General features: G+C 68.8%; 108 protein-coding genes and 1 tRNA gene (1 of these 109 running past the window's edge). 56 read left to right on the plus strand and 53 right to left on the minus strand.

The genetic code is table 11. The annotated features are described in order from the left end of the window. The 6 genes in view from M0L44_RS00275 to M0L44_RS00300 are tightly spaced (at most 49 nt apart) and all read left to right on the plus strand, a layout consistent with a single transcriptional unit that may run on beyond the window. On the plus strand, positions 1-212 hold the end of the coding sequence (locus tag M0L44_RS00275) for a Nit6803 family nitrilase (RefSeq protein WP_252767614.1). It extends 805 nt beyond the left edge of the window; only the last 212 of its 1017 coding nucleotides appear in the window; its start codon lies beyond the left edge, outside the window; the stop codon is at positions 210-212. Between the two features lie 17 nt (positions 213-229). Next, positions 230-1327, plus strand: coding sequence for an MSMEG_0568 family radical SAM protein (locus M0L44_RS00280; RefSeq protein ID WP_252768047.1), 1098 nt, complete (start codon positions 230-232; stop codon positions 1325-1327). A gap of 49 nt (positions 1328-1376) precedes the next feature. Next, positions 1377-1925 carry an MSMEG_0567/Sll0786 family nitrogen starvation N-acetyltransferase gene (locus M0L44_RS00285; protein WP_435526378.1) on the plus strand — a complete coding sequence of 183 codons (549 nt, stop codon included), beginning with the start codon at positions 1377-1379 and terminating at the stop codon, positions 1923-1925. Further along, positions 1922-3013, plus strand: coding sequence for a sll0787 family AIR synthase-like protein (locus M0L44_RS00290; protein WP_252767616.1), 1092 nt, complete (start codon positions 1922-1924; stop codon positions 3011-3013). Before M0L44_RS00285 ends, M0L44_RS00290 begins: the two co-directional genes overlap by 4 nt. After that, positions 3010-4239 (plus strand): MSMEG_0565 family glycosyltransferase, encoded by a 1230-nt coding sequence (locus M0L44_RS00295; protein WP_252767617.1) that lies wholly within the window; start codon positions 3010-3012, stop codon positions 4237-4239. The genes M0L44_RS00290 and M0L44_RS00295 overlap by 4 nt, the downstream gene beginning before the upstream one ends. Positions 4240-4248: 9 nt before the next feature. Further along, a complete protein-coding gene (locus tag M0L44_RS00300) occupies positions 4249-4542 on the plus strand; it encodes an MSMEG_0570 family nitrogen starvation response protein (protein WP_252767618.1) in 294 nt (97 codons plus the stop codon). Positions 4543-4578: 36 nt separating this feature from the next. On the opposite strand, the gene M0L44_RS00310 is transcribed toward M0L44_RS00300, so the two are convergent. The 6 genes from M0L44_RS00310 to cspE form a co-directional block, all read right to left on the minus strand. After that, positions 4579-7233, minus strand: a complete 2655-nt coding sequence (locus tag M0L44_RS00310; protein WP_290429024.1) for a sensor domain-containing protein — start codon at positions 7231-7233, stop codon at positions 4579-4581. 100 nt (positions 7234-7333) lie between these two features. Next, positions 7334-8332, minus strand: coding sequence for a DUF6976 family protein (locus M0L44_RS00315; protein WP_252767619.1), 999 nt, complete (start codon positions 8330-8332; stop codon positions 7334-7336). Between the two features lie 11 nt (positions 8333-8343). Next, on the minus strand, positions 8344-9435 hold the full coding sequence (locus M0L44_RS00320) for a hypothetical protein (protein ID WP_252767620.1): 1092 nt from the start codon (positions 9433-9435) through the stop codon (positions 8344-8346). 234 nt (positions 9436-9669) lie between these two features. Further along, positions 9670-9909, minus strand: coding sequence for a CrpP-related protein (locus tag M0L44_RS00325; protein ID WP_252767621.1), 240 nt, complete (start codon positions 9907-9909; stop codon positions 9670-9672). 178 nt (positions 9910-10087) lie between these two features. Then, complete coding sequence (locus M0L44_RS00330) at positions 10088-11092, minus strand: trypsin-like peptidase domain-containing protein (RefSeq protein ID WP_252767622.1); 1005 nt, start codon at positions 11090-11092, stop codon at positions 10088-10090. 97 nt (positions 11093-11189) lie between these two features. Beyond that, positions 11190-11402, minus strand: coding sequence for a transcription antiterminator/RNA stability regulator CspE (gene cspE, locus M0L44_RS00335; protein ID WP_252767623.1), 213 nt, complete (start codon positions 11400-11402; stop codon positions 11190-11192). 479 nt (positions 11403-11881) lie between these two features. On the opposite strand from cspE, the gene M0L44_RS00340 reads away from it, so the two are divergent. The 5 genes from M0L44_RS00340 (at position 11882) to M0L44_RS00360 (ending at position 19078) form a co-directional block, all read left to right on the plus strand. After that, positions 11882-15586, plus strand: a complete 3705-nt coding sequence (locus M0L44_RS00340) for a response regulator (protein WP_252767624.1) — start codon at positions 11882-11884, stop codon at positions 15584-15586. A 126-nt stretch (positions 15587-15712) separates the two neighbouring features. Continuing rightward, the gene (locus tag M0L44_RS00345) at positions 15713-15982 is read left to right on the plus strand and encodes a hypothetical protein (RefSeq protein WP_252767625.1); all 270 of its coding nucleotides are present in this window, start codon (positions 15713-15715) and stop codon (positions 15980-15982) included. Positions 15983-16033: 51 nt separating this feature from the next. Continuing rightward, positions 16034-16609: a hypothetical protein gene (locus tag M0L44_RS00350; RefSeq protein WP_252767626.1), complete on the plus strand. Its 576-nt coding sequence runs from the start codon at positions 16034-16036 to the stop codon at positions 16607-16609. A gap of 330 nt (positions 16610-16939) precedes the next feature. Next, the gene (locus M0L44_RS00355) at positions 16940-18244 is read left to right on the plus strand and encodes an MSMEG_0569 family flavin-dependent oxidoreductase (RefSeq protein ID WP_252767627.1); all 1305 of its coding nucleotides are present in this window, start codon (positions 16940-16942) and stop codon (positions 18242-18244) included. 168 nt (positions 18245-18412) lie between these two features. Further along, positions 18413-19078 (plus strand): Pnap_2097 family protein, encoded by a 666-nt coding sequence (locus tag M0L44_RS00360; protein ID WP_252767628.1) that lies wholly within the window; start codon positions 18413-18415, stop codon positions 19076-19078. A 16-nt stretch (positions 19079-19094) separates the two neighbouring features. Here the strand turns inward: M0L44_RS00360 and ccoG are convergent, their stop codons facing one another. Both ccoG and M0L44_RS00370 read right to left on the minus strand, forming a co-directional pair. Next, positions 19095-20543 carry a cytochrome c oxidase accessory protein CcoG gene (gene ccoG, locus M0L44_RS00365; protein WP_252767629.1) on the minus strand — a complete coding sequence of 483 codons (1449 nt, stop codon included), beginning with the start codon at positions 20541-20543 and terminating at the stop codon, positions 19095-19097. A gap of 8 nt (positions 20544-20551) precedes the next feature. After that, entirely contained in the window at positions 20552-21229 is a 678-nt protein-coding gene (locus M0L44_RS00370) for an acyl-CoA dehydrogenase family protein (protein WP_252767630.1), read from the minus strand. Positions 21230-21297: 68 nt separating this feature from the next. Here M0L44_RS00370 and M0L44_RS00375 point away from each other — a divergent pair, with 68 nt between their 5' ends. The 3 genes from M0L44_RS00375 to M0L44_RS00385 all read left to right on the plus strand — a co-directional run bounded on the left by M0L44_RS00375 (position 21298) and on the right by M0L44_RS00385 (position 23441). Next, the gene (locus tag M0L44_RS00375) at positions 21298-22731 is read left to right on the plus strand and encodes an aminotransferase-like domain-containing protein (RefSeq protein ID WP_252767631.1); all 1434 of its coding nucleotides are present in this window, start codon (positions 21298-21300) and stop codon (positions 22729-22731) included. Positions 22732-22852: 121 nt separating this feature from the next. Then, complete coding sequence (locus M0L44_RS00380; protein ID WP_252767632.1) at positions 22853-23203, plus strand: hypothetical protein; 351 nt, start codon at positions 22853-22855, stop codon at positions 23201-23203. A 61-nt stretch (positions 23204-23264) separates the two neighbouring features. Further along, positions 23265-23441, plus strand: a complete 177-nt coding sequence (locus M0L44_RS00385; RefSeq protein WP_252767633.1) for a hypothetical protein — start codon at positions 23265-23267, stop codon at positions 23439-23441. A 35-nt stretch (positions 23442-23476) separates the two neighbouring features. On the opposite strand, the gene M0L44_RS00390 is transcribed toward M0L44_RS00385, so the two are convergent. From M0L44_RS00390 to M0L44_RS00410, 5 genes are all read right to left on the minus strand, one after another. Next, positions 23477-23758: a hypothetical protein gene (locus M0L44_RS00390; protein ID WP_022982542.1), complete on the minus strand. Its 282-nt coding sequence runs from the start codon at positions 23756-23758 to the stop codon at positions 23477-23479. Beyond that, a complete protein-coding gene (locus M0L44_RS00395) occupies positions 23755-24168 on the minus strand; it encodes a hypothetical protein (protein ID WP_252767634.1) in 414 nt (137 codons plus the stop codon). Before M0L44_RS00395 ends, M0L44_RS00390 begins: the two co-directional genes overlap by 4 nt. A gap of 2 nt (positions 24169-24170) precedes the next feature. Beyond that, entirely contained in the window at positions 24171-24629 is a 459-nt protein-coding gene (locus M0L44_RS00400; RefSeq protein WP_252767635.1) for a hypothetical protein, read from the minus strand. 21 nt (positions 24630-24650) lie between these two features. Then, entirely contained in the window at positions 24651-25454 is an 804-nt protein-coding gene (locus M0L44_RS00405; RefSeq protein WP_252767636.1) for a peptidoglycan-binding protein, read from the minus strand. A 113-nt stretch (positions 25455-25567) separates the two neighbouring features. After that, positions 25568-26074 (minus strand): hypothetical protein, encoded by a 507-nt coding sequence (locus M0L44_RS00410; protein WP_252767637.1) that lies wholly within the window; start codon positions 26072-26074, stop codon positions 25568-25570. 274 nt (positions 26075-26348) lie between these two features. Between M0L44_RS00410 and M0L44_RS00415 the strand changes: the two genes are divergently transcribed. Next, entirely contained in the window at positions 26349-27218 is an 870-nt protein-coding gene (locus M0L44_RS00415) for a CPBP family intramembrane glutamic endopeptidase (RefSeq protein WP_252767638.1), read from the plus strand. A gap of 270 nt (positions 27219-27488) precedes the next feature. After that, a complete protein-coding gene (locus M0L44_RS00420) occupies positions 27489-27929 on the plus strand; it encodes a hypothetical protein (RefSeq protein WP_252767639.1) in 441 nt (146 codons plus the stop codon). A gap of 142 nt (positions 27930-28071) precedes the next feature. On the opposite strand, the gene M0L44_RS00425 is transcribed toward M0L44_RS00420, so the two are convergent. The 4 genes from M0L44_RS00425 to M0L44_RS00440 all read right to left on the minus strand — a co-directional run bounded on the left by M0L44_RS00425 (position 28072) and on the right by M0L44_RS00440 (position 30582). Beyond that, positions 28072-28227, minus strand: coding sequence for a hypothetical protein (locus tag M0L44_RS00425; RefSeq protein WP_252767640.1), 156 nt, complete (start codon positions 28225-28227; stop codon positions 28072-28074). A gap of 91 nt (positions 28228-28318) precedes the next feature. After that, entirely contained in the window at positions 28319-29500 is a 1182-nt protein-coding gene (locus M0L44_RS00430) for an MFS transporter (protein WP_252767641.1), read from the minus strand. A gap of 171 nt (positions 29501-29671) precedes the next feature. Then, positions 29672-30067 carry a DUF1398 domain-containing protein gene (locus M0L44_RS00435; RefSeq protein WP_252767642.1) on the minus strand — a complete coding sequence of 132 codons (396 nt, stop codon included), beginning with the start codon at positions 30065-30067 and terminating at the stop codon, positions 29672-29674. Between the two features lie 44 nt (positions 30068-30111). Continuing rightward, entirely contained in the window at positions 30112-30582 is a 471-nt protein-coding gene (locus M0L44_RS00440) for a MarR family winged helix-turn-helix transcriptional regulator (protein WP_252767643.1), read from the minus strand. 206 nt (positions 30583-30788) lie between these two features. Between M0L44_RS00440 and M0L44_RS00445 the strand changes: the two genes are divergently transcribed. Then, on the plus strand, positions 30789-31487 hold the full coding sequence (locus M0L44_RS00445; protein WP_252767644.1) for a glutathione S-transferase family protein: 699 nt from the start codon (positions 30789-30791) through the stop codon (positions 31485-31487). On the opposite strand, the gene M0L44_RS00450 is transcribed toward M0L44_RS00445, so the two are convergent. From M0L44_RS00450 to dctP, 13 genes are all read right to left on the minus strand, one after another. After that, positions 31473-32042 carry a substrate-binding domain-containing protein gene (locus M0L44_RS00450; protein WP_252768049.1) on the minus strand — a complete coding sequence of 190 codons (570 nt, stop codon included), beginning with the start codon at positions 32040-32042 and terminating at the stop codon, positions 31473-31475. The genes M0L44_RS00445 and M0L44_RS00450 overlap by 15 nt on opposite strands. Beyond that, positions 31925-32374, minus strand: coding sequence for a LysR family transcriptional regulator (locus M0L44_RS00455; protein ID WP_252767645.1), 450 nt, complete (start codon positions 32372-32374; stop codon positions 31925-31927). The genes M0L44_RS00450 and M0L44_RS00455 overlap by 118 nt, the downstream gene beginning before the upstream one ends. A 296-nt stretch (positions 32375-32670) precedes the next feature. Then, positions 32671-37065 (minus strand): NACHT domain-containing antiphage protein HyoA, encoded by a 4395-nt coding sequence (hyoA, locus tag M0L44_RS00460; RefSeq protein WP_252767646.1) that lies wholly within the window; start codon positions 37063-37065, stop codon positions 32671-32673. Between the two features lie 216 nt (positions 37066-37281). Next, positions 37282-38205, minus strand: coding sequence for an acyltransferase domain-containing protein (locus M0L44_RS00465; protein ID WP_252767647.1), 924 nt, complete (start codon positions 38203-38205; stop codon positions 37282-37284). Continuing rightward, on the minus strand, positions 38202-39098 hold the full coding sequence (locus M0L44_RS00470) for a triphosphoribosyl-dephospho-CoA synthase (RefSeq protein WP_252767648.1): 897 nt from the start codon (positions 39096-39098) through the stop codon (positions 38202-38204). Before M0L44_RS00470 ends, M0L44_RS00465 begins: the two co-directional genes overlap by 4 nt. Further along, positions 39071-39742 carry a malonate decarboxylase holo-[acyl-carrier-protein] synthase gene (gene mdcG, locus M0L44_RS00475; RefSeq protein ID WP_252767649.1) on the minus strand — a complete coding sequence of 224 codons (672 nt, stop codon included), beginning with the start codon at positions 39740-39742 and terminating at the stop codon, positions 39071-39073. The genes M0L44_RS00470 and mdcG overlap by 28 nt, the downstream gene beginning before the upstream one ends. Before the next feature lie 24 nt (positions 39743-39766). Next, positions 39767-40468 carry a biotin-independent malonate decarboxylase subunit gamma gene (gene mdcE, locus M0L44_RS00480; protein ID WP_252767650.1) on the minus strand — a complete coding sequence of 234 codons (702 nt, stop codon included), beginning with the start codon at positions 40466-40468 and terminating at the stop codon, positions 39767-39769. Further along, on the minus strand, positions 40468-41352 hold the full coding sequence (locus M0L44_RS00485) for a biotin-independent malonate decarboxylase subunit beta (RefSeq protein ID WP_252767651.1): 885 nt from the start codon (positions 41350-41352) through the stop codon (positions 40468-40470). The genes mdcE and M0L44_RS00485 overlap by 1 nt, the downstream gene beginning before the upstream one ends. Then, the gene (gene mdcC / locus M0L44_RS00490) at positions 41349-41672 is read right to left on the minus strand and encodes a malonate decarboxylase acyl carrier protein (RefSeq protein ID WP_252767652.1); all 324 of its coding nucleotides are present in this window, start codon (positions 41670-41672) and stop codon (positions 41349-41351) included. Before mdcC ends, M0L44_RS00485 begins: the two co-directional genes overlap by 4 nt. 9 nt (positions 41673-41681) lie before the next feature. Beyond that, positions 41682-43352, minus strand: coding sequence for a malonate decarboxylase subunit alpha (gene mdcA / locus M0L44_RS00495; RefSeq protein ID WP_252767653.1), 1671 nt, complete (start codon positions 43350-43352; stop codon positions 41682-41684). Positions 43353-43380: 28 nt separating this feature from the next. Further along, positions 43381-44742, minus strand: a complete 1362-nt coding sequence (locus tag M0L44_RS00500) for a TRAP transporter large permease (RefSeq protein ID WP_252767654.1) — start codon at positions 44740-44742, stop codon at positions 43381-43383. Next, complete coding sequence (locus M0L44_RS00505; protein ID WP_435526372.1) at positions 44739-45323, minus strand: TRAP transporter small permease; 585 nt, start codon at positions 45321-45323, stop codon at positions 44739-44741. The genes M0L44_RS00500 and M0L44_RS00505 overlap by 4 nt, the downstream gene beginning before the upstream one ends. Position 45324: 1 nt before the next feature. Then, positions 45325-46344 (minus strand): TRAP transporter substrate-binding protein DctP, encoded by a 1020-nt coding sequence (gene dctP, locus M0L44_RS00510; RefSeq protein ID WP_252767655.1) that lies wholly within the window; start codon positions 46342-46344, stop codon positions 45325-45327. A 179-nt stretch (positions 46345-46523) separates the two neighbouring features. On the opposite strand from dctP, the gene M0L44_RS00515 reads away from it, so the two are divergent. Beyond that, positions 46524-47201 carry a GntR family transcriptional regulator gene (locus tag M0L44_RS00515; RefSeq protein WP_252767656.1) on the plus strand — a complete coding sequence of 226 codons (678 nt, stop codon included), beginning with the start codon at positions 46524-46526 and terminating at the stop codon, positions 47199-47201. A 38-nt stretch (positions 47202-47239) separates the two neighbouring features. On the opposite strand, the gene M0L44_RS00520 is transcribed toward M0L44_RS00515, so the two are convergent. From M0L44_RS00520 to M0L44_RS00530, 3 genes are read right to left on the minus strand one after another with little or no spacing between them, the layout of a single operon-like run. Then, complete coding sequence (locus M0L44_RS00520) at positions 47240-48031, minus strand: ABC transporter permease (RefSeq protein WP_252767657.1); 792 nt, start codon at positions 48029-48031, stop codon at positions 47240-47242. Then, positions 48028-48813 (minus strand): ABC transporter ATP-binding protein, encoded by a 786-nt coding sequence (locus M0L44_RS00525; protein WP_252767658.1) that lies wholly within the window; start codon positions 48811-48813, stop codon positions 48028-48030. Before M0L44_RS00525 ends, M0L44_RS00520 begins: the two co-directional genes overlap by 4 nt. Next, a complete protein-coding gene (locus M0L44_RS00530; RefSeq protein ID WP_252767659.1) occupies positions 48810-49880 on the minus strand; it encodes an AraC family transcriptional regulator in 1071 nt (356 codons plus the stop codon). The genes M0L44_RS00525 and M0L44_RS00530 overlap by 4 nt, the downstream gene beginning before the upstream one ends. A 158-nt stretch (positions 49881-50038) precedes the next feature. On the opposite strand from M0L44_RS00530, the gene icmF reads away from it, so the two are divergent. The 5 genes from icmF (at position 50039) to acuI (ending at position 58004) form a co-directional block, all read left to right on the plus strand. Next, positions 50039-53329 carry a fused isobutyryl-CoA mutase/GTPase IcmF gene (gene icmF, locus M0L44_RS00535; protein ID WP_252767660.1) on the plus strand — a complete coding sequence of 1097 codons (3291 nt, stop codon included), beginning with the start codon at positions 50039-50041 and terminating at the stop codon, positions 53327-53329. 120 nt (positions 53330-53449) lie between these two features. Next, positions 53450-54301 (plus strand): 3-hydroxybutyryl-CoA dehydrogenase, encoded by an 852-nt coding sequence (locus M0L44_RS00540; RefSeq protein WP_252767661.1) that lies wholly within the window; start codon positions 53450-53452, stop codon positions 54299-54301. Between the two features lie 57 nt (positions 54302-54358). Then, entirely contained in the window at positions 54359-56155 is a 1797-nt protein-coding gene (locus tag M0L44_RS00545) for an acyl-CoA dehydrogenase (RefSeq protein WP_252767662.1), read from the plus strand. Positions 56156-56166: 11 nt separating this feature from the next. After that, positions 56167-56988 (plus strand): ABC transporter substrate-binding protein, encoded by an 822-nt coding sequence (locus M0L44_RS00550; protein WP_252767663.1) that lies wholly within the window; start codon positions 56167-56169, stop codon positions 56986-56988. A 26-nt stretch (positions 56989-57014) separates the two neighbouring features. After that, entirely contained in the window at positions 57015-58004 is a 990-nt protein-coding gene (gene acuI / locus M0L44_RS00555; RefSeq protein ID WP_252767664.1) for an acrylyl-CoA reductase (NADPH), read from the plus strand. Between the two features lie 33 nt (positions 58005-58037). On the opposite strand, the gene M0L44_RS00560 is transcribed toward acuI, so the two are convergent. Then, positions 58038-58724 (minus strand): hypothetical protein, encoded by a 687-nt coding sequence (locus M0L44_RS00560; RefSeq protein WP_252767665.1) that lies wholly within the window; start codon positions 58722-58724, stop codon positions 58038-58040. 320 nt (positions 58725-59044) lie between these two features. Here M0L44_RS00560 and M0L44_RS00565 point away from each other — a divergent pair, with 320 nt between their 5' ends. Next, positions 59045-59404: a DUF779 domain-containing protein gene (locus M0L44_RS00565; protein ID WP_252767666.1), complete on the plus strand. Its 360-nt coding sequence runs from the start codon at positions 59045-59047 to the stop codon at positions 59402-59404. 38 nt (positions 59405-59442) lie between these two features. Beyond that, the gene (locus M0L44_RS00570; protein ID WP_252767667.1) at positions 59443-59742 is read left to right on the plus strand and encodes a type II toxin-antitoxin system HicB family antitoxin; all 300 of its coding nucleotides are present in this window, start codon (positions 59443-59445) and stop codon (positions 59740-59742) included. Here M0L44_RS00570 and M0L44_RS00575 read toward each other — a convergent pair. The 3 genes from M0L44_RS00575 to M0L44_RS00585 all read right to left on the minus strand — a co-directional run bounded on the left by M0L44_RS00575 (position 59739) and on the right by M0L44_RS00585 (position 62137). After that, positions 59739-60695 (minus strand): GlxA family transcriptional regulator, encoded by a 957-nt coding sequence (locus M0L44_RS00575; protein WP_252767668.1) that lies wholly within the window; start codon positions 60693-60695, stop codon positions 59739-59741. The genes M0L44_RS00570 and M0L44_RS00575 overlap by 4 nt on opposite strands. A 128-nt stretch (positions 60696-60823) precedes the next feature. Next, on the minus strand, positions 60824-61027 hold the full coding sequence (locus M0L44_RS00580; RefSeq protein WP_354004087.1) for a hypothetical protein: 204 nt from the start codon (positions 61025-61027) through the stop codon (positions 60824-60826). Between the two features lie 135 nt (positions 61028-61162). Next, positions 61163-62137 carry a GlxA family transcriptional regulator gene (locus M0L44_RS00585; protein WP_252767669.1) on the minus strand — a complete coding sequence of 325 codons (975 nt, stop codon included), beginning with the start codon at positions 62135-62137 and terminating at the stop codon, positions 61163-61165. A 132-nt stretch (positions 62138-62269) separates the two neighbouring features. Between M0L44_RS00585 and M0L44_RS00590 the strand changes: the two genes are divergently transcribed. Further along, positions 62270-62809: a thioesterase family protein gene (locus M0L44_RS00590; protein WP_252767670.1), complete on the plus strand. Its 540-nt coding sequence runs from the start codon at positions 62270-62272 to the stop codon at positions 62807-62809. Positions 62810-62812: 3 nt separating this feature from the next. On the opposite strand, the gene M0L44_RS00595 is transcribed toward M0L44_RS00590, so the two are convergent. After that, positions 62813-64159 carry a ferredoxin reductase family protein gene (locus M0L44_RS00595; RefSeq protein WP_252767671.1) on the minus strand — a complete coding sequence of 449 codons (1347 nt, stop codon included), beginning with the start codon at positions 64157-64159 and terminating at the stop codon, positions 62813-62815. A 138-nt stretch (positions 64160-64297) separates the two neighbouring features. Between M0L44_RS00595 and M0L44_RS00600 the strand changes: the two genes are divergently transcribed. The 3 genes from M0L44_RS00600 to M0L44_RS00610 all read left to right on the plus strand — a co-directional run bounded on the left by M0L44_RS00600 (position 64298) and on the right by M0L44_RS00610 (position 68167). Further along, positions 64298-65059 (plus strand): SDR family oxidoreductase, encoded by a 762-nt coding sequence (locus M0L44_RS00600; RefSeq protein ID WP_252767672.1) that lies wholly within the window; start codon positions 64298-64300, stop codon positions 65057-65059. 95 nt (positions 65060-65154) lie between these two features. Beyond that, on the plus strand, positions 65155-66951 hold the full coding sequence (locus M0L44_RS00605) for an EAL domain-containing protein (RefSeq protein WP_252767673.1): 1797 nt from the start codon (positions 65155-65157) through the stop codon (positions 66949-66951). 49 nt (positions 66952-67000) lie between these two features. Further along, the gene (locus tag M0L44_RS00610; RefSeq protein ID WP_252767674.1) at positions 67001-68167 is read left to right on the plus strand and encodes a nucleotide sugar dehydrogenase; all 1167 of its coding nucleotides are present in this window, start codon (positions 67001-67003) and stop codon (positions 68165-68167) included. 101 nt (positions 68168-68268) lie between these two features. On the opposite strand, the gene M0L44_RS00615 is transcribed toward M0L44_RS00610, so the two are convergent. After that, a tRNA-Leu gene (locus M0L44_RS00615) sits at positions 68269-68353 on the minus strand. 282 nt (positions 68354-68635) lie between these two features. On the opposite strand from M0L44_RS00615, the gene M0L44_RS00620 reads away from it, so the two are divergent. From M0L44_RS00620 to M0L44_RS00635, 4 genes are all read left to right on the plus strand, one after another. Next, positions 68636-69772 carry a hypothetical protein gene (locus M0L44_RS00620; protein WP_252767675.1) on the plus strand — a complete coding sequence of 379 codons (1137 nt, stop codon included), beginning with the start codon at positions 68636-68638 and terminating at the stop codon, positions 69770-69772. 25 nt (positions 69773-69797) lie between these two features. Then, positions 69798-70196 (plus strand): hypothetical protein, encoded by a 399-nt coding sequence (locus M0L44_RS00625; protein WP_252767676.1) that lies wholly within the window; start codon positions 69798-69800, stop codon positions 70194-70196. Positions 70197-70278: 82 nt separating this feature from the next. Further along, positions 70279-71796 (plus strand): methyl-accepting chemotaxis protein, encoded by a 1518-nt coding sequence (locus tag M0L44_RS22050; protein WP_290429025.1) that lies wholly within the window; start codon positions 70279-70281, stop codon positions 71794-71796. Positions 71797-71866: 70 nt separating this feature from the next. Further along, positions 71867-74536 (plus strand): putative bifunctional diguanylate cyclase/phosphodiesterase, encoded by a 2670-nt coding sequence (locus M0L44_RS00635; protein ID WP_252767677.1) that lies wholly within the window; start codon positions 71867-71869, stop codon positions 74534-74536. Here the strand turns inward: M0L44_RS00635 and M0L44_RS00640 are convergent. Then, the gene (locus M0L44_RS00640; protein WP_252767678.1) at positions 74533-74850 is read right to left on the minus strand and encodes a hypothetical protein; all 318 of its coding nucleotides are present in this window, start codon (positions 74848-74850) and stop codon (positions 74533-74535) included. The two genes, M0L44_RS00635 and M0L44_RS00640, sit on opposite strands and share 4 nt — an antisense overlap. Before the next feature lie 2 nt (positions 74851-74852). Then, positions 74853-75161: a YciI family protein gene (locus M0L44_RS00645; protein ID WP_252767679.1), complete on the minus strand. Its 309-nt coding sequence runs from the start codon at positions 75159-75161 to the stop codon at positions 74853-74855. Between the two features lie 65 nt (positions 75162-75226). Here M0L44_RS00645 and arsC point away from each other — a divergent pair, with 65 nt between their 5' ends. The 3 genes from arsC to mepK all read left to right on the plus strand — a co-directional run bounded on the left by arsC (position 75227) and on the right by mepK (position 77839). After that, positions 75227-75586, plus strand: a complete 360-nt coding sequence (gene arsC / locus M0L44_RS00650; RefSeq protein WP_252767680.1) for an arsenate reductase (glutaredoxin) — start codon at positions 75227-75229, stop codon at positions 75584-75586. 64 nt (positions 75587-75650) lie between these two features. Then, the gene (locus M0L44_RS00655) at positions 75651-77234 is read left to right on the plus strand and encodes a L,D-transpeptidase family protein (RefSeq protein WP_252767681.1); all 1584 of its coding nucleotides are present in this window, start codon (positions 75651-75653) and stop codon (positions 77232-77234) included. Between the two features lie 44 nt (positions 77235-77278). Continuing rightward, a complete protein-coding gene (gene mepK / locus M0L44_RS00660) occupies positions 77279-77839 on the plus strand; it encodes a peptidoglycan L,D-endopeptidase MepK (protein ID WP_252767682.1) in 561 nt (186 codons plus the stop codon). Positions 77840-77857: 18 nt separating this feature from the next. Here the strand turns inward: mepK and M0L44_RS00665 are convergent, their stop codons facing one another. After that, positions 77858-78538, minus strand: coding sequence for an ankyrin repeat domain-containing protein (locus M0L44_RS00665; protein WP_252767683.1), 681 nt, complete (start codon positions 78536-78538; stop codon positions 77858-77860). Between the two features lie 228 nt (positions 78539-78766). Between M0L44_RS00665 and M0L44_RS00670 the strand changes: the two genes are divergently transcribed. The 3 genes from M0L44_RS00670 (at position 78767) to M0L44_RS00680 (ending at position 82003) form a co-directional block, all read left to right on the plus strand. Then, on the plus strand, positions 78767-80500 hold the full coding sequence (locus tag M0L44_RS00670; protein ID WP_435526373.1) for a pyrroloquinoline quinone-dependent dehydrogenase: 1734 nt from the start codon (positions 78767-78769) through the stop codon (positions 80498-80500). Positions 80501-80526: 26 nt separating this feature from the next. Beyond that, on the plus strand, positions 80527-81126 hold the full coding sequence (locus M0L44_RS00675) for a c-type cytochrome (protein WP_252767684.1): 600 nt from the start codon (positions 80527-80529) through the stop codon (positions 81124-81126). A gap of 109 nt (positions 81127-81235) precedes the next feature. Then, positions 81236-82003, plus strand: coding sequence for a polyprenyl synthetase family protein (locus tag M0L44_RS00680; RefSeq protein WP_252767685.1), 768 nt, complete (start codon positions 81236-81238; stop codon positions 82001-82003). Between the two features lie 6 nt (positions 82004-82009). On the opposite strand, the gene M0L44_RS00685 is transcribed toward M0L44_RS00680, so the two are convergent. Further along, complete coding sequence (locus M0L44_RS00685) at positions 82010-82750, minus strand: response regulator (protein WP_252767686.1); 741 nt, start codon at positions 82748-82750, stop codon at positions 82010-82012. Further along, positions 82747-83376: a helix-turn-helix domain-containing protein gene (locus tag M0L44_RS00690; protein ID WP_252767687.1), complete on the minus strand. Its 630-nt coding sequence runs from the start codon at positions 83374-83376 to the stop codon at positions 82747-82749. The genes M0L44_RS00685 and M0L44_RS00690 overlap by 4 nt, the downstream gene beginning before the upstream one ends. 113 nt (positions 83377-83489) lie before the next feature. Between M0L44_RS00690 and M0L44_RS00695 the strand changes: the two genes are divergently transcribed. From M0L44_RS00695 to M0L44_RS00710, 4 genes are read left to right on the plus strand one after another with little or no spacing between them, the layout of a single operon-like run. Beyond that, positions 83490-83870 (plus strand): response regulator transcription factor, encoded by a 381-nt coding sequence (locus M0L44_RS00695; protein WP_252767688.1) that lies wholly within the window; start codon positions 83490-83492, stop codon positions 83868-83870. Then, positions 83867-84724 (plus strand): HD-GYP domain-containing protein, encoded by an 858-nt coding sequence (locus M0L44_RS00700; protein ID WP_252767689.1) that lies wholly within the window; start codon positions 83867-83869, stop codon positions 84722-84724. The genes M0L44_RS00695 and M0L44_RS00700 overlap by 4 nt, the downstream gene beginning before the upstream one ends. Continuing rightward, entirely contained in the window at positions 84721-86388 is a 1668-nt protein-coding gene (locus M0L44_RS00705) for a sensor histidine kinase (protein ID WP_252767690.1), read from the plus strand. The genes M0L44_RS00700 and M0L44_RS00705 overlap by 4 nt, the downstream gene beginning before the upstream one ends. Positions 86389-86412: 24 nt before the next feature. Further along, positions 86413-88131 (plus strand): cache domain-containing sensor histidine kinase, encoded by a 1719-nt coding sequence (locus M0L44_RS00710; RefSeq protein WP_252767691.1) that lies wholly within the window; start codon positions 86413-86415, stop codon positions 88129-88131. Positions 88132-88214: 83 nt separating this feature from the next. Here the strand turns inward: M0L44_RS00710 and M0L44_RS00715 are convergent, their stop codons facing one another. From M0L44_RS00715 to M0L44_RS00735, 5 genes are all read right to left on the minus strand, one after another. Then, positions 88215-88598, minus strand: a complete 384-nt coding sequence (locus M0L44_RS00715) for an HU family DNA-binding protein (RefSeq protein ID WP_252767692.1) — start codon at positions 88596-88598, stop codon at positions 88215-88217. Between the two features lie 81 nt (positions 88599-88679). Next, on the minus strand, positions 88680-89372 hold the full coding sequence (locus M0L44_RS00720; RefSeq protein ID WP_252767693.1) for a histidine phosphatase family protein: 693 nt from the start codon (positions 89370-89372) through the stop codon (positions 88680-88682). Position 89373: 1 nt separating this feature from the next. Further along, entirely contained in the window at positions 89374-90441 is a 1068-nt protein-coding gene (locus tag M0L44_RS00725; protein WP_252767694.1) for a phosphotransferase family protein, read from the minus strand. Continuing rightward, positions 90438-91265: an SDR family oxidoreductase gene (locus M0L44_RS00730; protein ID WP_252767695.1), complete on the minus strand. Its 828-nt coding sequence runs from the start codon at positions 91263-91265 to the stop codon at positions 90438-90440. The genes M0L44_RS00725 and M0L44_RS00730 overlap by 4 nt, the downstream gene beginning before the upstream one ends. Next, entirely contained in the window at positions 91262-92503 is a 1242-nt protein-coding gene (locus tag M0L44_RS00735) for an acyl-CoA dehydrogenase family protein (RefSeq protein WP_252767696.1), read from the minus strand. The genes M0L44_RS00730 and M0L44_RS00735 overlap by 4 nt, the downstream gene beginning before the upstream one ends. A 130-nt stretch (positions 92504-92633) precedes the next feature. Between M0L44_RS00735 and M0L44_RS00740 the strand changes: the two genes are divergently transcribed. Next, positions 92634-93515 (plus strand): LysR family transcriptional regulator, encoded by an 882-nt coding sequence (locus tag M0L44_RS00740; protein WP_252767697.1) that lies wholly within the window; start codon positions 92634-92636, stop codon positions 93513-93515. Positions 93516-93521: 6 nt separating this feature from the next. Here M0L44_RS00740 and M0L44_RS00745 read toward each other — a convergent pair whose 3' ends face one another. Continuing rightward, positions 93522-94964, minus strand: coding sequence for a replication initiation protein (locus tag M0L44_RS00745; RefSeq protein WP_252767698.1), 1443 nt, complete (start codon positions 94962-94964; stop codon positions 93522-93524). Positions 94965-95825: 861 nt separating this feature from the next. On the opposite strand from M0L44_RS00745, the gene M0L44_RS00750 reads away from it, so the two are divergent. Then, positions 95826-97076 carry an AAA family ATPase gene (locus M0L44_RS00750; protein ID WP_252767699.1) on the plus strand — a complete coding sequence of 417 codons (1251 nt, stop codon included), beginning with the start codon at positions 95826-95828 and terminating at the stop codon, positions 97074-97076. Next, positions 97073-98107, plus strand: a complete 1035-nt coding sequence (locus tag M0L44_RS00755) for a ParB/RepB/Spo0J family partition protein (RefSeq protein WP_252767700.1) — start codon at positions 97073-97075, stop codon at positions 98105-98107. Before M0L44_RS00750 ends, M0L44_RS00755 begins: the two co-directional genes overlap by 4 nt. Before the next feature lie 1256 nt (positions 98108-99363). On the opposite strand, the gene M0L44_RS00760 is transcribed toward M0L44_RS00755, so the two are convergent. After that, on the minus strand, positions 99364-99972 hold the full coding sequence (locus tag M0L44_RS00760; protein WP_252767701.1) for a TetR/AcrR family transcriptional regulator: 609 nt from the start codon (positions 99970-99972) through the stop codon (positions 99364-99366). A 193-nt stretch (positions 99973-100165) separates the two neighbouring features. Between M0L44_RS00760 and M0L44_RS00765 the strand changes: the two genes are divergently transcribed. The 6 genes from M0L44_RS00765 to M0L44_RS00790 are packed head-to-tail and all read left to right on the plus strand — an operon-like array spanning position 100166 to position 105317. Continuing rightward, positions 100166-100954 carry an SDR family NAD(P)-dependent oxidoreductase gene (locus M0L44_RS00765; RefSeq protein WP_252767702.1) on the plus strand — a complete coding sequence of 263 codons (789 nt, stop codon included), beginning with the start codon at positions 100166-100168 and terminating at the stop codon, positions 100952-100954. A 32-nt stretch (positions 100955-100986) separates the two neighbouring features. After that, positions 100987-101952, plus strand: a complete 966-nt coding sequence (locus M0L44_RS00770) for an alpha/beta fold hydrolase (RefSeq protein WP_252767703.1) — start codon at positions 100987-100989, stop codon at positions 101950-101952. Positions 101953-101966: 14 nt separating this feature from the next. Next, a complete protein-coding gene (locus M0L44_RS00775) occupies positions 101967-102812 on the plus strand; it encodes an alpha/beta fold hydrolase (protein WP_252767704.1) in 846 nt (281 codons plus the stop codon). A gap of 49 nt (positions 102813-102861) precedes the next feature. Further along, on the plus strand, positions 102862-103002 hold the full coding sequence (locus tag M0L44_RS00780; protein WP_252767705.1) for a hypothetical protein: 141 nt from the start codon (positions 102862-102864) through the stop codon (positions 103000-103002). A gap of 8 nt (positions 103003-103010) precedes the next feature. Beyond that, on the plus strand, positions 103011-104258 hold the full coding sequence (locus M0L44_RS00785; RefSeq protein WP_252767706.1) for an NADH:flavin oxidoreductase/NADH oxidase family protein: 1248 nt from the start codon (positions 103011-103013) through the stop codon (positions 104256-104258). A gap of 57 nt (positions 104259-104315) precedes the next feature. Continuing rightward, positions 104316-105317 carry an NADP-dependent oxidoreductase gene (locus M0L44_RS00790; protein WP_252767707.1) on the plus strand — a complete coding sequence of 334 codons (1002 nt, stop codon included), beginning with the start codon at positions 104316-104318 and terminating at the stop codon, positions 105315-105317. 61 nt (positions 105318-105378) lie between these two features. On the opposite strand, the gene M0L44_RS00795 is transcribed toward M0L44_RS00790, so the two are convergent. Together M0L44_RS00795 and M0L44_RS00800 are read right to left on the minus strand one after the other, a co-directional pair. Further along, positions 105379-106629, minus strand: a complete 1251-nt coding sequence (locus M0L44_RS00795) for an MFS transporter (RefSeq protein ID WP_252767708.1) — start codon at positions 106627-106629, stop codon at positions 105379-105381. A gap of 3 nt (positions 106630-106632) precedes the next feature. Beyond that, complete coding sequence (locus tag M0L44_RS00800; protein ID WP_252767709.1) at positions 106633-107109, minus strand: MarR family winged helix-turn-helix transcriptional regulator; 477 nt, start codon at positions 107107-107109, stop codon at positions 106633-106635. Between the two features lie 433 nt (positions 107110-107542). Between M0L44_RS00800 and M0L44_RS00805 the strand changes: the two genes are divergently transcribed. The 4 genes from M0L44_RS00805 (at position 107543) to infA (ending at position 111281) form a co-directional block, all read left to right on the plus strand. Beyond that, the gene (locus M0L44_RS00805) at positions 107543-109372 is read left to right on the plus strand and encodes a site-specific integrase (protein ID WP_252767710.1); all 1830 of its coding nucleotides are present in this window, start codon (positions 107543-107545) and stop codon (positions 109370-109372) included. A gap of 56 nt (positions 109373-109428) precedes the next feature. Next, a complete protein-coding gene (locus tag M0L44_RS00810; protein ID WP_252767711.1) occupies positions 109429-109809 on the plus strand; it encodes a rhodanese-like domain-containing protein in 381 nt (126 codons plus the stop codon). Positions 109810-110056: 247 nt separating this feature from the next. Next, positions 110057-110920, plus strand: coding sequence for a tyrosine-type recombinase/integrase (locus M0L44_RS00815; protein WP_252767712.1), 864 nt, complete (start codon positions 110057-110059; stop codon positions 110918-110920). A 94-nt stretch (positions 110921-111014) separates the two neighbouring features. After that, complete coding sequence (gene infA, locus M0L44_RS00820) at positions 111015-111281, plus strand: translation initiation factor IF-1 (protein ID WP_252767713.1); 267 nt, start codon at positions 111015-111017, stop codon at positions 111279-111281. The last annotated feature ends 178 nt before the right edge of the window (positions 111282-111459 follow it).

Raw genomic sequence — 111459 nt, forward strand, 5'->3', positions numbered from 1 at the left:
TAGCCGACCTGGACTTTGCGCTGATCGACAAGCGCAAGCGGATGATGGATTCGGTGGGCCACTACGCCCGGCCCGAGCTGCTGAGCCTGGCCATCCGCCGCGACGCGGCCCATCCGCTGCGCGGCTACGACGCCACAGCCGGGGCCGCCGATCCCCTCGACGCCCTCGAGGCTTTCGCCCCCCTTGCCGCCACCGCCCCGGAGGCCCTGTGAACACCAACACCCAGCTGATGACCGAGCTGCAGACCCGCGGTCTGCGCCTGCAGGACCCGGGCGCCGGCGCCGCCAGCCGCCGCGGCGGCGCCGGGCCCTCCGACCACAAGGCCGTGGTGGTGGACGGCGTGACCCTGATGGTGCCGGTGCACACCCACGGCGCCTTCGACTCGCCCTTCGTGGCCGAGGCACCGGGGCCCGACGGCCGCAGCCAGCTGCGCCACGGCAGCATCCCCATCGCGCAGATCGAGTTCGCCCGCACGCCGCGCTTCTACAGCGGCCAGACGGCCGACGGCATTCCCTACAGCCACATCGCCACGCTGCACGGGCGCGACGTGCTGGCCACCACCGTGCTGCAGACCTGCATCCGCTATGAAAGCCGGCGCAAGGCCTGCCGCTTCTGCGCCATCGGCCAGTCGCTGGCGGCCGGCCGCACCATCGCCCGCAAGACCCCGGCCCAGCTGGCCGAGGTGGCGCGTGCTGCGGTGGAGCTGGACGGCGTGCGCCACATGGTGATGACCACCGGCACGCCGCCCACACCCGACCGCGGCGCCCTGCTGCTGTGCGAGAGCGCCCAGGCGGTCAAGGCCGCGGTGGACCTGCCGCTGCAGGCCCAGTGCGAGCCGCCCGACGCCGACGCCTGGTTCCAGCGCCTGAAGGACGCCGGCGTGGACACCCTGGGCATGCACCTGGAGGTGGTGGGCGAGGCCCTGCGCCAGCAGCTGCTGCCCGGCAAGGCCGAGGTGCCGCTGGCCCGCTACTGGGACGCCTTCGCCGCCGCGGTGGAGGTGTTCGGGCGGGGCCAGGTCAGCACCTACCTGCTGGCCGGCCTGGGCGACAGCGTGGACACCCTGCTGGCCACCAGCGAGCGCCTGCTGGCCCTGGGCGTCTACCCCTTTGTCGTGCCCTTCGTGCCCATCAGCGGCACGCCGCTGGAAGACCACCCCGCCCCCAGCGCCGACTTCATGCGCGCGGTGCTGGCCCCGCTGGGCGCCATGGTGCGCGCCGCCGGCCTGCGCGCGGGCGACATCAAGGCCGGCTGCGGGCGCTGCGCGGCCTGCTCCACGCTGGCCGTGTTCGAGGACACGCCCAGCCCCGCCCCGCTGGCCTGCTGAGGGACCGCCCATGTTCATCGCCGCCGATCACCGGCCCACCCCCTTGCCGATCTGGTGCGAGCTGCCGCTGGACTACCGCCCCACCGAGGTCCGCGTCCAGTGGGCCAGCAACCCCTGGATGCAGGCCCAGGCCCTGCGCCTGCGCCGCGAGGTCTTCTGCGCCGAGCAGGGCGTGTTCCAGGACGACGACCTCGACGCCATCGACGCCCGGCCCGACACCCGGCTGCTGGTGGCCTGCGCCGACCTGGCCGGCCTGCCCGACGAGGTGGTGGGCACGGTGCGCATCCACCCCGAAGGCGAGGGCCTGTGGTGGGGCTCGCGCCTGGCGGTGGCCACGGCCTGGCGCCGCCACGGCCAGCTGGGCAGCGGGCTGATCCGCCTGGCCGTGGGCAGCGCCCATGCGCTGGGCTGCACCCGCTTCCTGGCCCATGTGCAGCCGCAGAACGAGGCCCTGTTCCGCCGCCTGCACTGGCAGACCCTGGACGAGGTGCAGATCCACGGCCTCCCGCACCGGCTGATGCAGGCCGACCTGGCCCATTACCCGCCCTGCCACACGCCCTGGGCCGGCCTGGTGCTGGCGCAGCGGAGCCGCCCGTGAACGACGCGAGCGCCTCCACCCGCACCTCCCGGCTGACGGCCCTGCTGCAGGCCCTGCGCCAGGGCCGCGGCTTTGCCCACAAGCGCGACATCGCCCAGGTGCTGGCCCGGCTGCCCGAGTGCCTGGCCCCGGCCTGGACCGGCGTGTCGACGAGCGTGCCCAACGGCGACGACTGCGCCGCCCTGCCCCAGGCCGACGGCAGCCACCTGCTGCTGGCCATCGAGGGCCTGATGCCCGACTTCGTGCAGCAGCAGCCCTGGTTCGCCGGCTACAGCGCGGTGCTGGTCAACCTCAGCGATGTGGCCGCCATGGGCGGGCGCCCGCTGGCGGTGGTGGACGCGCTGTGGAGCGCCGAGCCGGCCACCGCCGAGGCCCTGCTCGACGGCATGCGCGCGGCCTGCCTGTGCTACGGCGTGCCGCTGCTGGGCGGCCACAGCAACCTGCGCGCGCCCAGCGCCCAGCTGGCGGTGGCGGTGCTGGGGCGGGCGCAGCGCCTGATCTCCAGCTTCGCGGCCCGGCCGGGCGACCGCCTGCTGATGGCGGTGGACCTGCGCGGCCACTGGATGGGGGACCAGCCCTTCTGGAACGCCAGCACCGAGGCCCCGCCCGCGCGGCTGCAGGCCGACCTGGCCCTGCTGGCCGAGCTGGCCGAGGCCGGGCTGTGCCGGGCCGGCAAGGACATCAGCATGGCCGGCGTGCTGGGCACGCTGCTGATGCTGCTGGAATGCTCCGGCCAGGGCGCGCAGCTGCAGCTCGACGCCCTGCCCCACCCGCCGGCCGAGGCCGGCTGGCCGGGCTGGTCCGCCACCGGCCCGCAGGCCCAGGCCGCCCAGCTGCGCTGGCTGAGCGCCTTTCCCAGCCATGGCTTCGTGCTGGCGGTGGCGCCCGAGCACGCGGCCGAGGTCATCGCCCGCTTCCAGGCCCGCGCGCTGGCCTGCGCCGACATCGGCCAGGTGCGCGTCGGCACGGCGGTGGACATCACCCTGGGCACAGGTGCCCAGGCCGAGCAGGCCCGCCTGTGGGACTTCGCCAGCGAGGGCTTTTTGCAGCCGCAGCCCCGGGCCGCGGGGGCGGAAAGCGCGCCATGACCGCCTCCCCGCGCATCGCCCTGCTGATGCACTCGGTGCTGCCGCGCGGCGGCGTGGTGCACACGCTGGAACTGGCCGGTGCGCTGGCGGCCGCCGGCACGGCGGTGGACGTGCTGGCCCCGGTGGAGCCCGGGCAGGCGCTGTTCCGCCCGCTGCCCAGCGGCGTGGGCTGGGTGCCCCTGGCCGTGCCCGCACCCGTCGCCAGCGGCCTGGCCGAGCAGGTGGGCCAGCGCATCGACGCGCTGGTGCAGGCCCTGCCCGCCGCCCTTCGGCGGGGCGGCTACGCCCTGCTGCATGCGCAGGACAGCCTGAACGGCCAGGCCCTGGCCCGTCTGGCCCCGGCGCAGCCCTGGGTGCGCACGGTGCACCACCTGGACGATTTCAGCGACCCGCGCCTGGCCGCCTGGCAGGACGGCGCCTGGCGCGCGGCCAGCGCGGTGTGCTGCGTCAGCGATCTGTGGGCCCGGCAACTGCGTGCCCTGGCCGGGCCGGAGGGCCCGCCGGTGCACCGCGTCTTCAATGGTGTGAACCTGGACCGCTTCCACCCCGGCCCGGTGGCCGGCGACGCGACGCTGCTGCGCCAGCACCTGCCCGAGGGGGACGGGCTGGACGAGGCCCCCTTCATCCTGGCCGTGGGTGGGGTGGAGGCGCGCAAGAACAGCGCCCGGCTGCTGCAGGCCTTCGCCCGGCTGCGCCAGCACCCGAGCTTCCATCGCGCCCGCCTGGTGCTGGCCGGCGGTGCCAGCCTGCTCTCACACGGGGCCGAGCAGGCTCGCTGGCAGGCCGCCCTGGATGAAGCCAGGCTGGCCGAGGGCCCGCGGCAACCCGTCTGGCGCACCGGCCCGCTGTCCGACGCGCTGCTGCCCGCATTGATGCGCCGGGCCCGGCTGCTGGCCATGCCTTCGCTGAACGAGGGCTTCGGCCTGGTGGCGCTGGAGGCCCTGGCCTGCGGCACGCCGGTGCTGGTGTCGCGTCGCGCGCCCTTCACCGAGCACCTGGACGGCAGCCCCGGCGTGTCCTGGTGCGAACCGGAGGACCTGGCCAGCCTGACCCGAGGCCTGGCCCGGGCCTGGCATGCGCCGCGCCTGGGCGCCGCGCCGCCGGTCTGCCAGCGCCTGGCCTGGGGCCGCAGCGCACTGACTCACCAGACGATCCATGCCCAAGTGCTGGCCGGCCGCCCGTTCCCCCGCGAGCCAGAAACCTCCTTGTCCACCCCCCTTGCCTGAGGCCCTCACATGCCCGCCATGCACTACACCCTGCGCTGGCCCGATGCCAGCGAAACCACCGCCTATTCGCCCTCGCTGATCATCCAGGACTACTTCGAGCCCGGACGGGCCTACCGGCTGGACGACTTCGCCCAGCGCCTGCAGGCGGCCACCGCCATCGCCAACGAACGGGTGCAGGCCAAGTTCGGCTTCGTCTGCTCGCGCGCCAACGACCAGCAGGCCACGCTGCTGGCGCGCATCGCGCAGTTCGCCCCGCAGCCCGAGGCCGAGGTGACGGTACTGGCCTTCGGCCCGGCGGACTGAGCGCTAAAGATACAAGGGATACAAGGCGCGGCCGCCTCAGGGCGCGGCCGCCGCGCGCAGCAGCCCGACCACTTCATCGGCCGGCGCCGGGCGGTGGAAGTGGTAGCCCTGGATCTCGTCGCAACCGTGGCGACGCAGGAAGTCCAGCTGCTCGGCCGTCTCCACCCCCTCGGCAATGGTGTGCAGGCCCAGGCTGCGGGCCAGGTTGATGACGGTGGCCACGATGGCATCGTCCTGCGGGCTCTGCGCCAGGCCGCGCACGAAGGACTGGTCGATCTTGAGCCTGTCCACCGTGAAGCGCTTGAGGTAGCTAAGCGAGGAGTAGCCGGTGCCGAAGTCGTCGATGGACAGCGTCACCCCCAGCTGCTTGAGCGAGGCGATGCGGGCGATGGTGAAGTCGGAGTCCTCCATCGCCACGCTCTCGGTCAGCTCCAGCTCCAGCAGGTGGGCCGGCAGGTCGTGGCGGCGCAGGGCCTCGGCGACATCCTGCTGCAGACGCGGGTGACGGAACTGGCTGACCGAGAGGTTGATGGCCACCGGCACCACGGGCAAGCCGGCGGCCCGCCAAGCCGCCGTCTGGCGCAGGGCCTCGTCCAGCACCCAGCGACCGATCTCCTGGATCAGCCCGGTCTCTTCGGCGATGGGAATGAAGCGACCGGGCGGCACCAGGCCGCGCTGCGGATGCTGCCAGCGCACCAGCGCCTCCAGCCCCACCACGCGCTCGCTGCAGGCGTCCATCTGCGCCTGGTAGTGCAGCACCAGCTCGTGGCGCTCGACGGCCCAGCGCAGCTCCCGCGCCAGGGTCAGCGTCTGCTGCACCTGTTCCTGCAGGCGCCGCGAGGCCACCCGCACGGTGTTGCGCCCTTCGCGCTTGGCCTGGTGGACGGCCGATTCCGCCGCCCGGCTCAACTCGGTCAGGTCGGCCCCGTTCTCGGGGAACTCGGCCGCGCCGATGCTGGCGCTCAGGCGCAGGTCCTGTCCACCGACGGCGAAGGGCCGTGCCACCGCGTCCATCAGCCGGATGCTGATCTGGGCCACGTCGCTCACACCCTTGTCGGGCAACAGCAGGATGAAGTCGTCGCCACCCAGGCGGCACAAGGTGTCTTCCGGTGCCAGGCACTGGGCCAGGCGCAGGGCCAGCTCGCGCAGCACCTGGTCGCCAGCCTCGTGGCCCAGCGATTCGTTGATGGCGCTGAAATGGTCCAGGTTCAGGTGCATCACCAGCACCGGCGTGTGTTGGTGCCGGGCCGTGGCCAGCACCACCCGCGCCCGGTCCACCAGCAGGGCCCGGTTGGGCAGGTCGGTCAGGCTGTCGTGGTTGGCCAGGCGCAGGATGCGCTCCTCCGCCGACTTGCGGCTGGAGGTCTCGGTGAAGATGCCCAGGTACTGCTGCAGTTGCCCGTGCTCGTCCTTGATGGCGTTGATGGCCAGCCACTCGGGGTAGACCTCGCCCGCCTTGTTGCGGTTCCAGATCTCGCCTTCCCAGCGGCCCTCGGTGTTGAGCTGTTTCCACAGCTCGGCATAGAAGGCCCGGTTCTGCCGACCGGACTTCAGCAGGGCCGGCGTCTGGCCCAGCACCTCTTGGGGGCTGTAGCCGGTGATGCGCGAGAAGGCCCGGTTGATCGAGATGAAGCGGTTGTGCGCATCGGTGATGAAGATGCCTTCCTCGGTCGACTCGAACACTTGGCTGATCAGTCGGGAACGCTCCTCGGCCTGGCGGCGGTCGGTGATGTCCTGCGCCAGCACCAGACGGGCGGGCCGCCCGTCGCGCAGCAGCGTGTGGCCGGTGACCTCGACCCAGAAGCGGGAGCCGTCCTTGCGCACGTGCTGCCACTCGCCCGAACTGCCGTAACCCCCGATCTGACGGTGGCTGTTGACGGTGCGCCGCAGCCGCTTGATGTCCTCCGGCGGCCGGATGTCCTCAATCGACATGGACAGGAACTCTTCGCGGGCATAGCCGTACCGGGCGATGGCTGCCTCGTTGACCGCCATGAAGCGCAGGGTGTCGAGGTCGAAGACCCACATCGGCAGCGGGTTGACCTCGAACAGCTCGTGGTAGCGGCTCTCCGAGACCTGCATCGCCAACTCGGCGCATTTGCGGTCGGTGATGTCCAGCCAGGCGCCGGTGAGCATCATCGGTCGGCCGTTCGCGTCCCGCAGCACCCGCAGCCGGTCGTCCACCCAGCGGTAGCTGCCGTCCGCGCGGCGGAAGCGGTATTCGTGATGCAGCGCGTCGTGCTCGGCCAACTGGGCCTGGGCTGCCAGCGCCTGCGCCAGATCCTCGGGATGCAGGTGCTGTTGCCAGAAGTCGGGGCTGCTGAACCAGGCGCTGACCGGATGGCCGGTCATGTCCTCCACGTTCTGGCTCACAAAGTCCACCGCCCAGCGGCCGGGGGTCGCGGGGTCGGGCTTGAGCGTATAGAGGACGGCCGGCGTGACGTCCAGGATGCGGGCCAAGCGCTCGCGCTGCCGGTTGGCTTCGTCCTGCAGGCGCTGGTGGCGCCGCTCGGCGATGCGCCCCAGCACCCCGATCAGCAGCGCACTGAGCGCCACAAAGGCCAGCCCCTTGATCGACTGCAGGGTCGACAAGGTGGCCACGTCGGTGGTGATCAGCGCCAGCAGGTGGTCCGACCCCAGGATCCAGAGGACGCCGAACGCCAGGAAGTAGAGGACGATGCGCTGAGCGCTCATGGGGGCTCGCCGCTCCGAAGGGATGTGGCGAGGATCTTAAGCGGCCCCGGCGGCCTCCCATGGCCCGATCTGCTTGGCAGAGACCCGTGTTTTCACGGGCTCACAGACCCTCGACGCTCAGGTGCACCAGGGTCTGGTTGAGCAGCTGGTAGCCGATCTCGCCAAAGGTCATCGGGCCCTGGAAGCGGCCCGTGCGGCGCCCCTGCAATTGGCCATGCAGGTAGTTGAGGATGCAGTTGCAGCAGAACACCGGGTCGCTGGCCAGGGTCTGGCCGGCGGTGGCACGGGCGAAGGCGGCCGAATAGTCGGGCAGCGGCCGGGCCAGGCGGTAGCCCACGCCCGGGAAGACCGGGGCATAGAACGCCACCTGGCGGCGGTCTGCGTCCAGGGACTTGATGCTGACGTTGATCAGCGCGCCGTGGTAGTCGGCCACCAGGGGCCAGCGGGTGTCGGCGCCCTGGCGCACCCACCAGTCGTGCAGGTTGGCCGGCTGGCCGTCGACCAGGCAGTCGCCCCCGGTGAAGCCGCTGCGCGCGAACTCGATCACCGGCCCGTCGCCCGGGGTGAAGAGGTTGAGGATGTCCACATGGACCAGCGCGGTCTCCGGCAGCGGCAGGTGGATCACCACCGCCGCGTTGTCGTGCAGCAGGCCGGTCTGGCCGTCGACCACCCGCGCGCGGGTGCCGGGCTCGTCCAGGTGCATGCCGGCGATCCAGCCCACCAGCGGCTTCATGTACATGTCGTCGTAGCCGGGAGCCTCCTGGGCGAAGGCCTCGTGCACCTCGCTGAAGGCCGGCAGCACCATCACCGAGAAGCCGTGCTCCGGCCCGTCAATGCACACGCGCGAGAGCTGGGAGCGCGGGTACAGGCGCACGCTGGGCGGCAGGGGGCCGGCGGGCAGCTCGGTCACGAAGACCTGCTGGCGGCTGCAGGTGCCACCGCTGTCGGCCATGAAGTAGGGGATGGTGCCGCCGATCCAGTCGCCCCGCGGCAGCTGGCGCAGCAGGGCCTCGTCACCGGCGATGCAGCAGGGCTTGCGGGCCTGGATCAGGCGAGCGGCCTCGTCGAGCGAGACCAGGCGGTGGGTCAGTGCATTCATGGGAACGGGCTTCAGTTCAGGGGCCAGCGGCGCAGCTGCTCCAGCTCGTGACGCAGCACCGCGCGGTGGCGGGCGAAGAAGCGGTGCAGCTCGACCAGCTTGAGCATGCGCAGCTCGTCGTCCTGCAGGCCGCGGGCCTGCTGACGCAGCTTGGTCAGCAAGAGGCGCAGGCTCAGCGTGCGCACCTCGATGTCGCAGTCGCCGCTGAGCAGGGCCTGCCACAGCGGGTCGCTGACATCGGGCACCTCGTCGTCCTCACCGGCCATCGCCCGGCTGAGCGAGGCCTGCAGCGCGGCCCGGGCCGCGGCATCGGCCGTGCGCAGCTGGGCGATCTCGCCGGCCAGCAGGGACTGGTTGCGCACAAAGTAGCGGTGCAGCCCCTGGGCGGCCTGGCGGTGCAGGTCGGCATCGCGGTGGGTGGCGGCCTCGCGGGTGAGCTTGGACAGCAGCAGCTTGAGCCCCAGGGCCCGCACCTCGATCGTCTGCCGCCCGGTGAGCAGGGCCAGCCAGACCGGCGCGTCCTCGGGCGGGATGGCCTCGTCGTCATCCGCCACACGGGGGGGCGCGGCCGGGGCCAGCTCGATGGGGCGGGCGGCGACCGGTGGGGGCACCGGCATGGGCGCTGCCACCGGTCGCGCCGTCTCGCGGGCCTCCTGTGCATCGCGGGCCTGGGGCGGCCGGGCACTGCCATGGTCCAGCCGGAACTTGTACTTCCACAGGTCCGACAGCGGCAGGTCCAGCATGCGGCAGAGCTGGGACATGGTGGCGCCGTCGAGCATCAGGTCCAGCACCAGGCGCGAGAGCGCGTGCGAGAAGGGCAGTTCGGGCTCGCCGGCCCAGGGTGCGTCGGGCAGGGGCTGGCCCTCGCGCATGGTCAGCACCACCTCGCAGCGGCGCCCGGCCATCGGCAGGTGGGCCCAGTGCAGGCGCAGGCCACCCGCCGCCGGCTTGCGCGGTGCCCAGAAGGGGCCGGCGCTTTCTGCGGCGGTGCCCACCTGGACCGAGAGCTGGCGCGAGCCGTCACTCCATTTGAAGCCCTGCACCTGCCAGGGCGCACGCACCTCCAGCAAAGTCTCCAGCCATTGGCGCTCCTGGGGCGTCATCGTGTCTCCTCTCCCATCCCGGACTGCTGAGTGGCGGGTGCGTTGAACCGCACCCATCACCACCGCACTCTGCAAAGGGCGGGCCATGCCCTGAAGCCGGTCTGGATGGGCTCGCAGCCAGGGTCAACCCGAGGACGGTGTGACAAGCTGGGGCGCCTCCCCGCGAATCAGGTGTGCCAGGCTGGCTGCCGTTTGGCGCAGGGGCGGGATTGCCCCGAGCGGGCCAACCCGGGGTCACTCGTGCTCGCCAGCGGGTCCTTCCACGCGGGCCGCCGGCACCTTGCGTCGAGCGGCGGTCTGGGCCCTGTGGCCCTGCTCCCATGCGGCACTTCGCTGGCGCCACACATCGGGCGATTCGCCGGTGGCAGACGGCCTGTTGCGCTGCTGCTGCAGCGGGTTGACGCCCGCGGACTCACCGCGCGCGGCGGCCTTGGCGCCCTGGCGCTGGATCTCGGCGCGCTCGGAGTACGACAAGGGCCGCGGCCTCGGTGCGTCCGGTGCGTGGTCAGGAGGACAGGAGGTGGAGAGGCAGTTCATGGCAGGCCTTGAATGGGGAGGGGCGTGATCGACGATCTCCCCGTTGGCGTCGCCGACAGCGATGGGGTCGGCGCCTCGGTGAAGGAGCGGGACATCCGGCTCCAGGCGTGTTTGTTCAGCCCGCAGCGGTGAGTGCGGGCAGCACGTCGGCATACCAGGCGCAATTCAGACCCAGCGATTCATCCTGGGTCTGGTCGCGGGTGCGCATGTCCATGCGGGTGGAGTGCACGCCGACCAGCTGCCAGGACGGCGCCGATGCCCCGTCGTTGAGACGCCGCCGAACGACCGGCGATCCACTGCTGCCGCGGTGGGTTCGCGCATCGGTCAGGAAGCAGCCTTGCCCCTGGAATCGCACGCCGTAGGCGGAGGCAATGGACGCGCTGCGGGCCACCGCCAGGTGATAGACGGTGTCATGAAAGCCCAGCGGAAAGCCGGCGATGGTCAGCGCGTCGCCGATCGAAACCTGCTCATCGCGGGCGTCGAGGTGGCTCGCCTCGAATGCCTGCAGTGCCGCACCGGCGGGCAGGCTGCCGGCAGGGATCTCCATGGCCGCGATGTCCACCGCACCCGCTCCGTCGGCGGCTTCGCGCCACAGCGGCAGGCCAGCCTGGTGCAGCGGCAGCGAGACCACGGCGTACCGCGTCAGATCCTGCGGATCGGTGTGCACCCCGATCTCGATGCGGTCGGGGTGATGCGCGCTCCCGGCATCGGCAAAGACGTGGCGGTTGCTCACCAGGAAGAGCCGATCGCCATGGCGGTAGAAGAAGCCGCTGGCGCTGGTCAGGACACGGCCTGCCGAGAACGTGGTGATGCAAGTCGTGGTCTGCAGCAAGGCGTCGACCGTGGCGGGCAGGCCTGCAGGCTCGGGCCGGGTGCTTTTTTCAATGAGCGCACGGTTGCACGCGACATCGCGCTCAAAGGTGGCCAGCACGACGTCGGAGATGTCCGAGTGCAGCAACACCGTGCGCGCCGCCTCGGCGTGGGCGTCGACCGCGGCCATCAGGCGTGAACGCGTCGCCCTGGAGAGAGACTGGATGACCGCCGGCAACACCGCATCCAGCGCGAGGAGACTGCCCTTGAGTTCGCAAATGCGCTCGGTGGCTTCTTGCAGATTCTTCACGGGCAGTTCCTTCGGCAGAAAAGAAAAAAGCGCGGCAAAGCCGCGCTTTCATCGGCTGACGCCGGGGCGAACCCGACATCAGGCAGAGCTGAAGGTATCAACCCAGATTGCGGATGTTCGATGCCTGCGGGCCCTTCTGGCCCTGGGTCACCTCGAACTGCACGCGTTGGTTCTCGGTCAGCGTCTTGAAGCCGCCACCTTGGATTTCCTTGAAGTGGGCAAAGAGGTCCTTGCCACCGCCATCAGGAGCGATGAAGCCAAAGCCCTTGCCTTCGTTGAACCACTTCACGGTGCCAGTTTCGGTCGTCATATCAAATTCCTTTCGAAGTTGCAGAGCGCAATAGCACGCCCGGCGAAGAGACGCCAAGAAAATCTTCAGAAGGGGGATTCGACTCGACCGCCGGCAGAACACCGGAGCGGGAAGAAAGACCTAAGAGCGGACGGTCTTGTGCATATCAGCACAGCGATGGTACACGAGAAGCGCTGCGCGCGCTCATGTTTCGGCGACGAGGGCCCGGTGCCCTCGGTGCCCGCCGGGATGGGCCAGCTTGACAGCCTCCTGGGAAGACCGATGCGGGATAGCCCCGATCGGGGCAACCCGGACCCGGCAGGCCGATCTGAGGCGCTGCGTTGTCATGAGGCAAGACAGCGGCCCCACCCCAAGGGAAACACCTCGCATGATTCGTCGGAAGGAAGTGCACCCTGTGCAGTCCCTTGCCACGGCAGGGCGGACCGCACATTCTTGAGCGCTGCGCGATCCGCGACCGAACTCCGCGAGCACTTCCATCCATGCACCGACTTCGCCTGCGAACCCGGATCTTTCTGCTGTTGTTGGGCGTGTTCCTGTTGGCAGGCGCCTTGTTGGGCTGGCATCTCTGGCTGGACCAGCGCCAGCGTCTGCAGTCGGCCGAGACCGACCTGATGGTGCAGGCGCGGCTGATCGCCACCCGCGGCGACACGCTGGTGGGCCGGGCCGATGCCCTGCTGGACAGCCTGATGGCCAACCCCACACTGGCCCCCACCGCGCCGCTGGCGACCTGCCAGGCACTGCTGGCCCACCTGCTCACGCTGGAACCCGACTACGACCAGATCGGCCTGGCCCTGCCCAACGGCGACAAGGCCTGCGCGGCCGTCGCCTCCTCGCGGGCCATCAACTTCGCGGACCGCGGCTGGTTTCGCGGCGCGCTGGCCAGCCAGGGGCTGGTGATCGGCGACATGACCATCAGCCGCACGCTGGGGCGGCCCACCATCACCCTGAGCAAGGCCCTGAGGAGCCGCACGGGTGAGGTGCTGGCGGTCTATTACCTGGGCCTGAACCTGAACTGGCTGGGGCGCACCCTGGCCGTCACCCAGCAGGACGACCTGAACGTGTCCCTGCTGGACGACAAGGGCGTGTTCATCGCCCGCTACCCGGACGCCGAGCACTGGGCCGGCAGCACAGCGCAGAGTGCCGAGATCCGCCGCTCGCTGGCGGCCGGGGAGCCGGGCACCCTGGCCGTGGTCAACCGCCTGGGACAGCCGCGCCTGATCGCCCACGTGCCCTTTCTGCGCACCAACACCGGCAACCAGCACCAGGTGCTGCTGAGCATCTCCCAGCACACCATCGAGGGGCCGGTGCGCCGCCAGTCCCTGGTGGCCCTGGCTTCCCTGCTGCTGGTGCTGGCCCTGACCCTGCTACTGGTACAACGGGCCCTGGACCGCTGGTTCCTGGCGCCCCTGCGCCGGCTGTCAGACATGGCCGATCGCCTGCGCGCGGGCGAGCGCGACGCCCGCAGCGGGCTGCCCCACAGCCCCGACGAGGTGGGCGGCTTGGCCGCGGCGCTGGACCAGTCCGCCGCCGCCATCGCCGACCGGGAGACCCGGCAGGATTACGCCAACCGGGCCCTGCGCGTGCTGTCGGCCGGCAACCGCACCCTGCTGGGCTGGCACGACGAGGCCTCGCTGCTGGACCAGATGTGCCGCGCCATCGTCGAGGCCGGCGGCTTTCGCCTGGCCTGGATCGGCTACGCCGAGGCCGAGGGCCAGATCCGCCCCATGGCCAGCTGCAGCAGCGAGGCGGGCCTGCTCGACGGCCTGCCGCCGACCTGGGACCACGCCGACGAGGGCCGTGGCCCGGTGGGCCGCGCCCTGCGCGAAGGCCAGCTGCAGGTCTGGACCGACCCGGGCACCTGCGACGACGACGCCCTCTGGGCCCGGGACGCGCTGCTGCGGGGCTGCCACGCCAGCATCACCCTGCCCGTGCGCCTGGATGAGCAGGTGATCGGCGTGCTGACCATCGGCGCGGCCGAGGCCGACTTCTTCGACCCCGGGGTGATCGAGGTGCTGGTCGAGACCTCGCACGACCTGGCGCTGGGCATCCGGGTGGCCCGGGCCGAGGTCGAGCGCAGCCAGGCCAGCGAGCAGCTGCGCCTGCACCGGGACCGGCTGGAGGACCTGGTGTCCGAACGCACCACCGCGCTGGCCGTGGCCAAGGAGGCGGCCGAGGTGGCCAACCGGGCCAAGAGCGCCTTCCTGGCCAACATGAGCCACGAGATCCGCACCCCGATGAACGCCATCATCGGCCTGACCCACCTGATCGCCCGCGATCTCTCCGAGGGAATCCAGCGCGATCGCCTGCGCAAGGTGGACCAGGCCGCCCAGCACCTGCTGCAGGTGATCAACGACATCCTCGACCTCTCCAAGATCGAGGCCGGCAAGATGCAGCTCGAGCACATCGAGTTCTCGCGGGACATGCTGCTGTCGGGCGCCTTGGCCATGGTCGGCGAGCAGGCCCGGGCCAAAGGCCTGGAGCTGGTGCTGGAGGCCGATCACCTGCCCGACCGCATGCGCGGCGACCCCAAGCACCTGGCCCAGGCGCTCATCAACCTGCTGACCAATGCCGTGAAGTTCACCGAACGGGGCTGGGTGCGCCTGGCCGGCCACCTGCTGGCCGAGGAGGGTCAGCGGCTACAGCTCCGGTTCGAGGTCAGCGACTCGGGCGTGGGCATTGCGCCGGAACAGCAGGGCGCCCTGTTCGAGGCCTTCGAGCAGGCGGACGCCTCGACCACCCGCCGCTACGGTGGCACCGGCCTGGGACTGGCGCTGACCCGGAAGATCGCCGGCCTGATGGGCGGTGAAGCCGGCATGAGCAGCCGCCCCGGGGAGGGCAGCTGCTTCTGGTTCACCGCCCGGGTGGAGCGCTGCCCGGCCGCCGTGGACGCGCCAGCCGATGCCCTGCTTGCGGACGTCCAGACCCGCCGGGCCCTGGTGGTCGACGACCTGCCGGTGTCGCTCAGCGCCCTGTCGGACACCCTGTCCGTGCTGGGCCTGCAGGTCCAGGCCCTGGACGATCCGCAGGCGGCCCTGCACCTGGTGCAGGCCGAGGCCGCCGCGGGGCGCACCTTCGACCTGCTGGTGCTGGACTGGCACATGCCCGCCCTGGACGGCCCGGCCACGCTGCGGGCCATGCGTGCCGCGCTGGGCGGCACCACCCCGCCGGCCCTGCTGGTGACGGCCTTCAACGAGCCGGGCCTGCACCAGCAGGCCGAAGCGGCCGGCTTCGCCCAAGTGCTCACCAAGCCCATCACCCCCTCGGACCTGATGGACGCCCTGGCCCAGCTCTTCCACCCCTCGGCGCGGCCGGGCACGCACGCCCCGTCCCCCAGCGATGGGGCCAGCCTGGAACAGGCGCTGCGGCAGCACCATGCCGGCCGGCGCATCCTGCTGGCCGAAGACAACCCCATCAACCAGGAGGTGGCCCGCGAGCTGCTGCAGGCGGTGGGCCTGCAGGTCGAGGTGGCGGCCGATGGCCGGCAGGCCCTGCAGGCCGCCCTGGCCCGGCCGCCGGCCCTGGTGCTGATGGACATGCAGATGCCGGAGATGGACGGGCTCACTGCCACGCGCGAGCTGCGCGCCCGGCTCGGCCAGGCCCTGCCCATCCTGGCCATGACCGCCAACGCCTTCGACGACGACCGCGCCGCCTGCCTGGCCGCGGGCATGAACGACCACATCGGCAAGCCGGTCAACCCGGCCCTGCTGTACGCCAAGCTGCTGCAGTGGCTGCCACCGGTGGCCGCGGACGGACCGGACGCCCCGGCCTCACCCAGCGGCACCGCGCCGGCCGGGCCCTCGCTGGGGCCACGGCTGGCCGACGTGACCGAACTCTCCCTGCCCACCGCCCTGCACCACATGGGCGGCGACGAGGCCCGGCTGGAGCGCCTGCTGCAGGTCTTCGTGCGCACCTACCGCGACCCGGCCCGGGGCTTCGCCCCCGAGCCCACGCCGGACGCCCCCGCGCGCTGGCGCAGCACCGCCCACTCGCTGCGCGGGGCCTGCGCATCCATCGGCGCCGAGGCGCTGGCGCGGGAGATCCAGGCCTTCGAGCTGGCCCTGGGGCGCGACACACCGAACGCCCTGCCGCAATGGTCCGACACCGCGCGGGCGCTGCAGCAGCGGCTCACGACCCTGGTGCAGGCGCTGGAACCGGTGCTGGCGGTCGACGGCCACAGGGCCTGAACGCCCGCCTGGAGAGCGCACCGACCCGAAGCCATCTGGCCATGCATGCTTGTGGGGATGCCCCGCGCGGCGGCGCTTTCTATAGTCGGGCGACGAACGGTGGCGATTCCACCCGGAAGGGCTCCCATGACGGCATCTTCTGTTCCTGTGTCCGCACGCCGGGGGGCGCTGCGCATCCTGGCCGCCTCAGTCCTCGCTGCCCTGCTCCCGGGGTGCGCGATCCTGGAGTCCCACGGGGACCCGGAGTACTCGCTGCTGGGCGGTGGATCGGACCGCGTCAACTCGGCCGGCGTGCATCAGATGCTGGGCCCGGAGTTCGAGCGGCTTGACCTGGTGCGCCTGCTGTCCGGAGGCCCGGACGACCCAGCTGTGCAAGCCCAGGCAACGCAGGTCTGACAGGCCCAGGCCGCACGCGGAGACGACTATCTGCAGGGCTGCCTGATCGACTTGGCCTTCTCCCGCTACCACGCAGACGCTGTCCGCGACACGCCTGCGCACCGCAATGCCATCCAGGACCGCATCCTGTCGGCATCTGGCCAGCGCTGCAACGTCTTCCTCACCTACATCCAGCGCCACCAGTCGGCCACCGATTTCATGCTGGGCAGCCTGACCGCGCTGCTGGCCGGCGGCGGCGCCATCGCCACCGGGGTGGACACCGCGCGTGCGCTGGCCGGCAGCGCAGGCATCGTTTCCGGCATACGGGCCGAGTACGACCAGACCTACTTCCAGAACCAGGCCGCCACCATCATCTCCAAGGGCATCCGGCTGCGGCGAGACACCCTGCTTGGCGCTATCGACGCCAAGCGCGGCAGCGACGTCGGCACCTACACCATCGAGCGGGCCGTGGGCGACGCGCTGCGCTACCACGGTGCCTGCACCGTGATGGCCGGCCTCGAAGAGACCGACACGCAGCTGAGCGCCACCGCAGGCGTCGAGGCCATGGCCCGGGCGCTCCAGACCGTGGTGCAAGTCCAGCAACAGGCCCAGGCCGTGGGTGCGGCCGCCTCCGCCGCGCCAAAGTGAGCAGCAACGGCCGCCCACGGGGCTGGCCCCGCCAGCCGCGGTGGCGCTCGCTCTTCACGGCCTGAGCGCCCGTCCCGGTGCATGCCCGCCCCTGATCGGATGCATTGATTGCACGGCGGGCGGGGCAAGTCGGTGCGCCGGGCCGCGGACCGGCCCTGGCCGCTCACGCCATGGCCCCAGCCTTCGGCGAGCCCGAGCTCGGGCTCACCGCCGCTGATCGCACCTTGATCGCGTCGCACGCACGGCGCGCGGCATGGAGATCGCATTCGGAAGACCCCAGCACCGCCGGCCTTCGGCGGGTCCTCCGTCTCGACAGCTCCGCACGCCGCCATGCCCAACACCCCTGCCCCCACCGCCTCCGCCCTCGCCCCCCGCTACCCCGTCGTCGTCATCGGCGGCGGACAGGCCGGCCTGTCCACCAGCCACTACCTGCAGGCCCAGGGCATCGACCACGTGGTGTTCGAGAAGCGCCGCTCCTTCGACGCCTGGCGGCTGGACCGCTGGGACACCTTCTGCCTGGTCACACCCAACTGGCAGTGCCGCCTGCCCGACTTTCCCTACGCCGGCCCGGACCCCAAAGGCTTCATGGTCAAGGACGAGATCGTGGCCTACCTCGAGGCCTTTGCCCGCAAGGTGCGCCCGCCCATCCACGAAGGCGTGGGCGTCACCCGGCTGAGCCGCCACCCCAGCGGCGCCTTCCAGGTGGAGACGACGATGGGCAATTGCCTGGCCGACCATGTGGTGGTGGCCACCGGCGGCTACGACCTGCCCATCGTGCCGCCGTGCGCCCACAGCCTGCCGGCGGGCATCCGCCAGGTGCATTCGGTGGACTACCGCAACCCGGACCAGCTGCCCCCGGGCGGGGTGCTGGTGGTGGGCTCGGGCCAGTCGGGCGTGCAGATCATGGAAGACCTGCACCTGGCCGGGCGCCAGGTGCACCTGGCCGTGGGCTCGGCGCCGCGCTCGCCACGGGTCTACCGCGGCCGCGAGGCCACCGAGTGGCTGTTCGACCTGGGCTTCTACCAGCTCACGGTGGACCGGCACCCGCTGGGCGACGAGGCCCGCCACAAGACCAACCACTACATGACCGGCCGCGACGGCGGCCACGAGATCGACCTGCGACGCTTCGCCCTGCAGGGCGTGAAGCTCTACGGCACGCTGGACGACATCCAGGGCGGCACGGTGCACTTCCGCCCCGACCTGGGCCGCAACCTGGACGAGGCCGACGAGGTCTACTGCGCCATCCGGCGCGACATCGACAAGTACATCGCCGCCCACGGCATCCAGGCCCCGGAGGAGCCGCCCTTCGAGAAGGTCTGGGCGCCCGAAGCCGACCCGCTGACGCTGGACCTGGCCGCCCAGGGCATCACCAGCATCGTCTGGGCGATCGGCTTCCGGCCCGACTACCACTGGATCGACCTGCCCACCTTCGACGGCCGCGGCCACCCCAGCTTCCGCCGTGGCGTCTCGCCGGTGGAGGGCCTGTACTTCCTGGGCTTGCCCTGGCTGAACACCTGGGGCTCGGGCCGCTTCCTGGGCGTGGCCGAGGATGCGCAGCACCTGGTGGAGGTGATCGCCCAGCGCCAGGCCGCGCGGGCACCGGCCCCGGCGCCCCGTCTGGCCGAGACGGCATGAGCGGGCAGCCGCGCGCGCAGACCGAGCCGCTGGCGCAGCGCATCCGCCTGGGCATGCCCCAGCTGTGCAGCCAGGGCCTGTCCGAACACTGGCTGCTCAAGACCGCCGGCGACCTGCACTGGCAGGCGCTGGCGGCCACCCACGGCTGCCGGCCCTCGGCGCTGCAGGATGCGCAGCGCCCGCCTGCGCGAGGTGGACGAGGACAAGACCCTGGACCTGCGCATCGCCCACCAGCCGCTGGGCCGCTCGCGGCACTTCAGCCAGCAGTGGGCCCAGGGGCCGCAGGGCGAGGTGGCGCAGCTGAGCCTGCTCACCGCCGCCGTGGTGCGCGAACGGGCGGGCGACAACCACACCGTCGCGCGGGTGCCGCTGCCCACCGGGCCGATGGCGGCCGACACCGCCCTGGCCAGCGCCGCGCAGGCGGCCGATGCCAGCGTGCGCGCGGTGCGGGCCCAGGGCTGGCGGGAGCGCTTTGCGCTGCCGACGCAGGCCCCTCTGGCCGAGCTGCCCGTGCTGCCCGAACTGGCCGACTGGGCCGTGACGCCCTGCCCCTACAACGACTTCAACGGCGCCGGCCTGCTCTACTTCGCCAGCTTCCAGGCCCTGGCCGATCGCGCCCACGGCCACTGGGGCCTGCACGCCACCGAACGGGCTGCGCAGGGCGTGGTGCGCGAGCGGCAGATGGTCTTCCACGGCAACGTCAACCCGGGCGAGGCCCTGCGCTTTCGGCTGCGCGCGCTGCGCCACACCGGCCTGGGCCACTGGAGCTGGACCCAGGTGCAGCGCCAGAGCGACGGCTGGTGCGTGGCCGACCTGGCCACGCTGCGGGTGTGACGCCGCCGCGGCCCGCTCAGCGCGGCAGCACGAAGGTGGTGCGGGTGCGAGCGGCCTCGGGGGCCGGCTCCAGCGTGCGGGCCTGCAGCGTCACCGGCAGGATGCGGCCGCGCAGGCGCTGCGCCGCCTCGGCCGGCAGGCGCAGGCGCAGCAACACCGTCTGGCTGTCGGCCGCCGGCAGCATCACGCGCGGGTCGGACACCACGGTCAGGCCGGGTAGGGCCGGGTCCGCCACCACCTGCAGCGCGGCAGCACGCTCGCCGTCACGGGCATTGAGCAGCAGCACCTGGTAGGTGTTCTCGATGGCGCCGTCCTCCACCTCGCGCGAGAGCACCGCGCGGTCGCGCATCGCGTCCATGCGCAGCGTGGGGCGCTGCAGCAGGCCCAGCCCCAGCGCCGCCACGGTGGCCAGCAGCAGCGAGCCATAGACCAGCGCACGGGGCCGCCACAGGCCGGGGCGCGGCGGGGCCTTCTCGGCCGTCACGGGCTGCGCGGCGGACTGCGGGCGCGCCAACCCTTCCAGCGAGGCAAAGCGGATCAGCCCGCGCGGCTGGCCGGTCTTGTCCATCACCGTGTCGCAGGCGTCGATGCAGGCGCCGCAGTTGATGCAGGCGGCCTGGAAGCCGGCACGGATGTCGATGCCCACCGGACAGACCTGCACGCACAGCGTGCAGTCCACGCAAGAGCCCAGGCCCAGGGCGCGGGCATCGGCCTGGCGCGCACGGCCGCCGCGGGGCTCGCCGCGCGCCGCGTCGTAGGCCACGTTGAGCGTGCGGCTGTCCAGCATCGCGCCCTGGAAGCGGCCGTAGGGGCAGGCGTGCTGGCAGACCTTCTCGCGCAGCCAGCCGGCGTGCAGGTAGGTGGCCGCGCCGTAGAAGAGGATCCAGAACAGCTCCCAGGCACCCAGCGCGCCGGCCGGCAGGGCCGCCAGCAGCTCGCGCACCGGCGTGAAGTAGCCCACCAGGCTCAGGCCGGTCCACAGGCCCAGCAGGCTCCAGGCCAGGTGCTTGCCGCCGCGCCGCAGCAGCTTGCGCGCACCCCAGGGCGCGGCGTCCAGGCGCTGGCGGGCCAGGCGGTCGCCCTCGCAGCGCCGCTCGATCCAGCTGAAGAGCTCGGTGTAGACCGTCTGCGGGCAGGCAAAGCCGCACCACACCCGGCCCACCAGCGTGGTGACGAAGAACAGCAGCAGCGCGCTGGCGATCAGCAGTGCCGTCAGCCAGATCATGTCCTGCGGGAAGAACACCGCGCCGAAGACGAAGAAGCGCCGGTGCTCCAGGTCGAACAGCAGCGCGGGCCGACCGGCCCAGCTCAGCCAGGGCAGGCCGTAGAAGGCCAGCTGCGTGAGCCAGACGAAGGCCCAGCGCAGCCGGGTGTAGCGGCCGCTGACGCTGCGGGCCTGGATCTTCTGCCAGGGCGCCATGTCCAGCAGATGGCCGGGGGCGATGGGATGGGGACGGTGTGACATGACCCAGCTCAGACGGGTGAAGAACAAGTGGTGGATGCGCTGGCGGTGATCTGGGCCTGGAAGGCCTGCAGCGCGGGCGTGAGGCTGTCCTCGCCCAGCCGCTCGTCCACGCGGAAGAGCACGCGGCGGCAGCGCACATCGCCCAGGCCGGCCTGGCGCGCCAGCGCGGCATCGCCCGGCGGATGGGGCGGCAGCACATCGAGGCCGTCGGTCTCGCTGTCCAGGCAGACCCAGCCCAGGGTGTCACCCAGGCGGGCGCGGGCGATCAGGCTGAAGCCATCGCCCGAGAGGTTGGCCAGGCCGGGCAGCAGGCCGCTGATGCGCCAGACCGGCGCGCTGGGCAGGCCCTCCAGCGCGGGGCCGGGCGGTCCGCCGGCCAGCACCGCCGCGCGTTCGCCCGCCACAAGGGACGGCAGGCGGAACTCCCGCAGGGCCACGTTGTCGCCCAGCAGCAGCGCCTGGATGGCGCCCAGCTGCGCCAGGGCCAGGCGGGCCGCGGCGGGGTGCGTGGCCCGCAACCGGGTCAGGGCCATGGCCAGATCGCCCACGGGCGCGTCCAGCCCGCCGTGCTCGCTGGGCAGGCTCAGGCGGAACAGGCCGGCCTGGCCCAGGCGCCGCAGGGTGTGGGCCGCCGAACGCGAAGTCTCCAGCGGCTCCGGCGCCAGATCGAAAGGGCTGCTGTGCATGACCGGCATGGTGCGGCGCCGGCACCTGAGCCGTAAGATCCAGAGATGCCGCATTTCGACCAGATCAGATGACCGGCACCCCCTTCCTCTACGAGCGCTTGGCCGAGGAGCTGGTGGCCGCCATCGCCGCGGGCCGGCTGCCCAATGGCGCCCGCCTGCCCTCCATCCGCCAGCTCTGCGCCGACCACGGCATCAGCCCCGCCACCGCCTTCCAGACCTACGCCACGCTGGAGGCCCGCGGCCTGGTGGAGGTGCGCCCCCGCTCGGGCTACTACGTGCGCACGCGCCAGGCCTCGCGGCCGCTGCCGCCGCCCGTGGCCCGGCCGCGCCCCGGGGCGCAGAAGGTCAGCGTCAGCGAGCTGATCTTCGAACTGCTGGGCAGCGTGCAGGACGCCGCCGTCGTGCCCCTGGGCTCGGCCTTCCCGCCGGCCGAGCTGTTCCCCTTCGAGGCCCTGGCCCGCTCGGGCGCGCGGGCCATGCGCCAGCTCAAGCCCGCTCAAATCACCGGCGCGCTGGTGCGGGGCGACGAGCCGCTGCGCGAGCTGCTGCACCGCCGCCATGCCCAGCAGGGCGTGGCGCTGGACCCGGACGAGTTGGTCATCACCCACGGCGCCATGGAGGCGCTCAACCTCTGCCTGCAGGCCTGCACCCGGCCGGGGGATGTGGTGGTGGTGGAGTCGCCCACCTTCTATGCCGCGCTGCAGACCATCGAGCGGCTGAACCTGCGCGCGCTGGAGGTGGCCACCGACCCGCAGGAGGGTGTGGACCTGGCGGCGCTGGAGGCGCTGCTCAAGCAGCGGCGGGTGGCGGCCTGCTGGTTCATGCCCAACTTCCAGAACCCACTGGGCGCGCTGATGCCGCTGGCCAAGAAGAAGGCCCTGGTGGCCCTGCTGGCCCGCCATGGCATTCCGCTGGTGGAGGACGATGTGTACAGCGAGTTGCACGGCGGTGCCCACCGCCCGCTGCCGGCCAAGGCCTTCGACCAGGCCGGCCTGGTGCTGCACTGCAGCTCGTTTTCCAAATGCCTGGCCCCGGGTTACCGGGTGGGCTGGGCCGCGGCCGGCCGCTACACCGCCCAGGTGCAGCGCCTGAAGATGATGAGCACCCTGGCCACCTCGCTGCCCGCGCAGCGGGCCGTGGCCGACTACCTGGCCCACGGCGGCTACGACCGCCACCTGCGTCAGCTGCGCCAGGCGCTGTCGGCCCAGCGGCAACGGGCGGCCCGGCAGATTGCGCGGCACTTTCCGGCCGGCACCCGGGTGACACACCCGGAAGGCGGCTACTTCCTCTGGCTGGAGCTGCCGGCCGGGGTGGACGCCCTGGCGCTGAGCCAGGACGCCCTGGCCCAGGGCATCACCACCGCGCCGGGCGTGCTGTTCTCAGCCGACCAGCGCTTTGTGCACCACCTGCGGCTGAACATCGGCCGGCCCGACGACGTGCGGGTGGACGAGGCCCTGCGCACCCTGGGCGGCCTGGCCCGCCGACGTCTAACAGGCCTGTGACTCGCGCAAGCCCGATCCCCAAGTCAGATCACACGGGGGTCGCGATCCCCTCCTTTGGGTGACGAAACCAGGGCCGGGATGTGGGACAACCCAGGCCAGCAGTATCGACAGGGAACAGGACATGAGGGAAGCCACCGATGCCGAATTGGGCATCCGCCCGCGCGACAGCGCCGAGCTGGTGTGTGCCGAGATGATCGGCTACTTTTCCACCGAGACAGGGGCCATGCCCGCCGACCCCATCCTGGCGGCCGGCCACCGCGCCGCCCACGCCTGGCGGGCCCTGATGAGCCAGAAGGTGCCAGACCCCGCTCGCATTGCCGCTCTGCTGCGCTACGTGGCACCGCACCGGGCCTGCAGCGGCACCGCCTGGGAGTTGCTGTGCCTGGCCATCGCCAGCTGGGCCCAAGCCCAGGGCGTGCAAGACCCTGCCCTTGGCATGGCACCCGCCTTGCCGGAAGATGCCCTGGCCTGAGGCTCACCCTGTGGGCCCACCGGCCTGTACACCAGAGGCCATGCACACAGGAGACGACAACATGCACAGCGACAAGCAATGGTTCTGGAAGGTGCACCGGCACCCCATCTGGGGCACCTTCACCACCCGGCGTCGGTGCTCGGAAGAAGAGGTCCGCAAAGCCTATGCCGGCCTGCAGCTGGAACGGCTGGACAGCCCCCTGCCCTCGCCCGCCAACCGGGTGCTCAAGGCGGCCTGAACACCGCCGCCACGCATGGCGGCCCGCCGGGGCGTTCAGTCGATGCGCACCCGCGTGGACAAGCGCAGCTCCATGGTGCTGCTGGTCTGCTTGTCGGACACCAGCAGCTTGGCCAGGCCCGAGCTGCCCTGCACCGCCACGCTCTTGAACACCAGCTCGACGTCGATCACGTCCACCCGCGCCTGCGCCAGGCCGGCCTGGGCCTGCGCCTTGGCCTGCAGCTGCATCTGGTCGATCTGACGGCGCAGCGCGTCCACCGTTTCGGCAAAGATGGCGTCGACCGCGGGCACAGCCACGGTGGTGACGGTGTCGCTCATCGGGTGTCTCCCGGTTCAGGTGCAGGGGGTGCAGCCGGCGCCTCGGCGTGGCGCACATCGGTGGCGATGCGCCCGGACAGCTTGAGCGGGAAGCCACCGCCTTCGGCGCAGTAGCGCAGGGTGTCCGGCCGCGCGGGCTCGGCGGGGGCGGCCGCGGCCTTCAGCCGGCGGCCCGGGGCGGCCGCCGCAGCCGGCTTGGCCGACAGCGCCGGCGCCACCTGCACCGTGAACTCGAAATCCACATCGCCGACGATCAGCGCGCGGGCCTGGTCGCGGAACTCCTCGGCATTGCGCTGGCCGGTGGTGGCGCTCAGGCGGCTGAAGGTCTTCTGCAAGGCCAACAGCACGTCTTCCAGCATCACGTCGTTGGGCGAGGGCTCGGGCGCCGGCGGCTTGGGCGGGGTGGCCATGTTCAGGGTGCCTTGCCGCGCAATGTGTCGATGGCCTTGGTGAGCGAGGCCGGGTCCGTGGGCGTGAGGCCCATGCGCGAGAGGTAGGTGGTGAGATCCACCTCGCTGTTGGTCAGCGTGAAGGTGCCGCGGGCCGTCAGCGCGCTCTCTTCCGAGCTTTGGCGGAAGTAGCCACCCGACACGGTGATGGGCCCGGCGCCCAGGGACAGGCTGCCGTCCACCTGGCTGATGGAGGCCACCCGCATCGACAGCGTCAGCTCCAGCACGCCGCTGAACTTCATCACCGGGGCCTGCGGCATCATTTGCTGCAGCGCGGCTACGTTGTTCTGGCCCACCAGGTCACGCGTCTGCTCCAGCCAGTCGGCCCAGATGCGTCGGTAGCCGGCCTCCGCCTTCACCGCGGCGTCGGCCGGCGCGGTGAACAGGGTGCCGATCATGGTTTCCAGCGAAGTCGTGGCCATGGCGGGCCTCCCGATGCAATGTCAGCGCTTGTTGGCGTCCAGCGCGTTCCAGGTGTCGCGACCGACGATACCGTCGGCCTCCAGCCCCTGCTGACGCTGGAACACCATCACCACCGCCTCGGTGGCGGCGCCGAAGTCCTCGTCGATGGCCAGGCTGAAGCCGCGCTGCTGCAGCTTGCGCTGCAGATCGCCCACGGCCTCGCCCTGGGAGCCGCGGCGCAGCACCGGCCGGTTGGCCGTGGGCGGGGCTTCGCCGGTCATCACCAGGCCCTGGATGCGGGCGATGGCGGCCTTGGCCTTGGCGGTGAGCTGGCTGCGCTCGGCCAGGCCGTTCCTGCCGCCGTTGACCTTGAGCGTCACGCCCACCACGTCATCGGCGTCGCACAGCGGGTTGATGGCCTTGCGGCGCCAGAACTCGCAGGCGATCTTCAGCGACAGCACCGGCTCGGCCGCCAGCTCGGGTTGGTCTTCCAGCGGCACGCTCAGGCGCTGGCCCATCTCGCGGTAATTGGCCCGGCCGGTCAGCTGCAGCAGGCCGCGGCCCTTGTAGCGCACGCCGTCGCCGGCGTGGGTGTTGCCCAGGTCCTTGCGACCTTCGTAAGCCTGGCCGCTGGCGAATTCCTCCGTGGTCCGAAAGCTGGCCGACTCATGGCAGGTTTGCGCCAGGAAGTGCGCGATGCGCAGCCGGGTGTCGATCTCGTAGGCGGCCAGGGTGCTGGCCAGCACCGGGCCCACGGCGTTGATGATGGCGTCCTGGTGCTCGGCCAGTTCGCCACTGAAGCGGGGCGCAATCTCGCGCATGGTCACTGCATCGACGGGAATCATGGCGCTCCTCGATGGGATGTGCCCGCGCCCCACGGCGCAGCGCCTGCGCACATTACGCTGCCTTGTCGCCGCCGCCCATCCTCAAGGTGGCGGGTGCCCCTTAAGAAGGGGACTCAGGGCAGCTCGAAACCGTATTCCAGCGTGGCGATGCCTGCCCGCTCGAACAGCTCGGGCCCGATGTCGGACACCGGCGGCTGGGTGCAGGCCAGCGCGGCCAGGCGCCGGCCACCCCGCTCCACCACCACGCCGGCCTTGTCGCCCCAGCCCTGGCCGATGGCGGTGTAGACGACGTAGCGGTGCTCGCCCCGCGTGAAGGCCAGCCAGGCGCCCCCGCCGCCGGAAAACATCAGCGTGCCACCCCGCGTCACGTCGCGCCAGGGCGTGTCGGCAGGGGGATAGGCCAGTTCCACCGCCGCCGGTCGGCCATAGCGATACTGCAGCCGCCCGCCCTGCGCCCCCAGCCCGCGCGAAGCGCACACCGCCACCCGCCGCGCGCCGATGTCGCACTGGAACACCGCCTGCTCGTCGGGGGTGCAGGCCGTGGGGGTGGCCGCCTGGGCAGCCGGGCCGGACAAGGCGACCAGGGTGGCCGCCACGGGGATGAGGGCGCGGGGGAACATGGGGGCTCCGTGGAAACCAGCGCATTAAAAGCGAAATGGGTGAGACATGCCAAGCGGCGCTCGGAGACCGGGACCCGCCGATCCACTTCCCAATCGCCCATCGCGGTCTGGAATCCCTCCATTCCCAAGAGCCAGCCAATCACGGCCGCCGACGGCCATCCCGCCGCCATGCAGTGCGTCCGTCGAACGGCCCGCTTCGTCACAGGAGGCTCGCGCGTCCCACGCGACCTGCCGATGATCCTCGCTTCTTTTCATCACCCTGCAGAGGAGCGACGTGAAACTGTCCTTGCACAACGAACGAAGGCATGTCCGCGACGGCTGGAAGGCCGCCCTGTTCGTGCTCGCGGCGATGGCTTGCTTTGCTGTCGTCGGCTTGATCGGACATCGCCTGCCTCAGGCGCTGAAGCCCTTCGCGCCGAGCGCCATCCTGATCGCCGTACTGGGCATCGGGATCACGCGTGGCGCCACCTGGCTCGAATCCGAATCACTCGCGAGCGTCGGGTTGAAGCTGGACAGGAGATTCCTGGCTCAGTTCGCCGGCGGCATGCTCATCGGCGTGGCATTGATCGCTGCCGCGGCGGTCGCGGTGTGCGCGTTTGCCGGCGTTCGCTTGACTGCCACAGCGGCGCCCGCGCTGCAGGTTGAACTGAAGCTCGCCGTCATGTTCCTGGGCGGCGCGATCTTCGAGGAACTGCTGTTTCGCGGTTATGCCTTCCAGCGTGCAGCGCGCGGGATGGGGACCTGGCCGGCCATCCTGGTGTTTGGTGTCCTCTTCTGCCTCGGCCATCTCCCGGGCAACCTGGACGTCGGCTGGCCCTTGCTGAGCCTGGCGATGGCCAACCTCTTTGCAGGTGCGGTGCTGCAGAGCCTGCTGTATGTGCGGACGCACTCGCTTGCCATGCCGATCGGCCTGCACTTCGGCTGGAACCTGCTGCAAGAGTCACTGGGCTTCGGCGTCAGCGGCTTGTCTTCGCCGCATGCTTGGTTCCATGTCGACCTGGGGAGCCAGCCGGCGTGGCTCACCGGCGGGAACTTCGGACTGGAGGCGTCGGCCTGGGCACTTGCCGTGGTGATGCTCGCCGTCGCCGCGTCGGGTCGCTCACGCCAAGGCCCGCTGTTGGCCGACAGCCACCACTCGGCCTAAAGACTCGACCGACCGCGCCCGCTGCACGCCTGCCGGTCTCTGATGCGTTTCGGCTCCCGGCTGACGTGAACCGTGGGAATCGGTGGCCGCCGGATGATTGCAATCTCCAAGAGATCGGCATTCAAGGCTGTCCGCAGCCCTTGTCGGCGACCACCCCAAACCCGGGCCCTTGACGACGATCGCCGGGCCTCCAGGCAAAATCCAAATGAACCGTGCGAGCCTGGCGTCGGACCTGCCGGGCAGCCCACCTTGAAGAATGGAGCAGCATCAATGGCACTGACGAAGAAGGGCGAGTTTTGGTACGGAACGACGTCCGGCGACACCCAAGCCGAGCTTCGCAGCTACAGCATTGCAAATCGCCATGAGGCCGTCCGGTTTGCCGCGTCCAAATGCGATTGCGGGTGTCGGACCTTCGCGCTGCAGACCGATGAAGAAGCCGGCGTGGCAATCCGCACCTGCACCGACTGTGGGCAGGATCACCTGATGGGCGACAGCGCGGACTACGTCGAAGGAGCCGTTCCCGAGACGCACGAGTGCGTGTGCGAGAACGAGGTGTTTGAGCTGATGTCCGGCGTCTCCGTCTACGAGGGCACACATGACGTGCGCTGGTACTACATCGCTTGCCACTGCGTGGAATGCAATCTGGTCGGGGTCTTCGCAGACTGGAAGTGTGAAGCGGGTGATGCGGCAGCCTTCCTCGCCAAGGTGTGAGCGGCCGAACCCCGGCGGACTTCGGCATCAGACCGATTCCGGTCGCTTGTAGGCACGATGCCGGTTGAACGCCTTCTATTCAAACCTGCTGTACGCCGTCGTGATGTCGTTGCCGCAGTGCAGACGTTCGGCCCGCTCGCCGTCATGTCGCCTTGAGGGTCAGTCGGAGACCGACCAGCACAGCGGCGACTCCGATGACGAACGAGAGACCCAACTGATCGCCGAACATGGCCGCCGCAATGCCGGTCTTCTGAGTCGCGGTCACCGTCTGCTTCAGACGTACGGCGGCAAACAACACGATGAAGATCGGAACGGTTGCCGAGCCGACGCTTACGAGCGGCCGCTCCTGGCCGATGGGCGCCGCGCGAGCTGGGCGCGCGAAGTCGACATCAGGCCGATTGCGCAGGTTCAGGCACCATCAACAGGAACGTTCCTATCGCGACGACCGACAGCAGCGTCGATGCAGCAAACGCAGCGCTCGGCGCGACGGCCCACAGGGCCCCTGCGATCAGGGATGCGGGCAGGTACATCACGCCGACGACAAAGTTGTAAACGCCCACTGCCGTGGCGCGCCGCTCTGGCTCAAGGTCGGCGATGAAGGCCTTGCTTTGCGATTCGTCGATGGCATAGAAGATGCCGTACACGGCAAACACGACGACGATCTCCCAGCGGCTGCTGGCGAAGACCAGCCACAGAGTGAGACCGGCATACACCGCGTAGCCCAGCAAGACGATGCGGGTGCGTCCGATGCGATCACCCAGCCAGCCGACCCATGGAGCGGCAACCACGCAGGTGGTGTTGAACAGCGCATACAACAGCACGGTCTCGGTCATGCCGAATCCCACGGCGTGAGCTTTGAGCAGAATGAAGCCAAGGCTGAAGTACGCGAGCGCAAAGACTGCGCTCGGCAGCAGGAAGCGCTTGAAGGCCGGTGTGAGTTGGTGCCAATTCCGTCGCACGCCCTCGCGCTCGTGGACTACGCCGGGCTGGTCGGGAATGCGTGTGAGCACCAGAACGCTGATGACGGCCGGCACGAAGGCAACCCAGAACAGCGTGGCGTACGTGCTGGCCGACTCCCCCAGCCATGACAGCAGCCCATAAGCCACGAGAGGTCCGATGACAGCGCCTGTCTTGTCGAGCGCCTTGTGCACGCCAAATGCAAAGCCCCGTGACTTCTTGTCTGAGAGCGATGCCAGCCATGCATCGCGAGGCGGTCCGCGAAAGCCCTTTCCCAAACGCTCGATGACGCGAAAGACGCTGAGTGCGGCGATGGACGACGACGCCAGCAGGATGATCTTTGCCGATGTGGAGAAGGCGTAGCCTGCGATGGCGAACCACTTGCGCCGACCGCTGCGATCCGACATCCACCCGGCGAGGTAGTTCAACGACGAGGCGGAGAAGTCCGCCAGCCCCTCGATCAGCCCCAGCAACGCACTGGAGGCTCCGGCCACCGTGGTGAAGAAGACGGCGAACACCGCGAAGATCATCTCGGAACTGACGTCGGTCAGGAAACTCACCATGCCGAGCTTGAGCACATCGGGGTGGAGTCTCTGGCGTTGGCGGTGCGACATCAGATTGACTCGGCGGAAACAAGCGACAGCTGTGTTTGGGGCCGAAGAGTTGAGCCGTTCAAAGGCTCCCACACTTCAGACGGTACACGGCCAACGTACGAGGCTGAGGCGGGGACACCGAGCACTGACAGCCGCAGCCCGCCGCCGCCTCCAGGGCGCTGTCTCAGGCCCTCAATCCGGAAAGCGCTCGACATGGCTCTCGCCGCGGCGCCCCAGGTAGACGACATGGCGGCCGGCGATCCAGACCGTGTAGCCGATGCAACCGACGGCCTGCGTCAGCGCCTTGAACTCGGGGTACATCACGCGGCCTTGCTGGGCGCCTCGGATGGCCGAGCGCACGCCGTCCGCATCGAACGCTGTGCCGATGGGCGCATGGGGCCGCTCGAAGCTCAGGTCCAAGGTGGTGTCGTCCGGCAGGTAGTAGACGCTGCGACCAGCACGATAGTCGACGTGATAGGACTCGACCCCGGCCGCCACCAGACGGGCGATCACCTCGCCGAAATGAATGCTGCCCTGGTTGGAGGCCTGGAAGATGGCCTCGATGACGGCGCGGGCGGATTCGTTCATCAGCGTTCCTTGTGTCGAAGGGTGGGACGGGCGGTCCTGACGGGTCAGGCGGCTGGAAGGCTCTTGAGCTGGTGGTGCCGAACCAGGCCCTGCATCGCCTTCAGCAGCGCACGACGTTCCGCCGTGTCCAGGTGGCCGAAGAAGTGCTCGTCGTTGGCATCGGCCAGGGCGGCCAGCTGGGGCAACAGCTTGCGACCAGCTGCGGTAAGCACCAGCCGCTGGTCGCGCGCGTTGCCATCCGCATGCTGACGCTCGGCCAGGCCTTTTTCTTCTAGGCGGGAGACCACCTTGGACACGGCGCCCTTGGTCATGCCCAGGGCATCGATCAGCTGAGCATGGGAGGACGCCTCGCCATCCCACAGGGTGCGCAGCGCCACCCACTCGGCCACGGTGACCCCCTGCGCTTCCAGCTGCTGCTGGAAGCGCGCGGACACATGGTTGGAGACGAAGCGCAGCCAGAAGCCCAGATGGGCCTCCAGTGCGGATGGCGACGGGGTGGAGCTGTTCTTGCGCAAAGGGGTTTCCCGGGAAACTTTTCACAGTTTAGTTTCCACGGAAACATTGCGTCAAGGCATTTCGATCTGGCCACGAGAGATGGCCGCCACGGGGACAAAGCCTGCGACAACGCCTGCAAATTTGCGCACAGCAGGCTGCACAAGCTTTCGATGGTGCCGTGCACCAACCCTGCGTAACGTCGTGCCCACTGCCAACAGGACACGCCATGCACGACCTTGAACTGATCAGCAACACCCTTTGCCCCTACACCCAGCGGGTGGCCATCCAACTGGCCGAGAAGGGCCTGGAGGCCCGGCGAACCTACATCGACCTGGCCGCCAAGCCGGACTGGTTCATGCAACTGTCGCCCCAGGGCAAGGTGCCCGTTCTGCGGGTGGGTGACACCGCCGTGTTCGAAACCTCGGTCATCTGCGAGTACATCGAGGAGACCGCCGCCGACCGGACACCGCTGTGGCCAACCCAGGCCCTGGACCGGGCCCGCCACCGCGCGTGGGCCGAGTTCGCCTCGGCCGTGATCGCCGATGTCTTCGGCTTCTACATGGCGCCGGACGCCGCCAGCTTCGAGCGCAAGAGGGCGGAGCTGGCCGCACGCTTTGCGCGGCTGGAAGGCCCGCTGACCACCGGCGCCGGGCCCTACTTCGGTGGCGCACGCTTTGGCCTGGTGGACGCCGCCTTCGCGCCGGTCTTCCGGCTGCTGGACAGCTTTGACCGCCTGGGGGACTTCGGGCTGCTGCAGGGGCTGCCGGCCACGGCGGCCTATCGCCAGCAATTGGCGCAGCGGCCGAGCGTGCGGGCCGCCGTCGTGCCGGACTACGGCCAGGTCTTCCTGCGCTATCTGGCCGGGCGGGGCTCCCACATGGCGGGCCTGGCGGCCACGGCCCTGGAGAACTCAGCCCAGGCCTGACATCAGCCCGGACGCGCGCCCGATCTCCTCCGCCAGCGCCGCGCTCGCCCGGCGCATGCGCGGCACGCGCGCCACGTCCTCATGCATCAGCAGCCACAGCGGCTGGGCCAGCTCGTCCAGCGGCGGCCCCAGCCGCACCAACTCCGGAATGGACCCGCCGACGAAGCACGGGAGAACGGCACACCCGATGCCCGTGCGCGCCGCCTGCGCGGCCCCCAGCAAGGTGTTCGCGCGAAAGCGCACATCCTGCGCGACAACATTGCGCGCCAGCCAGGCGCCTGGCGCGCTGCAAGCCAGCCCCGCATCAAAGCCCACCCACGGCAAGGCAGTGGCCGACGCCGAAGCATCCCCCGCGCCGGCCCACTGCCGCGGCGCATAGACCGCCATCGCGACCGTCCCCACCTCGCGACCGCGCAGGGTGTCCTGCGGCGCCCGCGTCACCCGCAGCGCGATGTCGGCATCGCCCTGGGCCAGCGAGACCACATCGTTGGAGACATGCAGCTCCAGTTGCAGGCCGACATGGGCGCGGCACACCGCAGCCAACACGCCGGGCAGCAGGTATTCAGAAACCGCGTCCGGCGCGGTGACGCGCACCGGCCCGTCATGGCCATCGTCGCGCCGGCCACGCGGCGCTCCAGGCTGGCAATCTCCTCGCGAAAGCGCAGCGCCAGCACCCGGACCTCTTCGCCCGCCTCCGTCGGCCGAAGGCCACCCGGCGTGCGCACGAACAAGCGCGTTCCCAGGCGCTGCTCCATCAGCTGCAGCCGGCGCGACAACGTGGGATGGCTGACATGCAGCACAGCCGCCGCGCCGGACAAGGTGCCGCTTTCCATGATGGCCAGCGCGATGCGCAGGTCATCCCAGTCGAGGGCAGAGGGGCGGCTCATGGGCGGGATTGTCGCTGGGGGCGTATGGGTGGTGGGTTTCGGTTCGGGGCGACACAGCTGGGTCAGCGTACTTGGTCTTGGCTGCGGAAGGCAGCCACAGACTGAAGGCGGACGTTCATCAACGACCGCTTTGCGGTATCCGAATGCTTGGAAATTCCTTGGGCCGTAGCAGTCTCAGTTCTCAGCGTCGAGCCGGTGGCATCGCCGAGGAAACCTCAATAGCACTGGGAGAAGCGCTAGGCCGAGCGCCATATGCTTGGGGTCGTCGCGACGGTGCGCGCCGCTGAGCTACTTAGTCACTTGCCAGACTTTCCCGAGCGAGCCGCCTTCGAGGCCGCCCTGCTGCCTTTGACCGTTTTCGCCGATGCCTTGGCCTTGGCCGTCTGTTTTGAGCCCTTTGCGGGACGATGCTCTTTCGGCAGCCGGGGCGTCAGGTCCAGCACGCGCGCCATGACTCGCGCCTCGCCGCCCGCCCGTTGCTGCGCGAGCTGCGCCGCCTCGGTCAGCATGTCTTGAAGCTGGTGCCGGTCCATGGGCTGACCAGTGTCCGGGTGATACCACCGCTTTTCCGGGTCGGCCACTGTCACTAGCAAACAGCCCGTCTTCGCGTTGCGGGCATACATGTACTTCTTGACCAGCTGTGTTTCGATCGTGTCGCGTAGCTCCGTCGCAGTTCTGGGCTTCTCTCCAATCTTCAGCTCGATCGTCGCCTGGTACCGCGACAGGGCCCGGAATCGGATATCCGTCTCCTTGCCATCCACGGTGACTCCTTCTTGGTCGACGGTGTAGGCCCCTTTTGACATCATGTCTAGTTGGTGGGCAATGGCGGGGCGAAGCGTGTTCTCATCGGTCACCTTGGCCCAGGCGGCCTTGGGACTTGCGTCGATGCCCATTAGGTCCTGCAAATCGTCCAGCCTGTCACTGAGCAGGTGCGCCATGTCGGTTGTTGTCATCGGCGCGAGTTCATTGCCCCGGAAGAGCCGCGCGAGCTCCTCCATCGAGATCACGCTGGCATCGGTCTCTTCCGCCAGCCGCTCATGCGCCAGAGCTGCGATGCGATCCCGGGCATGGGCGAACAGCGGATCGGTGGACAACGCCAGCTTCGCCTGATAGGCCTGCGCACCAGTTGCTTGGATCAGGGCGTCAAACACCAGCCTTCGACCGGTCTCGGCGTTGTCTCGGGGACCCGGCGAGTAGGCATCCTCATGCTGTTCATCTGCTGCCGGAACGACATGCCGGTTGATCTCTTGGTTCAAGCGCAGCAGCGTCTCCGGCGCCAGCGCCGCGCTCCATTTGGGCCCTCCTTCGGCACGCCGCTCGCTGAATAGGCTGCCGATGGCTGTCACGGCAACGCCCCTGCGTTCGACGGGCAAGACGCTGAGCGCGCGCAAAAGCAGGGCGGCGCCCCTCCCTGGATTGAGTCGCATCAATACAGGCAGCCAGAAGAACAAAAACGGCCCTTGCTTCGCCGCAATGACCTCGCGGGTGGCCAGCTCCATCAGCCAGAGCTTCGTCTCCGGGGTTCCATGGACCAGCAGCACGCGCACAACTTGATCCAGCTTTGCCTCCGCCACCGGGCTGTGACGGCCGTGCATCAGCTTCCTGCCAGGGCCGCGGAGCCACAGGACCAAGCGGCGTTCCAACACCCGGGCGATCTCGATTCGGCCGTATCGCAGGCTCTGCAGCAACATCGAGTGCCAGCCGCCGCCGCCCTTCCCCTTGAGCTCACTTTCAATTTCGCTGCCAAGCACTTGCTCGACAACCTGACCGTGGGCATCCGCAAGCGCCGCAAGCCAATCGGGCAGGCCGTTCAGCTCCACCAACGCGTACCGTACGGCCAGATCGGCCTCGGCGGCACTAATGGAGCGCGTCCAACGGGGATCCTCTGCTTCGGCGTACAGCCCCATCAGTCCATACGTCCAGACCACCAAGTAGGTATTCTTCTCCTTGCGCTCGGAGGGGAGCGTGGGCTTCATGTCCCGCCAGTACGCCATCAAGCTTCTGCGCACGGCTTCGGTCACCGGCCCCGTGAAGGACTTCTCGATGAACTCGCGATCCCAGCGCACCCTGTCACGGCCGCGCGACCGTTTGCTCAACACCGTCGACAGCTTCCAAAGCGTGCCCTTGACCCGGCCGGGCGCCAGCGCCAGCGCCGGCCGTTCGGCGAGCTCCTTCCAGAAGGCGGTCCATTCCGCCCGGTAACCAGCTTGCTTAAGAGCATGGCGCTCTGAGCGCTTGCGCTCTTGCTCTTGCGCCTCACGCATCTGGCGCGTCGGCACATTTGCCTTGATGAGCTCTTCCAACTCTGCCGTGAGTGCCGGCGAATCCTTCACAGCTTCGCGCACGGGCTGCATCTCTGCCGGCACGTCGGTCCGCGCCAGGTAGGTCGTCATGCGCAGCAGCAGCGACCGCCGTGCCTTGTCGGTGCCGGCATTGGCCAGGTCGCGCAGCACCCAGGGTCCGTCCTTCTCCATGCTGTACTGCAGCGGCCCCTGAAACATCAGGCGAGCGAGCACCATCTGGGCTGATCGGCGCGACTCGAGGCGGGCGACGCACGCCAAGTCTGATTCGAAGACGGCACGGCGCTCCTGCACGGGCAACTCGCCGATCAACTCCACCAGCTTGCGCTTACGATCGTTGTCCAGCGACGAGTAGCCAGCGGCCCTGAAGCCCAGCACCGCTGCATCGATCAGGTCGGGCGCCCGACTTCCATCCTGCAGGAGGCGCACGCTCAGGCCGCGCAGGATGTAGGACGCTTGCAGCCGCCCCTTGCGATCGTTCAGACTGTCCACATCCTTGTCCACGACGACCGAGCTTCGTGTCAGCGCAAGCACCCCGGGCAGCAAGGATTCCAGCCTCTCGCGGCTGACCGAAACGCGCTCGAGCATCGCGGCCATGCCGCTCGGAAAAAAATCGTCCCGTCTCGACGCGCGTGGGATAGCGGTCAGCAGCCGAACGAACTGATCATCCGTCACGTTCTTCGGGTAGAAGTTCTGCGCGACCCACCGGCCAATGCGATGGCCCCAGCCCAGCTGGGATGACGCCAGAGCCTCGATCAGCGCATCGACGCGGTAGTCGTCCAGCTCGACCAGCGCCTCCAAGGCCTCAAACCGCTCCCGGTCCTCGCAGGCCTTGTTCTCGGCGACCGACACCGCCAGATCGGCGCACTGCTTGTACCGACCGACCGCAATCAGCTGCAACAGGATCTGACGGACCTCGGGGTTCTCAATGCCGGCCGACCAGGCCTCCAGGATGACCTGGTGCAGAGGCTGGCGAGCAAGCCGTTCCAGCTGGAGGCTTGGCAATTCCAGGCCGCGCCATTGCCCGGCGCCATGGCGTTTGACGTACGCCCCGAGCGCTTGGGCGCACTGGTCCTGACTGAGCGACTCGGGATCACCATAGAGCAATAGCGTGCTGGGTTCGACCTTCAAGACCGCGTCGAAGAGCTCTTGACGCATCTTGGCGACCCAGGCAGCCACGGGCCGCATGGACGGCTTCGGCAGCAGCACATGGGTATCAGAGAGGCTGAACAGCATCCGCTTGGCTGCCGAAACAGCAAGCGCGCCGGAGCCGATCAAATAATCGATTTCAGTGGCGGCCAAGAACTCGAGCACCGATCGGTGATGAAAGCGGACCCGGCCATACCCGCCCTCCGCGAAGATCGGCCTCTGCAGCAGCGTCTCAATCTCGCTGGATGTGAAGTCTGACAGCAGGTCATCCGGCACTAGCGGCGCGTCGCCCGAGCCTTCGACATCCGCGCCAGCGCTGTGGCGAATCGTGAGGCGGCGACTGAGGATGGCCGCGAGCGCCAGCCTCTGGACGCCAGTGCGCGCCCGGTCAAGGGTAAGCTCAGCCGGCTCCTTCCGCTTGGGGCGCGCGCGCAGCCTCGCCTTGATGTGACTCTTCAACTGCTCGTAGTGCGAGCGGATCTTTCCGTGATCCCGCCAGCTGTCGCATAGTTCGATCAGATCCTGCGGGCGGCGCGCGAAGTCCTCCGCGTGCCGGGCACGGATCTCCTCGAGCAGTTTCTCGGGGTTCTTGACGCCTTGGCCTCGGGCAAACTCGGCGATCTCATCGTCGGAGAACGGCAGCAGCGTCACTTCCCGGAAGGGCGGGGATCGATCCTTGTCGTCGTCGGTCGGCCCTTCCAGCGCCGTCCGGACGAACGATTCGCCGTGTCCTTCATCGATGGCGACCTTGGGCACCGGCAGCACGTCCGCGAACGCTCGTCGGTCTATGTCGACGGGGCGGGAGGTCACGACGACTGTTGCCCGACCCAGCGCCCCTTCCAGATCCTCGTGCACGCGCTTGAGCGCATTGCGAAAGTCTCCGTGTACCAGCTGCAGCTCGTCGATGGAGTCGAAGAAAAAGTAGCCGATCTGGGACGAAGACGCCCGCCAGTCGTCGAATCGCTTCTTGAACTGCTCGCCGGTGAGCGAAGACCGAATCCCGGTGGCGGCCACCGTTTCCAGCCGCAGGAAGAAGGCCGCCTCACCGCGCTTGAAGAGGTCGTCGGCCTGCGCTTCGCACTCATAGGTCTTGCCCGCCCCCGCCTCGGCGACCAGCAGGACGCGCAGGGACTGGAGCAGCGTGGACCATTCGATGGTTTGGCCGAGGTAGACATTTCCGCGGCTTTCGATGGACGCTTCCGAAGCGGCCTCGCTGGCGTTGACGCCAAATCTTCGTTCCATAGCCTCAGTTTAAGCAGCATGCCCAAACCGGCTAGTTGCGCCCGCTGTCATCACCCGTCCCACAGCGCGTCGCTCTTCCACACAGTCTCTCAAGCGGGTCGCTGCTGGTTCCCAGAGCGACGAATCCACAGTCCGCGTTTGCCTTCCTAAGGGCGGCTTTCGGGCGAGCTATTCACCGGGCGTGGTTACCTGCTTTCGCTGCAAAGCCGCCTCCCCTCACCCCCCCAAGCACCTCTCCACCCACCGCCACACCCCCTCGGGCCCCTGGAAGTCCTCCAGGCTGCGGGCGGGCACGTCGGGGTGCAGGCGGTTCCACAGGCGCGACAGGGTGGTGCAGGGGCCCACTTCCAGCACGCAGCGCGGGCCGCGTTCGGCCAGGGCGCCCAGGCACAGGTCAAAGCGCAACAGCTGCGCGGGCTGCACGGCCATGGCTTCTTGCAATGCGGGCAGCTGCCATTCCACCCGGGCGGTGGCGTTGGCCACCAGGGCCGTTTGCGGGGGGCGCCAGCGTTGGGCCTGCAGATGGGCGCGCCAGGGCGGCACGGCCGCGGCCAGCCAGGGGGTGTGAGACGCGATGCGGGCGCCGATGGGGGTGCAGCGGGCGCCCTGTGCTTCCAGCCGCGGGGCCCAGGCGTGCAGCGCGGTGACGGGGCCGCCCAGCAGCAGCTGGTCGGCCTCGCGCACGATGGAGGGGTGCAGGCCATCGGCCGCCACCTGGTCGGCCACCACCTGCCAGGGCAGGCCGCCCACCGACAGCAGGCCGGTGGGCTGGGCCGGGGCGGCGGCGTCCATGCAGGCGGCGCGGGCCTGGGCCAGGGCCAAGGCGGCGTCGACGTCGTACAGGCCGGCCACGGCGCCGGCCGGCAGCTCGCCCACGCTGTAGCCCAGCACGGCGGCTGGTGCGGGCAGGCCGGGGGCCAGCACGGCCCAGGCGGCCAGGCTCACGCCGGTCAGCAGGGGCTGGGCCACGGGGTTGGATTGGGCCCAGGGGGCGTCGGCCAGACGCTCGCGCCAGTCGGGCGCGGCCAGCAGATCGGCCATGCGGGCCAGCACGGGGCGGGCGGCGGCGTGCGCTTCCAGCCAGGGCAGCATGCCGGCGTGCTGGGTGCCCTGACCGGGGAACAGCAGGGCCAGGCTCACCGGGGCGGCCCCCCGGCGCACACGCGCTGCAGCCAGCAGGCGGCGGCCAGCAGATCGGCCGCGCCGCCGGGCGACCAGCGCCGCGCCACGAAGTGCCGGTGCAGCGCGGCCAGCCGCGCCCAAGCGTCGTTCTGCCCCATGCCGCCGTCGGCCAGGAAGGCTTGGCTCATGGCCTGAGCCTCACGCAGGCCGGCCAGGCCGCCGCGGTGGGCCAGGTTGGTGTCGTCCAGCACGGCCATCACCGCCAGCAGGCATTGGGCGCGGGCGGCGTCCCAGCCCCAGCCGGCGGCCAGGGCCTGCTGCAGGGCCGGCCAGGCCACGTCGAACAGCACCGGCATGCCGGCGGCGGCCTCTTCGTTGGCGCCACGCAGGCCGTGCGCGCGCACGGCCGCGCCGCCGTGCGAAGGCGGGGTGAGCCGCGCGCGGTCGACCAGGGCCGGACCCCAGACGGTCTGCAGGGTGTGACGCAGGCCGGCGGGGGTGAGCGCCAGGCCCTGGGCCAGGCGCCAGCCGGCGGCGGCGCACAGCAGGCCCAGGTTGAAGATGGCGCCGCGATGGGTGTTGATGCCGCCGGTGGCCACCAGCATGCGGCGCTCGGCCTGGATGCCGCAGGCCTGCAGGGCCGCCCAGCCGGCGCCCTCGAAGCCCAGGGTGGCCAGGCGCGGGTAGGCGTGGCGCAGCGCGAACAGGCTGCGCAAAAAGGTGCCGGCGTCCATGTCCTGGTGGCTGCCGGTGTCCACATAGGACACCAGGCCCGGCTTGGGGTGCAGGGCCAGTTCGTCGTGCAGGGCCAGGGTGGCGGCGCGGCCGATGGCAGCCAGGGCGGGGCCGGCCGCGGGGTGCGGCGCGCGCAGGCCCGGCGCGCTCAGGCGCTCTGCAGGCAGGGGTCGCATGACCACGCCTCCACCAGGTCGACGCCGTCGATGCGGCGCACCAGCAGCGCACCCACCTGGCCGGCGCGCCAGGCGGCCCATTCGCGCCAGGCCACGGCGGCGCCGTCGGGCCACAGCAGCTCGCCATCCAGCCGGGGCAGGCCGGCGGGGGCGGCGGCCAGCACACGCACCACGGCGTCGGCCTGTTGGTGGGTGCTGACGGGCAGCAGCAGGTCCAGGTCGGAGCCGGGGCGCACATAGCCCAGGCCGGTGAGCTGCTGCCAGCCGTGGCTGCCGTAGACGCGGGCCGGCACCTCCAGTGCATCCAGCTGCGCGCACAGGGCCTGCCAGCCGGCGCGCTGCGGCGCGCCCAGCGTGGGCAGCACCTCGGCGGCCAGCGGGAAGGCGTCGACGAACAGCACCTCGTCCGCGCGCAGGGCCAGGGCGATGCGGGCCCGGCCCAGCGACAGCGGCGCGGGCAGCCCGGCGGCCAGCGGGGTGTCGGCCGGCAGGCCCGGCGCCTGGCGGCTGACGACCACCGGGTGGCCGTGGTGGGCCCACAGCGTCAGGGCCGGCCGGGCAGCCAGGTGGGCGGTGTCGGCCAGCAGGCGCTGCCAGGCGCTGTCACGCAGGCGCAGCAGCTGGTGGCGTTGCAGGGAGAGCATGGTGGGGCGGGATGCGGGGAAGGCTCAGGCCGCGTCCAGCACCTGCTGGATGACCGGGGCGGCGCAGCGGCGCCCTGCCCGCTCTGCGCCCAGCGCGGCACGCTGGTCCTCGCGCGGGGCGGTCTGCAGGGCCTGGCGCAGGGCGGCGGCCAGGTCACCCTCCCACAGGCCCTGGATGCCGCCCATGGCCACGTAGTTGGCCACGCCGGGGGCGAACACCGGGTTGCTCTGCGACAGGGCCTGCAGCCGCTCCTCGGCAATCTTGGTCACGCGGGCCATGGCGGGCAGGCGCATGACGCGGATCTCGGCGGCCGGCAGGGCGTAGCAGGCGTCGGCCATCAGCCCAGTGGCCAGAAAGCCGCCGGACAGGGCCTGGTCGTACACCAGGGCGATGACGCGGTGGCCGCGGCGGCGGGCCTGGTCCACGCAGGCGGCCAGGTGGGCCATGGCGCGGTTGATGCCCAGCAGCTCGTCGTGGCGGCGCAGCTGCTGGCCCTGGGTGTCCACCAGCAGCAGCAGCGGGCGGCCGGGGTGCTGGGCCATCAGGTCCAGCACGGCACGGGCCTGGCGCAGGGCCAGCTCCACGCCGATGGGCGCATGGTCGATGGTGCCGATGACGGCCATGGGTTGGCCGTCGAAGGAGACGGTGCCGGTGATCAGGGCGCCTTCGGCCTGCAGGCCGTGGTCCGGCCCGAACAGGGCAGTGGCAAGCTCGTTCCAGTGCATCACGGGGTCTCCGGCAAGGCGGGGCGCAGCGGCCGCAGGGCGGCCACTTCCAGGTCGGGCACGCTGGCGGGTTCGGGCACGCCCAGGCGTTGCCACAGCTCGCGGGCGTCGTCGCAGCCCTGGGCCTGGCGCTGGCGTTCGGCCAACAGGGTGTGCTCGGCCTCCAGGGCGGCCAGGTCCAGGGGGCGCGGGCGGTCCAGCCAGTCCAGCGCGGCCTGGCGGAAGGCGGCCACGTCGTCGTCCACCAGCGCGTCGGCGTCGCCCAGCAGGTAGCGGTGCTTGCCGCCGGTGGTGCGCCACACCAGGGCGCGGTCGCGGGCGTCGAATTCCTCCACACCGTGCGAGGCCTCGATGACCTCCGGACCGGACATGGCCAGGCGGCCCACGTCGCTGATGATGACGCGGTCGGCGCAGCGCGCCACCAGGCCCATGCCACCGAAGCAGCCGTTGGCCCCGCCGATGAGCACCAGCACCGGCACGCCGGTGGCGCGCAGGTCGAACACGGCGCGCATCACTTCAGAGACACCGATCAGGCCGGCATTGGCCTCGTGCAGGCGCACGCCGCCCGATTCGGCCAGCAGCAGCACGGCGCGCGGCCGCTCGCGCTGGGCGCGGCGCAGCAGGCCCACCAGCTTGGCGCCGTGCACCTCGCCCACGCCGCCGCCCATGAAGGCGCCTTCCTGCGCGGCCACGAACACGTCCTGCCCGGCCAGCCGGCCGCGGCCGATGGCCACGCCATCGTCAAAGGACGAGGGCACGCCCAGCTGGGCCAGGTGCGGGCTGGTGATGCGGGCCTGGGGCGGCAGCCATTCGTGAAAGCTGCCGGCATCGAGCAGCGCGGCCAGGCGTTCGCGGGCGCTGCATTCGCTGTAGCTGAGGTTCATGGCTGGCGACTCCTCCATTCGGCCACCGCCTGGTCCAGGCGCAGGCTGACCACGGCCGGTGTGGCCCCCATGTCGTTCACGCTCACCCGCACGCCGGCCAGGCCGTGGCGGCGGTGAAAGTCCGCCACCACAGCGTCCCAGATGGGGCGGAAGCCCCGGGCGGAGGTCTCCACGCGCACCTCGCAGCCGGTGCCGGGCAGAGGCTCGAGCATCACCTCCAGATTGCCCGAGCCCACCACGCCCACCAGCACCGGGGCGAAGTCGCCCACGGGCAGCTGGCCGGGCAGCTGCCATTGCATTGATTCGAGTCCGATGTCCATGGCCGGTCCTCACCAGTTGCGGAAGCGGGTCGGCGGGCGGTAGAGCCCGCCGGAGGCCCGCACCAGGTCGCGCACGCTGCGCGCGGCCAGCAGGTTGCGCGTGGCGTCGCGCGGGTCCACGCCCAGGTCGGCCGGGCGCTGGATGATGCCGCGGTCGCGCAGGTTCTCCACCATGCGGGCGTCGCGCGCCAGGCCCACCGGGGTGTAGCCGGCCACGCCGCGGATGGCCTGCTCGCGCTCCTCGTCGGTGCGGCACAGCAGCAGGTTGGCCAGGCCTTCCTCGGTCAGCACATGGGTCACGTCCTCGCCGTAGATCATGATGGGCGGCAGGTCCATGCCGGCCTGCTCGGCCAGGCGCCAGGCGTCCAGGTGCTCGACGAAGGCGGGCTGCATGTGCTCGCGGAAGGTCTCCACCATCTGCACCACCAGCTTCTGGCCGCGTGGCGTGCCGCGGGCGCCGGGCAGGCCCTGGCGGGCCTGCTCGCCGGCCTTGAGCCAGGCCGGACTGGCGTGGCGGCGGCCGCGGGCGTCGGCCCCCATGTTGGGTGCGCCGCCAAAGCCGGCAATGCGCCCGGCGGTGGCGGTGGAGCTGTTGCCCGCCAGGTCCATCTGCAGGGTCGAGCCAATGAAGAGGTCGCAGGCGTAATGGCCGGCGGCCTGGCAGAAGGCGCGGTGGCTGCGCAGCGAGCCGTCGGGGCCGGTGAAGAACACGTCCGGGCGGGCGCGGATGTAGTCCTCCATGCCCAGCTCGGAGCCAAAGGAATGGATGGACTGCACCCAGCCGGCCTCGATGGCGGGGATGAGCGCCGGGTGCGGGTTGAGCGCCCAGTGCTGGCAGATCTTGCCCTTGAGGCCCAGCGACTCGGCGTAGGTGGGCAGCAGCAGCTCGATGGCTGCGGTGTCAAAGCCGATGCCGTGGTTCAGGCGCTGCACGCCGTACTCGGCGTAGATGCCCTTGATGGCCATCATGGCCATGAGCACCTGCACCTCGCTGATCTGCGCCGGGTCGCGGGTGAACAGCGGCTCGATCACATTGGGCTTGGGCGCCTGGACGATGAAGTCCACCCAGCCGGCCGGCACGTCGACGCGGGGCACCGTGTCCACCCATTCGTTGACCTGGGCGATGACGATGCCGCCGCTGAAGGCCGTGGCCTCGACGATGGCCGGTGTGTCCTCGGTGTTGGGGCCGGTGAAGAGGTTGCCCTGCGCATCGGCCGAGTGCGCGGCGATCAGCGAGACCTGGGGCGTGAGGTCGATGAAGTAGCGGGAGAACAGCTCCAGGTAGGTGTGGATGGCGCCGATCTGCAGCTGCCCGCGCGAGAGCAGGCCGGCCAGGCGCAGGGCCTGCGGGCCGGAGAAGGAGAAGTCCAGCTTGCGGGCGATGCCGCGCTCGAACACGTCCAGGTGCTCGGGCAGGGCCAGCACCGACTGCACCATGTGCAGGTCGTGCACGCGCTGCGGGTCCACCTGGGTCAGGCAACGGGCCAGGAAGTCGGCCTGCTTCTGGTTGTTGCCTTCCAGGCAGACGCGGTCCTCGGGTTCGAGCACCGCTTCGAGCAGGGCCACCAGCTGGCCGGCCTCGACCCGCTTGCCGCGGGCCAGGGCGCTGGCGCGTTCGAGCCGGCGCTGCCGCCGGGCGGCCCGCTGCGACCAGGCGCCGGGGGAGACGGGGGCGTTCATCAAAGCCACCTTTCGTGTGAGGGGCCGCTCACTGCGCACCGGGCATGGCGCCCATGATGGCGTCAGGCAGCGCGGTGGAGATGGACGGGAACAGGCAGATCAGCAGCACCGACAGCAGCATCAGGCCGACGAAGGGCATGACCCCCCAGATGATGTCGCGCAGCGGAATGTCCGGGGCGATGTTCTTGATGACGAAGAGGTTCAGGCCCACCGGCGGGTGGATCAGGCCGGTCTCCATCACGATGGTCATCAGCACGCCGAACCAGATCAGGTCGAAGCCCGCGGCCTTGAGCGGCGGCAGCACGATGGGCGCGAGCATCAGGATGATGCTGACCGGCGGCAGGAAGAAGCCCAGCACGATGACCAGCAGCAGCACCAGGGCCAGCAGCACCCACTTGGAGAAGTTCATCGCGACGATCCAGGCCGCCGTCTCCTGGCTGATGTGCAGGTAGCTCATCACGTAGGAGAACAGCAGGGACATGCCGATGATGAACATCAGCATGGTCGATTCCTTGAGCGTGGCCGCCAGGATGGGGGTGATGTCGCGCAGGCGCCAGACGCGGTACACGACGGCGATGAGCGCCAGGGCCAGGATGGCGCCCAGGCCGGCCGTCTCCGACGGGGTGGCGATGCCGCCGTAGAGCGCCACCATCACGCCGATGAGCAGCACGACGAAGGGCACCACGCGGGGCAGCATCTCCAGCTTCTCGCGCAGGGTGAAGTGGTCGTGGTTGAGCAGGGCCGAAGGCACGCCGTTGGCGTCCCATTCCTTCTGGGCCTGGCGGTATTCGCGCTGGTAGTTGAAGACCGCGTAGGTGGCAAAGAGGCCCACCAGCAGCAGGCCCGGGCCCACGCCGGCCAGGAAGAGCCGGCCCAGCGACTGCTCCGCCGCCACCGCGTAGAGGATCATCGTGATGGAGGGCGGCAGCAGGATGCCCAGCGTGCCGCCGGCGGCGATGATGCCGGCCGCGAAGCCCGGCGAGTAGCCGCGCTTGCGCATCTCCGGGATGCCGCTGGAGCCAATGGCCGAGCAGGTGGCCGGGCTGGAGCCGGCCATGGCGGCGAACAGCGCGCAGGCGAACACATTGGCGATGCCCAGGCCGCCGGGCAGCTTGTTCATCCACACATGCAGGGCGGCGTACAGATCCTGCCCCGCGCGGGATTTGCCGATGGCCGCGCCCTTGAGGATGAACAGCGGAATGGACAGCAGCGTGATGCTGGCCATCTCCTCGTAGACGTTCTGGGCCACCGTGTCCAGGGCCGATTCCGGCATGAAGCCGACCATGAAGATCACGCCGACGCTGCCCAGCGCGAAGGCGATGGGTGCACCGGAGAACATGATCAGGAGCGTGACCGCTCCGAACAGCAGACCGAGGGCAAGCATGCTCATGCTGCCACCTCCTTCACCGCAGGATCGCGCGCCGGACGGCACGCATTGGCGCTGGCCACCACCTGCAGCAGCAGCTGCAGCACCAGCAGGGACATGCCCAGGGACATCAGGCTGTAGGGAATCCACAGCGGCGGCGCCCAGGACGAGGAGGTGGTCTGGCCATCCACCCAGGCCTCGTGGCACAGGGACCAGGACTTCCAGGCGAAGAAGGCGCAGAAGCCCAGGCACATCAGGTCCACCAGCAGCTGCCGCAGCCGGTTGGCCCAGGACGGCAGCAGGGTGGCGAAGGCCTCGATGCCCACATGCCCGCGCAGCGACTGCAGGAAGGCGCCGCACAGGAAGGTGGCGCCCACCAGGCAGAACACCGCGGCCTCGTCCTGCCAGTCGGTGGAGGCCTGCAGGAAGTAGCGCGAGAGCACGCTGGAGGTGAGGATCAGCGCGGCGGCGAGGAGGGCCACCATGCCCAGGCCGAGCATGGTGCGGTTGACCCAGAGCATGGCCCGCCCCACCGGGCGCAGCCAGCCCGGCAGGTGGGGGTCGAGGCTGGCGGACACGCCGCCGGAGGAAGGGGCGCCGCTCATGTCACAGCAGCTTCTGGGCCGCGGCCAGCAGGCCGGCGCAGGACTCGTTGCGCTCGCCGAAGTCCTTCCAGGCGGTGTCGCGGGCGATGGCCTGCCACTTGGCCACGGTGGGGCCGTCCAGGTCGAAGACCTTGGCGCCGGCCTTGGCGTAGACATCGGCGGCGCGGCGGTCGTCGGCCTGGGCTTCCTGGCGGGCAAAGGTCTCCATCTCGGCGCCCAGGGCCATCAGCGCGTCCTGCTGGGGCTTGGTCAGGCGGCCGAAGACCTCCTTGGAAATCATCAGCGGCTCCAGCATGAACCAGTAGGCCTTGTTGCGGCCGGTGGTCAGGAACTTGGCGATCTCCTCCAGCTTGAAGGACAGGAAGCTGGTGGAGGAGGTCATGGCTGCCTCCATCGCACCGGTCTGCATGGCGGCGTAGATCTCGTTGGAAGGCAGCGAGATGACCGAGGCCCCGGCCTGCTTGAGCATCATGTCCATCTCGCGGCTGCCGCCGCGCACCTTCAGGCCCTTGGCGTCCTCGGGCGTCACCAGCGGGCGGGTGCGGCAGGCCACGCCGCCGGCCTGCCAGATCCAGCTGACGATGATCACGCCCTTGTCGTCCAGCACCTTGGCCAGGCGCTTGCCCACCTCGGCGGTCTTCCAGGCCGCGCCCTGCTCGTAGCTGGGCACCAGGGCCGGCATCAGGCCGATGTTGGTCTCGGGCACCTCGCCGCCGGCATAGGACAGGGGCACCAGGCTCATGTCCAGCGCGCCCTTGCGCAGGGCCGAGAACTGGGCATTGGTCTTCATCAGCGACGAGCCGGGATAGACCGAGGCCTTCAGGGCACCCTGGGTGCGCTTTTCCAGCTCGGCGGCGAACTTGCGGCACAGGCGGTCGCGGAAGTCGCCCTCGGTCAGGCTGCCGCCCGGGAACTGGTGGGAGATCTTCAGGCCGCCGCTCTGGGCCAGCGTGGCGCCGGTGGCGCCCAGCAGGGCCGTGCTGCCTGCGGCCTGCAAGAGGCTGCGTCGTGTGAAGTTCATGAGGCTGTCTCCGGTTGGGCGGGGGCGGCCAGCCAAGCTGAAGTCGCCTCCATGTATGCATGAGAGGCTTCAATGTATAAACAAACTTCAATTTGGCATTCAAGGATTACCCGAATGGCCCGGGCTTCCGGGGCGGGTGCACTATGCTTCGCATTCGGCACCTCATTTCCCCGCTCACCATGTCCTCGCCCCAACGCCTGTCCGAACAACTCCGCGAAGCCATCGAAGAGGAAGTGGCGACCGGGCGCCTGAAGCCCGGCACCCACCTGGACGAGCAGGAACTGGCCGAGCGCTTCGGCGTCTCGCGCACCCCCATCCGCGAGACGCTGAGCCTGCTGGCCGGCGAAGGGCTGGTGGAGATCCGGCCGCGGCGCGGCGCGGTGGTGGCCACGCTCTCACCCCAGCGCCTGGTGGAGATGTTCGAGGTGATGGCCGAGCTGGAGGCCATGTGCGCCCGCCTGGCCGCCCGCCGGGCCAAGGACAGCGAGCTGGGCCGCCTGCAGGACCTGCACACCCGCTGCGCCCAGGCCGCCCAGGCCCAGGACCCGGACGCCTACTTCTACGCCAACGAAGACTTCCACCAGGCGATCTACGCCGCCTCGCACAACGACTACCTGACCGAGCAGGCCAGCGCGCTGCAGCGCAAGCTGCGCCCCTACCGTCGGCTGCAGCTGCGGGTGCGCAACCGCATGCAGCGCTCGCTGCAGGAACATGCCGCGGTGCTGGAATCCATCCGCGCGGCCGAGCCCGAGCAGGCCGCACTGCAGCTGCGCAACCATGTGGTGGTGCAGGGCGACCGCTTCGCCGACCTGCTGGCCGAGATGCGGCAGGTCGAGGAAAGCCCGGTCAGCCCCTAGCTTCTAGCCCCTGACCCGGCGGCCGCGGACGGCGGGGCTCAGAGCAGCTCGCGCCGCAGCTGGTGGGCCGGCGTGAGGTAGCGGCCCACCGCCAGGCGCAGGAAGATCCAGGCCCCGATGCCGGTGGCCATGGCCAGCATCAGCACCACCATGATCTGGTAGCGCACGGCCACCAGCGGCGAGGTGCCCGCCAGGATCTGGCCGGTCATCATGCCCGGCAGCTGCACCAGGCCCACGGTCATCATGCCGTTGATGGTGGGCGTCATGGCCGCGCGCAGCGCGCTGCGCACCAGAGGCTGCACCGCCTGCGGGCCCGAGAAGCCCAGCACCAGGCGGGTTTCCACCTCGCCGGCGCGCAGGCGCAGGTCGCTCTGCAGGCGGTCGGCGGCCAGGGCCACGCTGCTCATCACATTGCCCAGGATCATGCCGGCCAGCGGGATGATGTACTGTGGCTCGTACCAGGGGTGCACCTGCACCACCACGCCGATGACATAGCCCAGCGTCAGCACGGTGGACAGGGTGAGCGCCACACCGGCCATGCCCTGGGCCCGCGGCAGCGGCGTCTTGAGCCGGCCCACGGCGGCGCGGGTGGCCACCGCCGTCATGGCCAGCAGGATGAGCACCACCCAGTACCAATGCGCCGCGGCGAACACGCCGGCCAGGATCAAGCCCACGCCGTAGAGCTGCACCACGGTGCGCAGCGCGCCCACCACCAGGTCGCGCTCCAGCCCCAGGGCCTGGCGGATGGACAGGGCCACCAGCACGGCCACGAAACCCAGCACCCCGGCCAGCTGCCAGAGCGAGAGTTCGATCACGCCACCGCCGCTCATGCCGGGCGGCCCTCCGTCGGTTCGACCACACCGGCCAGGAAGGCGCGCAGACCGCTGTCGGCCTGGGCGTCGGAGGCATCCAGCACCGAGACCGGCGCATAGGCCTTCACCCGCCCCTTGACCAGGTACAGCACCCAGCCGCCCAGGGCCCGCACGAACTCGGGCTGGTGGCTCACCGCCACCACCGTCATGCCGCGGGCGCGGCACAGGCGGGTCAGCACCTCCACCACGCGGGCGGTGTTGGGCGGGTCCAGCGCCGAGGTGGGCTCGTCCAGCAGCAGCACCTGCGGGTCGCCCAGCAGGGCGCGGGCGATGGTCACACGCTGCTTCTCGCCGCCGGAGAGCTGGGCGGCGTCGCGGTCCAGCAGGGTCGCATCCAGCCCCACCTCCTGCAGCACCGCGGCCAGGCGCGACTCGCCCAGGTCCAGCGCGTGGCCGGGCGGACGCAGGCACAGGTTGTCGCGCACCGTGCCTTCGAACAGCACCGGCGTCTGCATGACCATGGCGGCGCGGCGGCGCAACTGGCGCGGGTCCAGCTGGCAAATGTCCTCGCCGCCCAGGCGGATGGCGCCGCGGCCGGGCTCGGCCAGGCGGTTGAAGCAGCGCAGCAGGGTGGACTTGCCCGAGCCGGAGGGGCCGACCAGGGTCAGCACGCCGCCGGGCTCGACCTGGCAGCAGATGTCCTGCAGCACCTCGGTGGCGGGGCGGCCACCGGCCGCTGGCTGGGTGACCGAGAGGTGATCGACCTCGATCAGCGCGGGGCCGGACGCGGCGCTTCTCATCGTGACTCCCGTTCCGGCTCGCCCTGCTCGCGCCGGCGGTAGGCCCCGGGCGGCAGACCGGTCCAGCGGCGGAAGGCGCGGTGGAAGGCGCTGGCGTCGTGGAAGCCCAGCTCCAGCGCCAGTTCGTCGACGCTGGCCTGGCTGCTGACCAGGCGGTCGATGGCCAGGTCGCTGCGCAGCCGGTCCTTGAGTTGCTGGTAGCTGGTGCCCTCGGCCTCCAGCCGGCGGCGCAGCGTGGTGGGGTTGGTGCCCAGCTCGGTGGCCAGCTCTTCCAGCAGCGGCCAGTGGGTTTCGCCGGCCTGGATGGAGGCCTGGCGCAGCCGGCGGCGCAGGCGCGCGGTCCAGCTGTCGTCGTTCTTGTAACGCAGGAAGACCGACTGCGGCGCGGTGGCCAGGAAGGACTGCAGCGTCTCGGCGCTCTGCACGATGGGCGCGCGCAGCAGTTCGGCGTCGAAGCGGATGGCGGTCAGCGGCTGCTCGAAGCACAGGTGCTCGCAGAACATGCGGGTGTACTCAGCGGCATGGTCGGGCCGCGGGTGGGTGAAGCTCACCTCGTCCAGCACGAAGCGCCGCCCGATCAGCCAGCACAGCAGACCGTGGGTGAGCACCAGAAAGGTCTCGTCGGCGAAGCGGCGGTCGGCCGCGTCGGCGATGCGGTTGTGCAGGCGCAGCTCGGCCCGCGGGCCCTGCACCACCAGTTCGCCCGCCACCTCGTCCAGAAAGACCGCAAAACCGCGCAGGATGCGCTTGATGGCGCGCTCCATCGTCGTGCAGGAGATGACGGCCTGGCACATCAGGGCATAGCTGCCCACCTTCATGCCGCGGCGGTCCAGACCGAAGAACTCATCGTCCAGCGCCCGACCCACCGCCAGCCACAGGGCCGAGAAGGCCGAGGCCGGCACCCGCGCATGGGCCATGCCCAGCCACTCGGCCGGGATGCCGGCGGCGGCCAGGGCCTGCAGCTGGGCCGCCGCCGGCAGCTTGGCCACCGCCGCACGGACGAAGTACATCGAGACCGTGTCCTTCTCGATGGGTGCCCCCTCGTCCATGCCGTCCTGCGTCGTCATCGGTCGGGATTATCGCCGCCGCCCCCCAGCCCCCCCGGGGGCGCCCACCAGACGGTCAAGGGGCGGCACCTGTCCAAAAACACCACCTGCCTGACGGGTGAGGTCATGGCGCCGGGGCGGCCAGCTGCCTACAGTCGGCTTTCCAAGGAGACAAAACCATGAGCGAGCTGACCGCCGAGTTCAAGGCCCTGGCCAACTACCGCCCGCAGCACAAGGTGCGTTTCGTCACCGCGGCGTCGCTGTTCGATGGCCATGACGCGTCCATCAACATCATGCGGCGCATCCTGCAGGGCATGGGCGCCGAGGTGATCCACCTGGGCCACAACCGCTCGGTGGAAGAGATCGTCACCGCCGCGCTGCAGGAGGACGCCCAGGGCATCGCCCTCAGCTCCTACCAGGGCGGCCATGTCGAGTACTTCAAGTACGCGGTGGACCTGCTCAAGGCCCAGGGCGGCGCGCACATCCAGGTCTTCGGCGGCGGCGGCGGCGTGATCGTGCCGGCCGAGATCCGAGAGCTGCAGGCCTATGGCGTGGCCCGCATCTACAGCCCCGAGGACGGCCAGCGCATGGGCCTGCAGGGCATGATCGGCGAGATGGTGATGCGCTGCGACCGGGAGCTGTCCTCCCTGGCCCCGCGCTCGCTGGACGCCATCACCGGCCACGGCCCGGCCGCCTGGCGCGCCCTGGCCCAGCTCATCACCGCGCTGGAAAACCACCAGGCCGACGCGGCCCTGGTGGCCGAGCTGCACCAGCGCGCCGGCCAGCTCAAGACGCCCGTGCTGGGCATCACCGGCACCGGCGGCGCCGGCAAGTCCAGCCTGACAGACGAGCTGGTGCGCCGCTTCCGCCTGGACCAGGACGACGCGCTGCGCATCGCCGTCATCAGCATCGACCCCTCGCGCCGCAAGAGCGGTGGCGCCCTGCTGGGCGACCGCATCCGCATGAACGCGATCGGCCCCTGGTCGCAAGGCCCGCGCGTCTACATGCGTTCGCTGGCCACCCGCGACACCGGCAGCGAGATCTCCGCGGCCCTGCCCGACGTGCTGGCCGCCACCAAACTGGCCGGTTTTGATCTGATCATCGTCGAAACATCCGGCATCGGCCAGGGTGACGCCGCCATCGTGCCGCATGTGAGCGTGCCGATGTACGTCATGACGCCCGAGTTCGGCGCCGCCAGCCAGCTCGAGAAGATCGACATGCTGGACTTCGCCGAGTTCGTGGCGATCAACAAGTTCGACCGCAAGGGCGCGCTGGACGCGCTGCGCGACGTGGCCAAGCAGGTGCAGCGCAACCGCGAGGCCTTCACCGAGTCGACCGATGCCATGCCGGTCTTCGGCACCATGGCCAGCCGCTTCAACGACGATGGCGTGACCGCGCTGTACCAGGCGCTCAAGACCCGCCTGGCCGGCCTGGGCCTGCCGGTGAGCGAGGGCCGCCTGCCCCGCGTGGCCACCCGCCACAGCACCCACCAGGTGCCCATCGTGCCGCCGGCCCGCACCCGCTACCTGGCCGAGATCGCCGGCGGCGTGCGGGGCTACAAGCAGACCGCGCGTGACCAGGCCCGCCTGGCCCGCGAGGTGCAGCAGCTGCGGGCCGCCCGCCAGATGCTGCTGGCCGGCGCCCCCGAAGCCACCGACGCCGACCGCCTGGCCACCCTGGCCGAGGCCCGCGAAGCCCGTCTGCAGCCCGAGGCACGCCAGTTGCTGGCCCAGTGGCCGGACATGCAGAAGGCCTATGCCGGCGCCGAGTACGTGGTGAAGATCCGCGACAAGGAGATCCGCACCGCGCTGACCCACACCACGCTGTCGGGCAACACCATCCGCAAGGTCGCCCTGCCCGGCTACGAGGACCATGGCGAGCTGCTGAAGTGGCTGATGCTGGAGAACGTGCCCGGCAGCTACCCCTACACCGCCGGCACCTTCGCCTTCAAGCGCGAGGGCGAGGACCCGACCCGCATGTTCGCCGGCGAGGGCGACGCCTTCCGCACCAACCGGCGCTTCAAGCTGGTCAGCGAGGGCATGCCGGCGCACCGCCTGTCCACCGCCTTCGACTCGGTCACCCTCTACGGCAACGACCCGGACCTGCGGCCCGACATCTACGGCAAGATCGGCAACTCCGGCGTCAGCATCGCCACGCTGGAGGACATGAAGGTGCTGTACGACGGCTTCGACCTGTGCTGCCCGACCACCTCGGTGTCGATGACCATCAACGGCCCGGCGCCCACCATCCTGGCGATGTTCATGAACACCGCCATCGACCAGCAGCTGGCCAAGTTCCGCGCCGACAACGGCCGCGAGCCCACGCCCACCGAAGCCGAGAAGATCCGCGAATGGGTGCTGGCCAATGTGCGCGGCACCGTGCAGGCCGACATCCTGAAGGAAGACCAGGGCCAGAACACCTGCATCTTCTCGACCGAGTTCAGCCTGAAGGTGATGGGTGACATCGCCGAGTACTTCGTGCACCACGACGTGCGCAACTTCTACTCGGTGTCCATCAGCGGCTACCACATCGCCGAAGCCGGGGCCAACCCGATCAGCCAGCTGGCCTTCACGCTGGCCAACGGCTTCACCTATGTCGAGGCCTACCTCGCCCGCGGCATGCACATCGACGACTTCGCGCCCAACCTGAGCTTCTTCTTCAGCAACGGCATGGACCCGGAGTACACCGTGCTGGGCCGCGTCGCCCGCCGCATCTGGGCGGTGGCGATGAAGGAAAAGTACGGCGCCAACGAGCGCAGCCAGAAGCTCAAGTACCACATCCAGACCAGCGGCCGCAGCCTGCACGCGCAGGAGATCCAGTTCAACGACATCCGCACCACGCTGCAGGCCCTGATCGCCATCTACGACAACTGCAACTCGCTGCACACCAACGCCTTCGACGAGGCCATCACCACCCCGACCGAGGACAGCGTGCGCCGCGCCATGGCCATCCAGCTGATCATCAACCGCGAGTGGGGCCTGGCCAAGAACGAGAACCCCAGCCAGGGCGCCTTCATCATCGACGAGCTGACCGAGCTGGTGGAAGAGGCGGTGCTGGCCGAGTTCGAGAAGATCGCCGAGCGTGGCGGCGTGCTGGGCGCCATGGAGACGGGCTACCAGCGCAGCAAGATCCAGGAAGAGAGCATGCACTACGAGATGCTCAAGCACACCGGCGAGTACCCCATCATCGGCGTCAACACCTTCCGCAACCCCAAGGGGGACCCGGTGCCGGAACACATCGAACTGGCCCGCTCCACCGAGGAAGAAAAGCAATCCCAGCTGCAGCGCCTGGCCGACTTCCATGCCCGCCACGCCGACGAGGCCCCGGCCCTGCTGGCGCGGCTGCAGCAGGCGGTGATGGACAACACCAACGTCTTCAGCGTGCTGATGGATGCGGTGCGCTGCTGCTCGCTGGGCCAGATCACCTCGGCGCTGTTCGAGGTCGGAGGACAGTACCGGCGCAGCATGTAACACGGCGGGCATGAGCCCGGCGCATCATCACCACGGTTGTTGGCATCGGGGCGCTCTGGCGCCCCGCCCCCGTTTCCAGACTTTCCCTTTCCACGATTTCCATTCAGGAGGAATTTCGACATGAGCATCCAGCACATTGGCGTGATCGGCGCCGGCACCATGGGCAACGGCATTGCGCAGGCCTGCGCGGTCGCGGGCGTGCCCGTCACCATGGTGGACATCTCGGACGCGGCCGTGCAGCACGGCATCGCCACCATCACCAAGAGCCTGGACCGGCTGATCAAGAAGGAGAAGCTGACCGAGGCCCAGCGCGATGCCGCCCTGGCCCTGATCAAGGGCAGCACCAGTTACGACGACCTCAAGGGCGCCGATCTGGTGATCGAGGCCGCCACCGAGAACCTGGAGCTCAAGCTGCGCATCCTGCGCCAGGTCGAAAGCCTGGTGGGTGAGAGCACCGTCATCGCCTCCAACACCTCGTCCATCTCCATCACGCAGATGGCCGCCGTGCTGGCCAAGCCCGAGCGCGCCATCGGCCTGCACTTCTTCAACCCGGTGCCGATGATGGCCCTGGTGGAGGTGATCCGCGGCCTGCAGACCAATGACGCCACCCACGCCCTGGCCGTGGCCTTTGCCGAGAAGCTGGGCAAGACCCCGATCACCGTGAAGAACCAGCCGGGTTTCGTGGTCAACCGCATCCTGTGCCCGATGATCAACGAGGCCATCTTCGTGCTGGCCGAAGGCGCGGCCAGCGCCGAGGACATCGACACCGGCATGAAGCTGGGCTGCAACCACCCCATCGGCCCCTTGGCCCTGGCCGACATGATCGGCCTGGACACCATGCTGGCCGTGATGAACGTCTTCTACGACGGCTTCAACGACCCGAAGTACCGCCCGGCCCCGCTGCTCAAGGAAATGGTGGCCGCCGGCCGCCTGGGCCGCAAGACCGGCCGCGGCTTCTACAGCTACGAGTGAGCCGTTCGCCCATCCGGCCGCACCCGCTTTCCCTGTTTTCTGACTGAAGTGACCACCATGAGTGAATACATCGCCCCCCTGAAGGACATGCAGTTCGTGCTGCGCGAGCTGGCCGACATGGACGCCGTCTCGGCCCTGCCCGGCCACGAAGAGGTGAACGCCGAGCTGGCCGACGCCATCCTGGAAGAGGCCGGCAAGTTCGCCAACGGCGTGCTCTCGCCGCTGAACTGGACCGGTGACCGCGAAGGCGCCCAGTGGAAGGACGGCGAGGTCACCACCTCGCCGGGCTGGAAGCAGGCCTACAGCCAGTTCGTGGACGGCGGCTGGAACGCCCTGTCCTGCCCCACCGACTTCGGTGGTCAGGGCCTGCCCCACATCATCTCGGCCATGGTCGAGGAGATGTGGAACGCCTCGAACACCTCCTTCATGCTCTGCCCCATGCTGACCCGCGGCGCCATCGAGGCGCTGCAGCTGTGCGGCAGCGACGAGCAGAAGGCCATGTACCTGCCCAAGATGGTGACCGGCGAGTGGACCGGCTCCATGAACCTGACCGAGCCGCAGGCCGGCTCCGACCTGGCGGCCGTGCGCACCAAGGCTGTCCCGCAGGCCGATGGCAGCTTCCGCATCCACGGCCAGAAGATCTTCATCACCTACGGCGAGCACGACCTCACCGACAACATCATTCACCTGGTGCTGGCCCGCACGCCCAACGCGCCGGAAGGCGTCAAGGGCATCTCGCTGTTCGTGGTGCCCAAGTTCATCGTGGGCGCCGATGGCAGCCTGGGCGAGCGCAACGACGTGCGCTGCGTCTCCATCGAGCACAAGCTGGGCATCCACGCCAGCCCGACCTGCGTGCTGGCCTTCGGCGACAACGCCGGCGCCACCGGCTGGCTGGTGGGCGAGGAGAACCGCGGCCTCGAGTACATGTTCATCATGATGAACGCTGCCCGCTACGGCGTGGGCCTGCAGGGCATCGGCCTGTGCGACCGCGCCACCCAGCGTGCCGCCGAGTACGCCCGCACCCGCGTGCAGGGCGTGGAGCAAGGTGGCAAGAGCCGCGACAAGGTGGCCATCGTCCGCCACCCGGACGTGCGCCGCATGCTGATGCAGATGAAGTCGCGCACCGAGGCCCTGCGCGCCGTGGCCGGCGTGACCGCCGCCGCCATGGACCTGGCCCACGGCCACCCGGATGCGGACGTGCGCAAGCAGCAGCAGGCCTTCGTGGACCTGATGATCCCCATCGTCAAGGGCTGGAGCACCGAGACCTCGCTGCTGGTGACCTCGCTGGGCGTGCAGGTGCATGGTGGCATGGGCTTCATCGAAGAGACCGGCGCCGCCCAGCACATGCGCGACGCCCGCATCACCGCCATCTACGAAGGCACCACCGGCATCCAGGCCGCCGACCTGATCGGCCGCAAGATCGCCCGTGACGGCGGCGCCACCATCGGCGCAGTCATCGCCCAGATGGAAGCCGTGCGGGCCGAGTTGGCCGCCGCGGACGATGCATCGCTGGCCGCCATCGGCGCCTCGCTGGAGACCGGCATCGCCGCGCTGAAGTCGGGCGTGGCCTTCATCCTGGCCCACCAGGGCGAGGCCATCCGCCAGGCCGCGGCCGGTGCGGTGCCGCTGATGGAGCTGTTCGGCATCGTCGCCGGTGGCTGGCAGATGGGCCGCGCGGCCCTGGTGGCCCAGCGTCAGCTCAAGGCCGGCGAGGGCGACGGCGCCTTCCTGAAGGCCAAGCTGCTGACCGCACGCTTCTACGCCGACCATGTGCTGAGCGCCGCCCCCGGCCTGGCCCACACCGTGCTGCACGGTGCGGACGCCGCGCTGGAGATGGCCGACGAAGCGTTCTGAGCAGGCCCCCTGTGACGAACGACGGCTTCCCGCAGCGCATCGTCTGCCTGACCGAGGAGCCGACCGAGGTGCTCTACGCCCTCGGCGAGGAAGGACGCATCGTGGGCATCTCCGGCTTCACGGTGCGTCCGCCCCGCGCGCGGCAGGAGAAGCCGCGCATCTCGGCCTTCACCAGCGCCAAGCTCGACGCCATCCTGGCCCTGCAGCCGGACCTGGCCATCGGCTTTTCCGACATGCAGGCCGACATCGCGCAGGCGCTGATCAAGGCCGGCATCGAGGTCTGGATCAGCAACCACCGCTCGGTGCCGCAGATCCTGGCCTACGTCCGCCGCCTGGGCGCCATGGTGGGCGCGGCCGACAAGGCCGAGGCCTATGCCGCCACGCTGCAGGCCCGGCTGGACACGGTGGCCGCCGCCGCGGCCCGGCTGCCGCGCCGGCCCAAGGTCTATTTCGAGGAATGGGACGAACCGTCGATCTCGGCCATCCGCTGGGTCAGCGAGCTCATCGGCATCGCCGGCGGTGACGACATCTTCCCCGAGCGCGCCCGCGCCCCGCTGGGCCGCGACCGCATCCTGGCCGACCGCGACGAGGTGATCCGCGCCGCGCCGGACCTCATCATCGGCTCCTGGTGCGGCAAGAAGTTCCGCCCCGAGCAGGTGGCCGCCCGCCCCGGCTGGGAGGCCATCCCCGCCGTGCACGACGGCGAGCTGCACGAGATCAAGTCCCCCTTCATCCTGCAGCCCGGCCCGGCCGCGCTGACCGACGGGCTGGACACCTTGCACCGCCTCATCACCGCCTGGGCCGCGCGGCATGCCGCCGGCCACCCGGCCTGAATCCACCCCAGAGAAGAGGAGACACCATGTTCAAGGCCCTGCTGCTGAACCGCAACGCGGACAAGAGCACCACCGCCACGCTGACCGAGCTGGACGACAGCGCCCTGCCCCCCGGCGACGTGACCGTGCGCGTGGCCTGGTCCACGCTGAACTACAAGGACGCCCTGGCCGTCACCGGCCGTGGCGCCATCGTCAAGACCTGGCCCATGGTGGCCGGCATCGACCTGGCCGGCACGGTGGAGGCCAGCAGCCATCCCGACTGGCAGCCCGGCGACGCCGTGGTGGTCAACAGCTGGGGCCTGGGCGAGACCCACTGGGGCGGCCTGGCCCAGAAGGCCCGCGTCTCGGCCGACTGGCTGCTGAAGGTGCCCGCGCCCTACAGCCTGCGCGACACCATGGCCATCGGCACGGCCGGCTACACCGGCGCACTGTGCGTGCAGGCCCTGCTGCGCCACGGCATCACGCCCGACAAGGGCCCGGTGCTGGTGACCGGCGGCAGCGGCGGCGTGGGCGTGGTGGCGGTGGCCCTGCTGGCCGGCCTGGGCTTCGAGGTGCATGCCTCCAGCGGCCGCCCGGCCCTGGCCGAGGGCCTGAAGGCCCTGGGCGCGGCCGAGGTGATCGACCGCGCCACCCTGGCCGCCCCCGGCAAGCCGCTGCAGAGCGAACGCTGGGCCGGTGTGGTGGACACCGTGGGCAGCCACACCCTGGCCAATGCCTGCGCCGCCACGAAGTGGAACGGCGCGGTGGCCGCCTGCGGCCTGGCCGGTGGTGCGGACTTCCCCGCCACCGTCATGCCCTTCATCCTGCGCGGCGTGACGCTCTACGGCATCAACTGCGTCTACGTGCCCAACACCCAGCGCACCGAGGCCTGGGCCCTGCTGGCCCGACACCTGCCGCCCGCCCGCCTGGCCGGCCTGGTGCAGGAGATCGGCCTGTCGGAGGCCATCAGCGCCTCGGCCGACCTGCTGGACGGCCGCCTCACGGCCAACCGGGTGGTGGTGGACGTCAACCGCTGAACGCAGCGCGCCGCCGCACGGCGCGCCCGTCGTTCAGGCCGCGCCGGGCAGAAGCGCCTTGGCCGCCTCGATGCGCAGGGCCAGCGGTACCCGGGGGTCGCACATCACCGCCTGCAGGAAGGCGCGGGGGTCCGTGACGTCCGGGCCCGGCCCCACGCCGGCAGGCGTGGCGCCGGCGGGAGCTGCGGGCGTGGCTTCAGCCTGCTGAGGCGGCTGCGCGGCGGGAGTCAGCTGGGCCATCGCCTCCGCCCAGGCCGCGGGGCCGATGGTGCTCAGCCCGCGCAGCAGCGCCGCCTGGGCCTCGTCGCGCGGCGGGATGTCCAGCCAGGGCGTCTCGGCAAACACCGGGGCCAGGTCCGGCGAGACGAAGGCCGACCAGCATTCACCACCCGGCTGCCCGGCCGGAACGGCCGCCACATGGGCCACACCACCCGGTGCGGCCGCATCCATCCTCGGCCAGGCCCGCCACTGGCGGGCGGGCAAGGCCGGCAGATAGCGCGCGACCAGCCCCTGCCAGCAAGCCTGCGCCTGTGCGACATCCACCGGCCGTGCCAGAGACACCCAGAGCTGCAACGCGTCGCGCCCGTTCACCGCCACCGCCGGCGCGGGCAGACCCAGCTCGGACTGCAGGCCCTGCCACAGCCCGCCCAACGCAGCGGTGTCCACCGGCGCGGTCAGCTCCAGCACCAGGGCGCGCGTGCGTCCCCGGGTATCCAGCAAATTGTCGGACGTGCAGGGGTCTGCGGAAGTCAGAAACAAGCGATGGCGTTCAGCGCTCAGCGGGGACATGGGGGGAGGAAGCAACACCAGACAGCGGCGGATGCCGAGAGCGTACACGGTCCTGCTGTCCGAAAGCCCATCGGATGTCCTTTGGGACCGCATCTTCAGGATGTCCGGATTCGCAGCAATTGCGTCTCTTGGCGCTGTCCTGCGCCCATGAGAATCCCACAGACCGGGAGGACGGTCGACGCAAACGGATGGCGCACACGGCGCCACGTGCACCGGCCACGGAACACCCCGCCCGGACAAGGAGGATGACCATGGTGGATCGCATCATCGCGACGCCGGAGGCGCTCGAGCTCTTGCGCCTTCTCAAGCACAAGCACGGCCCGCATCTGCTGTTCATGCAGTCGAACGCGTGCTGTGATCACAGCCCCATCTACTGCTACAAGAAAGGCGAGTATCAGGTGTCGCCACACGACGTCCTCATCGGTGCTGTTGATGGTGTACCGTACTACGCGGACAGGACTCAGCATGCCCTGTTCCAGAACACCCAGGTGATCATCAGCGTCGTCCAGGGCGATCGCAGCGGCGATCTTTCGCTTGAGGGGACCGAAGGCGTCATCTTCCGCCTGACGTCGCGCCAGCTCTCCGCCTCGGAATGCGCCGAGCTGGCGTGACCGGCACTGACCTGAGCCTCCGGAGGAGTGCGCCACGCATGGTCACCTTCATGGCCTTTGTGCGCCGTCAGGCGGACGGCAGCTGCACTGTCGAGTTTCCGGATCTTCCTGGTTGCGTCGCCGTGGCCGCCCATCCGGAACATGCCGGCGCCCTGGCGGGGGATGAGCTGGCACGGTACCTGGCAGCACTCACCCAGTTCGGGGAACCCATCCCAAAGCCCTCCAGCAATGCGCAGTTGGCACACGACCCGCGCCGGGGCAACGCCGAGTTGGTGGCGTTCGGGATCGACCCCAGGCTACTGGGTCTGGCGCATGCGTTGACGTACCACACGCTCTAGCCAGCACGCCCTCGACGCCCGTTGCGGCGCAGCTCCTGCGGTGAACGGCCGAAGACGGCGACGCAGCTCCGACGCATCCGTTCCACGGTGCCAAAGCCGAGGTCAGAGGCAATACGCTCAAGGGGCTCTGCACCCTGCTCGATCCGCGGGCGGGCCGCCTCCAGGCGCATGCGCTCGATGGCCTTGGCGGGCGTCATGCCCGTGGCGTTCAAGAAGATGCGGCTGAACTGGCGCGCACCCACGCAGGCGATGTCGGCCAATCGGCCGACACTCAGGTCCTCGCGCAGATGTTCACGGGCAAAGCACAGGACCTCCCGCACGCGCCCGGATGGCGGTGCCAAGTCCAAGAGGGCCGAGAACTGTGACTGCCCTCCCAGTCGCCGGTGATAGATCACCATGTCTCGGGCCACCCCGCGGGCGGTCTCTGGCCCGCAGTCCTCTTCGATCAGGGCCAACGCCAGATCGATGCCGGCCGTCATGCCGGCCGATGTCCAGACACCCCGGTCATGGATGAAGATTCGGTCCACTTCAACCTGCACATGGGGGTGGCGGGTTTGCAACAGGCCGGCGTAGCGCCAGTGCGTGGTGGCCCGCCGACCATCCAGCAGGCCAGCGGCGGCGAGCACAAAGGCGCCCGTGCAGACGCTGCCCATGCGGTCGGCAGCGGCACCGCACACACGCATCAATGCCATGGTCGCCGTGTCCAGTGCCACCTCATGCGCTGCGGGCCCGCCCACCGCCAACACGGTCTCGCCAGGCCCGGCCGTCTCCAGCCGCTCGCTCGAGACAGTCACCCCGGCGCGGTCTTGCACCGGACCTCCCGTCGTGGACACGACCCTGAGCCGATAACCGGCTCCGAACAACTCGCTGGCAAGGTGAAATGCGCTGCAGGGACCGCTCAGGTCGAGCAGTTCGAATCCTGGATGCACGATGAACGAGACGGTCCGTTGCAAGTTCGTTCCCACACACCCCTCGTGGGGCAGCGCCAGTGTCGCAGATGCTCCCAAGGTTCCACCCGTGACCTGGGCGCACCGGACGCGGGCGCCCGGGCGCCACCGCCCCGTGCTGACTCAGGGGGCGCTCACCCCCGCCACCCCAGCACACGCGCCGGCAGGAACAGCAGGGCGCGGATCAGCGCGAACAGGGCCTCGAAGGTGATGCCCAGCAGGCGCAGCGGCAGGGTGATGAGCCACACCAGCGGCATCAGGAACAGGGCCAGCAGGGCCACGGGCCAGGCCAGCACGAACAGGATGCACCAGGCGACAAAGAGGGTCAGGGCTTTCATGGCGACTCCTTGGGGTGGCGGGGCTGCGTCTGATGCGCAGGATGACCAGGGCGCCAGGATGCGTCGGAGCCGCTGGCCCGTCCAGCGCCATGCGACAGACGGGCCGGCGGGCGGGACAGGCTGCACGCGGGCCGTTCAGGGCCGCGTCGTCGCGGCCAGTCGGAACTTCTCCCGGAAGGCGGAAGGCGACAAGCCCACCTCGCGCTGGAACAGGCGGCGGAAGGAGCTGACGTCCTCGTAGCCGACGGCGGCGGTGATGCTCTCCAGGCTCTGCCGGCTGCCTTGCAGCAGGCGCTTGGAGGCCTCCAGGCGCAGGGCCTGCAGGTAGGCCAGAGGGGCCAGGCCGGTGGCGTCCTTGAAGCGGCGCTTGAACTGGCGCTCGCCAAAGCCGAAGCGGCCGGCCAGGGCATCGATGGTGACCGGCAGGGTGTGGTGGACCTCCAGCCAGTCCTGCACACGCAGGATGCCCTCGTCGCCATGCCCGCGCGAAGGCCGCCACAGCGCATAGGGCGCCTGGAACTCGCGCACCCGATCCACCAGGAGGTGGTGGGCGCATTGTTCGGCCACCTCGGGCGGCCCCAGGCGCTGCAGCAGGTGCTGCAGCAGGTCCATCGCGGCGGTGGCGCCGCCGCTGGTCACCACCTGTCCGTCGTCGCACAGCAGCAGGCGCTCGTCCAGCCGCACGGCCGGATAACGGCGTCGGAACAGCGAGGCGAAGGCCCAGTGGGTGGTGGCGGCGCGGCCATCCAGCAGGCCGCTTTCGGCCAGCAGAAAGCTGGCGGTGCACATGCTGGCCAGCACCGCGCCCTGGGCATGCTGGCAGTGCAGCCAGTCGCCATAGCGCACGAAGCTGGGCAGGGCCTCGCGCAAGGTGAAGAGAAAGCCGGGGATGAGCACCAGATCGACCGGCCCAACTTCATCCAGCGCAGCGTCCACCGCCAGACGCTGACCGCTGAAGGTGGCCACGGGCCGCCCGTCCAGCGATGCGGTGGAGCACACAAAAGGAGGCTCGGCCGCAGCGCTGAAGCGGTTGGCCGCCCCCAGCACCTCCAGGGCCAGCGTGGCGTTGGCGGCGGCGCAATGCTCGGCCAGCAGCAAGCAGATCTTCATGGGGCCATGATGGCAGATCTGACACCTTTCATGTCATTTCTGCACCTGGCTGAAGGGGAGCGACCAGCCTAGAGTCTCCGCATCCCCTCATTCTTGTGTGCAGACGCTGTGAATCTCTGGTTTCGCCTGTTGATGATGTTGCTGCGCCGACCCTGGCGCCGGCCGGTACATGGACTGGACAGCACCGTGGTGCGCATGCGGGTCTGGCCGCTGGACCTGGACCTGAACCGCCATGTGACCAACGGCCGCTACTTCACGCTGGCCGATGTGGGACGCATGGACTTCGTGCTGCGCAGCGGTGCCCACCGGGTGGCCCTGCGCCACCGGGCCGTGCCCATCGTGGCCGATGTCTGGGGCAAGTTCCGTCAGGAGCTGCGCCTGTTCCAGGCTTTCGAAATCCACACCCGGCTGCTGGGCTGGGACACCAAGTGGATGATCACGGAACACCGCTTCGTGCGCGCGGGCCGGGTGATCGGCGTGGTGGTGATGCGCGGCACTTTCCGCAGTGCCCAGGGCACGGTGGACCCGCGCGAGTTCGCCCGCGAGATGGGCGAGGAGGCCTCGCCACCCCTGCCCGCCTGGGTGGAAGACTGGGGCCGCGCCTGCGATGGGCTGAGCGGCAGGCTGCGGCAGGAGGAGGGCCGCAAGCCGGCCGACGCGCCAAGCGTCTGAGGCTCAACGCATCTCGAACAGCTCTTGGTGGAAGGCGGCCGACGGCAGGCCGCGCGCCATGAAGTCCTTCACCAGGCTGCGGCCAAAGCCGGCCGGCCCGCAGAACCACAGGCTGGCCTGCTGCCAGCCAGGCACCTGGGCGCGGATGCGCTCGCCGTCGAGCAGGCCGTCGCGGCTATCCACCCACACATGCAGGCGCACGCCCGCGGCACGGGCGTCCTGCTGCAGCTTCTCAATGGCGGTGGCGTCCAGCACGGGCGTCGCGTGGAAGAGGTCGATCTCGGTGCCACGCTCAGGCCGGCGCGCCAGCTGTTTGAGCCGTGCGATGAAGGGCGTGATGCCGATGCCCGCCCCCACCCAGATCTGGCGCGACCGCCCGTCCTCGAAGTTGAAGCGTCCGTACGGGCCTTCCACGGTCACGCGCTGCCCTTCACGCAACAGCGAAGGCAGCAGGCCCGTGTGGTCGCCCAAGGCCTTGGTGACAAAGCGCAGGCGGCGGGTGGCCGGGTCCCAGGCCGAGGCCAGCGTGAAGGGGTGCGGCCCTTCCTTGGCATCGACGGTCAGGAAGGCGAACTGCCCCGCCTGGTGGCCCGGCCACCCGGGCTCAGCCACCAGTTCGGTCGCCAGCGTCTGCAGGGCCGGATATTCCTGCAGCGCCACCACCGTAGCCTGCACCCGGCGGCTGCGGCCCACCTGCCCGGTCAGCACCCACACGGCGCTGGCCACGCCGCCCAGCAGCAGCGGCAGCATCACCCAGCCCAGGGGCTGGCCCCAGTAGCTGAACTGCGTGAGCACCACGGTGTGGAACACCAGGGCCAGGTACAGCGCGGCCATCCAGGTGTGTGTCTTGGCAAACAGCTTGTACGGAATGCGCTTGATGAGGGCCAGCACCAGCAGCACCGCCACGGCATAGAAGGTCCATTCGCCCACGGTCTCGGCCAGGTGCCGCTGGCTGCCCAGCCAGGCTTGCAACGCATCCTGATCCGGTGCGGCGCCGCGCGGCGGCCGCGCGCCCCGGGTCACCCAGCCCCATTGCACCATCCATTTGCTGCCCTGCCCCAGCCACCAGTGGACGACGGACACCCCCAGGGCGGTGATGCCCAGCCACTTGTGCAGGCGGTACATCTTGTCCAGGCCGGTCAGCGGCGTTTCCAGCCAGCGCGGGCGGGTGGCCAGGATCATGGCCACCGACATGGCGGCGATGGCGACGACGCCGCTGTACTGCATGGCCACGGCGCGAAAGCCGAAGTAGGTCTGGGGCTGCAGCCAACGGGGATCGGCCCACAGCCACAGGCCGCTCAACAGCAGCAGGCCCACGGCGAAATGGCGTTGGAAGGCAAGCGTTCGCATGACGGGATCCATTCAACAGGCACGTTTCAATGAGAGCCACTGTGCCCGGCGAAATTGCAGGAAATGTGGAGCGATTTGCGACCCGTCAAATGGTTCAATCGGAGCTTCTCTGGTTTCCGCAGTTTGTCTGGATTTCCCATGGATTTGTCCCACAAGACCATCGCCATCACGGGCGCCGCCCGCGGCATCGGCCGCGCCATCGCCCTGACCCTGGGCCGCCGCGGCGCGGATCTGGCCCTGATCGACCGTGACCCGGAGGCCCTGGCCGCCACGCAGGCCGAGTGCCAGGCCCTGGGCGTGCAGGCCCGGGCCTACACCGCCAACGTGGCCGGCGAGGGCCAGGTGGATGCGGTGATGGCCCGCATCGCCGAGGACTTCGGCCGCTTCGACGGTCTGGTCAACAACGCCGGCATCACCCGCGACAGCCTGCTGCTGAAGGTGCGCGACGGGCAGGTGACCGACCGCATGAGCCTGGCCGCCTGGCAGGCAGTCATCGACGTCAACCTGACCGGCGTCTTCCTGTGCACCCGCGCGGCGGCCGAGCAGATGGTGCACGCCGGCCACGGCGGGGTGATCGTCAGCCTGTCCAGCGTGTCCCGCGCGGGCAACATGGGCCAGACCAACTACAGCGCGGCCAAGGCCGGCGTGGTGTCGATGACCACGGTGTGGGCCCGCGAGCTGGCGCGCTTCGGCATCCGCACCGGCGCCATCGCCCCGGGCTTCACGGCCACCGAGATCCTGCAGACCATCCCGGCCGAGACCATGGACAAGCTGCTGTCGGCGGTGCCGTTGCGCCGCACCGGCCAGCCCGAGGAGATCGCCCAGGCCGCGCAGTTCATCTTCGAAAACGACTACTTCACCGGCCGCTGCATCGAGGTGGACGGCGGCATCCGGCTCTGAGGCCCTGTCCGTGACGCCGCCGTGGCGGCGTCACGGTGCCGACATCCTCCCGCGCTATGGTCAGGACGTTTCATTCAGTCACATCCATCGCCGCAGTGGGAACCGTCGAGGCCCTTCTGGCGCAGGGTGGCCTGCACCCCCACTTCCAGCCCATCGCGGACCTGGCAGAGGGCCGCAGCGCCGCTCATGAAGCGCTGATCCGCATGCCGTCGGGCTGCCGCTGGCGCACGCCCGACGAGCTCTTCGCGGCTGCGCGTGAGGAGGGCTGCGCCGTCGCCCTGGAAATCGAGTGTGTGCGCCTGGCCTTGCGGGCCTGGATGGCGCTGCGCCCGGCGGGCCGGCTGTTCGTCAACCTCAGTGCCCAGGCCCTCGTCACCGCGCTGGCCCAGGCCGACCTGAACCTGCTGCTGACCCTGACCGAGGGCGAGGCCCTGTCCGCCAACGGCGTGGTCATCGAATTGACCGAACACGAGCGGGTGCGCGACATCGCTGCGCTGGAGGCTGCCGTGGCCCGGCTGCGGCGCCACAAGGTGCAGATCGCGCTCGATGATTTCGGCGACGGCCGCTCCAGCCTGCGGCTGTGGTCGGAGCTCAAGCCCGAGTTCGTCAAGATCGACCGTTACTTCGTGCACCAGTTGCCCCAGCACCCGGAAAAGCTGCAGACGCTGCGGGCGCTGATCCAGATCGCCCAGGTGTTCGGTTCGACGCTGATCGCCGAGGGCATCGAGACCGAGGACGAGCTGCACCTGGTGCGCGACCTGGGCATCCGCCTGGGCCAGGGCTGGCTGCTGGGGCGGCCGGCGGCCTTGCCGGTGGCCAGCGCCCTGCCCCCGGCGCTGGCCGTGATCGAGCGCAAGGACCTGGCCGTCTTCCCGGAGCGGCGGCGCACCGCCCACCGGCGCGCTGCCGTGCCGCAGGTGCTGCGGGAAATCGCGCCGGTCACGCCGGCCCTGAGCAACGACGACCTGCTGCAGCGTTTCTCGGCCGACGAAGCCGCGCACGCGATCGCCATCGTGGACGAAGGCCAGCGCCCTCTGGGCCTGGTGAGCCGCACGCGCTTTGTCACGCAGTACGCCAAGCCCTACTTCAAGGAGCTTTACGGCCGTCAGTCCTGCACGCTGTCGGCCAACCTGTCGCCGCGTCTGCTGGACCTGACCGCGGACATCGACACCCTGACCGCCGTGTTGACCAGCGAAGACCAGCGCTACCTGTCCGAGGGGGTGATCATCGTCGAGCATGGCCGCTACCGCGGGCTGGGTGCTGGTGAAGACCTGGTGCGCGCGGTGACCGAGGCCCGCATCGAGGCGGCGCGCCACGCCAATCCGCTGACCTTGCTGCCCGGCAACATCCCCATCACCCAGCACATCGAACGCCTGCTGGAGGCCGGCCGTGGCTTCGTGGCCTGCTATTTCGACCTCAACCAGTTCAAGCCCTTCAACGACCTGTACGGCTACTGGCGGGGTGACGAGATGATCCTGCTGGCTGCGCAAGCCATCACCCGCCAGGCGGATCCGCGCCGCGATTTCGTCGGCCATGTGGGCGGCGACGACTTCGTCGCACTGTTCCAGAGCGATGACTGGGAGGCGCGCAGCCGACAGACCCTGGCCGACTTCAACACCGCTGCCGCGGGGCTCTATGACGAGGCCGAGCGCCTGGCCGGCGGCGTGATGGCCGAAGACCGGCATGGCAATCTGCGCTTTCACCCGCTGACCACACTCAGCGTGGGGGCGGTGCAGATCGCCGAGGCGGCCCCCAACCTGCGCCCCGAGGATGTGGCCAATGCCGCGGCCCGGGCCAAGCGCCAGGCCAAGGCCCTGGGCGGCGGGCTGCACATGGACACACTCCGCCCCCCGCATCCTTCCCCTTCGGGACAGGCTCTCTCGGCCAACTGAGGCGAGAATCAAGGCATGTCCGGACATTCCATCCGGTGATGAGGAAGAGATGAAGATTGCCGTTGCAGGGACCGGCTATGTGGGCCTGTCCAACGCCGTGCTGCTGGCCCAGCACCACGAGGTGGTGGGTCTGGACATCGACGCCGACAAGGTGGCGATGCTCAATGCGGGGCGCAGCCCGATCGCGGACCGCGAGATCGAGGACTTCCTGGCCCACCGCAAGCTCGATCTGAGCTTCACGCTCGACAAGGCGCAGGCCTATGCGGGGGCCGACTACGTGATCATCGCCACCCCCACCGACTACGACCCCGCCACCAACTACTTCAACACCCGTTCGGTGGAGGCGGTGGTGCGTGACGTGATGGCCCTGGCCCCCGAGGCGGTGATGGTCATCAAGTCCACGGTGCCGGTGGGCTACACCCGGGCGCTCAGCGCCGAGTTGGGCTGCCAGAACCTGATCTTCTCGCCGGAATTCCTGCGCGAAGGCAAGGCGCTGTACGACAACCTGCACCCTTCACGCATCGTGGTGGGCGAGAAGAGCGAGCGGGCCCGGCGCTTTGCCGACCTGCTGCGCGAGGGCTCCCAGAAGCCCGACGCGCCGGTGCTGCTGACCGACAGCACCGAGGCCGAGGCGATCAAGCTCTTTGCCAACACCTACCTGGCCATGCGGGTGGCCTACTTCAATGAACTGGACACCTACGCCGCCACGCATGGTCTGGACACGCGCCAGATCATCGACGGCGTGTGCCTGGACCCACGCATCGGCGACCACTACAACAACCCGAGCTTCGGCTACGGCGGCTATTGCCTGCCCAAGGACACCAAGCAGCTGCTGGCCAACTACAACCAGGTGCCGCAGACGCTGATCCGTGCCATCGTGGACTCCAACACCACGCGCAAGGACTTCGTGGCCGACGACATCCTGCGGCGCCAGCCCAAGGTGGTGGGCATCCACCGGCTGATCATGAAGGCCGGCTCGGACAACTTCCGCGCCAGCAGCATCCAGGGGATCATGAAGCGCATCAAGGCCAAGGGCGTGGAGGTCATCGTCTACGAACCGGCCCTGAAGGACGAGAGCTTCTTCGGCTCCAGGGTGCTGCACGATCTGCCCAGCTTCCTGGCCCAGGCCGACGTGATCGTGGCCAACCGCCTGGTGCCCGAGCTGCAGGGCGTGCAGGACCGGGTCTACACCCGGGATCTGTTCGGTCAGGACTGAGCTTCCAGGACACCGCCCGGGCCGGGCGGTGGTCCGGACGGCCCCAGACGGCCCCACAAAGCGAAACGGCCTGCACATTGCTGTGCAGGCCGTTGGCTGTTTGGTGCCCAGGAGAGGACTCGAACCTCCACGGAGTTACCCGCTAGTACCTGAAACTAGTGCGTCTACCAATTCCGCCACCTGGGCAGGTGACTGAGGCTTTTGCTTCCGACATGCGTCTAAAGCAGCTGCCCCGGTAAGCTGCGCACTATAGCATGGTTTTTGAGGACCGCGCAAGCGTGGGGCGAGATTTCCGCGGACTAGCACACCCCCTAGGGTTTGCCCTATTCCCGCGAAAGACGGGCCAAAACCCGGCACTTTTTGTGTCAAGACGGAACAGTGGCCGTCGATAACCTTCCGACACAACTTCGCCGCCAGGGCCTCACAGAAGGCCCGAAGCGCCACCGTTTGATCGGAAGGACCCTCCTCATGAAGAAAACCCCCGCCCTGCACGCGGTCGCCCTGGCCGCCTGCCTTCTCACGTCCGCCCATGCGGTCGAAGTCGGCAATGGCGTGACCGTGGACGTGAGTGGCTACGGCACCGTGGCCGCCACCGCGACGAACGACGACCAACTGGAGTTCCGCTCCAAGGCCAGCCGCTCGAAGGGCGTCGGGCAATCCATCGACCTGGGCAACGATTCGCGTTTCGGCATCCAGGCGGTGGTCAAGTTCAACGCCGACCTGTCGGTCACCGGCCAGCTGGTGGGCCAGCGCCGCATGACCGGCGCCGAGGACGCCGACTTCGGACGCGACAAGGATTTCGATCCGCAGGTCGAATGGCTGTACGCCCAGTACAACGCCCTACCCTCGCTGAACCTGCGCCTGGGCCGCGTCGTGCTGCCGGCCTTCCTGCTGTCCGACTCCCTTAACGTCGGCTATGCGGCCCCCTGGCTGCGCGCGCCGCTGCACCTGTATTCCAGCCAGCTGATGAGCAACCTGGACGGTGTGCAGGCCAACTGGCGTGACAGCTTCGGTGGCGTCAACCTGTCGGCCCAGGCCACCTACGGCAAGGCCGAGGCCTACGGCGTGCTGCCGCACCTGGGTGCCTTCCACATCGACAGCAAGGACACTTACGCCTTCAGCGCCACCGCCGAATACAGCGACTGGACCGCCCGCGTGGGCACGGTGCGCCTGAACACCCCGTTCACCGGCATCCCGGGCATCGAGCCGACCATCCACGACAAGTACGTCAGCGCCGGCCTGCAGTACGACAACGGCTCGGCCCTGGTTCTGGGCGAATGGGCGCGCCGCACGCAGAACGCCATGCCCATGGTGGGCAAGGTCATCGAAGGCAAGTACGCCTACGTGGCCGCCGGCTGGCGCTTCGGCAGCGTGCTGCCGATGGTGATCTGGTCCAAGGCCGACAACGAGATGATGGGCGGCGCGGACAAGACCCACCCGTCGAGCATCGGTGTGAGCCTGCGCTACGACGTGGCCCCCAACATCGCCCTGAAGGCCCAGGTCGATCAGTTCAAGGCCAACGACCCGGAGGCCTTCGTCACCCCGGACGCCACCAGCCAGCGCAAGGTCTCGGTGTTCAGCCTGGGCGCCGACTTCGTCTTCTGATCGCTCCACCCGCAGGACACACAACATGAAGTATCAAATCATCCTGGGCGCCGCCCTGCTGTCGGGTCTGCTGGGTGCGGCCCATGCCGAACTGGTCGTCATCGGCGCCCCCGCGGCCGCCGCCCTGACCAAGGAGCAGGTGGCCGACGTCTACCTGGGCAAGAGCAACGCCGCCACGCCGGTGGACCTGCCCGAAGGCAACCCGCTGCGCGGCGAGTTCTACACCAAGGCCACTGGCCGCGACGCCGCCCAGGTGAAGGCCACCTGGTCGCGCCTGGTGTTCACCGGCAAGGGCCAACCGCCCAAGGAGTACCCGGACGCTGCCGCAGTGAAGAAGGCCGTGGCCGCCGATCCCAAGACCATCGGCTACATCGACAAGTCGGCGGTCGATGGCTCGGTCAAGGTACTGGTCACCCTGAACTGATCGGGAACGCCTGGCGGCGGGCACGGAGCAGCGCCCGCCGCCGGTCCCCTGGTTCTCAAAGCCTGCCCCGAAGGATCCGCACATGAAGTTCCGCACCAAGATCTGGATGCTGCCGCTGGCCGCCGCCGGCGTGTTCATCGTCGGCCTGAGCAGTGCCATCGTGGTGGGCCACAGCACCCAGACCACCCTGGCGCATCTGCAGAACGTCGACAACCCCTACCTGGACTCCATGCTGCGCGTGGGCCGGGATGCCGAACAGCTGCGCATGACGCTTCAGTCGGCCGCCTCCGAGGGCGACCCCGGCAAGCTCGACGAACTCAAGCCGCTGCAGGCCGATGCGGCCAAGGCGCTCGACACAGCCGCCGCGCTGGAAGGCAAGGCCGACAGCGCCCAGGCACTGCGCCAGTCCTTCAACGGCTGGCACGACACCGCGCTGGCCGCCACCAAGGCCATGCTGGACAAGCAGGACTTCTCGGCCCTGCTGCCGGCCATGCAGGCCAGGCAGGCGGAGTTCGAGAAGCAGCTGGCGACCCAGGAGGCCGCCGCCCGCGAGGCCCAGGCCGACAGCTTCACGGCCGCCACCCGGGGCGTGAGCCGCAACCAATGGCTGTCCGGCCTGACCGGCCTGGTCGTGCTGCTGGTGCTGGGTGTCACCTCCCACCGCGTCATCGTCTCCGTCTGGCGCGACATCGGCAGCGAGCCGATGGAGCTGGCCGGTGCCGTGCGCCGGGTGGCCGAGGGTGACCTGAACGTGCACATTCCCGTGCACCCCAAGGACACCCGCTCGCTGAGCGCGAGCTTTGCAACGATGACCCGCAGGCTCTCCGAGACGGTGCATACCATCCGGGAAGCGACCGACTCGATCACCACCGCATCCTCCGAAATCGCCAGCGGCAACCTGGACCTCTCCGCCCGCACCGAACAGACGGCCTCCAACCTGCAATCCACGGCCGGATCGATCGAGCAGCTGACCGGCTCGGTGCAGCAGAGCGCGGAAGTGGCCAACACCGCCAACGACCTGGCCCAGCAGGCCGTCCATGCCGCCATCCGCGGCAACGAGATCGTCGGCAACGTGGTCAACAACATGCAGGAGATCAGTGAGGCCAGCCGCAAGATCTCGGACATCATCGGCGTGATCGACGGCATCGCCTTCCAGACCAACATCCTGGCGCTGAACGCTGCAGTGGAAGCCGCCCGGGCCGGTGAGCAGGGCCGCGGCTTTGCCGTGGTGGCCGGCGAGGTGCGCACCCTGGCGCAGCGCAGCGCCAATGCCGCACGGGAGATCAAGACCTTGATCCTCGCCTCCAGCGAGAAGGTGGAAAGCGGTTCGCGCCTAGTGCAGTCCGCCGGCAGCGCGATGCAGGAGATCAGCGCCGACGTGGAGAAGGTCACCCGCATGATCGGCGACATCACCCACGCCACGCACGAACAGAGCAGCGGCATCGGCCTGATCAACCAATCGGTGGCCTCACTCGATGGTGCCACGCAGCAGAACGCAGCCCTGGTGGAGCAGGCCTCCGCCGCGGCCGAGAGTCTGAGGACCCAGGCCCAGCGGCTGAGTGGCGCCGTCGCCACCTTCCGGCTGGCGGCCCACCCCTGATTCCCGGTCAGGGGTATGTCCTCCCTCCTGCTCTCGTGGCAGCATAGGCGCGACGGGAGGGAGGTTCGCTGTGCTTGAATCATTCCGCCGGATGCTGCTCAAGGCCATGGGCAGCCCCCGCGACTTGCCCACCTGGCGAGAGCATGTGCTGCAGGCCTTGCTCACACTGATGCTTTGCCTGGGCGTGCTGGTGGCCCTGCCCAGCATGGCCCTGGCCTGGGACCGCTCGCTCTACCCGGTGCTGCTGCTCGATGCCCTGGTGCTGCTGCTGCTCGCGGGGCTGCGGCAGGCCAAGAGACTGCCTTTGCGCCTGCGCGCCGGCGGCCTGCTGGCCCTGGTGCACTTGCTGGGCACGGCCCTGCTCTGGTGGGTCGGCCTGGTGGGGCAGGCCTATCTGATGAGCGTACCGGTGCTGGCCGTCCTGCTGCTGAGCACCCGTGCGGCCCTGATGTCCCTGCTGGTCAATGCCCTGACTTGGCTGCTGCTGGGGGTGGCCGCCGACCTGGGATACGGCGCCCTGCATGCCGGCCTGGAAGGGCCGGCCGCCTTCACGGTCATCGCCCTCAACACGCTGCTGGCCGACGTGCTGATGGTCTCCGCCGCAGCGGCCATGCTGCATGGGCTGCAGGCCGCCGTGGCGGAACACCACCGCGCGGAGAACACCTTCCGCCAGATGGCCGCCCAGGTGCCCGGCGTGATCTTTCGCCTGTGCATCCAGGGCAAGGAGCGCCGATTCACCTATGTCAGCCCCGGGGTGGAGCGGCTCTACGGCCTGCACCCCGAGGAGGTGCTGCAGGACAGCCAGGCCCTCGAACGTCATCGACATCCCGAAGACCGGGACGGGCTGCAGACCCTCATCACCTCGGCGCGGCGGCAGAAGCAGCCCATCGCCACCGAGTTCCGCATCCTGGCCCGGGATGGCCAGGTCAAATGGGTGGAGCTGACCACCGCGCCGCCGGAAGACACGCCCGAGGGCCTGGTGCGCATGGGCCTGATCATCGACGTCACCGAGCGCAAGCGTGCCGAAGCGGCCCTGCGGGAAAGCGAGACACGCTGGAAGCTGGCCCTGGAATGCGCCGGCGACGGCGTGTGGGACTGGGATCTGGTCAGCGGGGTCGAGGTGTTCTCCGACCGTTTCCGCGAGATGTACGGCCTGGATGCGGTGTCCGTGCCGGACCTGGCGGCCGCCATGGACGAGCGCACCCACCCCGACGACCGGGCCTCGATGGCCCAGGCCCGCGCCGACCACCTGGAGGGCCGCACGCCCAGCTATGTGCACGAGCACCGCATCCTCTGCAAGGACGGCAGCTGGAAGTGGGTGCTCAGCCGGGGCATGGTCATCGCGCGGGATGCCCAGGGCCGCCCACTGCGCATGATCGGCACCCACACCGACATCTCCCGGCGCAAGCAGTCCGAGGCGGTGATCTGGCGTCAGGCCCACTTCGACACGCTGACCGGCCTGCCCAACCGGCACATGCTGCGGCTGCGGCTGGAGGAAGAAGTCAAGCGCTGCCTGGCCAGTGGCCACGCCCTGGCCCTGATGCTGATCGACCTGGACCGCTTCAAGGAGGTCAACGACACCCTGGGCCACGGCCACGGCGACCTGCTGCTGGTCGAAGCCGCGCAGCGCATCAGCCGCTGCGTGCGGCAGACCGACACGGTGGCCCGCATGGGCGGCGACGAATTCACCGTGCTGCTGCCCCAGGTGTCCACCCCGGATCAGATCGACGACCTGGCCCACCGCATCATCGACCGACTGCGCGAGCCCTTCGCCCTGGGCCCCGAACGGGTGCACGTCACCGCCAGCATCGGCATCGCGCTGGCCCCGGCCGATGCCCAGACCATCGACGACCTGCTCAAGCATGCCGACCAGGCGCTGTACGTGGCCAAGGACGGCGGGCGCAACGGCTTTCGCTACTTCACGCCCGCCCTGCAGGAAGTGGCCCAGACCCGCATGCGCCTGGCCAACGACCTGCACGATGCCCTGCCGGGCCACCAGCTGGAGGTGCACTACCAGCCCATCGTCCACCTGGCCAGCGGCACGGTGCGCAAGGCCGAGGCCCTGCTGCGCTGGCACCACCCCAACCGGGGCATGGTCAGCCCGGCCCAGTTCATTCCGATCGCCGAATCCACCGGCCTGATCCGCGAGATCGGCGAGTGGGTGTTCCAGCAGGCTATGGCCCAGGTGGCGCACTGGCGGGCCGTGCACGACCCGGGCTTCAGCGTCAGCATCAACAAGTCACCCGTGCAGTTTCGCCTCGGGGGACAAGGGGATGCCTGGGCGGAGCAGCTGCGCCAGCGTGGCCTGCCGGGCGACTGCATGACGGTGGAGATCACCGAAGGCCTGCTGCTGGATGCCTCTCAGGAGGTCAGCCAGCAGCTGACCCAGATGCGCCAGGCCGGCATGCATGTGGCCATGGACGATTTCGGCACCGGCTACTCCTCGCTGTCCTACCTGCACCGCTACCCGATCGACATCCTGAAGATCGACCAGGCCTTCGTGCGCGATCTGGGGCCGGGCAGTCCGACGCTGGCCCTGTGCAAGGCCATCATCCGGATGGCGCACGAGCTGGGCATGCAGGTGGTGGCCGAGGGTGTGGAAACCCCGACCCAGCGCGACCTGCTGGCCGAGGCCGGCTGCGACTACGGCCAGGGCTACCTGTTCGCCCGGCCCATGCCGGCCGAGGTGCTCGACGGCTGGCTGAGCGAGCGCCAATCCCTGCCGGCCAGCAACGACTAGGCGGGCTCGTCCAGCGGCGGGCAGGGCCAGTTCAGCAGCTCGGCCAGACGGCGCACCACCCAGCCGGCCTCCCCGCCCTGCAGGCCCGAGGCCGGCTGAGCCAGCCCGAGGTGGCAGCGCCAGAGCACATCCTCCTCGGTCAGGCCGTCGTCGTGCAGCAGCGCCTGGGCGCTGGGCACCAGCGTGCTGGCCAGGTCCTCGCACAGCTCGTAGCGCCCGCGCAGCTCGGCCTGCGCCGCCTGTCCGCGCAAAGGGCGGCCGCCCAGCAAGGCCAGAAAGCTCTCGGGCAGCGGGGTGAGTTGGTCGTCGCTCATGGTCAGGATGCCGCCACGCAGGCCTGTGCGAACAGGGTTTCGGCCCCCGGGGCGAACTTGCTCGGCTGGAACTCGATCACCTGGTACTGGGCCACGCCGGCCCGCTGGAATGGGTCCTCGGCCAGGATGGCGTCCAGCGCGGCCCGTTCGCCCACCCGGGCCAGGATCACGCCGCCAACCCGGGGCACCTGCGCCCCCGAGGCCAGAAAGTGACCCGCAGCGTAGTGCGCGTCGAGGTAGGCCCGGTGGGCCTCGAGATGCTGCTCCACTGCAGACAGGGGCTGCACATAGTGCAGCAGAACGATGAACATGGGGACTCCTGAGGCGATCAGGAGGATTGTGCCGAGAACCCCGCCCGGCGCGGGACAATCCCCGCATGAGCACCGTCACGATTTACCACAACCCCCAGTGCGGCACCTCCCGCAACGTGCTGGCCGCCCTGCGCGAGGCCGGCATCGAGCCCGAGGTCATCCAGTACCTCAAGACCCCACCGGACCGCGCCACGCTGCAGCGCCTGGCCCGCGACTGCGGCGTGGGCGTGCGCGGCCTGCTGCGTGCCAAGGGCGAGTGCTACGAGGCCCTGGGCCTGGCCGATCCGGCCCTGAGCGACGACCAGCTGCTGGACGCCATGCTGGCCCACCCGGAACTGATCAATCGCCCGATCGTGGTCACCACACGCGGCAGCCGCCTGTGCCGGCCGGCCGAGGTGCTCAAGGACCTGCTGCCGTCGGCCTGAACCTTCGGCCTCACGGCCCGCCGTCCTACGGGATGGCGGTGGGTCCTCTCGCACAATCCAAACCATGAAACGACGCGACCTGATCGCCCGCACGCTGGCGGGCAGCCTGCTGGGCGCCACCCTGGGCCAGCCCACCCTGAGCTGGGCCACGGATGAATCCGCCCCGGCCCCACTGGACTGGCTGCCCGGCGGCCGGCCCGGTGCCCTCGCCCGCCAGGCCGTGGCCCTGCTGGCCGATGCCGCCAGCCAGGGCCTGGACCCACAGGACTACCAGGCCCAGGCCTTGGGCCAAGCCGTGGCGCAGGCCGCCCAGGGCCAACCTCTGCCGGCCGAGGCGGCAGCCCAGCTCTCCCAGCGTCTGAGCACCCAGGTCCTGCGCTATCTGCGTGAGCTGCACGGCGGCCGGGTCAGCCCCCGGCAGCTGCAGCAGAACTACGACGGCCTCCGGGCCGGCGGCTTCGACGCCGCCGCGGCCCTGCAGCAGGCCTTTGCCGCCGGCCGACTGGCCGAAGCGGCCCAGGCCGCCGCCCCCCGCACCGCGCTCTACGGTGCGCTGCGCGAAACCCTGGCCAGCTACCGGGCCCTGGGCACGCCCGCGGCCTGGCAGCAAGCGTTGCCCGCCCTGCCCGCCAGCCGTCAGAAGGGCCGCCCGCCCAAGCTGGAAGCCGGCCAGGCCTGGGCGGGGCTGGACCTGCTGCGCCAGCGCCTGCAGTTGCTGGGCGACCTGGACCCCAAGGCGACCACGCCGGCCAGCTACCAGGGCCCGCTGGTCGACGCGGTACAGGCCTTCCAGCAGCGCCATGGCCTGAACGACGATGGCGTGATCGGGGCCGGCACCCTGGCCGCGCTGAACGTGTCGCCGGCCGAGCGGGTGCGCCAGATCGCGCTGACCATGGAGCGCCTGCGCTGGACGCCGATCGCCCAGGGGCCGCGCATGATCACCATCAACCTGCCGGAGTTCGTGCTGCGCGGCTACGAGGTGCATGGCGACGAGATCACGGTGAAGACCGAGATGAAGGTGATTGTCGGCAAGGCGCTCAACACCCGCACGCCGATCTTCGACGAGGATATGCGCTTCATCGAGTTCAGCCCCTACTGGAACATCCCGCCGAGCATCGCCCGCAAGGAAACGGTGCCCAAGCTGCGCCGGGACCCGGGCTACCTGGAACGCGAAGGCATGGAGTTCGTGGCTGGCGATGGCCGGGTGCTGCGCGCGGTCAGCAGCGCCAACCTGGACGCGGTGCTGGCCGGCCAGATGCGCATCCGCCAACGCCCCGGCCCGGAGAACGCGCTGGGCGACATCAAGTTTGTCTTCCCCAACAACGACAACATCTACCTGCACCACACCCCGGCCACCCAGCTCTTCGAGAAGGAGCGGCGGGACTTCAGCCACGGCTGCATCCGGGTGGAGAAACCCGTCGAGCTGGCCAAGTTCGTGCTGCAGGACATGCCGGATTGGACCGAGGAGCGTATCGTGGCGGCCATGACCAAGGGGGAATCCAGCACGCTGAAGCTGAGCCACCCCATCCCGGTGCTGATCGCCTACGGAACTGCGCTGGTCAAACACGGTCGACCCTATTTCTTCGCCGATCTCTACGGGCAGGACAAGCTGCTCGATGCCGCGCTCAAGGCCCCCAAGGTTTCTTGATCCAGGGCATCGCACGGTGGTCAGCCCAGGTCCATGTTGAAAGCATGAGCAAGACACATCACCCAGATCGCCGCCGTTTCCTGCACCGTTCCGCCGGCTTGGCCGCGGGCGCGGTGCCCGCGTTGGTGGCGCCCCGCCAGGCCCTGGCCAGTCTGGCCCAACGCCGCGAGCTGGCCTTCTACAACACCCACACCCAGGAGCGGGTCGATCTGGTCTACGCCGTCGGCGGCCAGTTCCTCGACGACTCGCTGGTCACGCTGAACCACTTCCTGCGCGACCACTACAGCGGCCAGGTGGGCGTGATGGACCCGAATCTGTTTGACCTGCTGCACCAGGTGCGCAGCCGCCTGGGCAGCACGGGCGAGTTCGAGGTCATCTCCGGCTACCGCTGCCCCACGACCAATGCCACGCTCAAGAGCACCCGCGGCGGCGGCGTGGCCACGAACAGCCTGCACATGGTGGGCCAGGCCATTGACGTACGGCTGGCCGGTGTGCCGCTGACCGCCCTGCGCGACGCGGCGCTGTCCCTGCAGGGCGGCGGCGTGGGCTTCTATCCCCGCGAGCAGTTCGTGCACATCGACACCGGCCGCGTGCGCCGCTGGTGACGATCCCGGAGTTCCTGCTCAGCGGGCGACGGTCAGCTCGTCGGCCAGCGGGGCATGGCCGGCGTCGCGGGCCATCTGCGCGGCCGTGAGGCCGCGGTCGTCCCGCAGGTCGACCCGCGCACCACGGGCCAGCAGCAGGTGCACCGCCTCGGCATGGCCCTCGCCCGCAGCCCACATCAAGGCCGTCAGACCGTGCGCATAGGCCGTGTCGATGGCGACGCCGTGCTCCAGCAAGGCGGCCAGCACCTCGGCGTGACCCTGGCCTGCCGCGTAGACGGCGGCGGTGCGGTGCATGCGGTCCAGTGGCTCAGTGTGTGCGCCAGCCGCCAGCAGCAGGCGCACCAGGCCGACATGCCCGCCATAGCAGGCGGCCATCAGGGGGGTCACCTCTTCGACCGAGGCCAGGTTCACATCGGCCCCCGCCGAGATGAGCCGTCGGGCCAGGTCGTCGCGGCCCCGCTCGGCGGCCATCAGCAGCGCCGTCTTGCCCAGGGGGTTGCGCGCGTTGGGTGAGGCCCCTGACGTCAACGCTCGCTCCACAGCGGCCAGGTCCCCCTGGCGGGCGGCCACCAGCAACTGGGCATGGATGCTCGGATTGGAGGTGGGCTGGGCCTGTGCCGACGGCAGTGCGGCCAGACCGATGAGGCAGGCCGCCAGCACACGGTGGAGGACACGGTTGAGGACTCGGTATGGCGTCATCTCAGCGACCTCCGCATGCTGCTGTGCAGCGTGAAAGACCCGTTCCCATTTGTGAAATTTGAGACTATTCTGCGCCCCGAGGTCAAGCGCGCGACCCGACTGTTCGGGCCCCTGTGCAGCAGGTGTCCACCGTCTTTGCCGAGCCCTCCACGCCGCCTCAGCCCCCGAAGAAGAGTGGGCGCGCCGATCCGCTGAGATCCGGCGCACCGGCAGCAAAGAGGAGACAACATGTCATCACGCATGATGCGGCCTGCGCTCGCAGGCTTGTTGCTTGGCGCCGTTCTGTGGACAGCCGCTGGGGCTGCTCGGGCCCAGGCCGAAATCCAGGGGGCCGCCGCCCCCACGGGCAGCCCGGTGCCGAAATCGGTGTCGGTCAGTCAGGGCCAATTGGACGCGGCCGACCGGGACGGCGCGAACTTCCTCCACTCGAACATGAGCTATGCGCAGACCCGGTACTACCCGGCGGCGCAGATCAACGCAGGCAATGTCGCCAAGCTCAAGCCGGCGTTCACCTTCCAGACCGAGGTGCTGGAATCGATGGAAACCGCGCCCATCGTGGTCGACGGCATCATGTACATCACCACCTCGTACAACCATGTCTACGCGCTGGACGCGGCCACGGGCAAGGAGTTCTGGCACTACAAGCACAAAATGGGGCCGGTGACGACCTTCTGCTGCGGCCCGAACAACCGCGGCGTGGCCGTGCTGGGCGACCGCCTCTTCATGGGCACCCTGGACGCAAAGCTCATCTCGCTGGATGCGAAGACGGGCAAGGTGCTGTGGATGTCGCAGATCGCCGATCCGGAGCTGGGCTACAGCGAAACCATGGCACCGGTGGCCGTCGATGGCAAGGTGCTCATCGGCACCAACGGGGGCGAATACGGCATTCGCGGCTTTGTGAAGGCCTTCGATGCCAACACCGGCGCGCTGCTCTGGACCTTCTACACCATCCCCGAGAAGGGGCACGAAGGGGCTTGGGCGGTCAACGATGCCACCGGCCGCAACATGCTGCGCGACATCGCTGCCGAGAAGGCCCAGTTGGCCAAGCAGGGCGGCGACTTCTACAAGACGCTGGGCGGCGGCGTGTGGATGGCGCCGGCCGTCGATCGAGACACCCACACGGTGTTCTTCGTGGTCGGCAACCCCAGCCCTGATCTGTACGGCGCCGAACGCCCGGGAGACAACCTCTACACCGATTCGATGGTCGCGCTGGACCTGAACACCGGGGCCTACAAGTGGCACTACCAGTACGTGTCCCACGACGTGTGGGACCTGGACGCAGTGTCACCCGTCATCCTGACGGAGGCCCGGGACAAGAGCGGCCAGATGCGCAAGGTGGCCATCCACGGGGGCAAGACGGGGCATGTCTACGTGCATGATCGGGCCACCGGCGAGCTGATCCGCTTCAGCGAGGCCATGGTGCCGCAGGAGGCCATGTGGTCGCTGCCCACCAAGACCGGCGCGCGCATGCTGCCGGGCGCCAACGGCGGCGTCGAATGGAGCCCGATGGCCTTCAGCCCCAAGACGCGCCTGGTCTACGCAGCCAACCTGCACCAGCCGATGACTTACCACGTGGAAGAAGCCCAGTACCCCGGCGGCAAGCTGTGGCTGGGCGGCGCGTTCAAGGTGGTTCCGGGGGAAAAGCAGTGGGGACGGCTGGCCGCCGTCAACATCGACACCGGCAAGATGGCCTGGAAAGTGGACACCGAGCAGCCCCTGATTGGCGGCGTGCTCGCCACCGCCGGTGGGCTGGTGTTCAACGGTGAGGGCAACGGCTACTTCCGCGCCTTCGATGCCAGCACCGGCAAGAAGCTCTGGGAGTATCAGGCCGGTGCCGGGGTGAACGCCCCGGCCGTGTCCTACATGGTCAATGGCAAGCAGTACGTGGCCGTGGCCGCCGGCGGCAACACGCAGCTGGACTTCAAGCGCGGCAACTCGGTGGTGGTGTTCGCCTTGCCATGAGGGCGCGCGCGACCGCCCTTGCCACCATGGCCTTGGCAGGCGGCGTGGTCCTGGCCCAGCCGGAGCCTGCTTCGGAACCCGCGCCCGCGCGCATGGTCCCCACCACCCCGGTGCTGCCCGCCGGGGCGCCGGCCGGTGCCGAGATCTGCGTGGCCTGCCATGCGCACGCCGGCCAGTCGGACAAGCCGCAGTACCCGATCCTGGCGGGCCAGACGCCGCGCTACATCTATCTGCAGCTGCGCGACTTTCAGGAGGGGCGACGCCACGATCCGATGATGTCGGCCATCGCGGCCACCCTCACACGGGACCAGATGCGCGAACTGGCCGCCTGGTACGGCGCGCAGAAGCCCTATGGGCAGACCACCTTCCGCGTGGATGCCGAAAAGGCCCGGCTGGGAAAGGCCAAGGCGGACGAAACGCTGTGCACCATGTGCCACCTCGGCGGCTTTGCCGGGCAGAACGAGATTCCGAGGGTGGCGGGCCAGCACTACGCCTACATCGTCAAGCAGCTGACCGATTTCAAAACGCGCCAACGGACCAACGACGCCGGCAACATGACGGCGGTCTCGTCCACCTTGTCGGGCGCCGACATTGAGAACATCGCGCACTACCTTGCGGGGCTGTGAGGACACAACGCGGACCAGATCGCGGCCACTTCGGGCCTTCCCCTAAAATGCCCGTTCCACACACCGGAGATCCGGTGCTGCCCCTGGCCGCCCGCCTCACCTGCGCCCTGTGACCCCGAAGTACCCGGAATCCCTGCTACCCCGCATCCGCGCCCAGGTGCAGGACACCCTCACCTGCCAGGCGGAGACGGTGCAGCTCGCGCTCGAGATGCACTTCGCGCAACGGCTGGGCGCCCTGCGGGGCCTGCTGGCCTGCTGCCTGGGCGAGGGTCAAGCGGCCATGGACGTGGGGGTCGCCCTGGATCTCGTGCATGTGAGTCTGCAGCGCCTGCATGTGCGGCTGGAGGACGGCACCGGCGTGCCCGCCATGATGGGCACCGGCGCCTGCGTGCTGGCCGGCGACTACCTCACCAGTGCCGCCTTCAAGGTCTTGATCCGCTGCCGGGACCTGGCCGTGCTGGACCGCGTGGCCCGCACCATCACCCACACCTGCGAGCAGGACAATCGCGTGCTTGAGGCCGACTCGCGCGGGCGCAGCCGTGACCGCCGCCGCGCGGCCCTGGACCTGGCCCTGGCCGGCGTGGCCGCCGAGGCGGGCGCCATCCTGTCGGGCCAGGGCGAACTCGCCCGGCCGGCACGCCGGCTGGGCCTGCGGCTGCAGGCCCTGCACGCCCTGACCGCCCTGGTCGAGCACAGCGAAGCCGACGAGGCCGAGGGCTACCGCTGGCGGGCCCAACGCGCACTGGCGGGCGCCCAGCGGGCTGCCCGGCGGCTCGACGCCCGGCTGAACCCGGCGCCGGGTCTGGTCGGCCGCGCCGCCGCCTTGGTGGCGTTTGTCGAGCAGGCACTGCACCAGCCCAAGCCCGCGCTGGCCTGAGGCGCCTCAGGCGGACACCAGGCGGACCAGCGCGGCATCCAGCGGCCGCCAGGCCTCACACAGGCGCGACGCGTCCACAGCCGGCTGCTCCGCCGCCTTCTGCAACTGCCAGGCCTGTTCGGCCGCGTCGGGCTCGCCCAGCAGACCCAGCACCGTGCGCAGGCTGTGTCCCAGGTGGCGCAGGGTGGCAGCATCCCCCCGCTGACAGGCCAGCGTGCCTGCCGCCCGATCGGCCGGAAACTGGGCCCGAGCCCCCGCGCGGAAGGCCTCGTAGAGTGCCTGGTCACCGCCGAAATGGCTGGCGATGGCGGCCACGGCGCCGCGCGGCACGGCCTCACCCGGCGCAGTGCCATCCTGCGGTGCGCCCTCGCCTGCCAGCGCCGCTTCAACACAGGCGGTCAGCGCCTTCACCGACGCCGGCTTGGGCACCACCCGCCACACCCCCAGCGCCGCCCAGGCCTCGGGCATGTGAGGGCCCCCTTCGCCGCTGAACACTGCCAGCCGCGCCGGCCCCCGCAAGGCCGGGTCGCCCGCCAGCACTTCCAGCAGGCGCAGGCCGGAGTCCCCCACCAAGCGCAGATCAGTCAGCACCAGGCTGGCGGGCCCTTCGCGCAGGACAGCCAAGGCCTCGTCCACCGTGGCGCAGGCCCGCACCGTCACGGGCAGGTCTTCCAGGGCCAGGGTGACGAACTGCCGGACCGCGGCATCGTCCTCCACCAGCACCACCCAGGGCCGCCGGACCGTCACGCGGTGGCTCCCACGGCCGCGGCCTGGGCCACCAGCAGCGGGGGCAAGGCCGTCACCAGCTGGGCCTTGTGGACCACCGGCAGCCCCTCCAGGGCCAGGGCGTAAGGTGCGAGCTCCCCGGGCGTCAGCGAGGTGATGACCAGCAAGCGCATGGCGCTGAACATGGGCTGCGAGCGCAGGGAGGAGATCAGGGCCGCGCCATCGATGCCGGGCAACAGCAGGTCGACGATCAGCAGATCCGGCTGCCACTGCCCCACCTGGGCCAGACCGACGATGCCATCGCTGGCCACCTGGAAGTCGGCCTCGGGCAGGGCCCGGCGCAGCAGCAGGCCCACCAGGTTCTGGTAATGCACGGAATCTTCGATGAGCAGTGCGCGCAGCCGCCGAACCGGGGCCGCCGGAGCACTGGCCGGCGCGGCGCCGGAAACGGTCTGGCCCTGCTGCCGGGCCTGCCAGGCCGCCACCGAGGCCGGATCGATGCGGCGGTGGCCGCCCGGTGTCTTCCAGGCCCGCAGATCGCCCCGGTCCACCATCAGCTGAACCGAGCGAACCGCCAGCCCCAGCAGGCGTGCCACCTCCTGGGTGGTGTAGGCGCCGGGGGACACGGTGTCGTCTGAGCTGTTCATCCGTGGAAAAGTACCGTATTGGGCATTTACGCCTATTATATCAATGTTGATTCTGCAAATTCTGCAAATATGATACTCACATCTGATTTCCGCACCGATCCCGGACCCTCGCCATGAAAAAAGTGCTTGTCGTGGAAGACCACGCTGACATCCGCCGCCTGATCCGCATGACGCTGGAGTTCGAGGCCTGCGAGGTGTTCGAGGCCAACAACGGTGCCAGCGGGCTGGCCCAGGCGCAGGAGCTGCGCCCGGACGTGATCCTGCTGGATGTGATGATGCCGGGCGAACTCGATGGCCTGGAGGTCTGCCGCCGGGTCAAGGCCGACCCGACGCTGGCCCACAGCCGGGTGGTGATCCTGTCGGCCCGCGGCACGGCGGCGGACGTGGAACGCGGGCAGCAGGCCGGCTCCGACGCCTACCTGGTCAAGCCCTTCAGCCCGCTGCAGCTGATCAAGGTCATCGACGAGCTCAGCCCGTCCGGCACCCAGCCATGAACGCCCCGCTGCGCAACCTTCCCCTGCCCGGAGATGCGAACCGCTTCGACACCGCATCGGCCGCGCAGATGGAGCAGCTGGTCATGGACCTGCGGCAGATGTACCGCGAGCGCAATGCCGCGCTCGAGGAAGTGGCCGCCGCCCACCACGAGGCCCTGCTGCGCCTGGCCCTGGCGGCCGACTACCGCGACACGGACACCGGCAACCACATCATCCGCATCGGCTATCTCTCCGAGGCCCTGGCCCTGTTGCTGGGCCTGAGCAGCGAGGCCGCGGCCATGCTGCGCAAGGCGGCCCCCATGCACGACATCGGCAAGATCGGCGTGGCCGATGCGGTGCTGAAGAAGCCCGGCCCGCTGGACCCCGAGGAACGGCGGCAGATGAACGAGCATGCCGCCATCGGTGCCCACATCCTGGGGCGCTCGCGCATCCCGCTGTTCCAGATGGCCGCCGAGGTGGCCCAGACCCACCATGAACGCTGGGACGGCCGCGGCTACCCGGCAGGTCTGGCGGGCAACGCCATCCCCATCACCGGGCGCATCGTCGCGGTGGCCGACTACTTCGATGCCCTGGCCATGGACCGGGTGTACCGACCGGCCTTCAGCGTGGGAGAGGCCCTGTCCATGCTGGCCGGCGAACGCGGGCGCAGCTTCGACCCCCAGGTGGTGGACATGTTCATCGCCCACGCACAGGCCCTGGTGGCCCTGCGCGAACGGATCAACCAGGGCGACGGTGCGGTGGAGAGCCTGGCGGGCGCGCCTCTGCTCAATGTGCGCAAGTTCCTGTCCGAGTTTGGCACCGTGCCCGAGCCCATGGTCGCGTCCGGCGCGTGGGAAGGCTGCGCGACACCATGAACACCCTGCTCATCGGACTCCCCGTCCTGGTCGCCCTGCTGAGCCTGGGCGTTCTGGCGGCCGGCCTGTCTGGGCTGCGACGCCACCGTGCGCACTGCCAGCGCCTGCAAAGCGAGCTGGACCGGGCGCGCGCAGAAGTCCGAACGCGCGAACGTGAACTGCATGTGCTGTTGCGCAGCGTGCAGGAGCTGATCTTCCGCACCGACGCCGAAGGTCGGGTGATCTACCTGAACGACCGCTGGTTCAGCGTGGTGGGTGAATCGGCCCGCCGCGCGCTGGGCCGCCCCCTGCTGAACCTGGTGCCGCCATCCTGCCGCAGCGACTTCGCACCACTGCTGGACGCCCGCATGGGCGCCGCCCGCCGCAAGGGACGCTTTCGCGTGCAGAGCGAGGACGGCACGGTGCGGCACTTCGATGTGTCGGTGGTGCCCTGGTTCACCGGCCAGCAGATCGCCGGCTACTCCGGCTCGGCGGTCGATGTGACCGAACGGGTCGAGATCGAGGAACGGCTGAGTGCCCAGCGGGACTTCAGCGACCTGCTGCTGGAGATCAGCCCGCTGCCGATCTCGCTGGTCGATGAAGAGGACCGCTACATCACCGTCAACCAGGCCTGGGAGGCCTTCCGGGGACTGCACCGGGACGAGGTCATCCACCGCCGCACCAGCAGCCTGCTCGACCCGGCTCAGTTGCCCATGCACGAGGTACAGCGCCAGACGATGCTGCGCACGGGCCAGCGCATCCGCTACGAGGCCCGCATCCCGGATGCCCAGGGTGCCGAACGCGACGTCATCATCACCCGCGTGCTGGTGCCCAAAGGCGATGGCCACCCCGCAGGCATCCTCACGGCCCTGACCGATGTGACCGAGTTCCGGGATGCGGAGCGGCACATCCGCGAAGCACGCGACCTGGCCGAGGAAGCCTCGCGCGCCAAGTCAGAGTTCGTGGCCAACATCAGCCACGAGCTGCGCACGCCACTGCAGTCCATCCTCGGCTTCTCGGAGCTGGGCACCCTGCGCGCCCAGGAGCAGCCTCGGCTGGCCGCGATGTTCTCGGATGTGCATGCCGCCGGTCAGCGCATGCTGGCTCTGGTCAACGACCTGCTCGACGTCTCCAAGATCGAATGCACGGTCGGCACCTTCCACCTCGAACGCATGGACATCCGCCGGCCGGTGCGCGCCGTGGTGGCCGAGCTGGCTCCGCTGCTGAGCGCCAAGCGCCTGCACCTGGATCTGCAGTTGGGCGAGTTCCCACTGTCCGCCAAGGTGGACCCGCTGCGCCTGCAGCAGGTGGTGCGCAACGTGCTCGCCAACGCCATCAAGTTCTCGCCCGAACGCGGCAGCCTGGAATTGGGCGGCGACCTGAGCGTGGAAGGCGACATCCTGCTGTGGGTGCGGGACCACGGTCCCGGCATCCCCGACACCGAACTGGAAACCATCTTCGAGGCTTTCGTGCAGTCGAGCCAGACCAAGGACGGCTCGGGTGGCACCGGCCTGGGGCTGGCGATCAGCCGCAAGATCATGCAAGCCCACGGCGGCGCCATCTCGGCCCGCAACATGCCTGACGGCGGCAGCCAGTTCGAACTGCGCCTGCCCAGCCGGGGCTTCTCCGACACCCTCTCCGGCGACCTGGCCCTGCAGGACACGTCACCGGCCCTTTTGGTCTGACCCTTCTTCCGTCACCGTCCTGCCATGCCCCACCGCACTCCCCCGTCAAGCCGCCTGCGCCTGAGCGTGATGGCCGGCGCCTTCGCCGCCCTGCTGCTGGTCATCGTCTGGCTGTCCGTGATCGCCGTGCTGGCCTCCAAGCACAATGATGCGCTGGAGGCCGAACGGCGCCAGAACGTCAACGTGGCCAATGTGCTGGGCGAGCAGACCCTGCGGGTCATCGCCACACTGGACCAGGCCTGCCGCCGCGTGGGCGACGCCGTCGTCGAACAGCCCGACCAGGTCCCCGACCTCGTCCGCTTTGCCAACGAAACCGGGATGGCCCCGCGCATCCTGGCCCAGCTTTCGCTGATCGATGCCAGCGGGCGCTTCGTCGGCAGCAACCTCGATCCGGACGGCAGCAAGAGCAAGCATGTGGACCTGTCCACCCGCGAGCACGTGCGGGTTCACCTGGATCCCGCCACCCTGCCCAAGGACATGCCGCAACTCATCAGCGAGGGCCTGTTCATCGGCAAGCCGGTGCTGGGCAAGGTCTCGGGAAAATGGACCATCCAGCTCTCGCGCAGGATCAGCGATGCCCAGGGGCACACCCTCGGGGTGGTCGTGGCCTCGCTCGACCCCAGCTACTTCGAGGATGTCTACCGCGGTGTGGACGTCGGCCCCCAGGGCGCCGTGGCCCTGATCGGCGCGGACCTCAATCTGCGCGTGCGGGTGATGGGCGGTCAGAGCAAGGGCATGGGTACCCAGCTGACCCAAAGCCCGATGCAAAGCCACCTGGCCGAAGCCGCGGGCAGCTACCTGGCACCCAGCAGCACCGACGGCCTCACCCGCCTGACCGCGTACCGGCGTGTGGCCAACTATCCGCTGGATGTGACGGTCGGCACCTCGCTGGAGGACGCCCTGGCGGCCTGGCGCAACACACGCTCGGTGATGTTGACCCTGACCGCCGTGCTGAGCGGCGTGGTGCTGGTGGCCACGGTGAGCTTCGTGATCGGCTTGCGCCGGTTGGAGCGCACCAACGACGCGCTGCGGATGAGCGAGGCCCAAGCCCAGGCGGCCAGCCGGGCCAAGAGTGAGTTCCTGGCCGCCATCTCGCACGAGCTGCGCACACCGCTGACCAGCATCCGCGGTTTTGCCGAGCTGATGGAGCTGCGTCTGGAACAGCCCAAGTTCCGCGAGCAGGCTGGCCTGATCCGCAAGGGCGCCGAACACCTCAACGAGCTGCTGACCGAGATCCTCGACTTCACCAAGCTGGAAGCCGGCGCCATGCCGCTCAACGCCGAGCCGGTGGCGCTGCGCTCCCTGATCGATGGCACGGCCAACTTCTTCGCCATCGCCGCCGCGGCCAAGGGACTGAACCTGGAGGCCCACGTGGCCGACAACGTGCCCGAGCAGCTGAGCTGCGACGGCCTGCGGCTCAAGCAGATCCTCAACAACCTGCTGTCCAACGCCGTGAAGTTCACACCCGAAGGACAGATCCAGCTTCTGGTCGAACAGGACAACGCCCAGGTGCTCTTCCACGTCAAGGACACGGGACCGGGTATCCCGCTGGAGATGCAGGAGGCCGTCTTCGAGCGCTTCCGCCAAGGCAATGCGCGGGTCAGCTACGAGCACGGTGGCACGGGCCTGGGCCTGGCCCTGGCACGCGGCCTGGCCGAGCTGATGAAGGGCAGCCTGACCCTGGTCTCGCGCCCCGGCGAAGGGGCCTGCTTCACGCTGAGCCTGCCGACGAATCCTGGCTGAGGGCTTGGACCCCAGCAAAAAGGGCTGCCACGGGCAGCCCTTTTTTTCCTCCGGTGAACGCCGCGAAGCGCTCACCATCGAGATCACTTCTTCTTGGCAACAGCCTTCTTGGCGGGCGCCTTGGCAGCAGCCTTCACAGCCTTCTTGGCCGGAGCGGCCTCGGCCTTCTTGGCAGCCTTCTTGGCCGCGGTACGCGGATCCACCACGGCCTTGAAAGCCGCGGCCGGCGTGAAGCGGGCGGTCTTCATGGCGCCGATCTTGATGGCTTCGCCGGTGGCCGGGTTGCGGCCCTTGCGCGCGGCGCGCTGGGCTTGCTTGAAGGTGCCGAAGCCGGCGATCGTGAAGCTCTCGCCCTTCTTGACCGAGGTCATCACGGTCACAGTCAGGGTCTCCAGCATGCGGGCTGCGGCCGCCTTGCTCACCTCGGCCTTGGTGGCCAGCAGTTCAATCAGTTCGCTCTTCTTCATCGATGTCTCTCTTCGCCGGCGACATGCCGGCGCCCCGCGATTGTCGCGCGCTTCTGGCCTGCGGCAGAAGGCGCTGCGCGCTCAACGGTGTGTGATCCAGTCGCGCCCGACCTGGCGCAGATGCTCGTGGGCATTGAACACCGTCAGCCGCGGCCCGCGCCGGCCCACCTGCAGCTGGGTCACGCCGGTGTTGACCAGCACCGCATTGAGCCCCAGCGCCACCGGCGTCTGCAGACCGAGCAAGGTCTGCGCGATCACGGCGATCGGCCCGCCGGAGGTGAACACCAGCGCATCCTCTTGGGCGGGCAGCTCCTCGCACAGGCGGTCCAGGGCCTGGCGACAGCGCTGCTGGAACGCGGGCCAGGTCTCCGGGTAGTCGGCGTCGTGCACCCCGTCCACCCAGCGCGCCATGGCCGTCTCGAAGATCTCCTGAAAGCGCTGGCGCGGTGCGGCTGACCCGGCCAGATCCTGCCGCAGCTGGGTCATGTCGCCATAGGCCGGCCAGGCCGCCCGCAGCAGCGCCAGGTGGTCGAACTCGTTCCATTCGGGCCGGACGTCTGGGTCGGCGATCACCCCCGCGCCGGACAGGCAGTGGATCGCCGTGGCGCGGTGCCGGCTCAAGCTGCCGCAGATCACGCGCGCACCGCACACGCCCGCGCCTTTCAGCGCCTGGCCCAGCCGGCGAGCCTGCGCCACACCCCGGTCGCTCAGGCGGTCGTAGTCCTCGGCGCCGAAGCTGGCCTGGCCATGGCGCACCAGGTAGATGGTGCCCACCTCAGCGCCCTGCTTTCATCGCCCGGCAGCAGCGCCAGTGCAGGTAGTGCACGAAGATCCAGAAGTTCTTGAAGGCCGGGTTGCGGGTCTGCCGGTGGTGGTAGCGGTAGTAGATCTGCTGGGCGATGGCCGAGAGGCGGAACAGGCCATAGACCTCGTAGAAGGCCCAGTTCTCGGGCACGAAGCCGGTCTTGCCGACGTAATAGTCGACCACCTCCTGCCGGCTGAGCATGCCCGGCAGGTGGGTGGGCTGGCGGCGCGTGGCCTGGGCCAGGAAGTCGTCATCGGCCTGGACCCAGTAGGCCAGCAGGTTGCCCAGGTCCATCAGCGGGTCACCCAGGGTGGCCAGTTCCCAGTCCAGCACACCCAGGATGCGGGTGGGGTCCCCGGCATCCAGCACCAGGTTGTCGAAGCGAAAGTCGTTGTGGGTGATGCAGATGCGCTCGGTGCGCGGCAGGTGCGCCATCAGCCAGGCCATGATGCGTTCGCCACCTGGCACGTTCCAGGTGCGCGCATCGCGGTAGCGCCGGCTCCAGCCCTCGATCTGCCGCCGGGCATAACCCTGCCCTGCCCCCAGATGCGCCAGGCCGGCCGCCTGATGGTCCACCTGGTGCAGGGCGATCAGCGTGTCCAGCACCTTCAGGCACAGGGTCCGCACCTGCTCGGGCGACTGGGACCAACCCCGCGGCGGGTTGCGCCGCAGGATGATGCCGGAGAGCCGGTCCATCACATAAAACTCGGCGCCGATGACGGTGGTGTCCTCGCAGTACGCCCGCATCGTCGGCACAAAGGGAAAGACGGGCTTCAACGCGGCCTGCAGCCGGTACTCGCGCCCCATGTCGTGGGCTGACTTGGCCTTGGTGCCCGCCGGCGGTCGGCGCAGGATCAGGTCCTGGTTCTCATAGGCCACACGGTAGGTCCAGTTGGAGGCGCCCCCGCTGTACTGAGTGACCTCCGGCTGGCCTTGCAGACCCGGCAGGTGCTGCCGCAGCCAGGCGTCCAACGCGGACACGTCGAGTTCCTCGCCGGGCCGCACGGCGCCAGCGGTGTCGATGGTCCCGGCGCTCATGCGGCCCTCGCCGGTCGCTGCATGCGCAGCTGCAGTTGGGCCATGCGCCGGCGCAGCGTGGCCAGGTACCAGCCGTAGGGCAACCAGCGCTTGAGGCGCCAGGCCGTCCGCCCCTCGCGGTGGGTCATGATATGAGCCTGTCCATTTTTCAGACCCTGGTGGATGCGCCGTGCCACCTCCTCGGCGCCCATGCGGGAGCGCTCGACCAGGCGCTGGGTGGTGCGCTCGGCGTCCGGCGTTGCCGCCCGCATGTGGCGCGCCAGATCGCTGCGGAAGAAGGCCGGACAGGCCACCGCCACCCGAATGGCGTCGCGCTCAAGTTCCAGCTGCAGCGTTTCGGACAGGGCCAGCACGGCGGCCTTGGTGGCGTTGTAGGCCGCGGCCTCCGGCAGATGGATCATGCCGGCCATCGAGGCGATGTTCAGGAAGCAGCCGCCCCCTTGTCGCCGGAACACAGGCGTGAAGACCTTGCAACCGCGCACCACGCCCAGCAGGTTGATGTCGACGATCCATTGCCAGTCGGCCAGTGTGACCTCGGCAATGCCACCCATCTGCGCCACGCCGGCGTTGTTGACCACCACATCCACCCCGCCCCAGGCCTGCTGCAGCCAGTCGGCCGCGGCCTGCAGATCGGCTTCGCGCGTGACGTCACAGTGCAGGTAGTGCCCTGGCCAACCATGGTGGGCCAGGGCTTCCACGGCCTGGACGCCCTGCGCATCGTCCACATCGCCGAGGCACACCGAAGCGCCCTCTTTCGCAAAGCACTCGGCCAGCGCACGGCCCAGGCCCGAGGCTCCCCCGGTGATGAAGACGCGCCGGCTCATGCGGCCTCCTGCCGACGCTGGAAGCGCCGCAGCTCCTGCCGCGCCACCATCGCGCAATGCACCTCGTCGGGCCCGTCGGCCAGGCGCAGGGCCCGGGCCATCAGGTGCAGGCCGGACAGCGGCACATCGTCGGAAAGCCCACAGCCGCCGTGGATCTGGATGGCCTGGTCCACCACCGACTGCAGCACGTTGGGCGCCACCACCTTGATGGCCGAGATCTCGGTCATGGCGTGGCGCACGCCCACGGTGTCGATCTTCCAGGCGGCGTACAGCGTGAGCAGCCGCGCCTGGTCGATGGCCATGCGGGCATGGGCCAGCTTCTCCAGGTTGCCGCCCAGCTTCAGCAGCGGCTTGCCGAAGGCGGTGCGTGACAAGCCGCGCGCCACCATCAGCTCCAGCGCGTACTCGGCCGCGCCGATGGCCCGCATGCAGTGGTGGATGCGCCCGGGACCGAGGCGGCCTTGCGCGATCTCGAAGCCCCGGCCGTGGCCGAGGATCAGGTTCTCCTTGGGCACACGCACCTGGTCAAACTGCACCTCACCATGGCCATAGGGTGGGTCGTATTGGCCCGCGGCCGGCAGCATGCGCAGAATCTTCACTCCCGGTGTGTCCAGAGGCACCAGCACCATGCTGTGGCGGTGGTGGGCGTCGGGCGCCTGTTCATCGGACAAGCCCATGAAGATGGCCACCTGGGCGCGCGGGTGGCCCAGGCCGGTGGACCACCACTTGCGACCGGTGAGCACCAGGGCGTCGCCCTCCTCCCGCACCGTGGCCTGCATGTTGGTGGCGTCCGAGGAAGCCACCCCCGGCTCGGTCATGCAGAACACCGAGCGGATCTCGCCCCGCAGCAGCGGCATCAGCCAGCGGTCCTTCTGGGTCGGACTGCCATAGTGGTACAGCACCTCCATGTTGCCGGTGTCGGGGGCGTTGCAATTGAAGACCTCGGCGGCGAACTCGCAGCGGCCCATGGCCTCGGCCAGCGGCGCGTACTCGACCGTCTTGAGGCCCGCTCCCAAGGCAGGATCGGGCAGGAAGAGGTTCCACAGGCCGGCGGCCCGGGCCTTGTTCTTGAGCTCTTCGACCAGCGGCACGGTCTGCCAGTGCGTCCAGTCGCTGTCAGCGTTCAGGCGGTGGTTGGCCTCGCGGTAAGCGGCCTCGGCCGGGATCACATGCTCGGCCATGAAGGCCTGCAGGCGCTCGAGCATCTCCTGCCCACGGGGGCTGGGTGCAAAGTCCATGCGTGTCTCCTCGCAGTTCTTGGGGCGTGGGGCCCTGGGGTGCCGCGATGGTAGGAGCACGTCATACTGTGAATGAAGTGATTTGTTTTAAGCTCTCAAAGTGAATGAAATTCAGCGACCACGCGAGGCCATGGACCTCAACCTGCTGCGGGTGTTTGAAACGGTTTACCGCGAACAACACCTGACCCGCGCGGCCGAGGCCCTGGCCCTGACGCCCTCGGCGGTGAGCCACGCGCTGCGCCGGCTGCGCGAGCAGCTGGGAGACCCGCTGTTCGTGCGCGACGGCAAGCTGATGCGCCCCACCCCCGCCTGTCTGCGCCAGGCTCCAGCCCTCATTGCCCAACTGGCTCAGTTGCGGCAGTTGCTGCAGCAATGGGGTCGCTTCGATGCCGCCCAATCGCGACAGCGCTTTCGCATTGGCATGCCCGACGCGGTCGAGCTGATGCTGTTGCCCGCGCTGCAGCAGGCTCTCTTGGCAACGGCGCCGCTTTGTTCAATTGTGAGCGCACACTTCGATCGTGCCGGTCTGGGCCGCCAGCTGGCGGCGGGTCAGCTGGATCTGGCCATCGATGTGGCGCAGCCGATGGTGGAGCCGGTGCGGCATGCCCGCCTGTTGAGCGACGCCTTCTGCCTGCTGGCCCGCCGGGGGCATCCGCTGCAGGCGCCCCCTGCCCTGCCCGATTACCTGGCCGCGCGCCATGTGGCGGTGTCCACCCGCGCCACCGGCGTGGTGATCGAGGATGCCACCCTGGCCCAGATGGGCTGGCAGCGCGAAGTGGCCGTGCGCTGCCAGAACTACACGACCGCCCTGCGGCTGATCACCGACTCGGACCTGCTGCTGACCGTGCCGGGCCGCCTGGCCGAGGAAATTGATCCGCAGCTGCGGCTGCGGCGCTGGCCCGTGCCGTTCGAGCTGCCTGCCGTGCAGCTGCACGTCTACTGGCACGCCCACCGGGAGGGTGACCCGGCCAACGACTGGCTGCGGGCCCGCGTCCGCGCGCTGGCCCGCTGAGTCAGGTCAGCTGGCGTCGCCCAGCTCGGCGGCAATCTGCAGCAGTTGCTGGGGTGTGGGCTTGTCCCATTGCTCGCCCAGGCTGCCGACCGCGTAGTAGCGCACCATCTCGGGCAGCACCATCGGGTGCTGCCAGCCACTGGTCTGCAGGCGCTTGCGGATCGACGGATGCACCTGGCGGCGCTCCATGTCAGCCAGCAGGTCGGCCGACAGCGTCCCCTGCCCTTCCGGCGACATGGCTGCAATCTGCTCGACCACCTGCTCTCGCCGCCGCCGGATCCATTCCTCGGTCCAGCGGGTCTGGCGTTTGGCCTGGGCGTCCCGGCTGCTGTCGGGTCCGCGGGCCTCGGCGGTGCCGCTGCCTGTCGCGGGAAGCACGGCCTGCCCGGCACCTTCGGGTTCCGGCTTGGGCGGCACCTGGCCAGGCATCAGTGCGCGCAGATACCGGTAAGGGTCTTTCAACGGCTGGGGAAAGGACGAGGCCGCCCGCTGCGCCAGGATTTCCAGCGCAGCCGCCATGGCCTGGCCTCCGAATTCCTGCAGAAGATCTTCGGCCTTGTCTTCGTCCACGCCCAGATCGCGCGCGCGCGCCACCAGGCTGAGGTCGATCGGCTCGGGCGGCTGCTTCAGGGCCAGCGGGGTCTGGGACTTCGGCCGGATCAGGAACTGGATCTCGCTGATGAAGCGCCCTTCCTTGTGCTCCTGCAGTTCCACCTCCAGGTCCGTCACGGCACTCACCTCGGCCATCGCCGGCTTGAGCGTGTCACGCTTGAAGATGCGGTATTCCAGCTTGGCCGTGCGGTCAGAGGCCGGCTGGCCGCTGAGCACCGGATGCCACCAGCGCCAAGGCTGGCGGGAGGTCCGGCCAATGTCCTTGTAGCGGGTGCAGATCTCGTAGAGCGCAATGCCGGCGTGCGAACGCAGCTGGCTGATGATTTCCAGCTTCAAGCGCGCGAAGACGGTGGGCTCCAGCAACTCCTGCTTGAGGTTCACCGCATAGGACCATTCCACCCAGACCTGCCCACGCTCCTTGGTCAGCCGGGCATGGGCCAACAGGCCCGAGACGTTCCATGCCGCGCCTTCGCCGGTGGTGGGAGACTGCCACTCAACCGTGGTCGACACCATGGCGCGCAGATGCTTCTTGATGAGGGCATGGTCGTTGGAATCGAAATCCACACCGCGAACCACACGGTCCAGCGGCACCCTGAACACGTCCTTGTCCAAGCCCTGGTCTTGGGCCTCGTACAGCAGCACGTTGTAAGCCTTGCGGCCCAGCGAGGTGATGCGGGCCGACTTGGGCACGATGGCCAGCGTGTTGACCGGCTTCTTGAGCGGGGCAGGGGAGCGCTGCACACCTACCACCGGGGCCTTGAGCGGGCGCGGGGGGGATACGGCGGGCCCCACATCCGGGGCCGAAAAGACAGGGGCGTCGGGCTCCAGACTCGGCATGGCCGCCACTCTACCTCAGATGTGAGTTGCTCTTTTCACGTGTGTTTCCCTGAGATCTCGATCACGACAGGCGGACCCGTGGAAGGTGAGGGGGCCTCTGCATTCGTGTTCCTGAAGAGCCTCACCCGGAGACTCTTCGGGAGAAGCCGGAGAAGCGCAGGGCAGGGGAGCCGGCGGCTCCTCCGAAGTTCCCGAATAGTCTCCACCCAATTCCCAGATGCCAGGGATTCGTCGGGTGAGCATGGAGAGTTTTCGGGAGCTGCTTTCGCCACCATCCATGGGCTCGTGTCCACCCACACCTTCTGACAGGGCCAGGCACCCCGTCAGGACGTCGTCGGCGCCGCTCCTCAGACCGCTCGAACCCAGCCCTCCCGTTTTGTCTCACCTGTAGCGACACCGCACGGCTTTCTGTTGTCCACCAGCCGTCAATCGGTGGAGAAGAGGGGGCGAAGCATGGGCGCACGGGCATTCCCCGTGTCCCCTCACCAGAGATCCCGTCGCGTCGCCGCGGCGTCCTGCATCCCCACACACACGATCCCGAAAACGCTCCACTCCTTCCCGATTCCACTCACACAAGATAGCCTAAGTCACTGTCAGGCATGAAGAATCCGAGTGCTAAAGGTATTAAAGGAGTTTGAAGGATTCAAAGTTCCTTAAAGCACCAGGGAGACTCTGCTCCGAGAAGAAGCAAGGCGACGCGAACGCCGCTCGTGAAGTTGGTCAAATTGGTGGGTGTTGAACGGTTCAACACTGGCTTGACGAAGATCTTCCCTTTTCACAGGGAGCGTTCCTTGACAGAATAGAGCCCTGTACGCACATCACCGTTAAGGTCGCTCCGACCTGTCGGGAAGGAGAATTTCATTGGACCGCATTGCTTTCAAGTCACCAGCGCCCATTTCGTTGGCTGACATCGCTGATCAAGCCGAACGCGCAGTCGCCATGATGGCGCAGATCCGAACGGCGATGCTGGCGCCCACCGCCAGAAAGCTGCCGCCGATCTTCAATCTCAGCCAGCTTGCTGCGCTGTGTGGCATCGAGAAGGGCTCTTTGAGTCACCGTCTGGGAAAGAGCGATCTGCCCGCAGGCAAGCTCAATGAGGCCGGCAGCCGAAGGGAGTTCAGCCTGGAAGAGGCTCGGACGTGGATCCGTGAATACCGCAAGGAGTGGCTGCGTCCACCCGGAGCCGAGGCGGTCACGATCAGCATCGGTAACTTCAAGGGGGGCGTCAGCAAAACGACCACCGCCGTGACACTCGCCCAAGGGCTTTCGCTGCTGGGTCACCGGGTTTTGGTCATCGACACAGACCCCCAAGGGTCCTTGACCACGTTGTTCGGCATCCTTCCGGACACAGAGGTGGAGGAGGGGGATACCATCCTGCCCCTGGCCATGGGCACAGAGACCTCCATCCGCTACGCCATTCGATCGACCTATTGGACAGGCATCGATCTGGTTGCTGCCGCGCCGGTGCTGTTCGGTGCGGAGTTCGCGCTGCCCGCGCGGCAGACCCAGGAGCCGGGATTCGAGTTCTGGCGCGTGCTGGATCTGGGTATCGACGATGTTCGAGACGAGTATGACGTGATCATCATTGACACGCCTCCAGCCCTGTCCTACACGACGATCAATGCCTTCATGGCGTCCAACGGCATCATCATGCCACTGCCGCCCAACGCACTGGACTTCGCCTCCGCCTCGCAGTTCTGGAGTCTCTTTTCGGATCTGACCGCGGAGCTGCTCACCAACCGGGGGCTGACCAAGGAATTCGACTTCATCCACATTCTCCTGGCCCGGGTGGATTCGACCGATGCGGCCAGCAACATCGTCCGGCAGTGGATCGGCCAGACCTATGCAGAGAAGGTGCTGCCGGTGGAGATCCCCAAGACCGCGGTGACCGGTGTGACCGCGGCGGAGTTTGGCACCGTCTACGACGTGGCGAAGTACGACGGATCGGCCCGCACCTTTAAGCGCGCACGTGATGCGTACGATTCCTTTGTCGGACACATTGATGGTTCGATTCGGTCGGTATGGGCCAAGCAGGCCGTGACCGCGGGGCAGGGCAGGGCAGGGGTGTTGAACGGTTCAACAGCCGCCGCCAAGCAAGGAGCTAAGCGATGAGCAAGAAGTTGGCAGCCAAGGCAGGCCTGATTCAGGCGCTGAACCTGCCTCCGATGGCCTCTCAGCGCGCGGCTGCAGAGCCAACCCCGGAGCCTGCCAGACCTAAGACGGCGCCGGGGTCGATGCTTCAATTCATGTCTTCGCAAAGTGCGGCGATCAAGGAGGCAGAGGATCTCAAGGAGCGCCTCAAGGCATTCGACGGTGCCAGCCCTGTGCGGCAATTGGATCCCCGGTCGATCCGGCCATCCAAGTGGGCCAATCGTCACGATGCGTCGTTCGAAAATGCCGATTTCGCAGAGCTGAAGGCTGAGATCGAGTCGGCAGGTGGCAATGTGCAGCCAGTTCGTGTTCGCCCTCTTGCGGGGGTGTTGAACGGTTCAACGGGGCCGGTTGAGTACGAGATCGTGTTCGGGCATCGGCGGCACCGGGCCTGTCTGGAACTTGGCATCCCCGTGCGCGCGTTGGTGGAAGATGCCTCGGATCAGGAACTCTTCGAGGCCATGGAGCGGGAGAACCGCGGACGGAAGAATCTCAGCGCCTGGGAGCAGGGGTGCATGTACCGCAAGGCCCTGGATGAGGGCTTGTATCCCTCGCTGCGCAAGCTCGCGGAATCCGTGAAGGTGGACGTCTCGCTGGTGTCCAAGAGCGTGTCGCTGGCGCGCCTTCCTGAAGCGGTGGTGGCTGCCTTTCCCTCTCCGCTGGACATCCAGTTCCGTTGGGCGCAACCGTTAGCCGAGGCACTTCAGAAGGATCCGGATGGGGTTCTGCAGCGCGCTAAGCGCATCAAGGAAGAGGGCAGGGTGCTTGCGCCCGTCCAGGTGTTCGACAGGCTTTGCAAGCCGGAAGAGGGCGAGGGCGCACGCGATCGCGTGGAGGTGTCTTCCCACCGACTGCTCCGGCAGGGAAAGCTGGCCGCGACCGTGCAGTCGGATGCAAAGGGTCGGGTGACCGTCAAGCTGGAGCCCGGTGCGATCACGCCAGAGCGCTATCAGCAGTTGCTGGGCTGGTTGGATGGCTTTGTGAAGGCCTGAGCATTCGCGGCGCCGCGCAAAGGAAAAAGGGAAGGGGCCTCGGCCCCTTCTTTTTTTGCACACGTTCGGCAGCAATTGTCCGCTCGCCTGGCGAGCCGAACGGGCCAGCAGAGTTGGGGGCGATCGGGAGGAAGTCTGGCAGAGGGATGAAGGGTGGGGGAGGGCAAGGCACGCCGCGAGGCGCGTGCGCGTCCTTTGCGAAACTCCGCGAGTCAGATGCTGTGGCGCACAGCCTTGCGGCAATCGCCCCTGCCTTCGGCGCCGGCGCGCTTTCGCTGAAACGGATCCGAGGCGGGGGGGTGGCGCGCGCTCGGATCTTGCCGATGTCCTCGGGCCGGTTGCGAGCCACGTGCTCAGGCCCTGTCATTGGGGTCTCTGGCTGGATCAGTCCCCGTCGATCAGTTGGTTGCTGAATGTGCGCGTCGGTCGACGGCGTGCTGTTGGCCATCTTGACGGGTTTGCCTTGCATCGCCCGATGCCGGCGCCGGGCGATGAGGCCGAGGCGTCTTCTCGTGCCTCATTCGTGGGCCATGGGGATATGAAGCCACGGATTCGTGAGGCTGCAGGAGCCTTGCATCCGTGTCGCGGCTTGCATGATCAGCGGCATGACCCATGTGCACTCACAGGTTTGGAACTCGGCTGGCTGCGGTACCACCGCCCTCAGCTTGATCTGCCAGGAGACAGGTACAGGCGCTGCGCCGCCAAGAGCATTGCCTCAGCGCTCAACGGGGTGGGCCTTGCGGCGCAGCAGGGCTGCGACGCGTCACCACCGTTTGGGCAAGGCGAATGCTGACCGGGGCCAGGCGTGTGCTCTCTAAGTCATTGATGTGTCAGAGCTTTTGGGCGATCGGCCACTTTTAACAAGATTTGAAGATTATTTTTAATACTAAGATTATTACGATAATCTTAGTTAACTAGTCCGAGGAGTTGCTCGACACGCTGATGCAAGCGCTCGACCAGCCAACTCAACGACTACCTCGCATCGGCTTTCATCGCGCTCTCCGTTGGCTGGCCGACGGAGAGCGCATCGTCACCGAGCAGGACTGTGACAAGCCCAAGCCCATCTACCTACATCGAAGTGGCCAACCAAGCGGCGCAGTGGCTGGCCGGGCACACCGGGGGGGTTGCTCAGAGCAACGTCATGGAGGCCTTGGCCAACATTCCCACCGCGGCTTTGGCGGAGCACGTGGTCGCAGCTTCCAAGCCGATGTGAAGCCCCCCCGGGCTGCATGAGCCGGGGGGCGTTCTGACAATACCTAGCCGGCTCTGCGCCGGCGCCCGGGCGCCGTGGCCGTTGTCCGTGGTGCCATCGATCCCAGGATGGCTTCGCGACAGACCACGAGGATCTCCTCGGCCAGAGGAGAGTCGTCGGGGCAGGCTCTGGACAGGACGATGGCGCCCACGGCATGCGCCAGCGTATCCAGGATTCTCGCCCGCGCCTGATCAGGATCCGTGCCGGGAGAACTGCTCTGTTGGCTCAGGTCGGCGACCAGATTCTCGATGCCGTCAGCGAAGGCTGCACGGACGGATTCAGGCTGCCGCGCAGCATCGCCACCCAATGCGGCCATCGTGCACCCGACGGCACGGTGGTCACGATGCGCCCGTGAGAGGTACTGCTTCACGAACTCCTTCGGATCCACCCCATCGGCCAACGCAATCGTCTGACCGATGCCGCATGCCGTCGACTCCGCAATCAGATCGGCTTTGGAGCCGAACTGCTTGTAGAAGCCACCGTGGGTGAAACCGGCCGCGGCCATCAAATCGGCCACGCCGACGCCGTCGAAGCCACGCTCTCGAAACAGCTGGGAAGCTGTCTCGACCACATGGGCGCGGTTCGCCTGTGCCTGTGCCTTGCTGACTTTCATGCGTTCTCGTGGTGGATTTCACGCTTGGGGTGCTCGCCAATTGTATATTGATGTCAAGCATAATCAAAACATTGACTTTAAAGATGATGACCGTCATCATATGGCCTGCTTCAACCAGGCGCCTGCTCACTGCAAGGCGCATTGCGCCGGCCAGCTTCGGCAAACGGCGTGCACAACCAAGGAAAGCTCAGCCATGACAAGCCTGCCTGCAGTTCTCATCACCGGGGCATCCAGCGGCATCGGTGCCGTCTACGCGGACCGCCTCGCCCGGCGTGGCCATGAGCTCGTGCTAGTGGCGCGCGACAAAGCCCGCCTTGATGCCTCCGCTGCACGTCTGCGGGAAACCTATGGCGTCGAGGTCAATGTGCTTCAAGCCGATCTGACTGCGCAGTCCGACCTCGCGACCGTGGAGGCGCGGCTGCGCGACGACACCCGCATCCAGATCCTCGTCAACAACGCCGGCATCGCGCAATCCGGGGACTTCCTCCAACAGAGTGCGGTAAGCATCGATGCGCTGATTGCCCTCAATGCCACGGCACTGACACGGCTGGCTGCGGCGATCGCTCCGCGGCTCGTCCAAGTCGGGGCGGGCACCATCGTGAACATCAGTTCAGTGGTGGGGCTCGCGCCTGAACTCGGCATGTCGATCTACGGTGCGACCAAGGCCTTCGTCTTGTTCCTGTCGCAGGGGCTCCATCTTGAGCTCTCGCCCAAAGGCATCTATGTGCAGGCCGTGCTGCCGGCGGCGACGCGCACGGAGATTTGGGAGCGCGCCGGCATCGACGTCAACATCCTCCCCGAAGTCATGGACGTTGAAGAGTTGGTCGATGCCGCTTTGGTCGGCTACGACCGCCGAGAGCTCGTCACGATTCCCCCGCTCCATGTGGCCGAGCGCTGGGATGTGCTTGACGGCGCACGTCAAGGGCTGCTGTCTGATGTTCGGCAAGCCCATGCAGCCGATCGCTATCGGCACCAAGCCTGAACGGTCCCTTCCTCGTCACTCGGAATTCCACCATGCCCATCGCCCTCATCAGGTCCGTCTTCTGCGCGTTCGCGCTGCTCGGTGTCTTGACATCTCCGAGCGTCCTGGCGAGGGACGTGTCTTCCGTCAGCGAGACTGGCGAGCACAGTCAGCAAGCTCAAGCGTTGACGTGGAAGAACGTGCCGACCCAACGCATCGCGGTTGGCGATGTGAGCTTTTCCTACCGCGAACTCGGGCAGCAGAATGATGGCCCCCCTGTGGTCCTTCTCGCCCACCTCGCTGCGGTGCTGGACAACTGGGATCCGCGCATCGTGGACGGGCTTGCCACGACACATCACGTGATCGCGTTCGACAACCGTGGCGTGGGCTCGTCCACCGGTTGGCCGGCCAACACCATCGAGCAGATGGCTGGCGATGCCATCAGCTTCATGCACGCCAAGGGCTTCACGCAGGTCGACCTCTTCGGCTTCTCCATGGGGGGAATGATCGCGCAGGAGATCGTGCAGAAGGAGCCGCAACTGGTTCGCAAGATGATCCTTGCCGGGACAGGCCCTGCCGGGGGCGAGGGCATCAGTACCGTGGCAGGTGTGGCGAACTTCGATTTGATCCGCGCGAAGCTGACCGGCCAGGACCCCAAGCAATACCTGTTCTTCACCCGCACCCCGAATGGAATCGCGGCCGGTCAAGCGTTTCTGAAGCGACTGCAGGAACGCACGGACGACCGAGATACCGAGATCGCCGTCTGGGCCTACGTGTCGCAGTTGCAGGCGTTGAGCGCATGGGGGCAAAAGCCAGCGGCGGATCTCTCCCTCATCAAGCAGCCAGTGCTCGTGGCCAATGGCGACGATGACCGGATGGTGCCGACCCTCAACTCCTACGACCTCGCCAAGCGTCTGCCCAATGCCCAGTTGGTCATCTACCCGGATGCAGGTCACGGCAGCATCTTCCAGTTTCACGAGGACTTCGTCCCCAAGGCACTGGCCTTCCTGTCCCACTGAGATCGAGGCCCCTCATGAGTCACACCCATCTCACCGCCCCCACCCAATTCCTGAACGTCGATGGCGCGCAGCTCGCCTATCGGCGCTGGGGCAATGCCACCACGGGCCAGCCGCCGCTGCTGATGTTGCAGCACTTCCGTGGCGGCATGGACCACTGGGATCCGTTGATGACCGATGGCCTGGCTGAAGGCAGAGAGGTGATCCTCTTCAATGGTCGTGGTGTCTCCTCCTCTGGCGGGGTGCCACGCACCCGCATTGAGGACATGGTCGACGACGCGGCCGCCTTCGCCCGCTCGCTGGGCCTGACCCAGATGGATGTGCTGGGCTTTTCTCTGGGCGGCTTCCAGGCGCTCGATCTGACCTGGCGCCATCCGAAGCTGGTGCGCAAACTGATGTTGCTGGGCACCGGCCCCCGAGGGGGCGACCCGGACATGGAGGCCCGGGTGTTGGAGACGGCCGTCAACCCAGTCCCCGTCCTCGAAGATTTCATGTATCTGTTCTTCGGACGTTCGCCACAGGCACAACAGGCGGCACGGGAGTTCTGGGCGCGCCGGCACCAGCGTGCGGACCAGGATCCCCCCTCCTCTGCCGAGGCCGCGAAGGCACAGATCGAGGCCAACATGCACTACCTGCCGAGGTTGCAGGAAGACGATCCCTTTGCCTATCTGCGTGACATCACGCAGCCCACGTTCATCCTCAACGGCGTGCACGACGTGATGGTGCCGACCGTCAATTCGTTCTACATGGCCCGCAACCTGCCGAACGCCCAGCTGTTCATCTACCCCGATGCGGGGCACGGCGCTCAGTTCCAGTGTCCGCAGCGGTTCCTGCGCCACGCGGTCCAGTTTCTCGGCGAGTGACGAGCCCTGTCGCTCAGCCCGCCTTCCAAAGCTTCCACAGGTTCCCGTCATGCTGAAGTTCAAGTTCCTGCTGTGGGCGTTTGCCCAGATCCTCAAGCGCAAGATCCGCAGCAATGCCGACTGCGCGCGCTACGTCGCGAACCTTCAGCCCTCCAAGCGCGTCTCCCCCTACGACCGTACGGCCTTCTGAGGTAGCCCATGGAAGCCAACCTGCTGAACCAACCCCTGCGGCTGCCCAATGGCAGTGTCTTGCGCAACCGCCTTGCGAAGGCGGCCATGAGCGAAGCGCTGGCCACCTACGGCAACCGTCCGACTCAAGCACTCGTGCAGCTGTATCGCCGCTGGGGGGTCAGCGGACTGGGTCTGATCGTCACGGGCAACGTGATGATCGATCGGCGCGCATTGGGAGAACCGGGCAACGTCGTCATCGAGGACGAGTCCGACCTGCCTGTCCTGAAGCAGTGGGCCGAGGCGGGCACCGCGCAGGGATCGGCGCTGTGGGTTCAGCTCAACCATCCGGGCAAGCAGTCACCCAAGGGCTTGAACGCGGTCAATCTCGCCCCCTCTGCCGTGCCGTTCCGCGAGGACATGGCGGCATTCTTCGACACGCCCCGCGAGGCCACGACCGCAGAGATCCAGGACATCATCGCGCGCTTCGGGCGTGCTGCGGCCGTCTGCAAACAGGCCGGCTTCAGCGGCGTGCAGATCCACGCGGCGCACGGCTACCTGATCAACCAGTTCCTGTCGCCCCATCACAACCGCCGGGACGACGAATGGGGCGGAACGCCCGAGAAGCGCCGTCGCTTCGTGCTGGCCGTCTACGCCGAGATCCGCCGGGTCGGAAGTGGCTTTCCGGTGGGCATCAAGCTGAACTCGGCCGACTTCCAGCGCGGTGGCTTCACCGAGCAGGAATCGCTCGACACGATTCGCGCGCTGGCCGACGCGGGCATCGACCTGATCGAAATCTCCGGCGGTACCTACGAGGCCCCCGCCATGAGCGGCATCATGCAGGAGACAAAGAAGGCCTCCACTGCCGCCCGGGAGGCCTACTTCCTCGATTTCGCCGAGAAGGCCCGTCGCGCCACCCAGGTGCCGCTCATGGTCACTGGCGGCTTCCGCACGGCCGCCGGCATGAACGCCGCCCTGCGCAGCGGTGCGCTGGACGTTGTGGGTGTGGCCCGGCTGCTGGCCATCGACCCGGATGCACCGGCCGCCCTGCTGCAGGGGCGGGACAGTGCGCAGCAGGTCCGCCCGATCAGCTCGGGGCTCAAGGCCGTGGACCGCATGGGACTCATGGAGATCGTCTGGTACACGCGGCAACTCCGGCGCATCGGCAAGGGAGGCGCACCTCGGCCTGACGAGAGTGGTCTCGCGGCGTTTCTGAAATCGCTCGTCGCCAGCGGCTGGGGCACTTTCCGGACCAAGCGCTTGCGTGCGCGCACCTGAGTGAACCGGCAGGCCAACACAACTCCCCCAGGGATCCCCTGGAACAAGAGAGAAATCATGAAAGCACTCACCTTCAAACGCTACGGCAAGTCGCCCGACATCGGGTTTTCCAATGTGGATCGACCGACGCTGCAACCCGATGAACTGCTGGTCCAGGTTCACGCGGCAGGCCTGAACCCCATCGACAACATGGTCCCGGTGGGCACCTTCAAGCCGGTGCTGCATTTCAAGCTGCCGGCGGTCCTCGGCAGCGACCTGGCCGGCGTGGTGATCGAAGTCGGCAGCCGCGTCACCCGCTTCAAGCCCGGTGACGAGGTCTTCGCGAGCGTCTTTGACCTGGGCAGGGGGTCGCTGGCCGAGCTTGTCGCGGTTCCGGAGAGCGCGGCCGCCTTGAAGCCATCCAACCTGGACTTTGTACAGGCCGCGTCGATCCCGATGGTCGGGCTCACCTCATGGCAGGCCCTGAAAGAGCGCATGAACTTGCGCCGCGGTCAGAAGGTGTTCATTCCCGCGGGTTCCGGCGGCATTGGCACGTTCGCCATCCAGCTGGCCCACCAGCTTGGCGCCACGGTGGGGACGACGGTCAGCACGGGAAATGTCGAACTCGTGCGCGGCCTGGGTGCCGACGAAATCGTCGATTACAAGAAGCAGGAGTTCCAGCAGGTTCTGCGCGACTATGACGCAGTCCTTGGCACGGTGAGGGGCGACGCCCTCGAAAAGTCGCTGGCCATCCTGAAGCCAGGAAGCCGGATCGTCTCGCTCATCGGCCCCCTGGATGCCGCGTTTGCAGAGGCGAAGAAGCTCAACTTCATCCTGAAGTTCGTGTTCGGCCTGATGAGCCGCAAGCTGATGAAGCTGGCCGGCAAGAAGGGCGTGAACTACGCCTTCCTGTTCGTGCGGCCCGATGGACAGCAGCTCGCCGAGATTGGCGAACTGCTCGAGACGGAACGAATCCGGCCGGTCATCGACAAGGTGTTCCAGTTCGACCAAGCCAAGCAAGCCCTTGACTACCTGGCGCTCGGTCGCTCTAAAGGAAAGGTTGTCGTTCGGATCCAGTGAGGCTGCCGCTGCAATGAACGTTCTTTGCACGCGAGCCACACCGAACCGGTGCGAAGGCCAGTCATCGTGAGCCAGTCGGCCCCATGGTGCCGTGATCATCAAGGTGGGAAGCTGTTCGCGATGGCAAACGGGCCTCGCGAATCGGCAGGTTGACCAGCGCCGCACCCAGTGCGAGAACGACATCGGCCCACCACATCCACAAATAGTTCCCGGTGTGGACCACCGCGAGGCCCCCCAGCCAGGCACCGAAGAAGCCACCAATCTGGTGGCTGAACAGCGTCAACCCGAACAGGGTCGCGAGGTAGCGTGTGCCGAACAGTTTGGCGGTGAGGCCGGCCGTTGGCGGCACGGTGGCGAGCCAAGTGGCGCCCAACACCGCCGCGAACAGGTAGAAAGTCCATGGCTCCTTGGGCGCGGCCAAATAGACGAGGATGGCCACGGCGCGCGAGGCGTACATCCAGAACAGGAGGTACTTCATGCGTACACGGTTGCCCAGTGCTCCAGCGGCCAGGCTGCCGCCGACGTTGGCAAGGCCGATAATGGCCAGCGACGTTGCCGCCACGCTGGCATTCAGCCCGCAGAGGCTGACCTCGCCCGGCATGTGCGTGACCAGGAAAGCGATATGAAAGCCGCAGGTGAAGAAGCCGGCATGTAGGCACCAGTAGCTGCGATCCCGTGCAGCGATCTTCAACTGCTCTCGCAGGGTCAACGTCGCGGCGGCTCCGCTACCCGTGACCGGCGGCTTCGGCTCGCCACGGAGCCACCAGGCCATCGGCGCGGTGGTCAGAGCCATCACGGCCATCATCCACATCGCCTGCATCCATCCGAAGGTCGACAGCACGGCCTGGTTCAGCGGCGCGAAGATGAACTGACCCAGGCTTCCACCGGCGTTGATTGCACCTCCTGCAAACGAACGGCGCTCTGGAGGAATGTGTTGCGCGGTGGCGCCGATGAGGATCGAGAAGCTGCCCGCGCCTGCGCCGGCGGCGCTCATCAGGCCGAGGGTGACGATCAACGCCCACTCGCTGGTGACCTGAGTGGTCCACGCAAAGCCTGCTGCAAGCAACAATGCGCCCAGAACGATGACACGGCCCGGGCCCCAACGGTCGGCCACGGCGCCGAACACCGGCTGCACCGCACCCCAGACGAACTGGCCGATGGCCATGGCGAAGCTGATGGTGGCGATGCCCAGCCCGGTGTGGGTGTTCAGCGGCGACACGAACAACCCCATCGATTGCCGTGTGCCCATCGTGATCATCAAAATCGAGGCGGCAACGACAACGAAGACCCATGAACTGCGCGTGGATGCCATGGTTTACTCCTCTGGGTGTTCGGCACGGAACGCAGGCGTCACGCGATCCAGCCAGTCATGGAAGGCGCCGACGTTGTCTTCGCCCAGCGTGCGATTGACGAAGTCCTGGGCGACGCGCCAGTACGGCTGGGCGTCCACGAACACAGCATTGCCCTTTGCGGTGATCTGGGCCCGGCGAACTCTTGCATCTGCTGGGTCGCTGTGCAGGTCTATCAGACCCTGGTCGACCAGAGGGCGCAGGTTGCGTGTCAGCGTCGTTCGGTCCATGTCCATGGCAGAAGCCAGGTCGGAAACCGCGACGCCGTGATCCCTTCCTTCCCGTCGCAGCGTGGCCAGCAGCGAATACTGCGTCAGCCGCAGGCCGGTCTGTGCGAGTTCGCGGTCGTAGAGCGCGGTCATGCGCCGCGTCAGGCGACGCAGTCGCGCACAGGTGCAGTTCGATACTCGGTTTGCAACATCGGTGGCATCGACAGAGGTCATGGGTGGGATTGTAGGTGCATATGCACTTGTTTTGACGGCACGGCAATTCCTGAGCAACGCGGATGGCGCCCAAGTGGCTTCATGATTAACTACCATCGCCTGCTCGAGCCCATCGGCTACATCCCGCCTGCTGAGGCCGAGGCAAACTACTACCGGCCGGCAACTCGCCAATCAGGCCGCTGCCGTGATGATCTGACCTAAACCACATGGCCTCCGCGAATCTCGGGGCGGTTCAGGGTGGCAAGGCCTCCACGTCCACCTCTGATCACTCGGTAACGTCGATCTCGTGGACGGGAGCGCTGCGCGTGTACCAATCCGAGCTTGAAATGCGCTCAAAAGGCCATCATTTGGTTGTCCTCAGAGGTGAAAATCGTTGGCGCGGCCGGCCGCGCTCCTGGTTGAAGCGGTCGGCAGCGCCCGTGCCTTCACCCACATGAATCCCTCTTTGCCCCAGTCGAGCCACACGGTCTGGCCGCGCATCGGTCAGCACCATTTCGCCCATCTGCGTGCGGTGGCCGAGGGGCTGCCCGTTCAAGAATCGGCGCTTCGCTACCTGGGCATCGATCACGGTCACCAGGCCGTCACCGCTCACCGTCAGGTGGTGGACCGGCTGCGCGGGCTGGCTCGCCGACGAGGCCTTTCGGCCTGGCGGCTCGTCGGGCTGACTATCCGGGTTGGGTCGGGCGACATCCGGCCCTCTCTGGAAGACTTCATCGCCGAGCGGGAGCTCGACGGGTGGACCGAATCCGAGGTCGCGCAACTTTACGAAGAGGCCTTCCCGGCAGACGCCCGGGCGGAGCGGCGACGACGGCTGCGCGACCGGCAATTGGCCCTGCTGAAAGAACTCCAGGCCGTGGCCGCCGAAAGGCCCTCGCCCGAGGATCGGCTGGACGGATGGTTCGATCCTGTCACGGCGCAGCGTCTGACCCAGGCCGGTATGCTGCTGCTGCGGGACCTTCAACAGCGAATTCAGGGCGGAGGCCATTGGTGGCGGGGGCTGCCGGCCATCGGAAAGATCAAGGCCGACCGTCTGGCGCAGTATCTGCAGTTGCTGCTGCCCGACCTGGCCAATCCCCTGCCCCGTCCATTTGAAAATTCGGGGATCGAGGACATCGCGCCGCAGGCCCGCGCGGGCGCCTTGGTCTCGGACGACCTGTTTTCGGGACGGCCCGTCACGCGTGGTGCTCCCGGCACGGCCGTGCTGACGGGGGCGCGATCCGATGCCGAGGTCATCGAGGCTTGGGTGGCGGCCCGTGCCGGAACGGCGCCCACGGCGAAGAGCTATCGGCGCGAGGCTCTGCGCCTGTTGCTGTGGCTCCGTCATGAGCGAGCCAAAGGCTTTGCTGACGTGCAGGTGGAAGACTGCCTGGACTACATGAGTTTTCTGGAGCATTTGCCGCCGGCATGGATCTCACGTCGGCACAGCACCGTGTTGGGTGAAGGTTGGGCGCCCTTCCGAGGGCCACTCAGCCTGGCCAGCCGGCGCCAGGCCGTGGTCGTGCTGGGCAGCTTCTTTGGATGGATGGTGAACGTGGGCTACCTGCCTTCCCGCAATCCGTGGATGCTGATCAACCGCCGCACTGGCGACGATGCCCACCAATCCTTGCTGGACAGCCGTGCTTTCACCCCGGAAGCCTGGGCGGCGCTGCTCGGACATTTGCAAGCAGAGACTCCCGACGCCTCGCGCGCGCGCATGCTTTTCATCCTGACCTTTGTCGAGGCCACGGGCCTGCGTGCCGCCGAACTGGTGGGCGCGACGATGGGCGCACTCCGTCAGCACCGAGGACGGTGGGTGCTGCAGGTGCACGGCAAGGGGGCGCGCAACCGTCTGGTGGCTGTTCCCGGCCAGGCCCGCGATGCCTTGCAGGACTATCTGCTGGCCCGAGGGCTGGGGCCGTTGGGCCAGCAGCCGCCCGACACCCCGCTGCTCGCTCGTCTGAGCGAGCCCCAGCAGGCGATCGGCTATCAGGCGCTCTACCAGACGATGAAGCGATGGGTGCGCGATGCGATCCGGGGCAGCGAGCTGACGTCGGCCGAGAAGGACGTGGCCATGCGGGCTTCGCCGCATTGGTTGCGGCACACCTTCGGCACCCGGGCGCTTGAGCGACGCGCGCCGCTGGAGGTGGTGCAGCGTCAACTGGGGCATGCCGATCCTCGCACGACCATGCGGTATGCCCATGCCCAGCTGGAGCGACTGCAGCAGGAGATGGACAGGGCCTTTGGCGATGAAGCGCGGCAGCTTGACCAGACGAACAAGACCTGAGCCGATCGCGTGTCCATGTACGATGGGGGGTATCTTCAACCTTCCTGGAACAGAGCATGAAATCAGCGCACGATCTGGTGACCGCGGCCAAGCAACGCATTGAGGAGGTGGCCCTGGACCGGGCGGAGCAGGCGGTTCGCGAGGCGGACCTGGTGCTGGATGTGCGTGAGCCCGAGGAATATGCGGCCGGCCACTTGCCCGGGGCAGTGTCCGTGCCGCGGGGTCTGCTGGAATTCAAGCTCAGTGCCACATCGGCCATGACACCGCGCGACTTGAAGGTGGTCGTCTATTGCAAGAGCGGCGGGCGCGCTGCACTCGCAGGGGCTTCCATGAAGGACATGGGTTATCTTCATGTGGCTTCGCTGGCGGGTGGCTTTGACGGCTGGCAGTCTGCCGGCTATCCGGTGGCCCGGCCTGAGCAACCCACGTTCGACTGAAGTTTGCGACCGGGGCGACCGGGCTCCGGTGACTTAGGTATTCAGAGCCCTTAAAATGAACTAACGGCAAGTTCGCTTTTCCAGGCAACCTGCATCGCAGGTATTGGCTGTCGCCATCGCCGTTAGTTCATTTATGAGGCGCCTACAAACTCCATCTTCTCCCGCTGCTGGCTTCGACCTGGCCTGGGGCTTGTGGCAGCAGCGGGCCCGTGCCCGCGCGCTCCTGCGCAAGGCCACCTCCGAGGAGGTGTACGCCTCCGTCTGGCGTGCGCTCGCGCAGTGGGCCTGCGCGCGCCTGCTCGCGCCCCATGAGCTCCATGCCGGCGACCTGGCCGCCTTTCTGGCCGAACGCGAGGCCTCGCATGGCCTGACCCGTCGCCACGCCTGGCGCATCACCCGGTTGGTGGAGCGGGTCCTGCTGATCTACCACCAGGAACTGGGACTGCCTGCCTCTCAGGCCGTCACCCAACTGCTGGAACAACGTCCTGACATCCGCTACGCCAATGCCAGCCGATTTGACGAGCTCCCCGATGCCTTGAGCGCGCACGATGCAGCCTTGCTGGCCCGACATGTCGCCCGACCGACGGCGCCCGGTGAACCGTGGCAGGACACGAGAAATCGGGCGGCCGTCGCGCTGCACCTGGGGGCCGGTCTGACACCCGCTGAAGTTCGCGCCCTCCGGACCAAGGACTTGCCTCTGATCACGCCCTTAGCGGTGCATCTCGCCGGTGTCGGCGCGCAGCCGGCCCGGCACGTCCCGCTCCCCGCCTGGGCCGGCCGTTCGCTGCATCAATGGCGCGATCTGCGTGCAACATTGGGGATCCCGGGCGATCAGTGGCTACCCTCCACCCGATCGTCCGGCAAGCCATGGGGAAAGGTATCTCACCACGAGGGTGTCAAGTCTGTTCTGGCACAGGCGGGCCTCGACGCACAGCGCTGGAGTGCTTACAGCCTGCGTCACAGCTTCGCGCTTCACGCTCTGCACCGCCGAGTTCCCCCACCCCAGATCGGGCAGTGGCTGGGAGTGACAGAGCCGGATGTGCTGGAGCGCTATCAGCGCATCCGACAAGAGATGGTGGAAGAGGCTGCATGGCTGCAGGAAACCTCATAAAATAAAAAGCTTGACCACACCAGCAATCTCAGGTTCGTTTTCGTCCTGTGCGGCGTCATGCCAAAAGCGCCCTGCTGATCATCTGGAGAGAAACATGGCCAAGGAAGAACTGATCGAGATGCGCGGCATCGTCAACGAAGTCTTGCCGGACTCCCGTTTCCGCGTGACGCTGGAAAACGGTCACGAGCTGGTGGCCTACACCGCTGGCAAGATGAAGAAGAACCACATCCGCATCCTGGCGGGGGACGCCGTGTCCCTGGAGCTCTCGCCTTATGACCTGGGCAAGGGCCGCATCACCTTCCGACACCTTGATCGCAGCGCCCAGTCCTCCGGCGGCAACGCGCCGCGCCGTCGCAACTGAGAACTGTGCAGACCACACGGCGTGTGGCTTTTGATCAGAACACCCGGTGTTCGTGCACAGAACAAGATCCAGAGGCTGTGCTAGCGTGGCTTCCATTGCCTGTCCGTGACCCTCACGGGGCATTTGCTGAAATGCCTCCGCCGTGCGTTCTCCGCATCCCTCCGCCTCCCCTTCCCCC

The organism is Ideonella oryzae, from assembly GCF_024055665.1.
GTDB classification, from domain to species: domain Bacteria; phylum Pseudomonadota; class Gammaproteobacteria; order Burkholderiales; family Burkholderiaceae_C; genus Ideonella; species Ideonella oryzae.

Excerpts from the sequence above, each read along its gene's own strand:
- M0L44_RS00280 (WP_252768047.1), top strand. The coding sequence starts at position 230 with ATGACCGAGCTGCAGACCCGCGGTCTGCGCCTGCAGGACCCGGGCGCC.
- M0L44_RS00295 (WP_252767617.1), top strand. The coding sequence starts at position 3,010 with ATGACCGCCTCCCCGCGCATCGCCCTGCTGATGCACTCGGTGCTGCCG.
- M0L44_RS00300 (WP_252767618.1), top strand. The coding sequence starts at position 4,249 with ATGCCCGCCATGCACTACACCCTGCGCTGGCCCGATGCCAGCGAAACC.
- M0L44_RS00310 (WP_290429024.1), bottom strand. The coding sequence starts at position 7,233 with ATGAGCGCTCAGCGCATCGTCCTCTACTTCCTGGCGTTCGGCGTCCTC.
- M0L44_RS00315 (WP_252767619.1), bottom strand. The coding sequence starts at position 8,332 with ATGAATGCACTGACCCACCGCCTGGTCTCGCTCGACGAGGCCGCTCGC.
- M0L44_RS00320 (WP_252767620.1), bottom strand. The coding sequence starts at position 9,435 with ATGACGCCCCAGGAGCGCCAATGGCTGGAGACTTTGCTGGAGGTGCGT.
- cspE (WP_252767623.1), bottom strand. The coding sequence starts at position 11,402 with ATGACGACCGAAACTGGCACCGTGAAGTGGTTCAACGAAGGCAAGGGC.
- M0L44_RS00340 (WP_252767624.1), top strand. The coding sequence starts at position 11,882 with ATGCACCGACTTCGCCTGCGAACCCGGATCTTTCTGCTGTTGTTGGGC.
- M0L44_RS00345 (WP_252767625.1), top strand. The coding sequence starts at position 15,713 with ATGACGGCATCTTCTGTTCCTGTGTCCGCACGCCGGGGGGCGCTGCGC.
- M0L44_RS00355 (WP_252767627.1), top strand. The coding sequence starts at position 16,940 with ATGCCCAACACCCCTGCCCCCACCGCCTCCGCCCTCGCCCCCCGCTAC.
- M0L44_RS00360 (WP_252767628.1), top strand. The coding sequence starts at position 18,413 with ATGCGCAGCGCCCGCCTGCGCGAGGTGGACGAGGACAAGACCCTGGAC.
- ccoG (WP_252767629.1), bottom strand. The coding sequence starts at position 20,543 with ATGTCACACCGTCCCCATCCCATCGCCCCCGGCCATCTGCTGGACATG.
- M0L44_RS00370 (WP_252767630.1), bottom strand. The coding sequence starts at position 21,229 with ATGCACAGCAGCCCTTTCGATCTGGCGCCGGAGCCGCTGGAGACTTCG.
- M0L44_RS00375 (WP_252767631.1), top strand. The coding sequence starts at position 21,298 with ATGACCGGCACCCCCTTCCTCTACGAGCGCTTGGCCGAGGAGCTGGTG.
- M0L44_RS00380 (WP_252767632.1), top strand. The coding sequence starts at position 22,853 with ATGAGGGAAGCCACCGATGCCGAATTGGGCATCCGCCCGCGCGACAGC.
- M0L44_RS00385 (WP_252767633.1), top strand. The coding sequence starts at position 23,265 with ATGCACAGCGACAAGCAATGGTTCTGGAAGGTGCACCGGCACCCCATC.
- M0L44_RS00390 (WP_022982542.1), bottom strand. The coding sequence starts at position 23,758 with ATGAGCGACACCGTCACCACCGTGGCTGTGCCCGCGGTCGACGCCATC.
- M0L44_RS00395 (WP_252767634.1), bottom strand. The coding sequence starts at position 24,168 with ATGGCCACCCCGCCCAAGCCGCCGGCGCCCGAGCCCTCGCCCAACGAC.
- M0L44_RS00400 (WP_252767635.1), bottom strand. The coding sequence starts at position 24,629 with ATGGCCACGACTTCGCTGGAAACCATGATCGGCACCCTGTTCACCGCG.
- M0L44_RS00405 (WP_252767636.1), bottom strand. The coding sequence starts at position 25,454 with ATGATTCCCGTCGATGCAGTGACCATGCGCGAGATTGCGCCCCGCTTC.
- M0L44_RS00410 (WP_252767637.1), bottom strand. The coding sequence starts at position 26,074 with ATGTTCCCCCGCGCCCTCATCCCCGTGGCGGCCACCCTGGTCGCCTTG.
- M0L44_RS00420 (WP_252767639.1), top strand. The coding sequence starts at position 27,489 with ATGGCACTGACGAAGAAGGGCGAGTTTTGGTACGGAACGACGTCCGGC.
- M0L44_RS00430 (WP_252767641.1), bottom strand. The coding sequence starts at position 29,500 with ATGTCGCACCGCCAACGCCAGAGACTCCACCCCGATGTGCTCAAGCTC.
- M0L44_RS00435 (WP_252767642.1), bottom strand. The coding sequence starts at position 30,067 with ATGAACGAATCCGCCCGCGCCGTCATCGAGGCCATCTTCCAGGCCTCC.
- M0L44_RS00445 (WP_252767644.1), top strand. The coding sequence starts at position 30,789 with ATGCACGACCTTGAACTGATCAGCAACACCCTTTGCCCCTACACCCAG.
- M0L44_RS00455 (WP_252767645.1), bottom strand. The coding sequence starts at position 32,374 with ATGAGCCGCCCCTCTGCCCTCGACTGGGATGACCTGCGCATCGCGCTG.
- hyoA (WP_252767646.1), bottom strand. The coding sequence starts at position 37,065 with ATGGAACGAAGATTTGGCGTCAACGCCAGCGAGGCCGCTTCGGAAGCG.
- M0L44_RS00470 (WP_252767648.1), bottom strand. The coding sequence starts at position 39,098 with ATGCGACCCCTGCCTGCAGAGCGCCTGAGCGCGCCGGGCCTGCGCGCG.
- mdcG (WP_252767649.1), bottom strand. The coding sequence starts at position 39,742 with ATGCTCTCCCTGCAACGCCACCAGCTGCTGCGCCTGCGTGACAGCGCC.
- mdcE (WP_252767650.1), bottom strand. The coding sequence starts at position 40,468 with ATGCACTGGAACGAGCTTGCCACTGCCCTGTTCGGGCCGGACCACGGC.
- M0L44_RS00485 (WP_252767651.1), bottom strand. The coding sequence starts at position 41,352 with ATGAACCTCAGCTACAGCGAATGCAGCGCCCGCGAACGCCTGGCCGCG.
- mdcC (WP_252767652.1), bottom strand. The coding sequence starts at position 41,672 with ATGGACATCGGACTCGAATCAATGCAATGGCAGCTGCCCGGCCAGCTG.
- mdcA (WP_252767653.1), bottom strand. The coding sequence starts at position 43,352 with ATGAACGCCCCCGTCTCCCCCGGCGCCTGGTCGCAGCGGGCCGCCCGG.
- M0L44_RS00500 (WP_252767654.1), bottom strand. The coding sequence starts at position 44,742 with ATGAGCATGCTTGCCCTCGGTCTGCTGTTCGGAGCGGTCACGCTCCTG.
- M0L44_RS00505 (WP_435526372.1), bottom strand. The coding sequence starts at position 45,323 with ATGAGCGGCGCCCCTTCCTCCGGCGGCGTGTCCGCCAGCCTCGACCCC.
- dctP (WP_252767655.1), bottom strand. The coding sequence starts at position 46,344 with ATGAACTTCACACGACGCAGCCTCTTGCAGGCCGCAGGCAGCACGGCC.
- M0L44_RS00515 (WP_252767656.1), top strand. The coding sequence starts at position 46,524 with ATGTCCTCGCCCCAACGCCTGTCCGAACAACTCCGCGAAGCCATCGAA.
- M0L44_RS00520 (WP_252767657.1), bottom strand. The coding sequence starts at position 48,031 with ATGAGCGGCGGTGGCGTGATCGAACTCTCGCTCTGGCAGCTGGCCGGG.
- M0L44_RS00525 (WP_252767658.1), bottom strand. The coding sequence starts at position 48,813 with ATGAGAAGCGCCGCGTCCGGCCCCGCGCTGATCGAGGTCGATCACCTC.
- M0L44_RS00530 (WP_252767659.1), bottom strand. The coding sequence starts at position 49,880 with ATGACGACGCAGGACGGCATGGACGAGGGGGCACCCATCGAGAAGGAC.
- icmF (WP_252767660.1), top strand. The coding sequence starts at position 50,039 with ATGAGCGAGCTGACCGCCGAGTTCAAGGCCCTGGCCAACTACCGCCCG.
- M0L44_RS00540 (WP_252767661.1), top strand. The coding sequence starts at position 53,450 with ATGAGCATCCAGCACATTGGCGTGATCGGCGCCGGCACCATGGGCAAC.
- M0L44_RS00545 (WP_252767662.1), top strand. The coding sequence starts at position 54,359 with ATGAGTGAATACATCGCCCCCCTGAAGGACATGCAGTTCGTGCTGCGC.
- acuI (WP_252767664.1), top strand. The coding sequence starts at position 57,015 with ATGTTCAAGGCCCTGCTGCTGAACCGCAACGCGGACAAGAGCACCACC.
- M0L44_RS00565 (WP_252767666.1), top strand. The coding sequence starts at position 59,045 with ATGGTGGATCGCATCATCGCGACGCCGGAGGCGCTCGAGCTCTTGCGC.
- M0L44_RS00570 (WP_252767667.1), top strand. The coding sequence starts at position 59,443 with ATGGTCACCTTCATGGCCTTTGTGCGCCGTCAGGCGGACGGCAGCTGC.
- M0L44_RS00580 (WP_354004087.1), bottom strand. The coding sequence starts at position 61,027 with ATGAAAGCCCTGACCCTCTTTGTCGCCTGGTGCATCCTGTTCGTGCTG.
- M0L44_RS00585 (WP_252767669.1), bottom strand. The coding sequence starts at position 62,137 with ATGAAGATCTGCTTGCTGCTGGCCGAGCATTGCGCCGCCGCCAACGCC.
- M0L44_RS00590 (WP_252767670.1), top strand. The coding sequence starts at position 62,270 with ATGATGTTGCTGCGCCGACCCTGGCGCCGGCCGGTACATGGACTGGAC.
- M0L44_RS00595 (WP_252767671.1), bottom strand. The coding sequence starts at position 64,159 with ATGCGAACGCTTGCCTTCCAACGCCATTTCGCCGTGGGCCTGCTGCTG.
- M0L44_RS00600 (WP_252767672.1), top strand. The coding sequence starts at position 64,298 with ATGGATTTGTCCCACAAGACCATCGCCATCACGGGCGCCGCCCGCGGC.
- M0L44_RS00610 (WP_252767674.1), top strand. The coding sequence starts at position 67,001 with ATGAAGATTGCCGTTGCAGGGACCGGCTATGTGGGCCTGTCCAACGCC.
- M0L44_RS00620 (WP_252767675.1), top strand. The coding sequence starts at position 68,636 with ATGAAGAAAACCCCCGCCCTGCACGCGGTCGCCCTGGCCGCCTGCCTT.
- M0L44_RS00625 (WP_252767676.1), top strand. The coding sequence starts at position 69,798 with ATGAAGTATCAAATCATCCTGGGCGCCGCCCTGCTGTCGGGTCTGCTG.
- M0L44_RS22050 (WP_290429025.1), top strand. The coding sequence starts at position 70,279 with ATGAAGTTCCGCACCAAGATCTGGATGCTGCCGCTGGCCGCCGCCGGC.
- M0L44_RS00640 (WP_252767678.1), bottom strand. The coding sequence starts at position 74,850 with ATGAGCGACGACCAACTCACCCCGCTGCCCGAGAGCTTTCTGGCCTTG.
- M0L44_RS00645 (WP_252767679.1), bottom strand. The coding sequence starts at position 75,161 with ATGTTCATCGTTCTGCTGCACTATGTGCAGCCCCTGTCTGCAGTGGAG.
- arsC (WP_252767680.1), top strand. The coding sequence starts at position 75,227 with ATGAGCACCGTCACGATTTACCACAACCCCCAGTGCGGCACCTCCCGC.
- M0L44_RS00655 (WP_252767681.1), top strand. The coding sequence starts at position 75,651 with ATGAAACGACGCGACCTGATCGCCCGCACGCTGGCGGGCAGCCTGCTG.
- mepK (WP_252767682.1), top strand. The coding sequence starts at position 77,279 with ATGAGCAAGACACATCACCCAGATCGCCGCCGTTTCCTGCACCGTTCC.
- M0L44_RS00665 (WP_252767683.1), bottom strand. The coding sequence starts at position 78,538 with ATGACGCCATACCGAGTCCTCAACCGTGTCCTCCACCGTGTGCTGGCG.
- M0L44_RS00670 (WP_435526373.1), top strand. The coding sequence starts at position 78,767 with ATGTCATCACGCATGATGCGGCCTGCGCTCGCAGGCTTGTTGCTTGGC.
- M0L44_RS00675 (WP_252767684.1), top strand. The coding sequence starts at position 80,527 with ATGGCCTTGGCAGGCGGCGTGGTCCTGGCCCAGCCGGAGCCTGCTTCG.
- M0L44_RS00690 (WP_252767687.1), bottom strand. The coding sequence starts at position 83,376 with ATGAACAGCTCAGACGACACCGTGTCCCCCGGCGCCTACACCACCCAG.
- M0L44_RS00695 (WP_252767688.1), top strand. The coding sequence starts at position 83,490 with ATGAAAAAAGTGCTTGTCGTGGAAGACCACGCTGACATCCGCCGCCTG.
- M0L44_RS00700 (WP_252767689.1), top strand. The coding sequence starts at position 83,867 with ATGAACGCCCCGCTGCGCAACCTTCCCCTGCCCGGAGATGCGAACCGC.
- M0L44_RS00705 (WP_252767690.1), top strand. The coding sequence starts at position 84,721 with ATGAACACCCTGCTCATCGGACTCCCCGTCCTGGTCGCCCTGCTGAGC.
- M0L44_RS00710 (WP_252767691.1), top strand. The coding sequence starts at position 86,413 with ATGCCCCACCGCACTCCCCCGTCAAGCCGCCTGCGCCTGAGCGTGATG.
- M0L44_RS00715 (WP_252767692.1), bottom strand. The coding sequence starts at position 88,598 with ATGAAGAAGAGCGAACTGATTGAACTGCTGGCCACCAAGGCCGAGGTG.
- M0L44_RS00725 (WP_252767694.1), bottom strand. The coding sequence starts at position 90,441 with ATGAGCGCCGGGACCATCGACACCGCTGGCGCCGTGCGGCCCGGCGAG.
- M0L44_RS00730 (WP_252767695.1), bottom strand. The coding sequence starts at position 91,265 with ATGAGCCGGCGCGTCTTCATCACCGGGGGAGCCTCGGGCCTGGGCCGT.
- M0L44_RS00735 (WP_252767696.1), bottom strand. The coding sequence starts at position 92,503 with ATGGACTTTGCACCCAGCCCCCGTGGGCAGGAGATGCTCGAGCGCCTG.
- M0L44_RS00740 (WP_252767697.1), top strand. The coding sequence starts at position 92,634 with ATGGACCTCAACCTGCTGCGGGTGTTTGAAACGGTTTACCGCGAACAA.
- M0L44_RS00745 (WP_252767698.1), bottom strand. The coding sequence starts at position 94,964 with ATGCCGAGTCTGGAGCCCGACGCCCCTGTCTTTTCGGCCCCGGATGTG.
- M0L44_RS00755 (WP_252767700.1), top strand. The coding sequence starts at position 97,073 with ATGAGCAAGAAGTTGGCAGCCAAGGCAGGCCTGATTCAGGCGCTGAAC.
- M0L44_RS00760 (WP_252767701.1), bottom strand. The coding sequence starts at position 99,972 with ATGAAAGTCAGCAAGGCACAGGCACAGGCGAACCGCGCCCATGTGGTC.
- M0L44_RS00765 (WP_252767702.1), top strand. The coding sequence starts at position 100,166 with ATGACAAGCCTGCCTGCAGTTCTCATCACCGGGGCATCCAGCGGCATC.
- M0L44_RS00770 (WP_252767703.1), top strand. The coding sequence starts at position 100,987 with ATGCCCATCGCCCTCATCAGGTCCGTCTTCTGCGCGTTCGCGCTGCTC.
- M0L44_RS00775 (WP_252767704.1), top strand. The coding sequence starts at position 101,967 with ATGAGTCACACCCATCTCACCGCCCCCACCCAATTCCTGAACGTCGAT.
- M0L44_RS00780 (WP_252767705.1), top strand. The coding sequence starts at position 102,862 with ATGCTGAAGTTCAAGTTCCTGCTGTGGGCGTTTGCCCAGATCCTCAAG.
- M0L44_RS00785 (WP_252767706.1), top strand. The coding sequence starts at position 103,011 with ATGGAAGCCAACCTGCTGAACCAACCCCTGCGGCTGCCCAATGGCAGT.
- M0L44_RS00790 (WP_252767707.1), top strand. The coding sequence starts at position 104,316 with ATGAAAGCACTCACCTTCAAACGCTACGGCAAGTCGCCCGACATCGGG.
- M0L44_RS00795 (WP_252767708.1), bottom strand. The coding sequence starts at position 106,629 with ATGGCATCCACGCGCAGTTCATGGGTCTTCGTTGTCGTTGCCGCCTCG.
- M0L44_RS00800 (WP_252767709.1), bottom strand. The coding sequence starts at position 107,109 with ATGACCTCTGTCGATGCCACCGATGTTGCAAACCGAGTATCGAACTGC.
- M0L44_RS00805 (WP_252767710.1), top strand. The coding sequence starts at position 107,543 with ATGAATCCCTCTTTGCCCCAGTCGAGCCACACGGTCTGGCCGCGCATC.
- M0L44_RS00810 (WP_252767711.1), top strand. The coding sequence starts at position 109,429 with ATGAAATCAGCGCACGATCTGGTGACCGCGGCCAAGCAACGCATTGAG.
- infA (WP_252767713.1), top strand. The coding sequence starts at position 111,015 with ATGGCCAAGGAAGAACTGATCGAGATGCGCGGCATCGTCAACGAAGTC.